The sequence below is a fragment of the Propioniciclava soli genome (assembly GCF_014858005.1).
GTDB classification, from domain to species: domain Bacteria; phylum Actinomycetota; class Actinomycetes; order Propionibacteriales; family Propionibacteriaceae; genus Propioniciclava; species Propioniciclava soli.
Genome location: NZ_JACYOT010000015.1, coordinates 57,459 through 140,765, shown reverse-complemented (window position 1 = coordinate 140,765; position 83,307 = coordinate 57,459). Strand labels below are relative to the sequence as shown.

Here is an 83,307-nt window from a genome sequence, read left to right as displayed (position 1 = left end):
CTTGGGGTACAGGTCGGGGCGGATGACGTGGCGGACCCTGCGCAGGCGGCTCACGCCGAGGACGTTCTCGACTTGGGTGGGGGTGGCCATGCCGAGGATGCGGCCCGGCCCCCACCGCGCCCACCCCCACACGGTGAGGATGGTGATCCCGGCCAGCAGGACGAGTTCGGCGACGATGATGCACACCAACACCGGGGCGGTCGCCCCGGCAGGCAGGGCGCCGTCGGCCAGCCCGGCGTGCGGGTCACCGGCCACCACGCCGGGGATGCTGGAAACCAGGGCGGTCGGGGTCGGCCAGTGCCAGCCGTACCCGGCCAGCCAGGTCGCGAGCCCGCGACCGGCGTGCAGGCCGTAGAACAGCACCAGGACGGCGCCGAGGAGGACGCCGAGGGGGATCTCCCAGGTGAGCGGGTAGGGGTTGTGGCGGCGTTGCTGCTGCATGAACGGACTCCCTATCTAGGGCTGGACGGGGTGGGGTTACTCGAGGACGCTGATGTGGACGTGGTCGAAGTGGTTGTCGGTGTCCGAGCCGCGGTCGGCCATGGGCCGCCAGTAGGGCCGCTGCGGGCTCCAGGACTGTTGGCGCCAGATGAGGTACTTGATCTTGAGGACTTCGTGGTTGGCGATGAGCCAGTCGCAGATCGCATCACCCAGGGCGATCTGGGCGGGGTCGCGGTAGTTGGAGATCATCACGTCCAGGCCTTTGCCGTGGGGGTGGTCGCTGACCGAGATCTTCGAGCTGGACCGCCACCCGCCGATCGTGGTGATGGTCGGGAACATGGCGGCGACCGCGCGCTTGACGATGATGGTGGCCACCGTGAGCCGGTATTCCGAACCGACGTCGCGGTCGGACTGGGGGATCTCGCCGTCGATGATGCCGACGTTCGGCACACACCCTCGGCCGGGTGTCCCGGGGACCGCTCCCCCGCCGTAGGCGTGGGCGTAGAACAGGACGTCGTTGACGTACCAGTGCGCCCGGTTGTAGGCGAACAGGGCGCCGCGGACGCCGTCGGGCCCGTTGTGGACGCCGCTGGCCCTCAGGTAGTTCGCCGCGGAGAAGATGCTGTCGGCGTCGTTGAGGATGTGGGCGTCCCCGTCGCCGTCGCCGTCGCCGTCGACGCCGTAGGCGGCGAAGGTGGCGGGCATGAACTGCATCAGCCCCTTCGCGCCGGCGTAGCTGGTCGCCTTCAGCCGTCCGTGGTTGGTCTCGGCCATCCCGATCCCCGCCAAGAGTGTCCAGGGCAGGTTGTAGGCGGCCGCGGCGGCTTGGTAGAGGGCGAGGATGTCGGCGGGGATCTCGGTGGGCGGGTTGCGCAGGCTCGCCCGGCGCAGGCTGTCATCGGCCGGCGGCAACGCGAACCCGTCGGTCGCCCCGCTGGTGCGGGCACTCAGCCCACTCACCGACGGAACCTCCGTCCCCTCCACCGCCGGCGTCTGGTCGTCACTGGGGGTGGTGTCTTCGGGGGTGGTGATGACGGGGGTGGCGAGGCAGTAGTCGTGGCTGGCCTTGTCGGCGGTGGGCACGAGCAGGACCACGCTGAGCACCGCGACCGCGAACGGCCCTGCGGTGGCCAGCAGGCCCAGGGTGAGGATGCCGACGATGAAGGTCTTCATGACAGGCCGCCTCGTGCCCACTCAGGCTCGCGTGCGAGACCGTCAGGAATCGGGCCGTGCTCTGGACCTTTCCCGGCGAGGGCTTCGTTGGTGTCGAACAGGGCGCGTTCGGCGGGGTGGAGGACGGTCTGGACGCGGAACTGGCGATCGCCGACCTTCCACAGGGCGCGGCCCTTGTTCTGGCAGGCCCACTCGGTGATGGCGTGGTGGGCGACCGGCCCCAGGCTGGTGGGGACGGCGTCGGGGTCGTCGATGCCGTGGTAGATCGTCGTGGAGGCCAGCTTGGCCAGGTCGCGGGCGATCATCGAGGACTGTGAGCCGGCATCGGCGATGGCCTCGAAGTTGGCCGGGTGGTGCATGTTGCACCACTGCACCGACCCCTCCGATCGGGACAGGCGCAGGTCGGCGTCGAAACTCTTCACGGCGTCCGGGCCGAGGCGGAGTTGGAGCCACACCTCGTCGCGGATGGTGATGTTGAGCTGGTTCGGGTCGGACACTTCCCGGACGCCGCGGCCCCACGAGCTGGTGCACGCCAGCGCGATCGCGACCGCTTCATCGCCCAGCGGCTTGAGCCGCGACAGGGACAGGGACTGGATGGGGGCGGTCCAGTCGACGTCGATGGTGGTGCGGGCGTCGAAGATGCCCGCCAGGACGCCACGGACGAGCCGGTTGAGGGCATCGCGCAGCAGGCGGGTGTCGTCCAGGAACTGGCGCCGGTTGGCGTAGCGGCACTCGTTGACGAGCTCGTCGCTGGGGTCCTCGATCAACTTGCTCAACTCGGGCAGGGTCGTCTCGGTCAGGCGGGTTTGCCCGTCGGCGTAGCCGGTGAGGGTGCGCAAGGCTTGGTCGACCACGCGCGCCTCGGTCGGCCCGTAGGGCACGTGGACGTCGCCGACCTTCTGCGACCCGACCAGACCGCGCACCAGCGTGCCCCAGCGGCCGAACACGACGGTCGCCCGCGTTCGTGCTTCGGCTGGGGTGAGGTTCTCCCACCCGTGGATGAGTGGCCCGAAGTCCAAGGGGTTGATACGCGCGCGCAGGCCCTGGCCGACGGCGATCGGTTCGACACCAAACCAGTGGCACAGGCTCTCGTACTCGTCCTTGATGTCGCCCAGGATGAGGGTCTTGTAGCCGAAGTCGGACATGCGCAGCACGAACGCCTTGGTGGTGCCGGACTTGCCGCGGCCGGGGTCACCAAAGCAGAACACGTTGGTGTTGGTGACCGGAATCGAGTCATCGAGGGTCCAGCCGACCGGGTCGGCGTAGAACGCTCCCCCGGAGAAGTCGTCCACACCGATCTGCGCGCCGGTCGGGGGCAAGCCGGGGCCGGCCACGAACGGCCACAACGCGGGCGCCTGGTCTGAGGTCATCCGCCAACCGGCCACCGGCGGCAGGGACGGCGCCCACCCTTGGTTGCGGCGCAGGGGGCCGCGCCGGTTCGCCGGGCGGAACAGCGGCGTCGGGTCGTGCGCGGGCGCAGCCGCCTCAGGTTGGCGGGGCAGCTGGTGGCCGAAGTCCGACAACAGGGCATCGACCGACCGGCCGGAATGGCCACTATTCCGCGGAATAGTCCGGCTGTGGGTGGTGGGCTTGCTCATGTGGTGCTCCTGCTCAGGCTGATGCCCAACGGCAGCGAGGAGGCTGCGAAGGCGACGTCGTGGGCCAGGTCGAGGACCTGGGGGGCGAAACCGGCCCGGCGGACTGAGGCCTCGAGCTGGAGCTGGTCTGCGGCAGACTCCAGCGTGCTGGCGGTTCGGCCCGCGAGCACCACGCGGTGGCCTCGCATGCGGTGGGCGGTGGCCAGGCCGATGCCGCTGCCCCCGCCCGTGACGACGCACACGGGCGAGACGGACGGCTTGTGCGAGGGCACGTGAGGGAGGGGGTTCATGATGAAGTTCCTTTCGGGCTGTCGTTGACCCCACGAGCTTCCCGCGCACCGAGGCGTCCGCCATCGGCCCAGCGCAGCGATCAGGACTACTGCGCTCGTCGTAGAGGGCGCAGCCGGAATGATCAGTCTCCGGGCCGGAAACCCGCCCGGAACGCCAGGCTCACGAGTTGAGCGCGATCACGAGCCCCCACCTTGGTCATCGCCCGGTTGGCGTGGGTCTTCACCGTGAGGGGCGATAGGTAGAAGTCCCGGGCGATCTGCGCGTTGTCGAGCCCGTTCACCGCAGCCTGCACCACTTCGCGCTCGCGTGTGGTGAGCTCGTCGAACAGGCGGACGAGCGCGGGGTCAGCCACCACGTCGCGGGACTCCCCCACGTGGCCAATGAGCACGTGGGCTGCCGCCGCCGACAGCGCCCCTCCGCCCGCGGCGACCTCGCGAATGCTGTCAGCCAGTTCGTCCGGCCCGACGCCCTTCCCGAGAAATCCGTTGGCGCCCGCCTTCAGTCCGTTGAGGACGTTCTCATCATGGCCGTAGGTGGTCAAGATGATGATGCGCAGCGCGGATCCCGGGAGATCGCAGCGGATCCGGCGGATCGCCTCGACCCCGTCGATGCCGGGCATCCTGATGTCCATCAGCAGCACGTCGAGCCCACCCTGGGCGGCCAAGCGTGCGGCGGACAGTCCGTCCGCCGCCTCCGCCGCGACCTCCATGTCCGGCTGCGCCGACAGGATCGCGCGGAGCCCCAGCCGGATCATCTCCTGATCGTCGGCGATTCCGACCCTGATCATCGCGACCTCCCCGCGTCGATGGGCACGTGTGCCTCGAGCCGGAACTGTCCGTCCTCGACTCCTGTCCTGAGCCAGCCTCCCACGGACGCCAATCGTTCCCGCATGCCGGTCAGGCCGAAGCCGGCCCGGTCTCCGGCCAGGCGACCCGCGCGGGCCGGACCGTCCCGGAGCCCATTCTGCACCGACACGACCACCTCGTCCCCGATGGTCGCGACATCGAGCGTCACTTCTCCCGCGCCGTGCTTCTGCGCGTTGGTGAGCGCCTCCTGGACCACCCGGTACACCGCGGTCGCGGCGTCCACGGCCTGGCCGGCGGGGGCGTCCGCCACCGATGCCCGGAGCGGCAGACCCGCTGCGGTGAACGATGCCACCAGGTCAGCCACGTGGCCGTGGGCGGGGAGGGGACCCAGTGAGTCCTCGGGCGCGACGCGCAGGATTTCAAGAATCCGCTGCATCTCGAGCAGCACGCTCTGGACGCCGGCGCGCGCCTGACGCAGGTCGGCCGTCACCTCGGCGGCGGGTGCTCCGGCGGCCGCGTGGACCTCGGCGGCGCCGAGGTGCATGCTGACCACCGCCGCCTGGTGACCGACGGAATCGTGCAGGTCGCGCGCGATGCGCAGTCGCTCCGTTGCGACGCGCTGATCGAGTTCGGACGCCCGCGCCCGCGCCTCCTGCTGAGCGCGCAGCTCCGCCTCACGCACAAAGTCAGCGCGCGCACGCAAGAGACCGCCCACGGCTGACGCGGCGACGCACACCGAGAAGGCCAGGAGCAGCAGATTCCCGACCCACACCCCCTCCGCGAGGGCGAACGCCAGGTAGCTGGCCGAACCGGTCGCCAAGCCGAGCAGCAGCGCCGACAACCCACGCCGCGACCACCACAGGGCAGCGAAGACCACCACCGTCCAGGTCAGAATCGGGGTCCACCCCCCCGACGCGGCCAGAATCGGGGACGCCATCACCAGGAGCAGGCCCGGCCAGGGCCAACGCCGGGCCACCAGCCAGCCAGCGGCCGCAACGAGCAGCGCCAGCTGGGCGCTCATGGGTGCCTGCTGGATCGCCTGGACCGGGAGCCCGACGGCCAGCGCGGCCCCCGCAATCAAGGTCACCACCAGCTCGAACCGAGCAGAAGGAGTGGTGTTCACCCGCCCATCCTCCCAGCACGACACCGCAGGAAGTACTGCGATCGCAGTAGCCGATCTGACCGCGTTCCGACGACGCCGCATCGCTCGCGGCGACCCACCATGGAGTCATTCCCCCGGAATCACCGGGCTCGCAATCCAAGGAGCAACCATGACCACCACGACTTCGCCACGCACTCTCCCCGCGGATGCCCCCCGCGTCATCTCCACCGCTGGGGCTGATCCGATCGCCGGCCGTTTTGCCGGGCGCAGCATTCTCGTCACGGGTGCCGCATCCGGTATCGGGTTGGCGACAACGCAACGCCTCCTCGCCGAGGGCGCCCGCGTCATCGCGGCCGACCGGACGGCCGATGCCCTGGCGGAGCTCGCCGCCGCGTCCGATCCCGAATGCCTCGTCACCGTCACCTGCGACGTCACCAGCGAGGACGACGTCCAGGCCGCCGTGCGCGCATGCGAGGGCCGCCTTGACGGTCTGGTCAACAACGCCGGCATCATGGACGGCTTCGAGCCGATCGCCGAGGTCACCGATGCCGCCTTCGCGCGCGTCATGGACATCAACGTGGGCGGAACCGTGCGGATGACCCGCGCGGCGATGCCCCTGCTGCTCGACGGCGGCGGCTCCATCGTGAACCTCGGTTCCATGGCCGCTTTGGGTGGGGCGGCCGGCGGCGCCGCATACACGGCGTCCAAGCACGCCGTCATCGGCCTCACTCGGAGCACCGCGGTCATGTACGCCGCGGACGACGTGCGTTGCAACGCCATTGCGCCCGGCGCCGTCATCACCGCCATCGAGAAGAACGTGGCCTCGGCCCGGGGTGCGCAGGTGATCGGCCCGCTCATGGGCGCCAGGATGCCGTCCCTCGCCTCCGCAGAGGCCCTGGCCGCGTGCATCTGCTTCCTGCTCAGCGATGACGCGGCCTTCGTCACCGGCGCGACGCTCGCGGCTGACGGGAGCTGGTCGGCACAGTGACCGGCTCGTCGCAGCGCAGGAGCCCAGGACGCCGCAACGCCCTGGGCCCTGCTCGTGGCACACCATGTGCGCCCCGCTGTGCGATGTGCTTGCCAGTTCTAGCCGCGGTTGACACCCAAGACGCCGATTGCACGTTCGCGCACCCCGGCGGGGGGGTGCGACAACCTGCGGGACCTCAGGCCCGCCCCCCTGTGCCGCTCCTGGCCGAAAATCGGCTCGATCCCCTCCTCGTCGGACCGGGTTGCTCTCGGAGGGTGCTTTCGCCGCCTCCACCGCACTGTTCTCCACGTCGGCATGCTCATCAACGGTCGCCGCACCGGCCCCTGATGTCCTGGTCGGCGCGGTCAGCACGCCCGCCGCGGCCCTAGACGCGTCGCGTGCACGACCGTCGGATCGCGCTGACGGTTCAAACGGCCGGGGCTGAATCGCTCCGGTCGCGATCAACGCGCTTGCGAAGGAAAGCCGCACGCAGGGCGTCGTGATCGGCCCCGTTCTCCTCACCATCTCGGTCTCGGCGTCGCCCAAGGGTGCCGAGACTCGCGAGCTCCGGGTGGTCGAGGACGGTGGGGTCATGCCCGCGACTTGCCTGAAGGTAGTTTCTCGGCGAGTTGACCACCCGTTCCAGGCTGCCGAGGACGACTACCTGGTCGCCCCGGTGACCGCTCCACCCGCGCCGTGCTCGACACCCCTGAAGCGCGGGCCGCAGAAGTCGAGGCCTTCCTCCCCGTCGAGCGCGCCTTGTTGACTTCCTCGCTGCCGCGGCGCGTGGCTGAAGCCAGCGGCGTCCAGACCCCCGCATCTTGCGTCGTACCTGGCGCGAGGCGCTCCGGCGCGGGCCTAGCCGATCGCAGTCCGCATCTCGTTGACGAAGGACTCCCCCGCGGCCTGCGGCGTCGCGCGCCCGAACAGGACGTCTTGGCCGTGGCGGATGAGGACGTCCTCGAAGGAGGACGCACCCTGCGGCGTCAGGGGCGGGGTGGGCGCCAGGTGGGGCTCCAGCGAGTCGAGGTAGGCGATCGCCTTCTTGTCGGACGCCGACAGGTCGTTCTGGATGGCAGCCAACACCTGGGTGTTGGCCGGGACGCCGCGCTCGGTGAGCAGAATCCTGCCAGCGGCCTCGTCGTTGACGAGGTAGGAGGCCAGCTGGACCGCCCGTTCGGGGTTCTTCGCCTGGCTCATGACGCACCAGTACATGGACGCCTGGTAGGCGAGCCGCGCCCCAGCCGGGGTCCCATCGCGGCTCGGAAGCCGCAGCAGCCTCAAATCCTTGCCGGTGGCGGCGTCGAAGGCCGTGATCTGGTTGGAGGAGTAGATCGCCATGGCGGTCAGGCCCGTGGAGAACAGCCGCTGGGCCACGGGCGCGGACACGTCCTCCGTGGATTGGCTGGCGGGCGGGGTGGCCCCCGAGTCCATCAGATCCTTCGCCATGGCGAAGAAGGAGGCGGCCACCTCGGGCCCGAACCCCAGCTGGCCATCGGTGAACGTCTCGACGCCGTTCTGGCGCACCCACACCCGGAAGGCGGCGTCACGGCCGCTGAAGTCGGTGAGGCCATAACTCCCTGCGGGCAGGTTGGTGGTGAGGGTGATGGCAAGTCGCTTGAGGTCATCCCACGTCCACGTGGCGTCGTCGGGGAGGGGCACGCCGGCCTGGTCGAACAGCTCCGGGTTCGCCATCAGCACCGGGGCGATGGTGCCGGCGTTGATGGCATACAGGGTTCCGTCGGCCTCTCCCAACTCGACGGTGCCGGGTGCGAACGCTGTGGTGTCGACGGCCGCCAAGTCGGCGAGTGCCCCCCGGCGCGCGTACTCCAGCAGGTACTTCTCGTCCATCTGGATGAGGTCGGGGGCGTCCTGCGCTGCGACTTGGGTGGCCAGTCTGTCCCAGTAGCCACCCCACTCGGTCGGCTCGGGCGCGATCGCCGCACCCGGGTGGGATGCCGAGAACGAGTCGAGAGCCTCTTGTGTCAGCTCCGTCCGCTTGTCGTTCCCCCACCAAACGACGCGCACCGACGAACCGTCTCCGGCCGCGGGGGTACGGGTGGCGCCCGGTGCGCAACCGGCAGTCGCGAGTGATGCCAGCCCCGTTCCGGACAGCGCCATGAAGGTTCGACGTGAGAAGGGTGAGGGGGACATGCGCATCCTTCCGGTCGGCGGTGAACCACCGAGTGGCGTGTCCAAACTTGCCCACCCTAGGCGAGGAGGACAAAGGCTCACGGACCTGCTCGCCGTTGCGTTGCAGGTCGTCTACGACGTCGTCGACCAGCTGACGCAGTAGGTGTAGTGCGAGATCTCCTGGATCATGGTTCTCATGTGAAGACCTCCTGCGTGTCGATGGCTGCCGGGATCTGACGGGTTCGAGCCGGTGATCGGAGGAATCGTCAAGACCTGTGGATGGGCGTGTCAGGCGGCTTGCTCGTCGGTTGCTGATTCGGCGGGTCGTTCGACGAGTTTGCCCTTCTTGAAGCGGGCGCCGGCGCGGACGAGGGCGACCAGATGGGGAGCGTTCACCGCTCGCCAGCGGGCCTGGGCCGACTCGAGCAGCTTGAACGCCATCGCGATCCCCGCCGCCCGGGACCCGGGTCCCTTGGTGACCCGCTGTCGGAGCCGAAGGGTCGCGAACGTCGACTCGATCGGATTGGTCGTCCGCAGGTGGACCCAGTGCTCGGCGGGGAACTCGAAGAACGCGAGCAGCACGTCGAGGTCGTCGGTGATCTTCGCGGCGGCTTTGGGCCACTTGACGCCGTACTCGGCGGCGAACGCCTTGGCGGCGGCCCGGGCATGGTCGACATCCTCGGCGGCGTAGATCTCGGCGAGCGCCTTCTTCGCGGCGGGGTGGGCCGACTTCGGCAGGGCGGCCAGCACGTTGCCGAGCTTGTGGAACCAACACCGCTGCTCCCGTGTCTGGGGGAACACGTCATGGAGCGCCTTCCAGAAGCCCAGCGCGCCGTCCCCGACCGCCAGGACCGGGGCCTGCATGCCGCGGCGCTTGCAGTCCCGCAGCAGGTCGGCCCACGACTCAGCCGACTCGCGGTACCCGTCGGCGAGCGCGACGAGTTCCTTGCTGCCATCGGCACGGACCCCGATCATCACCAGCAGGCACACCTTGTCGGCTTCCAGCCGCACCTTCAGGTGGATGCCGTCCACCCACAGGTACACATAATCGACCCCCGCCAGCGACCGGTCGTGGAACGCTCGGGCCTCGTCTTGCCACTGCCGGGTGAGCCGGGTGATCGTCGCCGCCGACAACCCCGCCGCCGACCCGCAGAACTGCTCCAGGGCGGCCACGAAGTCCCCGCTGGACAACCCGTGCAGGTACAACAAGGGCAGCACGTCGGCCACCTGCGGCGACTTCCGCGCCCACGCCGGCAGGATCGCCGACGAGAACCGCCGCCGCTCACCCGTGGCCTCATCGACGCGCTTGTCGTTGACCCGCGGCGCCCGGACCGGTACCGCACCCGCGGCGGTGGCCACCTCCCGCGGCTGGTGGTAGCCGTTGCGGACCACCAGCCGCCGGCCGTCGGCGTCGAGCTCGTCGGCGCACTGCTCGATGTAGGCGGCGACCTCAGCCTGCAACGCCGCAGCCAGCATCCGCCGGGCACCCTCCCGGGCCAACTCGTCCAGCATCGATCCACCCACCGCGGCCGGGGCGTGCTCGTTGGACTCGTTCTCGTCGTGGACTACCGTAAGCATGGGCGTACCTTCCCGAACCAGCGCGTCAACGCCGGTCCTGATCAGAGCTACTCGGACTTCAGATCATCCTCGGGGAGGTGCGCTCCTTCACGTCACCCCGCCGAAGACCATCCACAGGTTCTGATCATTGCTCCGGTGATCGTGGCCGAGCGACAATGCCGATGACCGGACACACGGCTGATCTTGCCATCCGCCCACTGGGCACCTATTGTGTACACATAGATACACGGAGGTGGTGGCGGTGACACAGGTTGTTGGAGTGCGGGAGTTTCGAGCCGGTCTGGCTGACTTCATTGCGTCGGCCGAGCCCGTTGCGGTGACGCGTCATGGCGTAACAGTGGGTTGGTTCATCCCGACGCCAACGGATCGGGAAGCCGAGATCGCCTCGCTGAGGTCTGCTGCGCAGGCGTTGGATGAGCTGTTGACTAAGCACGGAGTCCAGCCCGATGAGGTGGTGGCGGAGTTCAAGGCGGCTCGTGCGGGGCAAGCGTGAGTGCTGCCCGAGCGATCGTTGTTGACGCCAACATCTTGATTCGGCTCGTCTTGGGCTCTGCGGTGCGTGAGCTCGTACTGGCCCATGTCGATGCGGTGGAGTTCTTCTCGCCTGCGGAGTGCTTCGAGGATGCGCGTCGCTACCTTCCCGATCTGCTTCAGCAGCGCGGCATCGATCCTGCGGTTCCGCTGGCGGTGCTGGACCAGTTCGAGGCGATCATTCACCCACTCGAAGAATCTGTGTACGTGGCGGTTCGCGAGGAGGCCCTCGCGCGTATCGAGACAAGGGACGCCGGGGATTGGCCGATCTTGGCGGCGGCGATGGTGTTGAACTGTCCCATCTGGACAGAGGATCAAGACTTCTTCGGTACGGGCGTCGCGACCTGGACAACCGACCGGGTTCGCCTCTACCTCACGGGCTCCGAAACGCCCTGAGATGCCGCGGGCGTGACTGTTCCCCGGTCGCCCCGCGAAACGCCCGCCGAAATCGGCGATCACGGCGCGCAGATCCTCGCGGGTGAATCGGTCCATGGCTTCGTCGGTCATAGTTGCGGGTCCATGTGCGCAGTCCACACGTCTCGCGCCTGTTGCTGACGATTTGGGAGCAGCAGCTCTGGGCCTCCACCTGGGTTCCCGTCGAGTCGCAGCGAACGTCCGATCACGCGGTCGGCGTTACAGGCCTCAGCCCGGGTTGCGTACTCACCGGGGTTTCCCTTGGGAAGACCTAACCCCGACCTCCGATGCCCATCCGCAGCGGGGTCTCAGTGGGCCCGATACTCTTCCTCGTCCTCTCGGTCACGCCCCAAGACAGTTCCAGGTCAGACGCCACGTTCACGTGGGTGCCGGCACCTCACGGCACTGCGCAACCAAAGCGCACCGAGCCACAAGGCCGACATTACCCAAGCTCCCGTTCCTCCAAAAGCGATCCAAAAGGCATATGTGGAGGGCGTTCCCAGCCGCTGGTTCGCCAACCACCACGCGATGGCCAAACCCACGGGTGAGATCACCCAGAACGGCCACCGCAACAGGACACGGCCCAAACCCTCGACGCGGTCACACACGGCGACCCCCGCCAAGCACACCGCCCACACGAGGAAACCCGCAAACCCGCCGCAGATAACGACGAACAAATTACCCAGGGAAGCCAAGTTGGGCTCGTTCGGTCCGCCGTGCTCTTCGCTAGGGTAGGCGACCTCAACTATCAGCGATGCCAGCAGCCACGTCAGCGGCGGACTCCACAAAAGCAGGAGGTGGAGGCCCCTGCGCAGCCTGCCCGACGTCGTCATTACCATGCTGGCCAACAGGAACGTCACCCACGCCGGCGTTGCGAGGGCAACGAACTCCAGCCCCTCGGACCAACTATCCAACCCCGGCACTATCCACCCCACTCTGCAGTGCGAGGTCCGGGCCGAGGTAGCTGGCGTGGTAGCGACCTGGCGGCAGCCCACGGATGTAACACCACGCTGTACTTCCTCGGTGCTGCCATGACTCCCATCATCCCTTCCCAGGATTGAGAGCCTCCATCAGACCCGGGATGCTTCTATGTCGTGTCAAGCCGCTAGGGCGATCCCCTCGGGCGTGGGGTGGGCGGCGGTGAGGGTTCGGAAGATCTGTCGTCCGACGTAGCGTTTGAGACAGCGCCGGATCTCCTTGGCGGTCTTGCCTTCGGCCAGCCGCCGCTCGAGGTGGGCGCGGGTGTCGGGATCGGTCCGCATGCGGGTGAGCACGACGGTGTTCAGCGCGCGGTTGAGCTGCCGATCACCACCGCGGTTGAGGCGGTGCCTGACCGTGTTGCTCGAGGACGCCGGGATGGGCGCGGTGCCGGCGATCTGGGCGAAGGCGGCTTCGCTGCGGATCCGGTCGGGGTGGGATCACACGGTGAGCACGACGGCTGCGGTGATCGCGCCGACGCCGCGCGACGCGAGCAGTTCGGGTGCCTCGGAGGTGACCAGCGCGGTGATCGTGGCGCGGTTCTCGGCCAGCTCGTCGTCACTTGCCTGAACTCGCTTGGCCAGTCGGATCGCCTCGGCTCGGGCGGTCGCGGTCCCGAACGGCTCTTCGCGTCGTCGCCAGCTCGCGATGGTGGAGATCTGCTGCGGCGTAAGCGACTTGCGGGCATCGACGCCGAGGTCGTGGCTGCGCACCAGCGCGGTCAGGGCGTTGATGCACCGTGTCCGCTCGACGTTGAGGTGGTCCCGGGCCACGGTTAGCACGCGCAGAGCGGTGTGCGCCTCGCCTGCGCGGCGGTCGCGAAGCATCGTCAACGGCACCACCAGGATGGATCGAGCGGCGAGCAGTGCGTCGAGTGCGTCGGTCTTGCCGCGTCCGCGTTCGCGCTGCGGGGTAGGTGCCTCGACCACTCGGTAGCCGGCCTCCTCGAGGACGTCGCCAAGAGTGGCGCCATAGCAACCGGTTCCCTCCGCGGCGATCAGAACCGAGTCGAGGTCGCCTTGAGTGCGTCGCCCGATCCAGTCCCGGGCCCGGCGAACCCCGGCGGGCGTGGTCGGGAAGGCGGCTTGGTCGAGCAGAGCGCCGCTGGCGGCGATGATGGCGTAGCTGTGCGTCGCGGCGTGGGTGTCGACCCCTACGACGTAGCGGTAGAGGTCGGCCACGGTGGCAGGCAGACTGGACATGCGATGTTCTCCTCACTGATCGGGTTGGACGTCGTTGCCGGCGTCAGCCCGGGTGAGAAGTCACGACGAGGCAGGCCTGTAATGAGCCACACCAACGGGGACGGCAATCCCGGTGGTGGGCATGCTTCTGATCAAGCCATCGTTGTGAGCCAAGGTCGGCGCCGGCACCCGCTGGACAGTTCCCGGGCATGACACCCCCGAGGGGTCAGGCGATTGAGGAGTCACAACGAGCACCGGATGACCGGCCCTAACCCTGCCAGCCAGCCCCAGGCCAGCCGCGACGAAGACTTACAGGCGATTCAACATATCCGACGTTCTCCACCACCAACCCGGCGGGTCGACGGCCTGACGGCTGCGACGGGCGCTGGCGGGCAGCAGGAGCGCAGATGAAGCATCACCAGCCGATCCGGGCAGCCATCGTCGACGACGGGGATAGGGCCGCAACGTGGGTCGACGAGCACGAGGTCGACGTCAGCCTCATGGACATTCGCGTGCCGCGCCTTGACGGAGTCGAGGCGACACGTCGCATCGTCGGGCGCGGTGAGCCACCCCGCGTGCTCGTCGTGACGACGTTCAACGTCGACAAGATCGTGCTCGGTGTCCTCGGCGCGGGCGCCCGAGGATTCTTACTCAAGGACGCCAACTCCTACAGAGTTTCTCCGTCACCTTCGAGGTGACGGACCCGGCATCCTCTCATTCCGCACAGGCAGGGTGTTCTGGGCGTCTGGTTCGTGTTGGCGGGTGGGGCTCAGGCGACCTTCGCGCTGTAGCGCTGACGGGCGGCCTCGCCGCTGGTGCCGACGAAGGACCCGATGGCGGACCATGGCATGCCGGCCTCACGGGCGGCCCGCACTGCATCAACCAAGTGGCGCTCAGCTTCGGAACGCTCCGTGACCGCGGCACGCAGCAATGCGACAGCGCCGGCATCCAGCTCGTCGGTCGGGTCGGGTTCGTAGGCCTCGAACCGGGCAGCCAGTTCGTCGGCGTGCGCCAGGATCTCCTCAACCGTGCGGGGCATGTTCATCACCTCAAGAACTTCACTCGGGCCACCATGGCGTGGACGATAACGTAGGTCTGCTCGCCATCGACGTAGCCGACCTCCAGGAAGAGCGCCGCCCGGTTCGGGCCGACGATCATGGTGAACCCGTCCCCCAGATCCCAGATCCGGAGGGGATTCCAATAGGCGTGCAAGATGTCGTCCTCTTCCACGCCGTGCTTGAGCGCAGACGGCGCGATGACCGACTCACCCATCACCATTCCAAGGTAACTTGCGACCAAGGGCGGGTCAAGGCCATGTCCCACGTCCACGCGGAGCTGGGCTTCGTCCTCGGTGAGGGCCACGCTCCCCCTTGAACGCCTTCCAGCAGCCACCACCTCGTCGCGACCACGGCAAGGTCGGGCGTCTCGCGGGCTCCTGTCCCCCAGTTTCATTTGAAGACATGACCCTCCGTGTCTTGAACCTGCGCCGCTCGGCACGCGGGTTCCGCAACCTCACCCACCACATCGCGCGCAGCCTGCTCTAGACCGGCGGATGGAGACCCCGACTCCACCGTGAAGTGTGGAGAGCGAGTAGAGGCTATTAATCACTTGCGGGCTCCGCGACCGCGGTCCCCGCGTTGTGAGCAACAAGAGTGTCAGAGTCCGCCCGATTCGACACACCCAACTGATGGTACTGGCGTTTCGTTTGGCAGGATGGGGTCAACCTTTACCAGGAGGAACCGTGACAGCTCATGCAGGCAACGACGCCGAGAAGCATCGGATCTATGCGCTCGCGTCGCAATGGTTCTTGGAGACGCTTCCCGAGGGTGGGTCAATCATCACCCCGGGCAAGCGTCTCTGGACCCTCGAGAACCTTGAGGAACTGGACGAGAAGTTCGTCCAACGCCCCGATCTGAGGTCGGGTCTCACCTTCCTGCAGAAGCTGCAGGAGCAGCTCAGCGACGCGTCTCCCAACGCCGTCCAACTCATGGCGGAGCTTCACGTGGTGTTCTTCTGGTGGATCTGGGAGGGGGCCATCTCCGGGAAGAAGAAGAACTCCGACATCAACGCCATCCTCTCCTGGCACCCCGACCGGCCTACTCTGCCTACCGACGTCGCGGCGTCCATGAGCCCCGGCTTTGCGCACCCCGGTCAGTGGGCCAACACCCGCCGCGACGTACAGCTCACAGCTTTGATCAAGCTCATCTCGGCCCTGCTCCGGGAACCGCCCGAGAAGATCGCCGAGCTGCAGAAGGACCCGCTTGCACTGAGGGACTTCTGGGCCGCAACACCGACACCGTCGGGGGATGCCGCCCGGTGGGGTCTTCTGCACGAGCTCTACCCAGACGTGTTCGAGTCCACAGTCTCCCCAACGCACAAGCAGCTGATCATCGAACGCTTCTCCCAGGAGGGCGACGACACCGCGGACGCGGACCGCGCCCTCATGGACATCCGGCGCCGGCTCTCGGGAACCTGGGGGGCGGGCTACAGCTACTACGACGCCAGCAGCGACCCTCTGCACTGGCTGTGGGCCGCGCCTCCCAAGCAGTGGAACGCGTTCCTCTCATGGGCGCGTCGACTGTGGGCCACCACCGAGTTGGACTTCGACCTGCATGAGCGAAGCTACAAACTCAAGGTCGCCGAGAAGCTGAGCGAAGCCCGCAGGGCAGCCTCCAACAGTCCGGACTTGCCTGATCTGGTCAAGGCCGGGCTCAACCACAAGAGCAACAACCTCACCAGCACCTTCAACCGCCTACCCCTCACCGACTGGGTCCGTGAGAACCCCACCGAGGGTGCACGCGCGCTGCATGCACTCTGGGACGATGCGCGTCCCGAGAACGTCGCACCCGCTGTCGATACCTTCGGGCACTTGATCGCACCGTCGGGACGAACGACGCCCGGGGCGGTCCTGAGCCTCGCATCGACGCTCCTGCTTGCCAAGGATGAGAAGCAGTTCCCACCGGTCACCATCGAGACTGCACGGGCCATGTGGCGCTTGGCCGGGTGGGGAGAGGCGCCGCCGGACGCGACTCCGGGCCACCTGCTTCACCGCGCGTATTTGCTGTTCGACGAGGTCCTGCGCGACGCTCCAACGTGGGACAATCCCCCCCGGGACCGGCTCGACGTCCAGGGGCTCCTGTGGACCCTCGTCCGCCTCGGAAAGAAGCCGGACACGTGGTCGGACGCCGAGTGGGACGACCTCCTCGCTTTCCGGGGAGCGGTGCCGTTCGAACATGACGAAGAACCACCCGAAGCCGAGCAGATTCCTACAACGGAGGTGGACTACCTCGGCGACGCTGCTACGAAGCTGAGCCTCGATCGGTCGTTCCTCGAGGAAATCGCGGCCCTCCTGGACGACAAGGGGCAGGTTGTCTTCTACGGCCCGCCCGGAACAGGCAAGACCTTTGTCGCTCAGCGCTTGGCCAAGGCACTGGCCGAAGGCGAAGCCGAGCGAACCACCATCGTCCAGTTCCACCCAGCCAGCACCTACGAAGACTTCTTCGAAGGGCTCCGACCCACTCTCGCCGGGGGACATGTGCACTACGAGCTTCGCCCGGGACCCTTGGCCAAGATCGCGAAGGCAGCCAGCGCCGATCCGGGTCACACCTACGTCCTGGTGATCGACGAGCTCAATCGGGCGAACGTGCCCAAGGTGATGGGTGAACTGCTGTTCCTGTTGGAGTACCGGGACGAGACGGTCGCAACTCTGTACCGTCCTGAGGGATTCCGGCTGCCACGAAACCTGCTTTTCATCGCGACCATGAACACGGCCGACAGATCAGTGGCCTTGGTGGATGCTGCCCTGCGTCGACGTTTCCACTTCATCCCCTTCTTCCCACACCTCGGCGCGATGCAGGGACTTCTGCGCCGGTGGCTCCACCGCTACGGTCGCGCCGCAGCCGTCGCCGACCTGCTGGACGCCGTGAACGCGGAGTTGCGAAGCGAGGTCGGCGACCACTTGGTGATCGGACCCAGCCACTTCATGAAGGAGGACCTGTCCGAAGAGGCGTTGGAACGCATCTGGACCTACAACATCTTCCCGACGCTGGAGGAGCTGTTGTGGGGCCGCACCGAAGAACTCGCACGGTGGAGCTGGCCTGCAGTACGCGCCCGCTACAGATCCCAGCTGAACCTGGGCCCCGTGCCTCAGGACGGGGAACCGGCAGGTGAGTCACCTCGCGCCAACACGGACAGCGGCGTGACGGCACCTGACGGGGAACTGCCCTGAACAGGCCGGCATGACCGTCGAACCCGTCACCATCCACGTTCCCGAATATCAGTCGGTGGACGTGTCGATGACGGACGCCCAAGCCCGCCAGCTTCAGCTGGCGAGCGGACCTCGCCTGACCGTCCGTCCCGCGCGCTCAGGCTTCCGACTCACAGCGTCCTCCCACGTGGGGGCGATCAGCATCCCCGGATTAGTCGTACACGTCACGCCCAAGGTGCCAGTTGAGAACGTTCTGCGCCTCATGACGTGGAGCACCCGGCGTCTGTCCTTCCTCGACCCGTCACTGGGTCATGCCTCGGCAGCCCTCACCCCAGCGGTGGCCGCTTGGTACGCGCGAATGCTGGAGCGGACGCTGGTGCTCGGACCCGATCGCGCTTATCCGGAGCATGCAGGGCGACTGGACACCCTCCGTGGACGCGTCGACCTCCCCGCCCTCGCTCACTCAGGTGGATTGCCCACACCCCTTCCCTGCCGCTTCGACGAATGGACCGTCGACACTCGCCTCAATCGGCTCGTCACCTCGGCCGCCCAAGCACTAGCCCACCAACCAGGGGTGCCCGCCCAAACTGCGATGGATCTGCGGCGCCTCATCCGCATGATCCCGGGAGTCGGGGCGCTCCGGCCGGATGACCTAACAGCCACCGCACCGCTCACCAACCGCCTCAACGACCACTACGCAGACACCGCCCATCTGGCCATCCTCATCCTGAGGTTGTCGGGCTTCGGGCACGGAACCGGCTCGACAGTGACGTCGTCCTTCATGGTCGACATGAACAAAGTGTTCGAAGACTTCGTCTCGGCGCGGGTCGCCGCCCTGTTGACCGACGGGCGCCGCCTCACATGTCAGCAACCCGTGCCCCTGGACGAAGAACGCTTCGTCGTCACAGCGCCGGACTTGATCGTCACAGACCATCGGGGCCGCACGGAGCTGGTCGCCGATGTGAAGTACAAGCTGACCACCGATGGCACGGGACGCAGCTCGGACTACTACCAACTCCTCGCCTACTGCACATCACTCGCTCTCCCCAGAGGCGTCCTGATTTACGCCGACGCAGGAGAACTTCCTGCGCCGCCGCGGCGGTTACGCGTGAGGAACGGGGGAACCATCCTGGACACAGTCCGGCTGTCGTTGCACGGCTCGCCCGAAGAGCTCGACTCCAGCATGCGTGTCATGGTCACAGAGCTGCTGTCTGGTGGAGGCTCGGAGTAGTTGACCGAAGACAAGGGCTCCTCACGGTGCCATTCCAGGCGTCAGCACAGGATGAGGCCCGTTGAGGCACGGACAGCCGGGATCGCCCTGCGTCTTCCATTGCGCGCGTCCGCCACCAGGCCCGGATCCTCCACCGACGCTCGACCAGTCGATGGCCTCGGAGGCCTGCACGCCCCCGGCCACACGATCGCCCGGCCCCAGCACGTCCAAAGCCGGTTCCTCGACGGGCGCCGACGGCGGCCAAACCGCCGACAGCACCCCCGCGATGCTCATGGCCGACCAGACCGCGTCCGCGCCGGCGTCCATCCGGGCCACCTGGCCCATCTGTCCACAAGCGTCCACGACCACCTCCGGCGTTACCCCTCGTGGCTACGCTAAAAACCGTGGTGGGCCCACTGGGGATCGAACCCAGAACCCGCGGATTAAAAGTCCGCTGCTCTGCCAGTTGAGCTATAGGCCCTCGCCGGTGAGTCTATCCAGCCGCGCCGGAGCCTCGTGACGGCCGGCGCCGGCCCCGACCACCTCGGGTGGCCCGTGGGAAGCAGCCACCGCCACGTGACCGGACGGCGCCCCGCAGGCGACACCTAGGCTTGGCCGGGTGATTCCTCCCTGGTGGGGCATACCGGTGATCCTTGTCGTCGGGATCGCCGTGGTCTGGTTCGGCTGGTGGCACGACCGCCGGCGGGCCCGCCACGCGGCGACGGCGCTGCGCGAACCGCCCCCACGCCCGACCCCCGGGTTGGACGACTCCCCCCAGCCCACCTACACCACCGAGGACGACCTCCGCGCCGGAGCCGTCCACCCCGAGGCCGACCCCGCTCTGATCGCGCGTCGGCCCGGCTCCCCCACGCTGCCGGCCGGCACCCACGGCGCGTTCCTGGACGCCTCGGGTCTCGCGACGCTGCGCGACCCGCTCGTCCTCGTCACCGACGCCCCCATCACCGAGGACCACCAGCTGCTCAGCCTGCTCCAGTGCGCCCGCCGGGGCGCCCGCCCGCTCGTGATCGTCGCCCCCGCCTTCTCCCCCGACGCCCTCGGCACCCTGCTCGCCAACGCCCTCTCCGGGCGCATCGCGTCGCTACCCGTGACCCTCACCGACGCCGACCAACGCCTCCGGGCCGCGACCCTCACGGGCGGACACGTCGTGGACGCCGACGACCTCGCGTCCGGCTTCCTGCCGCCCCACGTCTGGGGCACATGCCACGGCTGGGTAAGCGACGCGACCACGTCCTGGGTCGTCCGCGCCGCCTGAGAATCGACCCAGAAACTCTCACCCGCTCCTCCAGACTGGGCTCCCGCAAGCGCTCACTGCTGCGTCCAGGCCTTGAAAATCTCAGGAAAGCATCGTCTACTACTGGTGGCACCCGTTCGACACGGGCGGACTTCCCCGGTGCCTCCCCCGCCAGCGACGACGAAAGTTCCCCCCGTGACCAACGCCCTTCGCCTCCTCAACCGCACCGCCTGCGGCGCCGCCACCCTCGCGCTCTTCAGCGTCGGCGGCCTCGTGCTCGCCAACCCCGCGGCCGGTTCGTCACCCATGACGGCCACCACCGCGGTCAATCTTCGCTCCGGCCCCGGCACCGCCAATCCCGTCCGGTCAGTCTTGGCCGCCAACGAGGCGGTCACCGCCACCGGCGCCACCTCCGGCGGCTGGTACGAGGTGACCACCAAGGCAGGCGTCACCGGCTGGGTGTCCCAGAACTTCCTGCGCGCCGCGTCCGCCTCCCCCGAGACGAGCAGCGCCGTCACCCTGGCCGCCACGTCGGCGTCCGCCACCGGTGAGGCCACCACGACGGCCGCGGTCAACGTCCGCAGCGGCCCAGGCACCGGCCACGGCGTCATCGGCGTGGCCCCCCGGGGCACCACGCTCGGCACCACCGGCACGACCAGCGGCGGCTGGACGCAGGTCGTCTGGCAGGGGTCGGCCGCGTGGATCTCCACGAACTACCTCAGCGCCTCCCCCGTCACCTCCACGCCGGCGGCCGGCCAGGTGCGGACGACCGCCAACCTCTACCTGCGCAGCGCCGGCAACGCCTCGGCGTCGTGGGACACGGTGCTCCCCAAGGGCTCGGTGGTCGACACCACCGGGGCCACCACCGCCACCTACACCGAGGTGATCGTCGGCGGCCAGAACCGCTGGATCGCCACCCGCTACACCGTGGCCGTCACCGCCGCCGCGCCGGTCGCCCCCGCCCCGCCGGCCGCCACCGGCACGGTCTATGTCACGGTCAACTCCCTCAACGTTCGCGCCACCTCGGCCGCGGACGGCGCCGTGGTCGGGACGGTGACGCGCGGCACCGCGCTGCCCACCACCGGGAACACCGACAACAACCGCACCGAGATCATCCACCAAGGCGTCGCCCGCTGGGTCTACAGCCCGTACGTGTCCGCGACGGCACCGAACGCCTCCGGCGGTGGGGGCGGGGCGTCCGGCGTGGCCATCACCGGCTACGACAAGCTGACGCCGAGCGCCAAGCGGATCGTCGACCACGTCGTCGCGAACCACCCGCAGATCCGCTCGATCGGGGGCTGGCGCGCCTCGTCCAGCTACTCCGGCGACCACCCCAACGGCCGCGCGGTCGATCTCATGATCCCCAACTGGCAGTCGTCGGCCAACGCGGAGATGGGTTGGGAGCTGGCCCGCTTCTTCGCCGACAACGCCGCGACGTTCAACGTCAGCTACATCATCTACCGCCAGCAGAGCTGGAACGCGTCCTACCCCGCCCGCGGCTGGCGCGGCATGGAGGACCGCGGTTCGGCCACGGCCAACCACTTCGACCACGTGCACATCTCGGTGCGGTCCTGACCCGGCTTCCGGGCCGAACCCTCGGCGCCGGTCAGCCCACCGGGGCCAGGGTGCCCGCGAACGCCTCGAGCGCCTCGTAGGGCAGGTCGGCGCTGACGACGACCACGGAGTCGTCGGCGCGGACCAGCGACCGCGTCCGCCCGTCGTCCGACAGGTACCGTGTCCACGCCCGCCCGCTCACGACGGACTCCCCGTCGGGCGCGCCCTCGCGGGTGCGCTCCTCGACGAAGAGTTCCGGGGCGGCGGCGCGCTGGTCGAGCCCGATGTAGCGGTCGTCCGGGGTCAGGAACGCCAGCGACCACGTGTCCCCCACCACCGCCTCGGCCCGCCCGGCCGTCCCCGCCGGCAGCCAGGACGCCTGCGTGCAGCGCCAGCCTTCCGGCAAGTTCGTCGGCGCCCAGATCGTGAAGGCGGACGCCTCCGCCGCCCGCTCGGCGACGGGCTCGTAGGCCACCACCGGGATCGGCGGCTCCGGGTTGCGCGTGAACACCAGCGAGATGAGCACCACCGGCACGAGCAGCACCAGCAGCGCCACCACCATGCTCATACCGGTGGCGTTGGCGCGGGCGTTGCCGGCCGCGCGGGCGCGGGGGTTGGAAGCCATGGGGTGCATCCTGCCACGCCCACCCCAGACGCCCCTCGCACGGTCGGCGGGCCGAACCGAACAACCCGCCCGACAGCCGCCGGGGCGTGACCTCAGAAGGCGATGTCCTCCAGCAGGTCGGTCACCAGCGCGGCGATCGGCGACCGCTCCGAACGGGTGAGCGTCACGTGGCCGAACAGCGGGTTGCCCTTGAGCTTCTCGACCACGGCCGCGATGCCGTCGTGGCGTCCGACCCGCAGGTTGTCGCGCTGGGCGACGTCGTGGGTGAGCACGACGCGGCTGTTCTGCCCGATGCGCGACAGCACGGTGAGCAGAACGTTGCGCTCCAGCGACTGCGCCTCGTCGACGATCACGAACGCGTTGTGCAGCGACCGGCCCCGGATGTGGGTGAGCGGCAGCACCTCCAGCATCTCCCGGGAGACGATCTCGTCCACCACGTTGCGGTGCACCACCGAACCCAGGGTGTCGAAGACCGCCTGGCCCCAGGGTGACATCTTCTCCCCCTCCGAGCCGGGCAGGAAGCCGAGCTCCTGGCCGCCGACGGCGTACAGCGGGCGGAACACGATGACCTTCTCGTGCTGCCCCCGCTCCATCACGGCCTCCAGCCCGGCCGCCAGCGCCAGCGCCGACTTGCCGGTGCCGGCGCGTCCGCCGAGCGACACGATGCCCACGGCGTCGTCGGAGAGCAGGTCCAACGCCACCCGCTGCTCGGCGGAACGGCCGTGCAGCCCGAAGACGTCGCGGTCGGCCTTGATCAGGCGCAGGACGCGGTCGGCGCCGACGCGTCCAAGCGCGGTCGACCCACCCCCGCGCGCGACGACGCCGGTGTGGCAGGGCAGGGAGGCGAGCGCCGGCGTCCGCACCGAGCCGTGGTCGTACAGCTCGTCCATCTCGGCGGCGGCCAGCTCCAGCTCGGTCATGCCCGTCCAGCCCACCTCGGTCGGCAGCTCGTGGCGGTACTCCTCGGCGGCCAGCCCGACGGCCGCGGCCTTGACGCGCAGCGGGAGGTCCTTGGTGACGAGCACCACGTCGCGGCCCTCGCGGGCGAAGTTGGCGGCCACGGCGAGGATGCGGCTGTCGTTGTCGCCCAGCCGGAACCCGGGCGGCAGCACTTCCGGATCGGTGTGGTTCAACTCCACGTGCAGGACGCCCCCGGCGTCGTTGACCGGCACCGGCGCGTCGAGGCGTCCGTAGGTGATGCGCAGGTCGTCGAGGAAGCGCAGGGCCTTGCGGGCGAACCAGCCGAGCTCGGGGTGGTGGCGCTTGCCTTCCAACTCGGTGATGACGACGAGCGGAACGACGACGGCGTGTTCGGCGAAGTACATCAGCGCGTTGGGGTCCGACAGCAACACCGAGGTGTCGATGACGTGGGTCCTCACCCGGGTGGCGGTGGCGCTGCTGGTTGTGGGCTGCGTGGCGATGTCGGTCACGTGCGTCCTTCTGCTCAGGGCCGCGACGGACCACCCGCCCGGCCACACCAGATCGGTCAGCCGAGAGCGCCCCGCGGGGGAAGCACAGTCATGGGTCCCCTCTCGTCGGATCCCCCGGTGTTCGGGAGGTCCTGCCCCGACAGTAGGCGTCGCCCCGGCGCGGCGGACGCCGACACGCGCGGGTTCGATCGGAGTTCACGTGCGCGTCACCCGCACCGTGCCGGGCGATGCGGCAGTGCCGGGCGAGCGCAGCGCCTCAGCGACCGTAGCGCCGCTCGCGGCTGGCATAGCTGCGCAGCGCGCGCAGGAAGTCAACGCGGCGGAAGTCGGGCCACAGGGCCTCGCAGAAGTAGAACTCGCTGTGCGCGGACTGCCACATCAGGAAGCCCGAGAGCCGCTGCTCCCCCGACGTGCGGATGATGAGATCCGGGTCCGGCTGGCCGGCGGTGTAGAGGTGCTCGGCGATGTCGTCGATCTCCAGGGACCCGGCGATCTCCCCCAGCGCGGTGCCCTTCTCCATCTCGGACGCCAGCAGCTTGCGCACGGCGTCGCGGAGCTCGTGGCGTCCGCCGTAGGCGACGGCCACGTTGACGGTGAGCCCGTCCGAACCTGCCGTTTCCGCCTCGCACGCCCGCAGCGACGCCTGCATGGGCTCGGGCAGCAGGCTCGCGTCCCCCACCAGTCGCACGCGCCAGCGGCCCGTCGCACCCAGGTCGGTGAACAGGTCCTCGATCACGCCCAGCAGCGGGCCCACCGCAGCACCGTCGCGCAGGAGGTTCTCGGTGGACAGCACCCACAGCGTCACCACGCGGATGCCCACCTCGTCGCACCATCCGACGAAATCCATCAGCTTGCGCGCCCCGGCGCGGTAGCCGACCTCGAGCGGACGCCCCGGCGCATTCAGCCGCGCCCACCGTCGGTTGCCGTCCGCCAGCACGGCCACGTGCTGGGGCAGCCGCTCCCGGTCGAGCTCGGCGAGCAGGCGCTGCTCGTAGGTGGAGTACAGCAACCCCGCGGGGTGCAGGCGGTCGACCCAGTCCCGGGCCCGCTGCGTCCACGCCATGGCGATCAGCGTACCGCCCGGCCCCGTGAACCGGGCGGCACCCCCGCACCGGGGGCGTCCGCGCGGCATTTTCAAGCCCGTGTGACGTTGTAACACAACTGACGCAGTTCGGAATCATCGCTGCAATGGGAGTCCGTTGTGCTTGTTTCGACGCGACGCCTCGCCGCGACGCACAGACAAGAAAGGTTCTGCAACGAGCATGGACACGCAAGCTATCTGGGAGGCCGCCTCCCCGATCTGGGTCATGGTATCCGCCGGCCTGGTGCTCTTCATGACGCCCGGCCTCGCCTTCTTCTACGGCGGACTGTCCCGGGCCCGCTCCGCCATCAACATGATGATGATGAGCTTCGCGGCCATGGGCCTCGTCGCTCTCGTCTGGCTGCTCTGGGGGTACTCGATGAGCGGCGGGGGCACCAGCATCGCCGGCATCTTTGCCGACCCGATCTCGCACTTCGGCCTCACCCAGATCGGTGGGGAGGACCTGGTGGGCGTCGGCTTCGGCGCGACCTTCGCGATCATCACCGTGGCCCTGATCTCGGGCGCGGTGGCCGACCGGGCCCGCTTCAAGGCGTGGATGGTATTCGTCCCCGTCTGGGTCACGCTCGTCTACTGCCCGCTCGCCTTCATGGTGTGGGGCGGCGGCCTGCTGAGCGCCGACGGCGCCATCGGCTCCGTCGTCGGCGAGGCACTCGACTTCGCCGGTGGCCTCGTCGTCCACATGGCCGCGGGCCTCGCCGCCCTCGTGCTGGCCCTGATGATCGGCAAGCGCACCGGATTCTCGGCCGGCATCCACCGCCCCCACAGCATCCCGTTCGTGATGCTGGGCGCGGCGATCCTGTGGTTCGGCTGGTTTGGGTTCAACGGCGGCGCCGCGGGCACCATCGCCGAGGCGGGGCTGATCTGGGTCAACACCCTCATCGCGCCCGGCATCGGCATGGTGGCCTGGCTGCTCACCGAACAGCTGCGTGACGGCCGCATGACCTCCGTCGGCGCCGCCTCCGGCATCGTCGCGGGCCTCGTCGCCATCACCCCCGCCTGCGCGTTCGTGACGCCGCTCGGCGCCGCCGCCATCGGCGCGGTGGCCGGCATCATCTGCTGCTTCGCGGTCAACCTCAAGTTCCGCGTCGGCATCGACGACTCGCTCGACGTCGTCGGCCTCCACTTCGTCGCCGGCCTCTGGGGCACCCTGTCCATCGGCCTGCTCGCCGTGCCGCTCGAGGACGGCCGCGCCGGGCTCTTCTACGGCGGTGGCCTCGCGATCATGACGGCCCAGGTGGTCGCCGTGCTGGTCACCACCGTCTTCACGGTGTCGCTCACGGCGCTGATCGCCTGGGCGATCCACAAGACGATCGGCTTCCGCATCACCGCGGAGGACGAGGAGGGTGGCATCGACCTGTCGGAGCACCGCGAGTCCGCCTACGACCTCGAGACCGCCCTCGCCTACACCGGGGAGGGCCGCGAGCAGGAGTGAACCCGTCCTGCCCTGCATCTACGGCGCCCCGAACCCACCGGTTCGGGGCGCCGTCCGCGTCGGCAGGGGCTCGCGAGCCCGAACAACCTCGACCCTCGGCGGCAACCCGCGCGGACGCTCTTGCGCCCGCGAATCGGGCGGCCTACCCTTACCTACGTGACCGTAAGTTACGCCAAGTCAAGTAAGGGCGATCCGATGGACATCCCCGCTCCCATCAAGCCGAAGCTGCGCGGCTGGCTGCATCTCGGCATGGCCCCGCTGATCCAGCTCGCCGGTCTGGTGCTCCTCGTCGTGACCCCGTCCCTCATCGGGCGAATCGGTCTGGCGATCTACCTCGTGGGGGCCACCTTGCTGTTCGCGACGTCGGCGCTCTACCACCGCGGCACGTGGACGGCCCGGGTCGGCGGTTTCCTGCGCCGCATGGACCACGCGAACATCTTCGTGTTCATCGCCGGCACCTACACCCCGCTGGCCCTGATGCTGCTCACCGGCTGGAGCCGCACCGCGCTGCTGGTGCTGATCTGGGGCATCGCGGCCGCCGGCATCGCGTTCAAGCTGGGCTGGATGCACGCCCCCCGCTGGCTCTACACCGGCCTCTACCTGCTCATGGGCTGGGTCGCCGTCGGCTGGCTCGTGCCGTTCTGGACGGCCGGTGGCCCGCTCATCGTCTCCCTCATCCTGTTGGGTGGCCTGATCTACAGCGCCGGTGCCGTCGTCTACGCCCGCAAGCTGCCGGACCCCTCCCCCACCTGGTTCGGCTATCACGAGATCTTCCACGCCTGCACGATCGTCGCGGCCCTGTGCCACTTCGCCGCGATCTCGCTCGTCATCCTGCGCTGAGCCCGCGCGTCGCCGGCGCTCAGTCCGGACGGATCCAGGTGCGCCGCGCCACCCCGGGCATCGCGAACGCCTCCGGGTCCCCCGCCACCCGCCGGTGGACGCGGGCCAGGAAGAGGCCGAGCAGCCAGGGGTTGGCCACGGTGGCCATCGGCAGACGCAGCTCCGGCACGGGGCCGTGATCGCCGCGCAGCGCCCCGACCCGTCCGAGGGCAGGCGCGACGCGGCGGTGGGCGTCCGGCGTGACCGTCAGCACCACCTGCGAGAACGGCTGGCCCGCCTGGACGCCCACGGCGCCCACCTCCGGCCACGTGAGGAGTTCACCCAGGAGGGCGATGCCGTCCCGGCTGACGCGGACCGGGGTCGCCGCCTGCGCGGTCATCCGTCGGCTCATCGCGAACACCAAGGCGAGCACCCCTGCCAGCACGAGCAGGGCGACCCCCGCCCCGGTCTGGTCCGTCCCGAAGAGCGCGCCGAACCCGGCGGCGGCGAAGGCGGCGACGACAACGGCGAGCAGCAGGGTGCCTCGCCGGTGGACGCGCTGGTCGAAGCCAAACTCGATCCACCCGGTGCGTCGGAGCTCGGCCTCCCAACCGGACACCTCCTCCGACCGGTGGCCGGTGGGGGGCAGGCGCTGCCCCGAGCCGTCCCGGTCCAGCCCGCGGCCCCAGAGAGCCGGGGGCAGGTCGGGGATGCGCACCAGGTCCCCGGCAGCGCGGCGGGCGGCGATCCACCGCGGCAGCGCGACGCGCGGCGCGCCCACGAGGAGCGTGACGATGCCCGCGACGACGGCCGCGGGAACGAGCACCAGCAGGGCCGTGATGATCGGGCGGGGGGCGTCCGCCTCGATCAGGATCAGCCCGAGCCCGAGCGCGGCGAGGGCGCCGTTGCCGAGCAGCAGGGCCAGGGGGAGCCAGCCGCGCAGCACGTAGCGGGTGGCGACCCAGCCGCGCTGGCGTCCGAGCCACAGCGGAAGGGTGACGGCAGCCAGGGCTACGGCCATCAGGATCAGGACGAGACCGGCCACCGGTTCACCTCGCGTGGGCGTCGCCGCCAGCTTGCTCGGGACGCCCCGCCGCGCGCCGGGCGGCCCGCATCACCGGGCTGTCGACCGCCAGGGTGATCATCGCGGGGGTGGCGGTCAGGGTGAGACGCGCCCCGCTGTCGAGATCCCAGGACGACTCGGCGTGCTGGCGGGGGAAGGGCGCAGGGGTGGCGGGGCCGAACTCCTCGCTCAGCGCGAGGACGTAGCCGCCGCTAGTGTCCTGGATGAAGCGCTCCCGTTCGGCGGACGCGTCGTCGGCCCGGTCGACGAGGTTCAGGCTCACCGTCGCGAGCTCTCCGCGCGCCTTGGACGCCGACGCCACGTCCGGTGTGACGCCGAGCCCCGTGACGTAGGTGAACATGCCCGGACGCACCGGCCGCCAGCCGAGGGCGGCGAGCTGCGGCGTGATCGCGTCGACCGGCACCGGCCAGGGCAGCTCCGCGAGGGCGCGCGCGATGCGCACCACGTCCGCGACGGGGACGCGGGTGGGTGACGCAGCCATGGGGGATTCCTCCGGGGGGTCCGAGGGGGGCGATGGCAGCAGGTCCGGGGTCATGGGCGTCCCGGTAGTCCGGCGAAGGGGACGGTCAGCGCGGCCACCCCGGCGGCGGCCGCGGCGTACATGAGGGGCAGGTATGCCGGCCACGGCGGCAGGGCGTCCAGTGCCGTGGCGAACTCGGGTTTGCGGCTGACGAACACGTAGTTGCTGCCCACGGCCCGGTTGATGCGGTGGGCGACGACCCCCTGGAGGGCCAGCAGCGCCATCGTGCGGCCCGCCCCGCGCCACGTGGGCCGGTACCCCTCGGCGACACAGAGGTACACGGGCACCGCCACCAACAGGCCGTGCGAGGCGAAGAACTGCGCGAACCGGACGCTGCGGGGGCCGTACCGGTCCAGGTCAGGGGTGAGCACCGCCATGGACGCGCCCATCACACCGATGTAGTAGGCGTAGTCGCGCAGCGCGCGGTTCCCGGTGAGGGCGCCGACTCCCCCGCCCCACACCGCGACGGAGCAGACGTGCACGGGCAGCATCTCCGGCGGCGTCCAGCGCCCGGTCGCGGCCCGCCAGCCGTGGTAGAACACCTCCTGCCCCCACAGCGCGGCCACCAGGCCGGTGCGGACGCGCCGCCGGCCCCGCGGTGACAGCCGCCTCGTGCCGCGCAGCGCCACGAGGCCCGCCGCGACGGTCCCGATCGCGGTCAGGTGGGCGGGGCCGAACAGCCGGAACGGTTGCTCCGGTGGCTCGGCCGCGAAGTAGCCCATGTCAGGCGCGGCTCCACAGGGCGGCGCGCAGGTCCTGCACCGTCGTCGCCGGCGCGAAGCACACCTCCCCGCGGCACACGTACGTGGTCTGACCCAACGCGACGATCTCGTGCTCGCCATACTCGTCGCGGTCGGCTTCGTCGCGGCCAGCCCCAGCAAGGCCGGCCTCGGTGACGACCAGTCCACCCGCCCGCACCGTGGCGTGGGTCAGCGTGCCGGGCCCCGCGTCCGCCGCGACCTCCGCTGCCGGGCGCACAACCCGCCCGTCGAAGTGATGCGCGAAACCCGTTGTGCCCGGACGCCCCACCAGCAGCACCGTGCCGGCCGGTGCCATGCGCGCGACGGCGCGCGCGGCGTCGCTGAGCGGATCGCCGTCGGCGTCCACCACCACCGCCACGGCCGGGCGCAACCCCTGGCGCGCCTCGTCGGCGATCAGCAGGTCGGTGAGCGCGGCCGGGGCGAACCGGGGCGCCGCGGCCACCGTGCCCCACGTGGTCGCGACGGCGGCGTCCGCGCGGGCCAGCAGGTCCGGCCGGGCAGCCAGCTCCCCCAGGAGCCGCAGCGCAGCGACCAGCGCCATGGTGCCCGACGGCGTCGGGTTGTCCGTGACGTCCCGGGGCCGGGAGAAGAGCTCCCCGGCGGCGGCGTCGTGGAACCCGCCGTCGTCGGCACCGAAGAGTTCCAGGGCCTCCTCGAGCACCGTGACGGCCCGGTCAAGCCACACCGACTCACCCAGCACCCCCGCGAGGCGGCCGAAGGCGAGCGCGACCGCGCCGTGGTCCTCCGCCACCCCCACCGTGGGGGACGGCTCGCCGGCCAGCGACGTCCGCACCAACCCGGCGTCGGTGTGGTGCACGCTCCAGAGGTACTCCGCGGCACCACGGGCGAGCTCCAACCAACGCCGCTCGCCGAACACGAGCGCACCGGTGACGAGGGAGTCCACCAACCACCCGTTCCAGGCGGCCACGACCTTGTCGTCGCGCGGCGGGGCGAACCGGGAGCGACGCACCTCCGCCAGGCGTTCAGCGACCGTGGCGAGGCGGTCGGCGTCCGGCGCACCACGCAACTGCAGCGTCGACAGACCGTGCTCGAAGGTTCCTCCCGCCGTCACGTGGAACACCTCCGCCGCCCACGCGGCGTCCTCCTCGCCGAGCGCATCGGCGAGGAGTTCGGGGTTCCACGCGTAGTAGATACCCTCGTGGGCCATGCCGCGGATGTCCGCGGAGTCGGCGTCCAGGCTGGCCGCGAAGGCACCACCCTCGAGCAGCATCTCGCGCTCCAGCCAGCCGACGATGCCGCGGACCACCCGCTCGAACAGCCCCCGCAGCGGAGCCTCGTGCTGCGGCGTCCGACGCCAACCGCGCGCGTAGGTGCCGAGCAGCAGTGCGTTGTCGTACAGCATCTTCTCGAAGTGCGGCACCACCCAGGCGGCGTCGACGGCGTAGCGGTGGAACCCACCCCCCACCTGGTCGTGGATGCCGCCCCGGGCCATGGCCTCCAGGCTGCGCTGCGCGAGGTCCAACAGCCCGGGCTCCCCCTTCACGAGCAGCGCGTCCACCAGCAGCGGCATCGGGAACTTCGGCGCCCCCCCGAAGCCGCCGTGCATGACGTCGAAGTCGGCGCCCACGGCGTCCAGGAGATCCCACACCGGGGGCGGGGTGTCGGCGGGCGGCAGCGCGTTGATCTGTTCGAGTTGCGCCACGATGGCGGACGCGGACGCGGTCACCTCGTCGCGGCGGTCGCGCCACGCCTCGCCGAGCGCGGTGACGAGCTGACGGAACGACGGCAGGCCGTGCGCGGGCTCGGGCGGGTAGTAGGTGCCGGCGAAGAACGGCTCCCCCTCGGGGGTGACGAACACCGTCATGGGCCAGCCGCCGTGCCCGGTGAGCGCCTGGGTGGCACGCATGTGGACGGCGTCAACGTCGGGCCGCTCCTCACGGTCGACCTTGATCGGCACGAAGAACGCGTTGACGAGGGCCGCGACGTCGGCGTCCTCGAACGACTCGTGCGCCATGACGTGACACCAGTGGCACGCCGAATAGCCGACCGACACGAGCACGGGCACGTCGCGGCGCCGTGCCTCCGCGAACGCCTCCTCACCCCAGGGCCACCAGTCGACGGGGTTGTTCGCGTGTTGCAGCAGGTAGGGGGACGTGGCCGTCGACAGCCGATTCGTCATCGTTGCCCTCTCACTCGTGGGTCACGCCGGGAGGGCTCCCGACGGGTGCGGGGTGGGGTTTCGGGCTCAGGCCCGCGGGTCGCGCTCGTCGGGCAGGGACGCCCCCGGCGCCGCCGGACCCGAGGGGTCCTCGGCCTGCTCGCGGTGCGCGATGACCGTGCCGGCATCCACGCTGTCATCGGGAGCGTCGCTGCGCGCGATGCGGATGTGGCGTCGCATCGAGAGCCACAGGAGCACCAACGCGACCATCATGAGGCCCGCCAGGGCCAGCGGCGTCCACGACGGCAGGGCCCCCACGAGCGGGGCGAGCGACGGCCAGGTCACAGGCAGCGGCGTCAGCGGGAGCGGGGTCAGATGGAGTAGAACCACGTGTCCACCCTATCCGCCTCGTGGGTGTCGATCCCGGCGAACAGGTCGTCCTCCGGCAGGCTCGTCGCGACCCGGGACTTCGCCAGCTGGTAGTCCTCGGTCGGCCAGACCTTCTGCTGGGTGGCCAGGGGCACGGCGAACCAGAAGCCGTCGGGGTCGATCTGGGTAGCGTGGGCGCGCAGGGCGTCGTCGCGCACCGAGAAGTAGTCGGAGCACGGGACGAAGGTGGTGAGCCGCGCGGCCTGGGCCGGGTCGTCCGGCCAGTCCTTGAGGCGCTCCGCGTAGGGCGAGACGAGTCCGTCGTCGTGCATCGCCGCGTCCAGCGCCGCGGCCCGGCTGCGGTGGAACGTCATGTGGTAGTACACCTTGGCCACCGGCCAGGGCTCACCCAACTCCTGGGGTGCCTCGGAATCGGCCGCGAGGTCCACCGCGGCCATCGTGACCTCGTGGGTGCGGATGTGGTCAGGGTGGGGGTACCCGCCGTTCTCGTCGTAGGTCGTCACCACGTGCGGCCGGAAGGTGCGGATGACCCGCGCCAGCGCCGCGGCCGACTCCTCGAGCGGCACGAGCGCGAAGCAGCCGTCGGGCAGCGGCGGCAGCGGGTCGCCCTCGGGGAGGCCGGAGTCGACGAACCCGAGCCACGTCTGCTCGACGCCCAGGATCTCGCGGGCGCGCGCCATCTCGGCGCTGCGCAGCGTCGCGATGTTCTCCCAGTTCTCCGGGGTGTCCATCTTCGGGTTGAGGATGTCGCCGCGCTCGCCCCCGGTGCAGGTGACGACGAGCACCTCGACGCCCTCGTCCACGTACTTGGCGACGGTGGCGGCCCCCTTGCTCGACTCGTCGTCGGGGTGGGCGTGCACGGCCATCAGGCGCAACGGTTGCCCGTCGGCGTCCACACGGCGGGAGGCAGAAGACATGTCAGTCATTGTGGCGCCCGCCACTCCCGGGGCCCAAACCACCCCCGCGCGGAACCCACTCCCATCCCGTGGCACGATGGCACCGTGACCAGCCCCACCGAGACCGATGCCGAGCGGATTGCCCGGCGCTACCCTCCCGCTGCGCTGCCCCGGTGGACGTGGATCGTCGTGGCCGCACTCTTCGTCGCGATCGGGACGCCGTGGCTGCTGTGGGCGGCGATCCACGGTGCCAACCCCGCGATCGACGCGAAACTCGTCGCCTACGACGTCCGCTCCGACACGGAGGTGGACGTGCAGATCACCGTCGAACGCCCGGACCCGGCCGTGACCGGGGTGTGTTCGGTGCGGGCGCAGGCGATCGGCACCGAGACCGTGGGGGAGATCGACATCGTGATGGAGCCCGGCAGCGAACGGCTCGTGACGGTGCACGAGACGATCCGCACGTTCCGCCGGGCCACCTCGGCCTCCGTGGTGGCCTGCAGGGTCACGCCCTGACCCCTCCCCCCTGCCGTGTAGGCTGGTCAGATGCCCGAAGAACAGAATTCGACCGTGTGGCTCACCCAGGAGGCCTACGACAAGCTCGTCGCCGAACTCGACCACCTGAAGGCCGAGGGGCGCGAAGATGTCTCCCGCAAGATCGCGCAGGCGCGCGAGGAGGGTGACCTCTCCGAGAACGGCGGCTACCACGCCGCGCGCGAGGAGCAGGGCCAGATGGAGGCCCGCATCCGCCAGCTCGAGGCGATGCTGCGCGACGCGAAGGTGGGCGAGCCGTCCGAGAAGGCCAAGAAGGTTGCCCCGGGCATGACCGTCACCATCTACTACGACGGCGACGAGGAGGACACCGACACCTTCCTGCTGGGCTCGCGGGAGCTCATGGGCGTCACCGAGACCGAGCACGAGGTGTTCAGCCCGCAGTCCCCCCTCGGCGCGGCCGTGGCGGGAGCGAAGAAGGGCGAGACCGTCTCCTACACCGCACCCACCGGCGCCACCATCTCGGTCACGATCGTCGACTTCGAGCCCTACACGGGCTGAGCCTCGTCACCCCGGCGGCTCCCTCAGCCGAGGCGGCGGAGGAGGTCGGCCGCCACGTCGGGCGCCAGCGTCCCCGCCGCCACCTGCGCCAACACCTGGTCACGCGCCGATCCGGTGGCAGCGGACGCCGCCGCCGGGGTCTCACGGGAGTCCGCCGGGCCGGCGCCCGGCTCTGAGGCCTCGTCTGCCTCCCCGGCCACCGCGTCCTCCGGCCCGTCGTCGGGCCCGTCGTCGGGCGCGTCCTCGGCCAGGCCGAGCGCCGCGAGCAGGTCGGCGAAGCGCGCCCGCGCGGTGGGGTAGCTGACCCCGAGGTGCTTCTCCAGCTCCTTGAGATTGCCGCGGGAGACGAGAAAGACCCGCAGCAGGTCGAGCTGGGAATCATCGAGCGCGCAGAACGAGCAGGACCCGAACTCCCCGACGAGTTCCGTGCCGCATGAGCCGCACCCCAAGCGGGTCGTGACGAGATCTCCGGAACAGACCGGGCAGGTGGTGAGCGGCCGGTGAGGCGTCCTCATCGGTCCTCCTCCCCCGTGGTGACGGTCGCGCTCGCCATGACCACCTCGAGGTCCAACCGCGCCGAGCCGTTCCCCACCACGAGCTCGTTGAGCGACCCCGACTCCCCGGGCCACTGGATCCGGCCCACCTGCGCCTCCCCGCGCACCGTGACGTTCGCGCCGTGTGTCAGCGCCAGCTGCAGCGAGCCCGACTCCACCTTCACCCGCGACCGGCCGGCGCTGAGCGGCCCGCTGACGTGCGCGGACCCGGCTTGCACGAGCGCGTCCGCGATGCGCCGCGCTCCGGTGAGCCGCGCGCCGCCGGCGGTGACCCGGACCCGGCCGAGGAAAGGAATCCCCTCGGTGGCGAGGCTGCCGGCCGTGACCTCGACGTCGACCTCGATGGCCGGGTTGACGCGCACCGTCAGCCCCTTCGCCAGGCTGATGGCCCGCAGGTCGTCGAAGCTGCGCGGCGGTCGCAGCATGCTCAGCCCCTCCAGCTTCGGGCCGAGGTCTCCGTCGGAGGTGACCTCCAGCACATCGCCGGAGCGGCGCAGCACGTGCTCGCCGTCGACGGACGCGGTGGCCACGCCGGCGTCCGCGATGACGCGCACCTTGCGGCCGACCGCCCGGACGCTGACCCGCTGGGTGCCCTTCACCCCGGTCGGCCCGGCGGGTTCGGGCTCCGGCTCGGGTCCGACGGCGCCCTCGGCCCCCCGCCGGGCGGCGTCGATGCGCCGCGACGCCTCCTCGGCGTCGATGCGGCCGGCGGCCAGCTCGGAGAGGATGTCGGACAGATCAGGCTCGCTCATATTAGAATGATAAGAGCGACCTCCCACTGTGGAAACCCCTGTGGCCGGGTTCGCCCCCGTCCGCGGGACCGCGCGGCGGCCTGCCGCTCAGGGCCGGGTGGCGACGGGCCCGGGTTGGGGTCGGTCCCGCTCCTCGGGGTTGCGCAGGGCGCGGACGAACGCGACCGTGAAGGCCAGGACAGGAATGGCGAGCAGCGCACCCAGGATTCCGGTGACCACCCCGCCGGCGATGATGCCGAGCAGGACACCCAGCGGGTGGATGTTCACCGCGGAGCCCATGACCAGCGGCTGGAGGAACGTGCTCTCCAACTGCATGACCACGATGACGCCGCCCAGCATGATGACGGCGCTGACCCAGCCGTGCGTCACCAGTGCCAGCGCGACCGCGAACGCGCCGGCGGTCACCGCGCCGACGATGGGAATGAACGACAGGAAGAACGTCAACGCGAACAGGGCGGCCACCAGGGGGACGTCGAGCAGGAACGCCACCAGGGCCACACCCGCGGCGTCCACCGCCGCCACGATCACGGCCGAGCGCATGTACGCCACCAGGGACGTCCACCCGCGCAGCGCCGCCCGGTCGGCGGGGCCCCGGTAGACGCGGGGAACGAGCAGGCCGATGATCGCCTCGAAGATTCGCCGCCCCTGGTAGGAGAAGAAGAACATCACGACGAGCGCGGTGGCGAGGCCGGCGACGAAGCTGCCGAACTGCCCACCCACCTGCACCGCGGTGGACGCCACCGTCGAGGCCTGCGTCTGCAGCCAGGCAACCCCCTGGTTGAACCACTCCAGGAGTTGCGCCTCGTTGATCCCGAACGGCAGCGACCCGACCCAGGTCAGGAACGTCTGGAAGCCGGCGGTCGCCTGCGTGACGAGGGTCGGCCACTCACTGATGACCTGCTGGCCGACGAAGACGAACAGGCCCACCACAATCACCAGCATCGCGAGCAGCGACGTGATGGACGCCAGCGCGGGGGGCCACCCCGCACGCTTGAGGAGTGCGGTGAGCGGGTGGAACATGGCCGTCAGCAGGATCGCGATGGCCACCGGCACCGTGATGGCCGAGAAGTAACCCAGCACGAGGTAGGCGGCGACGACCCCGACGCCGAGCACCAGCAACCGCACGACGTAGCCGGTGGCGATCGTGAGGCCGGCGGGGACGTGGGGTTCGAGCGGGACCGGGGTGGGGGTCGGCTCGGCGGGGGCCTCGACCACGACGGGTTGCGGAGCGACCGCGGGTGGAGCGGGTGGGGTGGCGGGCGTCGCGAGGAGACGACCCAGGGTGGCGAGCAGCGACAAGGCAGTGGTCCTTTCCAACGCAGGTCAGCGTAACCGCTCCGACCGACACATTCCGTCAGGCGGACGCCGCCCCGGCCGCTACCGTGGGCGTCGTGACTCCGCGCCCGCTCGCCGACCTCGTGGCCCCCGACTGGGCTGACGCCCTCGCACCGGTCGCCGACACCGTCGCGGCGATGGGCGACTTCCTGCGCACCGAGGTGACCGAGGGGCGCGGCTACCTGCCCGCCGGGGAGCACGTGCTGCGCGCCTTCACCCGCCCGCTCGCCGACGTGCGCGTCCTCATCGTCGGTCAGGATCCGTATTCGACCCCGGGGCATCCCGTGGGCCTGTCGTTCTCGGTGGCGCCGGACGTCCGGCCGATCCCCCGCTCGCTGCAGAACATCTACCGCGAGCTGCACGCCGACCTGGGCATCACACCGGCACCCCACGGCGACCTCACCGCCTGGTTCGGCCAGGGCGTCCTGCTGCTGAACCGGGTGCTCACCGTGCGGCCGGGGGCGTCCGCGTCCCACCGCGGTCGGGGCTGGGAGGAGGTCACCGACTGCGCCATCGACGCCCTGGCCGGCCGCGGTGGCCCGCTGGTGGCGATCCTGTGGGGCCGCGACGCCCAGAGCCTGGCGCCCCGGCTCGGCGACACCCCGTGCCTCCGATCGGCCCACCCCTCCCCCATGTCGGCGGACCGGGGGTTCTTCGGTTCGCGGCCGTTCAGCCGCGCCAACGAGGCGCTGGTGGCCCAGGGTGCCGATCCGATCGACTGGGCGCTGCCCGGCTGAGGCGTCCGGGCACCACGCGGGACGCTCCACCGCGCCCCGCCATCCGGCCTTGTTGCAGCCGGTTTCCTCTGCTCGGGGGCCACTGAATCGTTGCCGACGAAAACGCAGTGCAACCCCCGTGCGGGGCGGCCGAACGCTGTGTTACCCATGATCCATCACCGACGATGAACCCACCGGAGGAACAGCCATGACGCAGCACCCGGACGCCGCCCAGCCGCTCGTGGACTTCGCGCCCACGAAGGACCACTTCATCGGGATCGACTCCGACGGGTGCGCGATGGACGCGATGGACATCAAGCACACCGAGTGCTTCACCCCCTGTTACATCAAGCACTGGGATCTGCAGCCCGTGTCGACCCTCGCCCGCCAGACCGCCCTGTTCGTCAACCTCGGCTCGGTCACCCGCGGGCTGAACCGCTGGGTGGCCCTCAAGCAGGTGCTCGACCTGCTGCGGGACCGTACGGAGGTCGCCGAGCGCGGCATCACCATCCCGCCCTACCCCGAGCTGGACGCCTTCCTGGCCGCCCCCGGTTACCCCCTCTCGGACGTCGGCATCGCCGCCTACGCCGCCGACCACCCGTCGCCGACCATCGACCGGGCGATCCGCTGGGGCAACGCCGTGAACGTGGCGATCGCCGACATGGTGCACGGCTGCGGTCCGTTCCCCGGCGTCCGCGAGGCCTTCGAGGCGATGCAACCCCACGTGGACGCCATGACCGTCTCGGCCACCCCCCTCCACGCGCTCACCTACGAGTGGAACGCCCATGACCTGGCCAAGTACATGAAGGTCATCGCCGGCCAGGAGATGGGCAGCAAGGCCGAGCACGTGCAGTACGCCGCCACCGGCAAGTACGACGCGGACAAGATCCTCCTCATCGGCGACGCCCCGGGTGATCGGGACGCCGCCGCGAAGGCCCGCTGCCTCTACTACCCGATCCTGCCCGGCAACGAGACCTTCGCCTGGCGGCGGTTCACCGCCGAGGCCCTGCCGCGGTTCCTGGCCGGCACCTTCGCCGGCGACTACCAGACCATGCTCATCGAGGAATTCAACAGCTACCTGCCCAGCGAGGTGCCGTGGGAAACGATCTCCGGCGAGCGCCGCGTGCCCGTCCCCACCGTCAAGTGACCGTCCCCACCCTGAAGTGAGAAGAGGAACCCACCATGCCCGAACGCGTTGACCTCACCGCCAGCCCCTACCACCTCGACGAGTCCCAGATCGCCTGGGTCGAGGACACCCTCGCCGCCATGACGCTCGACGAGCAGGTCGGGCAGCTCTTCACCAACCTGTTCTTCTTCGGCACCGACAGCTTCTCGGGCAACGACTACACCGCCGAGGAGATCATCGAGAAGTTCCACATCGGCATCGCCCGCTACCACGGTGGCTCCTCCGACAAGGTGCAGGACCTCCTCAACCGGCTCCAGAGCGCCTCGAAGATCCCCCTGCTCATCGCGGCCAACTGCGACTCCGGCGGCAATGGCGCGATGAGCGATGGCACCTACATCGCGTCTGGTGCGCAGACGGAGGCGTCCGGCTCGGTGGAGGTGGCCCGCAACGCGGGGTACGTCTCCGGGCGCGAGATGAACGCCATCGGTGCGAACCTCAACTTCGACCCGTGCGTCGACATCCTGGTCAACTGGCGCAACACCATCGTGAACACCCGCGCCTACGGCACGACGGCGCAGGATGTCATCAAGTACACGATTCCGTTCGTGGAGGGGCAGCGAGAGTCCGGCGTCCTGACCTGTGTGAAGCACTGGCCGGGTGACGGCACCGAGGAGCGCGACCAGCACCTGGTGCTCGGCGTCAACGAGCTCTCCCCCGCCGACTGGGATGCCTCCTTCGGCGAGGTCTACCGCGCCCACATCGCCAACGGCGTCGAGATGGTCATGGCCGGCCACATCGCGCTGCCGTACTACTCCCAGAAACTCAACCCCGAGTTGGCGGACGCCGACATCCTGCCCGCCACCCTCGCCCCCGAGCTCCTCAACGGCCTGCTCAAGACCGAGCTCGGCTTCAACGGCGCCGTCATCACCGACGCCTCCCACATGCTCGGCATGACCTCGGCCATGCGGCGGGAGGACTACGTGCCCGCCGCCATCGCCGCCGGTTGCGACGCCTTCTTGTTCTTCAACAACCTCGAGGAGGACTTCGGGTTCATGAAGGCAGGCGTCGAGAACGGCGTCATCACCCGCGAGCGCCTCGACGACGCCAACCGTCGCGTGCTGGGCCTCAAGGCCAAGCTCCGCCTCCACGAGAAGCAGGCCGACGGCACCCTGCTGCGGACGCCGGCCGACCTCGAGGTCGTCGGCTGCGAGGAGCACCTCCGCATGCGCGACGAGGCGGCCGACCTCGGCGTCACGCTGGTCAAGAACACCCTCGACCAGCTGCCGCTCAACCCCACCGACCACCGGCGCATCCGCCTGTACCACCTGACCGGCGAGGTTGGGGGCATCACCGGCGGTGGCGAGCCCGAGATGTTGAACTTCTACATCGCCGAGCTGACGCGGCGCGGCTATGAGGTGACCGTCAACGACGGCGCCACCCGCGTCAAGGGGGCCACCCTCGCCTACCGCGACCAGACGGACGCCGCCCTGGTGCTCGCCGAGGTCATCGGCTACGGCGCGCAGAACAACTACCGCATCCAGTGGAAGACCGCGATGAGCAACGAGGTGCCGTGGTACGTCTGGGAGGTGCCGACGTTCATGGTGAGCCACAACTTCACCACCCACCTCCATGACGCGACGATGGTCAAGTGCTACGTGAACGCCTACCACCCCAACGAGGCCAACGTGCTCGCCACGCTCGACAAGCTGGAGGGCAAGAGCGCGTTCCGGGGGACGCCGAACGAGCTGGTCTGGGCGGAGAAGTGGCAGGCGCGCCTCTGACCGCGTCCCGCTGACGCCCCCCGCGACCGCCTGCCCACGCCCCCGTTCGCCCTCGGGACGGCCCGCCGACCAGCGGTCCGGCCCGAGGGCTACACTCCCTGCAGCGGACAGACGCCGTGACCGCTCGACGTGGGTCGCGGTACGGGCGTCGTCCGCACCGGCACCGGAAAGGTCACGCCCATGCCCGTCGTTTCCCCGCTCGTCTGGGGCGGCACGATCGTCCTCATCGCGGCGTTGCTCGCCTACGACTTCGTCTTCCACGTCCGCAAGGCGCACGTCCCGACGATCAAGGAGGCCGCGCGCTGGACGGCGCTGTACGTGATGATCGCGCTGACGTTCGGCCTGTGGATCTGGTTCCACCTCGGGGGGACCTACGCCGTCCAGTACTACGCGGGGTACATCACCGAGCTGAGCCTGTCGGTGGACAACCTGTTCGTGTTCCTCATCATCATGAGCTCGTTCAAGGTGCCCCGCGCCTACCAGCAGAAGGTGCTGATGTTCGGCATCGTGGTGGCCCTGGTGTTCCGGACGGCGTTCATCCTGCTGGGTGCGGTGGCCATCAACAGCTTCGCGTGGGTGTTCTACCTGTTCGGTCTCGTGCTGCTCGTCACCGCCGGCAACCTGCTCAAGCCGGAGGGCGACGAGGACGACGAGGAGTCCGGCGAGGCCAACAACATCGTGATCCGCCTCGCGAGGCGGTTCATGCACACGTCGGACCACTACGACCAGGACAAGGTCTTCACCGTCCAGAACGGCCGCAAGGTCTTGACCCCGATGGCCCTCGTCATGGTCGCCATCGGCGGCACCGACATCATGTTCGCCCTGGACTCGATCCCCGCCATCTTCGGCCTCACCCAGGTGACCTACCTCGTGTTCACCGCGGTGGCGTTCTCGCTGTTGGGTCTGCGACAGCTCTACTTCCTCATCGACGGCCTGCTCGACCGCCTGATCTACCTCAAGTACGGCCTCGCCGCGATCCTGGCCTTCATCGGCGTGAAGCTCATCCTCCATGCCCTGCACGAGAACAACGTTCCGTTCATCAACGGCGGTGAGCCCGTCCACGTCGTCGAGGTCACCACCGAGCTGTCGCTGCTGGTGATCGTCGGCGCCCTGGTCGTCGTCATCATCGCGTCGTTGTTCTCCCCGAAGGGCAAGGCGCTCACCACGATCAAGAACACCCGCCGCCACGCCAAGCAGTACCTCGACACGTCCTTCGAGGCGGACGCGGGGGTGCGTGAGCAGAACTACCTCCGCCTGCTCGAGGAGGAGGACGCCCTGCTGGCGCTGCCGCCCAAGGGCCGGCGGCTCATCCACGACGAGCAGGAGTTGCTCACGCTCCTGGACGACGCCCACGCCACGCACGACCGCTACATCGCCGCGAACCCCACGCGCTTCCCCACCGGTGACCCCACGGCCGGACGCCAGCGCCTCGACACCGAGGCGTACCGCACCGCCCTGGAGAATCCGGACGCCCTCGAGGGTGCCAACCCCGAGGACTGACACCACACCCACGATCGCGGGAGGGGAACCGATGAACCGTCTGCTGAACGCCTTGGCAAAGAACGAACGCGTGAAGGAGTTCGCGCTGGGGTTCCCCCCGGCGCGGGCGGTCGTGGACCGCTTCGTCCCCGGGGAGAACACCGACGACGCCGTCGCGACCGTGGCCCGGCTGCGGGATGCCGGGCTGTACGCCACGGTCGACCACCTTGGTGAGTACGCCGACGACCCGGACGCGGTCGAGGCCCAGGTGGCGGAGTACCTGACGTTGCTCGAGCGGCTCGGGGCGGCGTCCCTGACGAGCCACGCCGAGGTGTCGGTCAAGGCCAGCGCGCTGGGGCTGGGCCTGCCCGACGGCGAGCGCGTCGCCCTGGAGAACGCGCGGCGCATCTGCACGGCCGCGGAGGCGGTGGGCACCACGGTCACGATCGACATGGAGGACCACCGCGACACCGACGCGACCCTGCGGCTGTTGACGGCCTGCCGGGAGGACTTCCCCGCCACCGGCGGCGTCCTGCAGGCGATGTTGCACCGCACGCCGGAGGACTGCCGCCGGCTGTCGGGCCCCGGATCCCGCATTCGCCTGTGCAAGGGCGCCTACGACGAGCCGGCATCAGTGGCGCACACCACGACGCCGGCGATCCGGCAGGCGTACCTGAGGTGCCTGCGCATCCTGCTGCGTGGGGAGGGCCACTCGATGATCGCGACGCACGACCCCGTGCTCATTGAGGCGGCGCTGGGGTACCTGGAGCTGCTCGACCGCCCCGCGGACGCCCACGAGTTCCAGATGCTGTACGGCGTCCGGCCTGCCGAGGAGCGGCGCCTGGCCGCCGCCGGCCACCGCGTCCGGGTGTACGTGCCCTACGGCACCGACTGGTACGGGTACTTCATGAGGCGCCTCGCGGAGAAGCCCGCGAACCTCGCGCTGCTGGGACGGGCCCTGGTCGCGCGGCGCTGAGACCCCGGTTCCACCCCGGTCCCCCCTTGCCAGAGGTTGAATCCGGCCCGGTGATGCGACAGGCTGTGCCCGCACGCGCGGCGCCTGACCGCGCGCGAGCAAGAGAGGGGACGGCCATGGGCCTGTTCGACCTGTTTCGCCGCGAGAACGTGGCGGTCACCCGTTCGGCGCTCGACGAGGCCAACGATCCCGACGGCACCAGCGACTCGATCTCGCAGCTGATCCAGCAGCTCACCGGCGTGGGCATCGACGGCGTCGGCCCGTTCGACTCCGCGACCAAGGTGGCCCGCGACGCGCTGGCCCGCGAGAACGGCGACGTGGAGAAGGCCATCCGCCGCGTCCGCGGCCAGCACCAGCGCCTTGCCGGCGCCGGCGGTTTCATCACCAACCTCGGGGGCTTCGCGACCATGCTCGTCGCCGTGCCCGCCAACGTGTTCCAGTTCTACGTGCTGGCCACCCGCATGACGGCCGCCACCGCGCACCTGCGCGGCTACGACCTCTCCGACGACCGCATCCGGACGGCCGTCCTGCTGACCCTCGTGGGGTCGAACAGCACCGACATCCTGTCCCGGGCGGGGCTGCCGGTGACCGGCGGCGCCGCCGTCGCGTTCGCCAGCAGCTCGCTGCCGCGCGCCGCGCTCATGGTGGTGCAGAAGGCCGTCGGCTTCCGCATCCTGCGCACCGCCGGCACGCGGATCTTCTCCCGCGCCGGGCGGCTCGTGCCGGTGCTCGGCGGCGCCATCGGCGCCGGCGTCGACCTCGCGATGATGACGTCCATCGCCGACCAGGCCCACCAGGAGTTCCCGCCCCGCTGAGCCCTGCCCCCGGGGGTGCTGGCCCCGTGGAGACGCATTTGGACCCGAGGAAATGGCGCCATGGCGCCATTTCCTCGGGTCCAAATGCGATTCCCGGAAGCGTCTCAGAGGGACGCGGCGCGGTCCAACCCAGCGAGGACGTCGGCGACCAGGTCGTCGGCGTCCTCGATGCCGATGCTGAAGCGCACCAGGCCCGGGCGCAGCCCGGCGGCGGCCTGCACGTCCAGCGGCATGGCGGCGTGTGTCATCGACGACGGGTGGCACACCAGCGACTCCACGCCCCCCAGCGATTCGGCCAGGCTGAAGCAGGTCAGCCCGTCGACCAGCGCGGCGACCCCCGGCTCTCCCCCGGTGACCTCGAGCGACACGATGGCGCCGAAGCCGTCCATCTGCCGTGCCGCCAGCGCGTGGCCGGGGTGATCGGGCAACCCCGGGTAGTAGAGGCGGTCGACGGCCGGGTGCCCCGAGACGGCGGCCACGAAGGCCGCGGCGTTCTCCAGGTGCTGGCGCATCCGCACATGGAGTGTCCGCAGCCCCCGCAGGGTGAGGTAGGAGTCGAAACCCCCACCGGTGACGCCGAGGCAGTTCGCCCACCAGCGCAGCTGCTCGGCCAGCGTGGCGTCCGCGGCCACGGCGACGCCGCCGATGACGTCGGAGTGCCCGTTGAGGTACTTCGTCGAGGACTGCACGGCCACATCGGCGCCCCAGGCGAGCGGCTGCTGCACCGCGGGGGAGCAGAAGGTGTTGTCGACGGCGACGAGCGCGTCCACCGCGTGGGCGGCGGTGACGAGCGCACCGAGGTCGGAGATGCCGAGCAGCGGGTTCGAGGGCGTCTCGATCCACAGCAGGTCGGGCGCGACCTCGCGGACGCGAGCGGCGGCGTCCGGCGCCGTCAGGTCGGTGAGCTCCAGCGTGAACTGACCGCGGGAGGCGAGGGCGTCCAGCAGCCGCCACGTGCCGCCGTAGGCGTCGTGGGGGGCCACCACCGTGCCGCCGGTGGGCACGCAGGCGAACAGGGCGGTGGTGATCGCCCCCATGCCCGACCCGGTGACCACCGCGCCCGCCCCGCCGTCGAGCTCGGTGAGCGCGTCGGCCAGCAGGGAGCGTGTCGGGTTGGCCGAGCGGCTGTAGTCGAACGGGCCCGGCTGGCGCAGCCCGGCGAAGCGGTAGTTGGTCGACAGGTAGATCGGCGGCACGACCGACCGCTGGCCGGTGTCGCTGTCGATGCCGGAGCGCACCCCAGCGGTCGCGCGTGAGCGTGGCACGCTGCCTCCTCGAGCCGTTTCGCGTGGGGTCCCATCCTCCCCGACGGGCGGCGGGGCGCCAAACTTCGTCCACGCACCGCCCGTGGTGCTGGCGCGTCGCGCCGGGGCGGGGGTACCGTCCCGGCATGAAGCTCTCCGACGTGATCAAGAGCAAGGGCAACGCCGTCGTCACCCTTTCCCCCGACGCGAGCGTCGCCGACCTGGTGGCCCTCATGGCCGAGCACAACATCGGCGCGGTCGTGGTCTCGGCCGACGGCCACCACATCGACGGGATCGTCAGCGAGCGCGACGTCGTCCGCGGGCTCGCCGCCTCGGGCCACGGCATCGTGGACGCCACCGTGCGCGAGCTGATGACCGGCGAGGTCGTCACCGGTACGCCGGAGGACCCGATCGAGGAGACCGCCCACGTCATGACCGACAAGCGCGTCCGCCACATCCCGATCGTCGTCAACGGCGAGCTGGCCGCCCTGGTGTCCATCGGCGACGTCGTCAAGTACCGCATCGACCAGCTGACCGACGAGCGCAATCACCTCCTCGGCTACCTGCACACCTGACGTGGGGGTCGTCCGCACGGTCGTCTGGGTCGATGGCCTCGTCCAGGGTGTCGGTTTCCGCTGGTGGGTGGCCGGCGAGGCGGCGCGGCTCGGGGTCGTCGGCTCGGCCGAGAACCTCGCCGACGGCCGGGTGAGGGTGGACGCCCAGGGCCCGTCCGAGGCCGTGGACGCCCTCGTCGATGCGCTGATCGCGCCGGGGGGTGCGCGTGGGGGCGGACGCCGGCGTCCGGGCCACGTGAGCGGGCACCTGGTGGAGTCGCGGCGTCCCGATGATCGGCTGACCGACTTCACCACCGGCTGACCCGAGCCCACCCGAGCAGGCGCCGACCCATCCACAGCAAACACACAGCGGGTGCCCAGCCGCCACCCACAGGAAACGGACAGGATGGAGCCATGAGCAGCACTGAGCGCGAGCAGTTGACCCGTCCCGACGGTACCCCCATCCGCGTCCTGACCGTGGACGACGAACCCAGCCTCACCGAGCTGCTGAGCATGGCGATGCGCTACGAGGGGTGGGACGTGACGACCGCCGCGTCGGGCACGGGCGCCGTGCAGGCCGCGCGCGACGCGCGACCCGACGCCATCGTGCTCGACATGATGTTGCCGGACTTCGACGGCCTGGAGGTGATGCGACGCATCCGCACCGAGCAGCCCGACGTGCCCGTGATCTTCCTGACGGCCAAGGACGCGGTGGACGACCGCGTGCAGGGCCTCACCGCGGGTGGCGACGACTACGTGACCAAACCATTCAGCCTCGAGGAGCTGATCGCACGACTCCGCGGGCTGCTGCGTCGCTCGGGCGCGACGACGGCGCGTCCGGGGCCGGAACTGGTCGTGGGCGACTTGGTGCTCGACGAGGACTCCCACGAGGTGACCCGGGCCGGCGAACAGATCCAGCTCACCGCCACCGAGTTCGAGCTGTTGCGCTACCTGATGCGCAACCCGCGCCGGGTGCTCTCGAAGGCGCAGATCCTCGACCGCGTCTGGAACTATGACTTCGGCGGCCAGGCCAACGTGGTGGAGCTCTACATCAGCTACCTGCGCAAGAAGGTCGACGCCGGCCGGGACCCCATGATCCACACGCTGCGGGGCGCCGGCTACGTGCTGAAGCCGGCCGGGGCATGAGCCGCGCGGCCCGCGTCACACCGTTGGGGCGCGGCACGCTGGCCCGGCAACTGGTGCTGCGCACCACCGCGCTGGTGGCCGTGATCGCCGTCTTCCTCTCCGCGCTGACGGCGCTGGCCATGCACCAGATCCTGGAGAACCAGCTCGACCAACGGCTGGCCTCCTACGCGACGCGCGACTTCGGTGACGCCGACAACGACGGCCGCATCCGGCCCGGCCCGGGTGGCCCCGGCCAGACCGAGGGCCTGCTGGTGTTCGCCGTCCACGGCAGCCAGGTCGTGGGGTACGTGCAGGAGGACCAGAGCCGCGCCGCGCTGCCCGACGCCGCGCTGACGCAACTCACCGCGCTCGAGACCGGCCGCACGCCCCGCTCCGTGACGGTCGACGGCGTCGGTGGCTACCGGATCGTCGTGCTGGCCTCCGGCGACTCGCGGGTGGCCATCGGCTTGCCCACCGCTGAGCTGACCGCCTCCATGGTCTCCATCGTGGCCGCCGCGGCGCTGCTCACCGCCCTGGCCATCCTCATCGCCTTTCTCGCCGCCCGCCAGGTCGTGGAGCGCAGCCTCGTGCCGCTGGCGCGGCTCGCCGGCACCGCCCACCAGGTGTCGTCCATGCCGCTCGACTCCGGCGACGTGGCGCTCGGCGTCCGGGTGGCGGCGGCGGACACCGACGCGCGCAGCGAGGTGGGCCAGGTCGGCCTCGCGTTCAACCACATGCTCGACAACGTCGAAGGGGCGCTCGCGGCACGCCAGCGCAGCGAGACGAAGGTGCGCCAATTCGTGGCCGACGCCAGCCACGAACTGCGCAACCCGCTGGCCGCGATCCGGGGTTACGCCGAGCTGACCCGCCGCCACCGCGACGAGCTGCCCCCCGACACCGCACACGCCCTGACCCGCATCGACTCCGAGTCGGCGCGCATGTCGACGCTCGTGGAGGACCTCCTGCTGCTGGCCCGGCTCGATTCCGGGCCGAACGTCCAGCGCACCACGGTCGACCTCACCGAGTTGGTCGTCAACGCCGTGTCGGACGCCCAGGCGGCCGGCCCCGACCACGACTGGGCCGTCAGCGTGCCCGACGAGCCCGTCACCGCCGTGGCCGACCCCCACCGCCTGCACCAGGTGCTCGTCAACCTCTTCGCCAACGCCCGCACCCACACGCCGCCCGGCACGTCGGTGCACACCAGCCTCACGGTCGAGGGCGACGACGTGGTGATCCGCGTGGCCGACGACGGCCCCGGCATCCCGGACGCCGTCCGCGCCACCTTGTTCGAGCGGTTCACCCGCGCCGACACCGCCCGGGTGCGTGCCAGCGGCACCTCCAGCACCGGGCTCGGCCTGGCCATCGTCGCTGCGGTCGTCTCCGCGCACGGGGGCACCGTGGCCGTCGAGTCCGGTCACGTCCGCGGCGCCACGTTCACCGTCCGCCTGCCCCGCGGGGCGTGAGGCCAGGGACGTGTCCGAGGGGCGACACGCCGTGTCCGTGCACCGGCCGCGTCCGGCCGACGCGCGGCTGCCCCACTAGCGTGTCCGATGTGATCGTGACGTTCACCGCGAACCCGAGCCTGGACCGGACGGCGCTGCTGGCCGGCCCGTTGGAGACCAGCGTGGTCAACCACGTGGTCTCCAGCTCGGCGCACCCGGGGGGCCGCGGCGTGCAGCTCTCCGGCACGGTGCACCGGGCCGGACGCCCCACGCTCGCCATCTTTCCCGCCGCCAGCAACGACCCGCTGGTCGCCGCCGTGCGCGCCACCGGCATCCCGTTCCGCACCATCCCCATCGGTCACCTGGCCCGCACGAACTTCACGATGGTGACCAGCGGGCTGTCCACGCTGATCCGCGAGCCGGGTCACCCACTGGCGCCCGAATCGGTGACCGCCATGGTGAGCACGATCATGGCGTCCAGCCCGGGTGCCGACTGGCTGGCGCTGTGCGGGTCGCTGCCCCCCGGGTCGCCCGCCGACCTCTACGTGCGGATGGGGCGCGCCGCCCACGGCGTCGGCGTCAAGGTCGCCGTGCAGACTTCCGGCGGCAGCCTCGACTCGGTGGTGTCCCACGCCGATACGGACGCCCCCGACCTGCTCACCATGAACATGCGCCAGTTCGCCGAGGTGACCGGCATCGACCTCACCGGCCTCGATGGCGACGATCGGGTGACCACGGCCGCCCGGCACATCCACGCCCTCACCGACGCGGGGCTGCCCCGCGTGCTGGTCACCCTGGCCGCCGACGGCGCGCTGCTCGCCACGCCCCACGGCCGGTGGTACGCGCGTTCGGAGGTCACCGCGACCGTCACGGCCATCGGACGCGGCGCCGCCGCGATGGGTGGTTACCTCATGGCCGAGATCGATGGGGCCGCCGAGCCCGAACGACTCCGCCAGGCCTTGGCCTACGCCACCGCGCGCAGCGGCAAGACCGGCTCGGAGGCCCCGAGCCCCGCCGACGCCGCCGCCATCGACGTCCTGGTGAGCGAGCTTCCCTCGTGAGCGGAGCTGCTGGGCTCCTGTGGTGAGCGGGTCACGACGCCCCACGGACCCCGGCTGACACTGACGCTCGTCACCTGCGCAGCGCGCGCAGGAGCCGCAGGCCCTTCGTCATCGTGGCCGCGAACTGCTCCTTGGTCTGCCCGGCGGGCGTGCCGAGGCCCAGGCCGCGCTGCGTGCCGACCGCCTGGGTCTCGGTGAACCGGAGCAGCCCCTCGGGCCCCTGCCGCCGGCCCAGACCCGAATCCCGCATGCCGCCCATCGGCGCGGCCATGGACGCGAACGTGGCCCCGATCGCCTCGTTGACGTTGACGGTGCCGGTGCGGATCCGGCTCGCCAGGGCGCGGCCGCGACGCTGGTCGGCGGTCCACACCGAGGCGTTGAGCCCGTGGACGGAGTCGTTGGCCAGGTCGACCGCCTCGTCTTCGCCGTCGAACGGGTACAGGGCCACCACGGGCCCGAACGTCTCCTCGCGCCAGCACGCCATGCCGGGGCGGACGCCCTCCAGGACGGTCGGCTCGTAGGACCAGGGCGCCAGATCGGGGCGCGCCCGGCCGCCCGTGAGCACCGTGGCGCCCTTGACCCGCGCATCCTCCACCGCGTCGGACACCTTGGCGAGCTGCGCCTCGCTCGTGAGGGTGCCCACATCGGGCTCCCAGGCCAGACCGACGCGCAGGTCGAGCGCGCGGACGGCCGCGACGAACCGGTCGCGGAAGTCGGCGTAGACCTCGCGCGCCACGTAGATCCGCTCGAAGCTGACGCACAGCTGCCCGGCGTTGGCGAAGCAGCCCCGCAGGGCACCGTCGACGGCGGCGTCCAGGTCGGCGTCCGCGCAGACGATCATGGGGTTCTTGCCGCCCAGCTCCAGCGATGCGCCGATGAGCCGCTGCCCCGCGCGGGCGGCCACGAGCCGGCCCGTGGGGGTGGAGCCGGTGAAACACACGTGGTCGGTGTGGTCGATGATCGCACCACCGATCACGTCACCGGGGCCGGCGACGATCTGCCAGGCGCCCTCGGGCACGCCGGCCTCGCGCAGCAACTCCAGACCGGCCAGGGCGCTGAGCATCGTCTGGGCGTCGGGCTTGGCGACCACGGTGTTGCCGGCCGCGAGGGCGGGCAGGCCGTCGCTGAAGCCCATGGTCAGGGGATAGTTCCACGGCGAGATGACCCCGACCACGCCCTTGGGGTGGTGGTGGACGTCGATGCGCGTGAGCACGGGGAACAGGCCCGGCCGGCGCTCCGAACGCAGGATGCGGGCCGCGTGCTGGCCGTAGTAGCGGGCCGTCATGGCGACGTGGAAGATCTCCTCGATCGCATCCCGGCGCGCCTTTCCGGTCTCGGCGACGATGAGGTCGGCCAGCGGCGCCTGATGGGCCAGCAGCAGGTCGTGGAACTCCACCAGCCGCCTCCCCCGCGCCGCCGGGCCGAGCCCGGCCCACTCGGGCTGAGCTGCTTGTGCGACCGCGCAGGCCTGGGCGACGTCCGCCGGCGTCGACTGCGGGATCTCGGCGAGCGCGCTGGCGTCCAGCGGGGAGAAGGTGGCCCGGGTGGTGGCCCCCTCGGCGTGGACCAGCTGTGTGAGCCGGGCCACGGTCGCGGCGGGCAGGAGTCGGGTGGCAGAAACATGGGTCACGCCCCCACCCTAGGCGCGCCCTCCCGCGGGCCTTGGATCCGGCTCAGCCCGGATCGCCACGGACACACGATTCCAGCGCAGGATCTTCCACACGATCCCAGCACACGATGCGTGCGAAGGCCCTTGGGGGGCCTGTTCGACGCATCGTGTGCTGGAATCGTGTGGAATGGGGGTGCACACGCCGACCCTGGAGGACCCATGACCACCCGCGCCGAACTCGCCCGCCTCGTCGACCACACGCTGCTCGCTCCCACGGCGACCCCCGCCGATGTCGCGGCCCTGGCTGCCGAGGCGGCCGACCTGGGCACCTACTCCATCTGCGTGTCCCCCTCGATGTTGCCGGTGGACGCCGACCTGGCCGAGGTGAAGCTCGCCACCGTGTGCGGCTTCCCGTCCGGCAAGCACACCGCCGCCACCAAGGCGGCCGAAGCGGCCGAGGCCGTGGCCCACGGAGCCGACGAGGTGGACATGGTGATCGACATCGGCCGCCTCCAGGCCGGCGACGCCGACCACACCGAGGCCGAGATCCGGGCGGTCCGCCAAGCCGCCCCCGCCCCGACGGTGCTCAAGGTCATCATCGAGTCGGCGGCGCTCAGCGACGAGGAGATCGTCGCGGCCTGCCGGGCCGCAAAGGCCGCCGGCGCCGACTTCGTCAAGACCTCCACCGGCTTCCACCCCACCGGCGGCGCCTCGGTGCACGCCGTCGAGCTGATGGCCGCCACGGTGGGCGGGCGGCTCGGGGTGAAGGCCTCCGGCGGCATCCGCGACTGGGAGACCGCCACGGCGATGGTGGCCGCCGGCGCCACCCGGCTCGGCCTCTCCGGCACCCGGGCGGTGCTCGACGGGGGCACTGCCGACGGCTACTGAGCCGTGCGCGACGAGGGGCCCGGACGCCGCGCGTCCGGGCCCCTCGGTTCGCTGAGCTCAGCTCACCGCTTCGCGCGCAGCGCCGCCTGGGCCGCCGCGAGGCGCGCGATCGGCACCCGGAAGGGCGAGCACGACACGTAGTCGAGCCCCACCGCGTCGAAGAACTCGATCGACGCCGGGTCACCCCCGTGCTCGCCACACACGCCCGTCTTGAGCTTCGCCTTGGTCTGGCGGCCCTTCTCGACCCCGATCTCCACCAACTGGCCCACGCCGGAGGTGTCGAGCGAGGCGAACGGGTTGGCCGCGATGACCTCGCCGTCCACGTAGGCCCCGAGGAAGCCGGCCTCCGCGTCGTCCCGGCTGATGCCGATGCCGGTCTGGGTGAGGTCGTTGGTGCCGAAGCTGAAGAAGTCGGCCTCGTTCGCGATCTCGTCGGCCACCAGGGCGGCGCGCGGGATCTCGATCATCGTGCCCACCGTGTAGTCCAGCGTCGCCCCGGCGCTCGCGAGCTCGTCCTCCACCGCCGCGACCACGATCTGGCGCTGGGTGCGCAGCTCGGACTCGAACGCGACCAGCGGAATCATGATCTCGACGCCGACGGTCTCGCCCTCGCGCTCCTGCACGGCGAGCGCCGCCCGGATGATCGCGCGCGTCTGCATGTCGGGGATCGACGGGTACAGCATCGCCAGCCGGCAGCCGCGGGTGCCGAGCATCGGGTTCTGCTCGTGCAACTTCTTGACCTGGGCGAGCGTGACGCGCTCGGCCTCCAGCTCGGACGCGTCGCCACCCGTGAGCTCCAGCTTCTGCACGAGCAGGCTCTGCTCGACGAGGTTGGGCAGGAACTCGTGCAGCGGCGGGTCGAGCAACCGGACGGTGACCGGCAGCCCCTTCATGGCCGTGAAGATGGCCTCGAAGTCCTTCTGCTGCATCGGGAGGATCTCGGCCAGCGCGGCGGCCCGCTGGTCCTCGTTGTCGGCGAGGATCATCTTGCGCACCGCGGGCAGCCGGTCGGCCGCCATGAACATGTGCTCGGTGCGAGCCAGGCCGATGCCCTCGGCGCCGAGCTCGCGGGCCTTCGAGGCGTCCTCGAAGTTCTCCGCGTTGGCGCGGACGCCGAGGCGCCGGGCCTCGTCGGCCCACGCACCCACCTTCTGGAAGTCCTCGTTGATGTCCGGCGGCACCAGCTCCAGCGCGCCGGCGAACACCTCGCCCGTCGATCCGTTCAGGGTGAGCACGTCGTCGCGGCCGTAGGTGGTGCCGTTGATCGACACCTTCTCCCCGACGGGGTCGATCTTGATGCCGGGCGCACCGGCGACGCAGGTGATGCCCATGCCGCGCGCCACCACCGCCGCGTGCGAGGTCATGCCGCCGTGCGCGGTGAGGACGCCCTGGGCGACCATGACGCCGTGGATGTCGTCGGGCGTCGTCTCGTACCGGACGAGGATGATCTTCTCGCCCTTGCCGCCCCGCTCGGCGGCGTCGTCGGCGTTGAACGAGAGCGCCCCCACCGCCGCGCCGGGTGACGCGGGCAGGCCCTTCACGATCGCGGTCTGCCCGTGCTCGGGGTCGATGCCCGGGTGGAGGAGGGCGTCCAACTGCGCCGGCTCGACGCGCAGCAAGGCCTCCTCGGTGGTGATCAGCCCCTCCTCGACCATGTCGACGGCCGTCTTGACGGCGGCGGCGGCCGTCCGCTTGCCGTTGCGGGTCTGCAGCATGTAGAGCTTGCGATCCTCGATCGTGAACTCCATGTCCTGCATGTCCTTGTTGTGCTGCTCGAGCTTCGTCATCGTCGCGAGCAGCTCGGCGAACGCCTCCGGCAGCACCTCCTCCATCTCCGCGAGGTTGCGCGGCGTGCGGATGCCCGCCACCACGTCTTCGCCCTGGGCGTTGGTGAGGAACTCGCCGTAGAGCTCCTTGCCGCCGGTGGAGGGGTTGCGGCTGAAGCAGACGCCGGTCGCGGACGTCTCACCGCGGTTGCCGAACACCATCTGCTGCACGTTCACGGCGGTGCCGAGGTTGCGGCTGATGCCCTGGCTCTTGCGGTACACCTCGGCGCGCGGGTTGAGCCAGCTCTTGAAGACTGCGTTCACCGCACGCAGGAGCTGCTCGCGCGGGTCGGTCGTCCAGTGGCCGCCCAGAGCCTCGTTGGCGAGATCCTTGAACTCGGCCGTGAGCTCGCGCAGGTCGTCGGCGGAGAGATCGGTGTCGAGCTCCGCCCCCTTGCGCTCCTTCATCTCGGTCAGCGCGTCCTCGAAGACGTGCGGGGCGATGCCCTCGACGACCTCGCCGTACATCTGGATGAAGCGGCGGTAGCAGTCCCACGCGAAGCGCTCGTTGTCGGCGAGCCCGGCGACGGCGTCCACCGTCTCGTCGGAGATGCCCAGGTTGAGGATCGTGTCCATCATGCCGGGCATGGAGAACACGGCGCCGGACCGGACGGACACGAGCAGCGGGTTCTCGGCCGAGCCGAGCTTCTTGCCGGTGCGCTCCTCCAGACGCGCGAGGCCGTCGGCGACCTGCTGGTCGAGCCCCTCGGGCCAGTCCCCGCCGTTGTTCATGGCGGCCACGCACGCCTGCGTGGTCACGGTGAACGCGTCCGGAACGGGCACCCCGATCTTCGCCATCTCGGCGAGATTGGCACCCTTGCCACCGAGCAGGGGCTTCAGCGAGATGTCTCCCTCGCTGAGGTCGTAGACGTACTTCGTCTCGGTCATCTGAACAGGTCACTCCTTCGTGCTCCGCCACGCCTCTGTGCGCGGGTCCCGTCGGCCGCCGGTGGGAGCAACCCGGCGGGCGTGTGACCCGGGGCCCACGGTAGTCGGTTCGCCCCGGCCGCCGCGAAACCCGCGTGACCTTCCATCAGGTGGACAGGCCCGGGCACGGAGCCACGGCCAAACGAAGGCAACCGCAACCGTCTTTTTCGTCACCTCTACTACACTCGGTCGTATGAGCGTGGACCCGGTTGCTTCACTGATCCTTGATGAGGCCGGGCCGCTCAGCGGGCGCGTGTTCGTGCTCGACGACGTGGACGGCGCCCTGACGCGCGAGGCCGTCCGCCAGGGCGCCGACGTCCGCGCCTGGTGCGACGACGTCCGCGACCAGGCCCAGCTCCCCCGCGCCCATGTCTTCGACGGGCTCGGCTCGGAGGACTGGGTGCCCGACACCGTGTTGTGGCGGCTCCCCAGGGCCGTGTCCGCGGTGGAGGACACCGCCGAGACCCTCGCCTGCTGGCTCCGACCCGCGGGCCGGGTCGTCGCCGGCGGACGCACCAAGCACATGACCCCCGCCCAGAACGACGCCCTCGGCCGCGCATTCCACGACGTGCGGGCCAGCCTCGGACGCCAGAAGTCCCGCGTGATCCACGCCACCGGCGCCCACCCCGTCCACCCACGCTGGCCGATGCGCCGTCACCTCCCCGAGGTCGACCTCACCGTCGTCGCGCGCGGCAACGTCTTCCACACCAACCGGCTGGACGACGGCACCCACCTGCTGCTGCGCACCCTCGGCCGCATCCTCCCCCCACCCACCGGGCCGACCCCGCCCCCCACGCGCGGCATCGCGATCGACTTCGGCTGCGGCTCGGGCATCATCGCCGCCTGGCTGGCCGTCCGTGGCTTCGCCGTCTCCGGCATCGACGTCTCCCAGCAGGCCCTGCAATCCACGCGGATGACCGCCGCCGTCAACCACGTCAGCGTCGGCACCCGCCGTTCGGACGGCTTCGGGCGGACGCCGGCTGGCGGCGCCGACCTCATCGTGAGCAACCCGCCGTTTCACCGCGGCGCCGCCAAGGACTCCACCCCGTCGCTGGAGATGATCGAACGCGCCGGTGACGTGCTGCGCCCCGGTGGTGAGCTGTGGCTGGTGTTCAACAGCCACCTGCCCTACCTGCCCGCCCTGCGGCGCCACGTCGGCGTCACCACCATCGAGGCCCGGGATCGCACCTACCTCGTGACCCGCTCCCTCAAACAGCCCGAATCCCCCGAGGACTGAGCACCCCGCCCACCCGAGGATGGTGACACCGTGATGCAGCGCCGCTCCGGAACCACCGCCGCCCCGCCCGGGCGGCGCCGTCGCCCCGCCCCCCGCTGGGTGCCGAAGCAGCACGGGGCGTGGGCGATGCTGGTGGTGCCGTGGTTGCTCGGCGCGATCCTGCGGCTCCGGGCCGGGGAGACCGCGAGCCACCTGCTGCCCCTGCTCGGCTGCTGGCTCGCCGGTTACGTCGCCTTCCACGCCGCGTCCGGCTGGCTCAAGGCCCCGCCCGGACGCCGGCCCGCGTGGGTGCGTCCCCTGGTGGTCTCGGCCGCCGTCGCGGCGGCGTTCGGGCTGCTGACGCTCGCGCTCACCGGGGCGTCGCTGGCGTGGTGGGTCGTCGCCTTCGTGCCGTTGCTGGCCCCCGCCCTCGTCCTGGCGGCGCGGCGGCGGGAGCGATCGGTGACCGGGGGCGCGCTGACCGTCGCGGCGGCGTCCGCCATGGCCGCCGTCGCCGCCCATCCCGACCCGTTCGCCTGGCCGAGCGCCCCCGACGCGGGCGCGACGCTGGTCGCGGTGCTGGGGTCGTTCGCCTACTTCTTCGGCACCGTCTGGTACGTGAAGACGACCATCCGCGAGCGCGGCTCGCGCGCGTACCTGGCGGCGTCCCTGGCCTGGCACGGGGCTGCCACGCTGCTCGCCGCGGGGTTGGCGTCCGCCGGCGTCCTGCCCGTCTGGTGGGCGGTGTTCTTCGCCGCCGCCACCGCCCGCGCCGCGGTGGTGCCGCACCGCGTCCCGGCGTTGACGCCCCCACAGATCGGCCTGATCGAGATCGGGTTCTGTGCCGTGTTGGTGGCCTGTTTCGCCTGGTGGTGAGCCGCGAGGCGCTACCTTGCTCGCATGACCTCGGCGCGGCGGACCACGTGGGCCTTCGCCGTGGGCACGCTCGGGCGCGACTTCGTCTACACGATGGTCACGATGTTCCTGATCGTGTTCCTCACCGAGGTGCTCGACCTGGACGATGTGACGATGTGGGCCGTCAACGGCATCCTGCTGGCGGCGCGCCTGTTCGACGCGTTCACCGACATCATCATGGGCGGCATCGTCGACAACACGCGAACGCGCTGGGGGCCCTACAAGCCGTGGATCGCCGCCGGCATCGTGGCGTCGTCGGTGTTCGCGGTGCTGTTGTTCACCGATCTCGGGCTGCGGGGGCCGGCGTTCGTCGCGTTCTTCGCGGTGGTCTACCTGGGGTGGGGGCTGGCGTGGACGACCAACGACATCCCCTACTGGTCGTTGCTGCCGGCGCTGACCCTGGATCCCGGCGAGCGGGAGCGCATCGGTTCGCTCACGAAGGTCTTCGCCACGATCGGGTTGTTCGCCGCCGTCACCTCGGTGATCCCGGCGACGGCGGCGCTGGGCGGTGGCCCCGGGGCGTGGACGACCTTCATGGTGGTGGCCGTGCTCGCCACCATCGCGTTCCAGGCGGTCACGCTGGTCGGGGTGAGGCAGCCCGCCCACGTCCTGCCGCAGCAGCGCACGACGCTGCGCGAGCTGGCGTCCATCGTGCTGGGCAACGACCAGCTGGTGGTGACGTCGGTCACGATGATCCTGTTCACGACGGGGTACGTGACCACCACGACCTTCGGGGTCTACTTCTTCACCTACGCCTACCGCGACCCGGGCATGTACACCCCGTTCGCGGCGGTGCTGGGGGTGGCGCAGTTGCTGGGGTTCGCGCTGTTCCCGCTGCTGCGCCGGCGCCTGACCCGCCGCCAGCTGTTCACGACCGCCATGGCGATGTGCGTGGCCGGCTACGTGCTGTTCTTCTTCGCGCCGATGAACATCGTGCCCATCGGCATCGCCGGGCTGCTGCTGTTCGTCGCCAACGCGTTCATCGTGCTGCTCGTCATGATGGCGCTGACCGACTGCATCGAGTACGGCCAGTGGCGCACCGGACGCCGCAACACCGCGGTCACCTTCGCGCTGCAGCCGTTCATCAACAAGGTGGCCGGCGCGCGCGCGACAGCCGTGGTGGGCGCCACCGTGATCCTGACCGGCATCAACGCGGCGGCGACGCCGGACGACGTGTCGGCCGGGGGCCTGCTCGGCATGCGGATCATGATGATGGTCATCCCCATGCTGCTCGTCGTGGCCGCGTACCTCGTGCAGCGGCGCTGGTTCCGCATCGACGAGGCGTTCCACGCCCGCATCGTCGCCGACCTCGCCGAGCGCGGGGAGCTCGACCCCGCCTGAGTGGCATTGGGATCCCGCCCGCATGGGATGGGGATGCCGCCCGCATGGCGTTTGGACCCGAGGAAATGGCGCCATGGCGCCATTTCCTCGGGTCCAAATCCCAGGTGCGGCGGGTGCCCGTAGGCTTCCGGGCATGCGTCCTGACCAGCTCGAGTTGCTCCTGACCCCCCGTGCCCCCGCCGTCCACCCCGACGGCACGTGGGCCGTCGTCGCCGCCACCCGGCCCAGCTTCGCCGCCGACGCCTACGTCGGCCAGCTGTGGCGGGTCGACCTCAGCGGCACCGACGCGCCCCGCCGCCTCACCCGCGGCGTCAACGACGCCACCCCCCGGTTCAGCCCGGACGGCCGGCTCCTCGGCTTCCTGCGCGGCGACGCCGACGGCCGCCCGCAGGTGTTCGTCGTCCGCACCGACGGCGGCGAGGCCGCCCAGGTCACCACCGCCCCGATGGGCGTGGGCGCCTTCTGCTGGTCGCCGGACGCCGGCCGCATCGCGTTCGTCGCCCGCGTCGCCGAGGAGGGCCGCTACGGCACCGTCGACGGCGTCTCCCCCGCCCAGGAGGATCCGCGCCACCTCGTCGGCAACCAGATCCAGGCCAACGGGTTGGGCTGGTCCACCGACCGGCGCCGCCGGTTGTTCGTCGTCGACGTGCCCGACCCGGACGCCGAGCCGCCCATCACACCCGTCGGACGCGCCGCCGCGGCCGCCGATCCCGACTCACCGTTCTCGCCCGTCCCCACGGCGACCGAGCTGACCACGGGCGCCTTCGACGCCACCGATCCGGTCTTCAGCCCGGACGGGGCGTCGATCCTCTTCACCTCCGCCCGGGAGGCCGACCGGGACGAGACGCTGCGCACGGGAATCCACCGCGTCCGGCTCGCCGATGCCGCCCCGAACCCCGACGAGGCGAGCGCCCCGGCCCCCGTCGAGCCCGTGGCCGTGGACGCGCGGCTCACGTTCGACCACGCCACCCCTTCCCGCGACGGCGCCACCCTGTTCTGCCTGGGCAGCGACCTCGGCGAGTCCGGGCTCGACTTCGTCGCCACCAACCAGGCGCTGTACGCCACCCCCGTCGACGGCGGCGAGCCGCGCCGCCTCACCGACCCGGCCACCCTCGAGTTGGCCAGCGCCCCGGTGCCGGTCGGTGACGACGCGGTGCTCGTGATCGCCGCGCAGCGCGGCACGTCCACGCTGCTCCGCGTGAGCGCCGACGGCACCGTCACCACCCTGCACGAGGGCCACCCGACCGTGCTGTGGGCCGAGCCGGTACCGGGGTCGGACGCCGTCGTCGCGACGGTCACCGACGTCGACACCCCCGGGGAGGTGGCACGCATCGACGGTGGCGGCGTCCGCCGGCTCACCGACTTCGCCGCCGGCCTGCGCGAGGCGACCACGATCGTCGCGCCGCGGGAGCTGGTGAGCACCTCACCGGACGGCCACCCCGTGCACGGCTGGACGCTCGTGCCCGAGGGCGAGGGACCGCACCCGGTGCTGCTCACCATCCACGGCGGGCCCTACGCCAGCTACCCCAGCACCTTCTTCGACGAGTGGCAGGTGTTCGTGGCGGCCGGGTACGCGGTGGTCGCCTGCAATCCGCGCGGCGCGGCCGGTTACGGCGAGGAGCACGGCGCCGCGATCCGGTACGCCTTCGGTGACCTGGACATGACCGACGTCCTCGGCTTCCTCGACCACGCGACCGCGACCGTCCCGGGCCTGGACGCCGACCGCGTCGGCATCATGGGCGGCAGCTACGGCGGCTACCTGACGGCCTGGATCATCGCTCACGACCACCGGTTCGCCGGGGCGATCGTGGAGCGCGGGTTCCTCGACCCGGCGTCGTTCCTGGGGGCGTCCGACATCGGCTGGTTCTTCATGCCGCAGTACAACGGTGCCGACCTCGAGCAGCAGAACCGGCAGTCGCCGACGTTGCTGACCCACCAGGTGCAAACGCCGACGTTCGTCGTGCACTCCGAGCTCGACCTGCGTTGCCCCCTCGCGCAGGGGCTGCGCTACTACGCGTCGCTGAAGAGCCACGGGGTCGAGGCCGAGCTGCTCGTCTTCCCCGGCGAGAACCACGAGCTGTCGCGCTCGGGCACGCCGTGGCACCGGCGGCAGCGGTTCGAGAAGATCCTCGACTGGTGGGACAGGCACCTGCCCGTGTCGGCTGCTCGGGGGCGCGAGTAGGCTCCCAGGGGTGAGGAGTCCGGGCCGCACTCGGGCCACGGCGGTGGCCGTCCCGCTGTCCGTCGCCGTGGCGACGGTGGTGGGCGTCGCCGCCTGCGCTCCCCTGGCCTCCCCGGCGCCGAGCCCCAGCACCCCACCGCCGCCCGCGACCGCGTCGCCGACACCGTCCGCGTCCCCCTCGCCGGCGGAGGCCACGGTCGATCTCACCGAGCCCGGCGTCGCTCGCGCGGTGGTGGACGAGCTGCTGGCCGCGTCCGGCGCGCGCCGCGCGATCATGGTGTCGGTGTCGCGCACCGAGGCGTCCGTCGCCGTCGTGGAGGACGGCGTGGCCCAGACGTGGGCCTACCGCGACGGCACGATCGCGCCGGTGCAGTCCGACATCCACAACGTCGACCAGGCGACGTTCGTGCCGGACGACTACGCCCTGGACGACGTGGGCGCCCTGTTCCGCGCGGGCGTCGCGGTGTCGGGGTCCGACGCGGGGCAAGAGCTCCAGATCGTGGAGTACTCCGGCGGCCAGGTCTCCATGACCGTGACGACCAACCCGGAGTCACGCACCGTGTTCTTCCACCCCGACGGCACGCTGGTGCCGACGCTCGACTTCACCTCGGGCGACGGCGTCCGCACCGCCTACGAGGCCGCGGTGGGCCGGCGGGGCAGCGTGCTGCAGCTCGGCTTCGGCTCCGACCTCGGGGTGTACGCCGATGTCGTCGGCGACGAGCCGGGCACGATCACCCGGCACCAGCGCCCGGCCCGCACGCCGGTCATCGTGACCCAGCGCACCGAGGCGACCACGCTGCGGCCCTTCGACCCCGCGCTGGTCGACCCCGACGTGGTGTGGCAGGTGGTGGACGCCCGCCGCGACGCCGGGGCCTACACCTACGACCAGCCGTGGAGCTGCCTCGTCGACCGCCGCGAGGGCACCACCGCGCCGCGGTTGCACTGCACGATCGGCAGCGACACCGTGACCACGGATCTCACGGGCAGGCCCCTCCCCGGCTGACTGGCTCCCCGGCTGACCGGCCGGGCGCGGCGTCCGGCGGCGGACCGTCAGCCCATCGCCCCCGCGGAGAACGTGTTGCAGCGGTTCGGGTCGCCGGTCTCGTACCCCGTCCACAGCCACTGCTTGCGCTGTTCGGAGCTGCCGTGCGTCCAGTTCTCGGGCGTGACCGTGCCCTGCATGGTTTCCTGGATGTGGTCGTCGCCGACCGTCTCGGCCGCGTCGATGGCCCGGTTGAGGTCGTCCTGGGTGATCTGCGCGATGGGCCCGTCGGGGTCGTTGTCGGCGAACCGGAACCACACGCCGGCGTAGCAGTCGGCCTGCAGCTCGAGCCGCACGGCCGGGGAATCCGGGCCGGTCGTCTGCCCCTGGCGCTGCACCTGCTCCATCGTCCCGGTCAGGTTCTGGATGTGGTGGCCATACTCGTGGGCGATCACGTAGGCCTCGGCGGCGTAGCCACCCTCGGCCCCGAGCTGCGCCAACAATCCCTCGAAGAACGACGTGTCGAGATACACGTACTGGTCGGCCGGGCAGTAGAACGGGCCGACATCGGAGGTGGCCTGGCCGCAGGCCGTCTGGACGCCCTGGCTGAAGGTGCGCGTCTCGGTGACCTGGTAGCCCGGCAGCGCCTGCGTCCAGTAGGCCTGGATGGAGTTCGTGTAGGCCACCCACCGGCACTCCGGGTTGGCCTCGATGTCGGCCCCCGTCTCACAGTCGGCGTAGGCGTCGGTCGTGCCTGCCCCCGAGCCGGTGCCGGTGGAGCCGCTCGTGCCGGTCGTCGTGCCCGTGCCCCCGCCCAGCAGGTCGCCCGGGTTGAAGCCGAACAACAGGGCGAGGATCACGATGATGATGCTCGCGCCGCCGCCCACGGCGATGCCGCCGCCGCGCCCGCTGCGGCCGCCGCCCCCGGAGGAGCGCACCTGCGACGAATCCAGGCGGGCATTGCGATTGAACTGCACCGTTGTCCTCCTCGGTCGGGCTCAGTGCTCGGAGCATAGCTGCTCGCCGCGGCACGACACCATGCCCCGCGCGGGTGGCACCACGCCGCCCGGAGGTGTTTGGTTCAGCCGCACGGGCGCGCCAAGATGGGACGGGTGCAGATCGTGGGTGTGGAGGTTCCGGGTGGAAACCCCGCCCTCAGCACCTTGCTCGGCCACGGGCAGGACCCCTACCAGCTGGCCTGGGAGGAGGGTTACCGCGTCCTGCGCCCGCTGAGCGCCACCGGCATGGTGGACGACCTGACCGTCACCCTCCTGGTGATGCCGCACCGACGCCCCATCACCCCCCGCGGCCCGCAACGCACCCGGACGACCCTCCGCAAGGACGAGCCGGTCGTGGACCCCGTCGTCCGCCAACGGCTGGCCGCCTACGCGATCGTGGTGTCCGACCGCGGGGTGCTCGCCACCGAGTTCTCCGACCGGACCGCCGTCCCCGGCATGTGGGGCCTGCCCGGCGGCGGCATCGATCCCGGCGAGAACCCGGCGGCCACCGTGCAGCGAGAGGTGTTCGAGGAGACGGGCCAGGACATCGAGGTGGTCCGCTTCCTCGATCTCCAGTCCGACCACTGGATCGGTCACTCCCCCACCGGCGTCGTCGAGGACTTCCACGCCGTCCGCCTCATCTATGCCGCCCACTGCCACCACCCCGCCGATCCGGTCGTCCACGACGTCGGCGGGACGACGTCCGGCTCCCGCTGGGTACCGGTGGACGCCCTGCGCGACGTCGACTGGATCAACGGCTCCCGCGCCCTGCTCGGCAAGCACGCCAAGGCCGTCCTGCACGGGTGGCGCACGCGCTGAGGCGCGAACGCCGACGGCCCCCGCACCACGAGGGTGCGGGGGCCGTCTGCGTACCGGGAACGCTCAGCTCAGTTGCTGCGGAAGTAGCTGAGCACGCGCAGGATCTCGGTGTACAGCCAGACCATCGTGACGGTCAGGCCGAACGCCGCGCGCCACGACTCCGACGCCGGCAGGCGGTTGCGGACGCCCTGCTCGATGTAGTCGAAGTCCATGATGAGGTTGGCCACCGCGAGGAACAGGGCGACGATCGAGATGATCCAGGCCAGCGGGCCGGCCGCCGCACCGATGCCGCGCAGGCCGGTGTCGACACCGAACAGCGCGAGGCCGAGGTTCACCAGCACGAGGCCGGCGAACGCGAAGGTGCCGATCGTGATGATTTTGCGGAACTGGCTCGTCACCTTGATGCGCAGGAACTTGTAGGCGGCCAGGGTGGCGGCAGCCGCCACGAACGTGGCGAGCACGGCCTGGACGACTATGCCGTCGTAGAGGTAGTTGAACATGGCGCTGAACGCGCCGACGAAGACGCCCTCGACGATCGAGAACAGCCCCACGAATGCCGGGCTGATCTGGCGGCGGAACGACACGAACAGCACGACGACGAACGTCATGAGGCCCGACGCCAGGGCGACCGGAGTGACCAGGCTGATGGGCAGGAACAGGAAGGTCAGCGCCGCGACGAGGAACACCGAGCCCATCATGATGGCGGACTTGGTGATGACGTCGTCGATGGTCATGACGCCGGCCGGCGGCGGGGTCTGCGGCGCGCCGTACGGCTGGCCGTAACCCTGCGGCTGGGCGTCGTAGGTGGGCTGGCCGTAGCCCTGCTGCCCATAGGTCTGCTGCTGCGTGGCGAACTGCTCGCTGCGTGCGAACACGGGGTTGGAACTGCGCATGTCTGGCCTTTCATCGGTCAGGATCGTGAACTCATTGTAGACAACGCTACCCAGACCCCCGGCATTCCACTCCGGGACCCAACCCCGTCGTCCCCGGCTTCCCCTCGACCTGGGGCAGCAGTCCACCGCACCGCTCGTCACGCGCACGATCTGCTCTCCACGCTCCGGGGCATCCCCCCGGGGGTCCCCATGCACCGTCGCCACTCCCACCACCGCCCTGCGGCGGGCCCCTATCCTTGCCCCAGCGGTGTTCCGCACCCCGCCGAAAGGTCCAGCCACCATGCCTCGTCCGCGCCCGTTCGCCCAGGTCGACGTGTTCTCCGCCCAGCCGTATCGCGGCAATCCGGTCGCGGTCGTTCTCGACGCCGAGGGCCTGTCCGAGGACGCGCTGCAGGCGGTCGCCCGGTGGACGAACCTCTCCGAGACCACGTTCGTGCTCCCCGCCACCACGGACGCCGCCGACTACCGGCTGCGCATCTTCACCCCCGGCGGGGAGCTGCCCTTCGCCGGGCACCCCACCCTCGGCTCGGCGCACGCCTGGCTGGAGCACGGGGGCACCCCCCGCGACGCCCACACGATCGTGCAGGAGGTGCCGGCCGGTTTGGTGCGGATTCGACGCGAGGGGGGCATCGTGTCCTTCGCCGCGCCGCCCACCCTGCGCAGCGGCGAGCTGGACGCCGCCGACCTGGCACGGATCGTCGCTGCGCTCGGCGTCCGCGCCGACCAGGTGCTCGCCCACCAGTGGGTGGACAACGGCCCGGCTGGGCGGTCGTGCGGCTGGCAACCGCGCAGGAGGTGCTCGACCTCGACCCCGATCTGTCGCTCATCCCGGATGCGATGGTCGGCGCGATCGGCGCCCACCCGGAGGGCTCCGCGCACGCCTTCGAGATGCGCACCTTCGCCCCGGGCGTCGGGGTGGCCGAGGATCCGGTGTGCGGGTCGATGAACGCCTCGGTGGGCCAGTGGCTCGTCGGCACCGGCGAGGTCCGCGGCCCCTACCGCGTCACCCAGGGCGCCCGGCTCGGCCGGGCCGGGGACATCACGATCACCCCGGACGCCGACGGTGACGTCTGGGTCGGCGGCGCGACCACGACGCTGTTCCGCGGGACCGCCCTCCTCTGACGACGGCGACCCCACGCCCGCGACCACCCATCCGCCACCGACCCGGAAGAGAAGGACCCCATGACCCCGCCGCTCCTGGACTCACGGCTGCCGATCGTCGCCGCGCCGATGGCCGGCGGCCCCTCCACCGTCGCGCTCGCCCACGCCGTCGCCTCCGCCGGGGCCTTCGGGTTTCTCGCGGGAGGATACAAGTCGCCCGAGGCCCTGGCTGCGGAGATCGACCAGCTCCGCCCGCTGGGCGCCGGGTTCGGCGTCAACCTGTTCGTCCCCGCCGACGATCCGGTGGACGAGGCCGCCTTCGCCACCTACGCCGACGAGCTGGGGGCCGAGGCGGAGGCGTACGGCCTGGAGCTCGACCCGACGCCGTTCGCCGATGACGACCGGTGGGGCGAGAAGCTTGCGCTGCTGCTCGCCGAGCCGGTCCCGGTCGTGTCGCTGACGTTCGGCCTCCCCGATCCGGCCGACATCGCGGCGCTGCAGCGGGTGGGGACCCGGGTGCTGGCGAGTGTCACCACCCCGGGGGAGGCGCGGCTGGCCCGGGACGCCGGCGTGGACGGCCTCGTGGTGCAGGGGCCGGCCGCGGGTGGGCACTGCGCCACCTTCGACCCCACCCGCGTCCCCCCGCCGCAGCCCACCGCGGCCCTCGTCACTCAGGTGCTCGCCCACGGGGATCTTCCGGTGGTCGCCGCCGGCGGCGTCGACGGGCCGGACGCCGTCCGCGCGTTGCTGGACGCCGGCGCGGAGGCCGTCGCCGTCGGAACCCTGCTGCTGCGCACCGACGAGGCGGGGACCTCGGCGACGCACAAGCGGGCACTGGGCGATCCTGCCTTCACCGAGACGGTGCTCACCCGGGCGTTCACGGGTCGGCCGGCCCGGGCGCTGCGCAACGGGTTCACCGACCGGCACCCCGAGGGGCCGGGTGGCTACCCGGCCGTCCACCACCTCACCCGGGCACTGCGCCGGGCCGCGGCCGACGCCGGCGACGCCGACCGGCTGCACCTGTGGGCAGGGACGGGGTGGCGCAACGCCCCCACCGGCCCGGCCGCCGACGTCATTCGCCATCTCAGCGGCGGGGTCTGACCCTGTCACCCCGCACCCGGGCCTGAGCCTGGGCCTGGGCCTGGGCCTGGGGTGCCCCCGGCGGGATTCGAACCCGCACTCGGGCGGGTTTAAGCCGCCTGCCTCTGCCCTTGGGCTACGGGGGCCTGCGCGCCCAGTCTGTCACTGACGCACCGCGACTGCGGGCGCCCTCAGCCGCGCAGGAGGCCCAGGACGAGGCCGTCGAGGATGTCGGCCTCGCTCACGGTGAGGTGGACGCCGACGCGCTGCCCGACGCGCGAGCAGATCAACGCCCCGGCACAGATCACGTCGGCGCGGCCGGGCTGCATCGTCGGGAGCCCGAGCACGTCGGCGACCGGGGTGGTGAGCAGACGTCCGGCCAGCCCGTCGAGGTCGGCACGCGACACGACCGAGCCGTGGACGCGCGCGCGGTCGTAGGCGGGCAGCTCCTGGGCCAGGGCGGACAACGACGTGGCCGTGCCACCGACCCCGAACCAGGTGCGCGCTGCCGCGAAGTCGATGCCGCTGGCGTCCAGCAGGTCGTCGCAGTAGTCGATGGCCTCGGTGATCTCGTCACCGCTCGGCGGGTCACCGGGCAGGAAGCGCTCCCGGAGGCGCACCGACCCCATGTCCAGCGACGTGGCGGCGGCGATGCCCTCGGCGCCGCCCAGGACGAGTTCGGTGGAACCGCCGCCGATGTCCATGACGAGGGCGGGCGCGTCGGCGTCCGGCAGGGCCGTCAACGCGCCGGTGAACGACAACGACGCCTCCTCCTCACCCGAGATGACCTCCGGCGTCACGCCGAGGCGCTCGGCCACCCCGTCGAAGAAGGCGTCGCGGTTGCCGGCGTCCCGCGCGGCGGAGGTGGCCACGAACCGGAGCCGCTCGACGCCCAGTCCGCGCAGCTGGGCCGCGTAGTCGTCACAGGCGGCGAAGGTGCGGGCGAGGGCGTCCGGGTGGAACTCCCCGGTGGCGTCCACGCCCTGGCCCAGACGGGTCAGCCGCAGGTCGCGGGCGAGCTCGGTGAACCCGCCGTCGGACGCCTGCGCCGCGAGCAGCCGGACGGAGTTCGTGCCGCAGTCGATGGCTGCGACACGGTCGGGGGTGGTCATGCAGGATCCTCCAAACAGGGGTTGGTCCAGAACGCGCCGAGGGCGTCCAGCGCCTCGTCGCCGAGCGGATTCACGCCGCGGCCGGCGGCCAGCGCATGGCCCACCAACACGTGCAGGCACTTCACCCGCGTCGGCATGCCGCCGGCGCTGGTGCCGGCGATCTCCGGCACGTCACCGAGCGCGGCCCGATCGGCCAGGTAGGCCTCGTGGGCGCGGGCGTGGCCCTCCGCCAGGGAGGCGTCCTCGGCGAGCCGGGCCGTCATCTGTGCCATCACCCCTTGTGCCTCCAGGGTGGAGCAGCCGGCGACCGCGCGCGGGCAGGTGAGGTAGTACGTGGTGGGGAACGGCGTGCCGTCGCTCAGCCGGGGCTCCGTGGCCACCACGCCGGGCTTGCCGCAGGGGCAGCGCCACGCGATGCCGGCGATGCCGCGCGGGGCGCGTCCGAGCTGGGCCGCCAGGACGGCGACATCGTCGGCGGAGGCAGGCTCGTAGGGTGGCACCGCATCAGCGTAGCCGCTGGCCGCCCAGCCCGGCCTCGGGGGACGGCCCGCGCAGCCCGGTCAGCGCGACGGCTCGGCCGCGGGGGCCTCGACGAGCGTGGGCTCGGCAGCGTCGGCCGCGGCGATGGAGCCGGCCAGATGGTCCCACCACCGCGCCTCCAGCCCGTGCGACGTGCCACCTTCCACGCCCTGGATCTCGACGCCGCCGGTCAGCACCTCCCCGTCGGTGTCGATCACGCGGTAGCCCACCTCGCCGGGCATGACCCACCCGAGCCGCTCGCGGGCCTGGGCGACGACGTGGGCCGGATCCTCCCAGCGCCCCAACCGCGCGGTCAGGTCGTCGACGGCAGCCTCGCGCTGAACGATCTGCTCCCGGGCGATCGCCAGCTGGCTCGACTGGACGAGGTAGACGCGCAGCGAGCCGGCGAACGACAGGCCCAGCACGACGAGGACGGCGAACAGCACCAGCGCGCGCCGCGTCACGTGCCATTGCCCCTTCGGACGCACCGCGCGGCCGAACCGCCGGGTGGCGGCCAGCGCGGTGGCGGCCCGGCCTGCGCGGGGCGTCCCGGTGGTGGCGGGCGGCGTCGGGGAACTGGCCTGCGGCGCGGCGGTGGCGCCGAACAGGCGGCGTCCGGGGGCACCGGGTCGCTTCGATCCGCGGCCGGGGCCCGCCGGCCGACGGGCCGGTCGTGCGTCGCGCGCCATGGATCCCCCCTCTCACCGGTTGCGTCCTCCAGCGTAGGCGGACGCCGGCGTCCGACGCGGGCGCGACACTCGCCCCGGCCCCGGACGCGCCCAGAGGACGAGACGGCCGGCCCCCCGCGGGGGACCGGCCGTCTCGGTGGTGGAACTGTCGGATCAGCCCTTGAAACGCGGGAAGGCCGACGTGCCGGCGTACACCGCCGCATCCTCGAGGGTCTCCTCGATGCGGATGAGCTGGTTGTACTTCGCGACGCGCTCGGAGCGGGCCGGGGCGCCGGTCTTGATCTGGCCACAGTTGGTGGCGACGGCCAGGTCGGCGATCGTGACGTCCTCGGTCTCACCGGAGCGGTGCGACATCATGCAGCGGTAGCCGTTGCGGTGGGCAAGCTCGACGGCGTCCAGCGTCTCGGTGAGCGAGCCGATCTGGTTGACCTTGACGAGCAGCGCGTTGGCGGTGGCGGTGTCGATGCCGCGCTGCAGGCGCTCGGGGTTGGTGACGAACAGGTCGTCGCCCACGATCTGGATCTTCTCGCCCAGCTCCTGGGTGAACTTCTTCCAGCCGTCCCAGTCCTCCTCGTCCAGCGGATCCTCGATGGAGACCAGCGGGTACTTGGCGATCCATTCCGCGTAGATGGCGATCATCTCGTCGGAGCTCTTCTTGGCGCCCTCGAAGTTGTACGAGCCGTTGTCGTGGAACTCCGACGCGGCGACGTCGAGCGCCAGCGCGATGTCGGTGCCCGGCTTGAGGCCGGCCGCCTTGATCGCCTCGACGATCAGGTCGAGGGCCTCGGCGTTGCTGTCGAGGTTCGGCGCGAAGCCACCCTCGTCGCCCAGGCCGGTGGCCAGGCCGCGGTCGTGCAGCACCTTCTTGAGCGCGTGGTACACCGAGGCGCCCATCTGGACGGCCTCGACGAAGCTCGGCGCGCCGATGGGGGCGATCATGAACTCCTGCACGTCGACGTTGGAGTCGGCGTGGGAGCCACCGTTGAGGATGTTCATCATCGGGACGGGCAGCACGTGCGCGTTCGGGCCACCGAGGTAGCGGAACAGCGGCAGGTTGGCCGACTCGGCCGCGGCGTGCGCCACGGCGAGCGACACGCCGAGGATGGCGTTGGCGCCCAGCTTGGCCTTGTTCGGGGTGCCGTCCAGCTCCAGCATGGCGGCGTCGATCTCGCGCTGGTCGGTGGCGTCGAAGCCGATGACCTCTTCGGCGATGGATTCGTTGACGTTCTCGACGGCCTTCAGGACGCCCTTGCCGCCGTAGCGCGACTTGTCACCGTCGCGCAGCTCGACGGCCTCGAAGGCGCCGGTGGAGGCGCCGGACGGAACGGCCGCACGACCCTGGGAGTCGTCGTCGAGGAGAACCTCCACCTCGACGGTGGGGTTGCCGCGGGAGTCCAGGATCTCGCGGGCGTTGACGATCTCGATGCTTGCCACAGTTTCTCACTTTCAACGTGTGCAGGACGCGTCCAGCCTACCGGTGATTGCGGCGTCCGGTTGGCCGAATCAGGCGGACGCCTCAGCTGCCCGGATGCTCTGCTCGAGCTCCCGGACGGCCGCCCGCACCGCCTGGTCGGCGTCCACCCCGGACGCCTGGGCGCGGGCCACCAGCGTCAGCACGGCCTGGCCGACCTCGTCGGCATCCACGGGCTCGGCGGGCAACTCGACCTCGACGCGGTGGTGGCGGGCCCTGGCCACGACCTTGCCCGCCCGGGCCAGGGTGTCCAGGGGCCCCGGGATGCCGTCCAGGGCCGAGGTCCGGCCCTTCTCGGCGCGCTTGCGCTCCTCCCAGGAGCCCATCAGATCCTCCGGCGCGGCCGCATCGGCGAACACGTAGGGGTGGCGCCGCACCAGCTTGTCGGCGATGCCGTCGGCCACGTCGTCGATGGCGAACCGGCCCTCCTCGGCCGCGATCTCCGCGTGGAACACCACCTGGAGCAGCAGGTCACCCAACTCCTCACGCAACAGCGCGTCGTCGCCCGCCTCGACGGCCTCCACGACCTCGGCGGTTTCCTCCACCAGGTGCGTCACCAGCGAACGGTGCGTCTGTTCGGCGTCCCACCCGCACCGCTCCCGCAGCGTGTGCATCACCGCCACGAGGCGGGCGAAGGCGTCCGACACGGCCGAACCGGTCAGCCCGGAACCTGCGCCGAGGGTGCCACCCGCGCCAGGCTGGCGTCGGCGAGGGTGAAACGCGTGCCGTCCCAGGTGCCGTAGCGGGGGTTGATCTCGATGTCCATGTCGCCCAGTTCGGCGAGGAACTCCTCCCGCCCCACCTTGTCCATCACCACGAAGGCGCGGGCGACGCTGTGCACCCAGTCCCGCCCCTCCTCGGTCTGCGCGGCGGCGGCGTAGCGCGGGCTCTGGCTCAGCACGGCGCTGAGCTCGGCGTCCGTGACGTCCACCTCGTTGCGATCAGCGATGATCGCGGACGCCTCGCCGACCGTCAGGTCGAACACGGCCTGCCGGGAGGCCACCGCCGCGTCCCGTTGCAGGATCGCCGCCACCACCGGGGTCGCCTCGCGCACCGCCACATCGGGGATGCGCACCCCCTCGACGACGGCGGCATTGGCCGCGGACGGGGCGCAGCCGGTCAGCGTGAGCGCGGCGAACGCGCCGGCGGCGACGAGGCCGTGCGTGAGGCGGGTGGAGCCGCGGCGGGCGCGGGCGAGGGGCGACATGGCGATCCTCCTGGGTTGGTTGTCGCTGGCGATCCTACCGGGCGGCCCACACCAACGCGGCCAGCACCCCGAGGGCGAGCAGCGCCGTTCCCCCACCCACCGCGAGCACCGAGGTCGGCGCCGTCGGCATGCCCGCGTGCACCAGCCCGCGCACGGCCTTGGCATGGCGCAGCGACTGGTCCCGCAGCACGATCACGATGGTGACCACCACGCCCACCACCGCCGGCGCCACCGGCACGTGCGCGAGCGCGAGCAGCCGCACCATCAACACCCCCACCACCAGCAACGACAGCGTGGTCCGCGTCCACGCCAGCGTCGTGCGTTCGGGCTGGAGCCCCGGGTCGTCGTGCCGCGGCGCGGCGGTGGCGCGGCCCGTCACGTCAGGCCCCGGCGCCCAGCACGAGGCCGAGCAGCACGAAGGACGTCAGCGTCAACCCCACGGCCAGCAACAGCGCCAAGGACGGGGCCGGCAGCGGACGCCCCCGCCGCATCGCCGTCTCGACGCGGTGCCAGCGGTACGTGGCGGACAGCGACGCGACCAGCGCCGTGCCCACGAGCACCAGCGCGGCGAGGTGCCGGATGAGGTGCGGGAACACGTCCGCGGCGAACGCCTCCAACGCCACCCCCGCGCCCAGCAGGGCCAGCGACGTCCGCATCCAGGCGAGGAACGTGCGCTCGTTCGCCAGGGTGAAGCGGGGGTCGGGCTCCGCGCCGTCGGGGAACAGCCGGCGCGTGAGCCAGCCGCGTCCGGTGGTCTCGGGCGATGGCTCCGAAGCCGGCTGGGGCGCGTCCTCGTCGCTGTGCGTGGAGTCGGTCACACCCGCGACCCTAGCGCTGCCTACGCGCGGCTGGCCGCGACCTCGGGGGCGAGCAGCGCCGTGACGGCCTCGGTGGCCCAGGCGATCAGGTCGGCATCGACCAGCGGCTGACCGGCCACGGGCGCCGTCCGCGGACGCGGCAGGAACAGCTGCTCGGTCTGCCGGTTGACGCGCGAGCCCGGGTAGAGCCGCTGCCGACGCATGTCCCGGCTCTCCGGCAGCGTGACCGGGGAGAACCGCACCATCGTGCCGGCGCTCAGCACCTCGCTCAGCCCCGCCGCCCGGCACAGCAGCCGGAACCGCGCGACGGCCAGCAGGTTCTCGACGGGTTTGGGGAGGGGGCCGTACCGGTCGAGCAGTTCCTCACGGACGGCGTCCAGCTCGGCCTCCGAGCGCACCGCGGCGAGGCGCTTGTACATCTCGAGGCGCAACCGCTCCGACTCGACGTACTCACCCGGCAGGTGGGCCTCGACGGGCAGCTCGATCTTCATCTCGGGCTCGGGTTCGACGTCCTCGCCGCGGTACTCGGCGACCGCCTCCCCCACCAGGCGCAGGTACAGGTCGAAGCCGACGTCGGCGATGTGGCCCGACTGCTCCTCCCCCAGCAGGTTGCCGGCACCGCGGATCTCGAGGTCACGCATGGCGATCGCCATGCCCGCCCCCAGGTCGGTGTGGGCGGCCATCGTGGCCAGCCGGTCGTGGGCCGTCTCGGTGAGCGGCTTCTCCGGCGGGTAGAGGAAGTAGGCGTACCCCCGCTCCCGGCCGCGGCCGACGCGTCCGCGCAGCTGGTGCAACTGCGAGAGGCCGAGCAGGTCGGCGCGCTCGATGAGCAGGGTGTTGGCCGTCGAGATGTCCAGGCCTGCCTCCACGATCGTGGTGCAGACCAGGACGTCGGCCTCGCGCTCCCAGAAGTTGACCATCACCTGCTCGAGGGCGTTCTCGTTCATCTGGCCGTGGGCCACCGCCACGCGCGCCTCGGGCACCAGCTCGCGGATGCGGGCGGCCGTCTTCTCGATGGTCTGCACGCGGTTGTGGATGTAGAACACCTGCCCCTCGCGGGCCAGCTCGCGCCGGATCGCCGCGCGCACCTGCCCCTCCTCCCACGGGCCGGCGAAGGTCAGCACCGGGTGACGCTCCTCCGGCGGCGTGGCGATGACGCTCATCTCCCGGATGCCCGTGACCGCCATCTCCAGGGTGCGGGGAATGGGGGTGGCCGACATCGACAGCACGTCGACGTTGAGGCGCATCTTCTTCAGCGCCTCCTTGTGGTCGACGCCGAAGCGCTGCTCCTCGTCGACGATCACCAGGCCGAGATCCTTGAACACGACCTGGTCGGACAGCAGCCGGTGCGTGCCCACGACGACGTCGACCGAGCCGTCGGCCAGGCCGTCCACCACCTTCTTGAACTCCGCGGCGGTCTGGAACCGGCTCAGGGCGCCGAGGGTGACGGGGAAGCCGGCGTACCGGTCGGCGAAGGTGGCGTGGTGCTGCTGCACCAGCAGGGTCGTGGGCACGAGGATCGCGACCTGCTTGCCGTCCATCACGGCCTTGAACGCGGCGCGGACGGCGATCTCGGTCTTGCCGTAGCCGACGTCGCCGCACACCAGGCGGTCCATGGGCACGACGCGCTCCATGTCGCCCTTCACCTCGGTGATGGCCGCCATCTGGTCGGGCGTCTCGACGTAGGAGAACGTGTCCTCCAGCTCGCGCTGCCACGGGCTGTCGGGGCCGAACGCGTAGCCCTCGGACGCCTGCCGCGCGGCGTACAGCTTGATGAGTTCCGCAGCGATCTGCCGGACGGCCTTGCGGGCGCGGCTCTTGCGCTTGTTCCAGTCCGCCCCGCCCATGCGGTCGAGCGTCGGGGCCTCGCCACCGACGTAGCGGGTGATCTGGTCGAGGGCGTCCATGGGCACGAACAGCCGGTCGGCCGGCTGGCCCCGCTTGCTGGCGGCGTACTCGATGACCAGGTACTCCCGCGTGGCCCCGCCGATCGTGCGCTGCACCATCTCGACGTAGCGCCCCACCCCGTGGGCGTCGTGGACGACGTGGTCGCCCGCCGTGAGCTCGAGCGGGTCGATCGTGTTCTTGCGCCGCGCCGGCATCTGCCGGGCGGCCTTCTCCACGCCCTTCTGCCCCGACAGGTCGGCGCTCGTCACCACCCACAGGTTCAGCGCCTCGAGGGTGAAGCCGCGGCCGAGTTCGGCCTCGATCACCTCCACCTTCCCCGCGAGGTCGTGCTCAGCGAGGATGTCGTTCATCCGGGACGCGCGCCCCGGGGTGTCCGCCACCAGCACCACCCGCTGCCCGGACGCCGCCGCCGCGGCGATGGCGTCCACCGCCGCCTCCACGTCACCGCGGAACGGCTCGTTGACCGTGCCGGGGACGCGGCTGCTGTCCGGGTCGTCGGCGAACGCCGACAGGGTCCACCAGCCCAGGCCGCCAGCCAGGGCGTCCGACCGGACGTCGCCGAGCTGTCGGTAGGCCGAGGCCCCGAGGTCGATGGGCGCCTTGCCGCCGGCCGCGGCCGCCGACCAGCTCGCCGCGAGGAATTCCTGCGACGTCTCGTGCAGTTCTGCCGCGCGGGTGCGCACCTTCTCGGGGTCGCTGACCAGCACGAGGGTGGCGGGGTCGACCACATCGACGAGCAGCTCCATGCGGTCGACGAGCGCGGGGGCCAGTGCCTCCATGCCGTCGACGGCGTGCCCCTCGCTGATGCGCTCGAACAGCTCGCGCAACTGCTGCGGAATGGCGAGGTTGGCGGCATGCTCGCCCGCGCGGGCGCGGACGGCGTCGTCCAGCAGCAGCTCGCGGCACGGCGAGGCGACGACCTCGCGGCGCTGCTCGTCGTCACTGCGCTGGTCGGCCACGGCGAACGGGTGGATCTCCTCGACGGTGTCGCCGAAGAAGTCGACCCGCAGCGGGTGCTCCTCGGTGGGGGGAAACACGTCGACGATGCCGCCACGCACGGCGAACTCGCCCCGGCGTTCGACGAGGTCGACGCGCACATAGGCGGCGTCCACGAGGGCCTGCGCGACGGCGTCCACGTCGTGGTCCTCACCCACGGCCAGGCGAACCGGACGCAGTTTGCCCAGCCCCGCGACCTGGGGCTGCAGCACCGCCCGGACGGGCGCGACGGTCACGCGCGGCGGCGGCAGCTCCGACGTGCCAGCGAACCGGCGCAGGACGGCCAGGCGCCGGCCCACGGTGTCGGAGCGCGGCGAGAGGCGCTCGTGGGGCAGCGTCTCCCAGGCGGGGAAGTAGGCGACGTCGTCTGGCCCGAGCAACGAACGGAGCGCATCCGTGGCCGCCTCAGCCTCGCGGTACGTCGACGTGACCACCAGCAGCGGACGCCGCGCGTCCCGCGCCAACGCCGCCGCCACCAGGGGGCGCACCGGTTCCGGACACGTCACGTCGCCCGTCGGCTCGGCCCCCGCGCGCGCGACGTCCACCAGGTCAGCCAGGGTGGGTTCGGACGCGACGAGCTCGATCAGCTCGGAAAGATCCACCGCAACAGTGTAGGGCGCGGCAGGTGAGCGCTGGGGTGGGGCGGGGTTCGGCCCGGCTCAAGCCCTCCCTTGCATCGCGCTCTGACTGAGTCGACCGTGGTCGTCGCGCACCCAAGCGATGCCGTGCGCGTCGGTGAAGCTGAGTCGGACGACCCGCCACGTCTTGTGTTTCGTCACAGGCCGGATGGAACCGTCCACATCGGCAGCGGCCTGGGGGAATGTCCAATGAAAGCTCGCCTCCTCAAGCGCTACGTAGTGTCCCGGTGGAAGGACGAAGAGGGTGAGGGGAAACTGCTGGCCGCCCCCTGGGCCACAGGAAATCACCTCAACGTCGTACACCGGGGAATCCGACGCATTGCTCACGAGCAACCCGTCGCGACGGTTTGCCTCCGTGTTCGTCACGACGCACCACGCGTTGACGCCGCTTGCCTGTTCCCGCTCGGCGCGCAGCGCCATGGCAGAGTCTCGGTCGCTTTCAATGCGATAGAGACGCCCCGCCGTGCGTCCCGCCACCGTTGCAGCCACAAGCGCGAGGATCGCAGTGATCGCGGTGATCCAGTCGGTGACAGAAGGCATCGATTGCTCCTCATGCGTGGGGGGTGAGGTCAGCGTAACTGCAGCTCTACGGATGGGGCACCTGTTCCTCCAGGTCTGGCCGGCTCTCGGAGTGCAGCACCACCGGCGGGCATCGTCCAAGGCTTGGTTTTTTCGATCAGGTGTTCTATACTTGCCCCATGCAGGCCTCCCTGGCGGCGTCAGCGCCCGTGGTCCACCTGCCCGAACCTGAGTGGTGGGGCATGGTGGATGCGGCGGCGCCCGCGGTCCTGGAGTCGGACTGGTTCGGGGCCGTCGCCGATCTCTTCGCGCGCTCCGACCAGGAGGCGCTGGCAACCACGGACCATCAACAGCAGGGCCGCGCCACAGACCTGGCGGGGGCAGCCGAGCCGGAGCCCTGGTCGCTGCCCGACGATGTCCTGATGGCCGAGCTGTCCGCGGTCGGCGCCGCCGCGTCGGCGCTGCGCGGCCGGTGGCTGGGGTTGGTCGCCGAGGCGGAGCGGCGCCAGCTCACCCTTCGTACCCACAGCGTGCCCACGGCGTCCTGGCTCGCCGCGGGAACGACGCACTCAGCGCGGCAGGCCCGCGCGGACGTCCGCCTGGCCGGCCTGCTGGAGGGCCACGCACCTGTCGGAGACGCCCTGCGCGCGGGGCGCATCTCCACGGAGCAGGCCGCCGCCATCGCCACCGGCCTGGAGCACCTGCCTGACCGGCTCGATCAAAGCCAGGTGGAGGCCGTCGCCGAGCACCTGGTGCAGTTGGCGGATGAATTCAACCCGCCCGCGTTGCGCAGGCTGGTCCACCACGCCGTGGCGGTCGTGGCACCCGAGGTCGTGGCGGAGCACGATCGCGCCAGTCTCGAGCGGGCAGAACGATCCCAGCACAGGAACCGTCATGTGGGGTGGAAGACCGACCCCGAGGACGGGGGGCTCCGCTTCTGGGGCAAGCTCGACGCGGTCAACGGCGAGCTGTTCAAGCAGCATCTCGCGGCGCTGGCCAGCGGGCAGCGCTGCGCGGACGCCGCCATGGGTGTCGAGACCACCCCCGGCCAAGCGCTGGCCGACAGCCTCATGCTCTGCTTGACCCATCACGCCGGTTGCGCCGGCGGCCCCGTGAAGGGTGGGGACCACACGCGCGTGGTGGTCACCCTCGACCACGACGCCCTGCGCGCTGCCCTCGGGGCTGCGTCCCTGGTGGAATCGGACGAGCTGGTCACAGCGGCGCAGGTGCGTCACCTCGCCTGCAGTGCCGGTCTCCTCCCGCTGGTGCTGGATGGGGAGTCGCTCCCGCTGGACCTGGGGCGTTCCCAGCGGCTGTTCACGCCGGCGCAGCGGGTGGTGTTGGCCGTGCGGGACCGGGGTTGTTCGTTCCCGGGGTGCGACCGGCCGCCCTCGGACTGTGAGGCACACCACGGCCGCGATCCCTGGTGGCGATCCGGCAGAACCGATGTGGCCGACGGCGTCCTGGTGTGCCCGCACCACCACCACTTGGTGGAGCCCAACCCCAACCTCCCCGACGAGCGCAACTGGCTCATCGACTTCGACGGGCGCGGTCACCCCGTGTTCCACAGCCCGGTTCGTTCAAACGGCAAGCGCGTCGTGCAGCAGCACCATCGGTACCGGACCTGAGACGTCTCGGTCATGGCCATCGAACAGAGCGACAGCTGCCGGGTCAGTGATGCCCCTCAGCGCTGCCGTCGACCGGCCCCGCGGGCCGGTTCAGGAGTTGAAGCGATTCTGCGCGTCGGCGAGCCCGGAGAGCATCAGGGTCTCCACGGCGTCCGCGACGCGGGACGTCTCGACCTCATAGTCCTCGCGGAGCGAGGTGGGGATCGGCGCGAGCACGTAGGCCGCGGGGTCCTGACGACCGGGGGGCCGTCCGATGCCGTAGCGGACGCGCGGGTAGTCACCGGTGCCGAGGTGGGCGCGGAGCGACTTCAGTCCGTTGTGCCCGTTGTCCCCGCCACCGGACTTCAGGCGGAGCTGCCCGAAGTCGAGGTCGAGCTCGTCATGGACGGCGATGACATGATCCGGAGCAATCTTGAAGAACGCGCAAACCTTCGCCACGGCGATCCCGGAGTCATTCATGAAGGTGCGCGGCTTGAGCAGCACGACCCGCTGGGCGTCCGCGCCGACACCCCCCAGCCCGGAGGCGGCGAGGCGTGTCTCGGCCACCTCCCCGCGCATGCCGCGCGGGGAGGTGAAGGACGAGCGCGCCCGCGCGGCCAGCTCGTCGACCACCATGAAGCCGACGTTGTGCCGCGTGAACGCGTAGGTCGGGCCCGGGTTCCCGAGCCCGACCACGAGCCAGGAGGACAATGCTTACTCCGCGTCGCCCTCGGCGGCCTCGGCGTCGGCCTCGTTCTGCTCGGCCTCTTCCTCGGTGGACGCCGTGGCGGCGGCCTCCTCCTGCGCGGCGACCTTCTCCTCGTCGGTGGCGTCCGCCACGGCGGCGTCCAGCTCGGCGGCGACCTCGTCCGCGGTGGGCGCCGCTGCGATCGAGAGGATGAGGTCGTCGGCCTCGCCGTGGAACACGGCGCCCTGCGGCAGCTCGAGCTGACCCGCGGAGAGGCTGTCGCCGATCTCAAATGCGGAGACGTCGATCGCGATCTCGGACGGGATGTTCGTGGCCTCGACCTCGAGCGAAATGCTCTGCTGGTCGAGCACGAGGATGCGGTCCTCCTTGTCAGCACCGGTGACGACGATCGGGATGTCGACGGTCACCTTCTCACCGCGGCGCACGACGACGAGGTCGACGTGCTCGATGAAGCCGCGAATCGGGTCGCGCTGCACCTGCTTGGGCAGGGCCAGCTGGTCCGCGGCGCCGTCGATGCTGATGGACAGCAGCGCGTTGGCGGTGCGCAGAGCGAGCAGGGTCTCGTGACCCGGCAGCGTGATGTGGACCGGATCGGTGCCGTGCCCGTAGATGACGGCAGGCACCTTGGCGGCGCGGCGAATGCGGCGCGCGGCACCCTTGCCGAACTCGTTGCGCGCCTCGGCGGCGAGCTTGATCTCGTTGTTGGCCATGGTTTCTCCTCAACCTTGCGTGGAACGACGAGCCCGGCAAGGGAGGGCGGGCCATCGGGCCCACGCCTTGTCGATCACGGGACCGCGTCCCCTCGCCAAGCAACCCGAGCATCCTACCCCGTGCGGCGCCGACACTCACACCTTGGGCGTCAAACTCCGGTTTCGGAGGTGGAGTTTGAGCCCCCAACCGGAGTTCGACCGCCAGCGTCTGTTTGCACAGCGAGCCGTTCTCCGCCCTGGCTGAGCCCTGCCAGATTGAGCCCGGCCCAGTTCCCGTCCAGCCCCATTCCCAGTTCCGAACTCAGCTCAGTGGAACGACCCGTCGAACAGGCTGGCCACGGAGCCGTCCTCGAAGATCTGCTTGATCGCCTCGGCGATGAGCGGAGCGACGGACAACACAGTGAGCTTGGGGATGTTGAGTTCCTCCGAGATCGGCAGCGTGTTCGTCACGATGATCTCCTCGAACGCCGACTCGTTGAGCCGCTGGGCGGCCGGGCCGGAGAGGATGGGGTGCGTGGCGGCGGCGATCACGGTCTTGGCGCCGTGGTCGATCAGCGTCTGGGCGGCGGCACAGATGGTGCCGGCGGTGTCGATCATGTCGTCCACCAGCAGGCAGACGCGGCCCTCCACGTCGCCGACGACCTCGCCCACGGCCACCTCGTTGGCCTTGTTCGGGTCGCGGCGCTTGTGGATGATCGCCAGGGGCGCGCCGAGGTGGTCGGTGAACTGGTCGGCCAGGCGGACGCGGCCGGCGTCCGGACTCACGACGGTGAGGTCCTCGAGCGAGTAGTGCTCGGTGATGTAGTTGACGAGCACGGGGAGCCCGACCAAATGGTCCACGGGTCCGTCGAAGAAGCCCTGGATCTGCGAGGCGTGCAGGTCGATCGACATGAGACGGTCGGCGCCGGCGGTCTTGAACAGGTCGGCGATCAGGCGGGCCGAGATGGGTTCGCGTCCGGCGTGCTTCTTGTCCTGCCGCCCGTAGGGGTAGAAGGGCGCGACCACCGTGATGCGCTTCGCGGAGGCGCGCTTGAGGGCGTCCACCATGATGAGTTGCTCCATGAGCCACTCGTTGACGGGCGCGCAGTGGCTCTGGATGACGAAGGCGTCGGCGCCGCGAACCGACTCCTCGAAGCGCACGTAGATCTCGGAGTTGGCGTAGGTGAGGGAGCGCGTGGGAACGAGCTCGACCCCGACCAGGGACGCCACCTCCTCGGCCAGTTCCGGGTAGGCCCGCCCCGAGGCGAGGATGAGGTGCTTCTCGGACTGTCGCTTGATGCCCGTCACTCGTCAGGCCCCTTCGTTGTTGATCGCCTCGCGCGCAGCCTGCCACGTCCGGGTGTCGCCGCGCCGGGTTTCCACCCAGCCCGGAATATTACGCTGCCGGGCCCGGGCGATGGCCAACTGTCCGGGATCGACGTCGTCGGTGAGCGCCGAACCCGCGGCGACGTAACTGCCGTCCGCCACGGTGACGGGTGCGACGAGCACGCTGTTGCTGCCGACGAAGCTGTGCCGCCCGATCACCGTGGTCGACTTCGAGACCCCGTCGTAGTTCGCGAAGATGGTGCCGGCGCCGATGTTGGCGCCCTCCCCCACCTCCGCGTCGCCGCAGTAGGTGAGGTGCGGCACCTTCGCGCCGTCGCCGATCACGGCGTTCTTCGTCTCGACGAAGGCTCCGATCTTGCCGCGGACGCCGAGCTGCGTCCCCGGCCGCAGGAAGGAATAGGGGCCGACCGTCGCGCCATCGCCGATGACGGCGAGCGAGCCGTGGGTCCGGATCACCGTGGCCCCCTCCCCCACCTCGACGTCGGTGAGCGTGGTGTCGGGCCCGATCGTCGCGCCCGCGGCGATGGTCGTGGCCCCCTCGAGGCTCGTGCCGGGCAGCAGCGTCACGTCGGTGCCGAGGTCGACGCTCGCGTGGATCCACGTCGTGGCCGGGTCCACCACCGTCACGCCCGCCCGCTGCCACTTCTCCACGATGCGGCGGTTGTACTCGCGGTTGAGCGCGGCCAACTGGACGCGATCGTTCACGCCCTCGGTCTGCCAGCGGTCCTCCAACACGTGGCTGTGGACGCCCCGCCCCGCGGACCGGGCGAAGCGCACCACATCGGTGAGGTACAGCTCACCCTGATCGTTGTCGGCCGTCAGGGAGGCCAGCCCGTCGCGCAGCACGGGCCCGTCGAACACGTAGATGCCGGCGTTGATCTCGCGGATCGTCGCCTGCTCGGGGGTGCAGTCGCGCTGCTCGACGATGGCGGCCACCTGATCACCGTCGTCGTCCCGCACGATGCGTCCGTAACCCGTGGGGTCGTCCAGCTCGGAGGACAGGATCGTGACGGCGTCACCCGTGGCGCGGTGCTGGGAGACCAGTTCGGCCAAGGTTTCACCGGTGAGCAGCGGAACGTCACCCATGGTCACGACCACCTCACCTTCGGACGCCTCGAGTGCGGCCAGACCGCACCGCACGGCGTCACCCGTGCCCCGCTGTTGCTCCTGCACCGCGGTCAGCGCATGGGGGGCGATCTCGGCGAGGTGGGCGGCGACCTGTTCGCGCTCATGGCCGACCACCACCACGAGCCGCTGGGGCGCGAGGGCGTCCGCGGCGTCCACGGCGTGGCTGAGCAGCGACTGACCCGCGACGGCGTGGAGCAGCTTTGACCTCGTGGACCTCATGCGCGTCCCAGCTCCCGCCGCCAGGATGACGACCGCCGCCACCTGCCCACTCACCTGCTCGGTCATGACACTCCTCGTGCGTTGCGGTGCGCCGGTCGACGCCGGCGGGTCTCGCCGAAGCCTACCGAAGGGGACACCGACGGGGGGCCTCTCCTCGGCGGTCGGCATCACCCACCTCTGGTAACGATGCGGGCCGCGACGCCCGGGCGACCGACGACAGGGGGTGCCAGGGCTTGTGGGGTGCAAATGCCAGCGTTCACGTTTTCGCCACCAGCCTGTCACCCTTGATGTGCGCAACCTTGCGTCCACCTAGTAGGGTCGATTGCACAAGGTTGCCTTACCTTCGTAAGAACCTTGGTTCCGATACCGAAAGGACATCATGAACGACGCAACGCTCGCCCGCCTCTCCGAGGCGACCGCCTTCGATCCCTCGGGTGACAAGATCGGCTCCGTCGGCCAGGTCTACCTCGACGACGCGACCGGTGAGCCCACGTGGGTCACCCTCAACACCGGTTTCTTCGGCACCTCGCAGAGCTTCGCTCCGCTTGAGGGACACCGCTGGGACGGCGATGACCTCGTGCTGGCTCACTCCAAGGACATCATCAAGGACGCCCCGCGCGTTGACGCCGATGGCCACATCTCCGAGTCGGAGGAGGCGGAGCTCTACCGCTACTACGAGGGCGTCCGCGGCGACCGCACCACGGCCCCCGTGGCTGGCACCGTGAACGACCGTGACGTCGTCGCCGACCGTGACGTCGTCGCCGATCGTGACGTCCGCGACCGCGACGTCGACACCCAGTCGATGACCGCGTCCGAGGAGCGCCTCAACGTGGGCACCGAGACCACCGAGGCCGGCCGCGCCCGTCTGCGCAAGTACACGACCACCGAGGAGCAGACCATCACCGTCCCGGTGACCAAGGAGCGCCTGGTCGTGGAGCGCAACGCCGTCGACGGGACCGCCAGCGCGGGCACCATCGACCCGAACGCCACCGAGGTCGTCGAGGAGGTGACCTTGCGCGAGGAGCGCCCGGTCGTCTCCAAGGAGACCGTGGCGGTTGAGGAAGTCAGCATCGGCAAGGAGACGGTCACCGAGAACCAGACCGTCACCGACACCGTCGCCAAGGAGCACATCGAAGTTGACGGCGCCGAGGGCACCGTGCGCGACGACCGTCGCTGAACGACCCGCTCGCACCGGCAACGGCCGGCGTCCCTGGTGGACGCCGGCCGTTGCCGTTCCCCGCTTCCCGGCGCCCAGCCGCTACGCTGCCCGCACCCGTTCAAGGAGCAACCGCCCATGACACGCCTGTCCCGTGCCAATCTCCCGCAGGCCCACCTCATCGGTGCGAGCGCCCCGCAGCAAACAGGCATCGTCCACTTCGGCCTCGGCAACTTCCACCGCGCCCACGCCGCCGTGAACACGGCGCTGGCGCTGGCGGCCGAGCCCGGTGAGTGGGGCATCCTGGGCATCGCGAACCGCTCACGCAGGGTCACCACCGCGCTGCAGGAGCAGGACTTCCTCTACAGCGTCGTCACCCTCGACCCCGCTGCTGAAGAGGTGGGCGTGGTGGACGTCCACCGCCGCCTGCTCGTGGCGGCCGAGGACGGGCCCGACATTCTCGCCGCCGCGGCCGACCCGGCCCACAAGATCATCACGCTGACCATATCGGAGACGGGCTACCACCTCGATCCGCGCACCGGGCTGCTCGACCTGGCCGCGGCCGACGTCGCGAGCGACCTCGCCTCCCGCGCGCCGGCGTCGCCGTTGGGGCAACTGGCGTTCGGCCTCATGCGCCGCCACGCCGAGAACGGCGCGCCCATCAGCGTCCTCTCCTGCGACAACCTCCTCGCGGCCGGCCACACCACCCGGGCGGCCGTGACGCAATTCGCACAGGAGGCGGAGGCGTCGGAGGACTTCCTGGGCTGGCTGGGTGATTCGGTGTCGTTCCCCAACGCGATGGTGGACCGCATCGTGCCCGCCCCGACCGACGAGACGAGTGCGACTGCGGCTCGGGTGCTGGGGGTCGAGGACGCCAGCCCCGTTCCGGCCGAGAAGTTCTCCCAGTGGGTCATCGAGGACGACTTCCGGGCAGGACGCCCCCGCTGGGAGGCCGCCGGCGTCATCTTCACCGACGAGGTCGAGAAGTACGAGCAGGTCAAGCTGCGCCTGCTCAACGGCGGACATTCCCTCATCGCCTATCTCGGCGGGCTGTACCGGCGCGACACCATCCCGGCATCGCGTCAGCAGCCGTTCATCGAAGACTGCGTCCGCGCCTGTCTGATGCAGGAATACCTGCCGTCGATCGACCAGCCGACCGGCTTCGACGCGGACGCCTACGTGCAGCAACTC

General features: G+C 70.9%; 75 protein-coding genes, 2 tRNA genes and 3 pseudogenes (1 of these 80 cut by a window edge). 36 read left to right on the top strand and 44 right to left on the bottom strand.

Annotation, left to right across the window (positions count from 1 at the left end; translation table 11 throughout):
• The 6 genes from IFY26_RS14200 to IFY26_RS14175 form a co-directional block, all read right to left on the bottom strand.
• On the bottom strand, nucleotides 1-441 hold a 441-nt coding region (locus IFY26_RS14200), incomplete at its 3' end, for a hypothetical protein (RefSeq protein WP_232549654.1).
• A 36-nt stretch (nucleotides 442-477) separates the two neighbouring features.
• Nucleotides 478-1,614 carry a lytic transglycosylase domain-containing protein gene (locus tag IFY26_RS14195; protein ID WP_232549653.1) on the bottom strand — a complete coding sequence of 379 codons (1,137 nt, stop codon included), beginning with the start codon at nucleotides 1,612-1,614 and terminating at the stop codon, nucleotides 478-480.
• A complete protein-coding gene (locus tag IFY26_RS14190; RefSeq protein WP_232549652.1) occupies nucleotides 1,611-3,212 on the bottom strand; it encodes an ATP-binding protein in 1,602 nt (533 codons plus the stop codon). Before IFY26_RS14190 ends, IFY26_RS14195 begins: the two co-directional genes overlap by 4 nt.
• Nucleotides 3,209-3,502, bottom strand: coding sequence for an SDR family NAD(P)-dependent oxidoreductase (locus tag IFY26_RS14185; RefSeq protein WP_232549651.1), 294 nt, complete (start codon nucleotides 3,500-3,502; stop codon nucleotides 3,209-3,211). The genes IFY26_RS14190 and IFY26_RS14185 overlap by 4 nt, the downstream gene beginning before the upstream one ends.
• A gap of 122 nt (nucleotides 3,503-3,624) precedes the next feature.
• A complete protein-coding gene (locus tag IFY26_RS14180) occupies nucleotides 3,625-4,290 on the bottom strand; it encodes a response regulator transcription factor (RefSeq protein WP_232549650.1) in 666 nt (221 codons plus the stop codon).
• Nucleotides 4,287-5,432, bottom strand: coding sequence for a sensor histidine kinase (locus IFY26_RS14175; RefSeq protein WP_232549649.1), 1,146 nt, complete (start codon nucleotides 5,430-5,432; stop codon nucleotides 4,287-4,289). Before IFY26_RS14175 ends, IFY26_RS14180 begins: the two co-directional genes overlap by 4 nt.
• Nucleotides 5,433-5,580: 148 nt before the next feature.
• Between IFY26_RS14175 and IFY26_RS14170 the strand changes: the two genes are divergently transcribed.
• Nucleotides 5,581-6,399 (top strand): SDR family NAD(P)-dependent oxidoreductase, encoded by an 819-nt coding sequence (locus IFY26_RS14170; RefSeq protein WP_232549648.1) that lies wholly within the window; start codon nucleotides 5,581-5,583, stop codon nucleotides 6,397-6,399.
• An 837-nt stretch (nucleotides 6,400-7,236) separates the two neighbouring features.
• On the opposite strand, the gene IFY26_RS14165 is transcribed toward IFY26_RS14170, so the two are convergent.
• Both IFY26_RS14165 and IFY26_RS14160 read right to left on the bottom strand, forming a co-directional pair.
• A complete protein-coding gene (locus IFY26_RS14165; protein WP_232549647.1) occupies nucleotides 7,237-8,406 on the bottom strand; it encodes an ABC transporter substrate-binding protein in 1,170 nt (389 codons plus the stop codon).
• Between the two features lie 393 nt (nucleotides 8,407-8,799).
• Nucleotides 8,800-10,089, bottom strand: coding sequence for an IS256 family transposase (locus IFY26_RS14160; RefSeq protein WP_232549646.1), 1,290 nt, complete (start codon nucleotides 10,087-10,089; stop codon nucleotides 8,800-8,802).
• A 241-nt stretch (nucleotides 10,090-10,330) separates the two neighbouring features.
• On the opposite strand from IFY26_RS14160, the gene IFY26_RS14155 reads away from it, so the two are divergent.
• Both IFY26_RS14155 and IFY26_RS14150 read left to right on the top strand, forming a co-directional pair.
• The gene (locus IFY26_RS14155) at nucleotides 10,331-10,582 is read left to right on the top strand and encodes a hypothetical protein (RefSeq protein ID WP_232549645.1); all 252 of its coding nucleotides are present in this window, start codon (nucleotides 10,331-10,333) and stop codon (nucleotides 10,580-10,582) included.
• Complete coding sequence (locus IFY26_RS14150; protein ID WP_232549644.1) at nucleotides 10,579-11,016, top strand: PIN domain-containing protein; 438 nt, start codon at nucleotides 10,579-10,581, stop codon at nucleotides 11,014-11,016. The genes IFY26_RS14155 and IFY26_RS14150 overlap by 4 nt, the downstream gene beginning before the upstream one ends.
• A gap of 1,115 nt (nucleotides 11,017-12,131) precedes the next feature.
• Here the strand turns inward: IFY26_RS14150 and IFY26_RS14145 are convergent.
• Nucleotides 12,132-13,214 (bottom strand): annotated as a pseudogene (locus IFY26_RS14145) (IS110 family RNA-guided transposase).
• A 386-nt stretch (nucleotides 13,215-13,600) separates the two neighbouring features.
• Between IFY26_RS14145 and IFY26_RS14140 the strand changes: the two are divergent.
• The gene (locus IFY26_RS14140; RefSeq protein WP_232549643.1) at nucleotides 13,601-13,891 is read left to right on the top strand and encodes a response regulator; all 291 of its coding nucleotides are present in this window, start codon (nucleotides 13,601-13,603) and stop codon (nucleotides 13,889-13,891) included.
• 71 nt (nucleotides 13,892-13,962) lie between these two features.
• Here the strand turns inward: IFY26_RS14140 and IFY26_RS14135 are convergent, their stop codons facing one another.
• Together IFY26_RS14135 and IFY26_RS14130 are read right to left on the bottom strand one after the other, a co-directional pair.
• Nucleotides 13,963-14,241, bottom strand: coding sequence for a hypothetical protein (locus tag IFY26_RS14135; protein WP_463366324.1), 279 nt, complete (start codon nucleotides 14,239-14,241; stop codon nucleotides 13,963-13,965).
• A complete protein-coding gene (locus IFY26_RS14130) occupies nucleotides 14,238-14,555 on the bottom strand; it encodes a hypothetical protein (RefSeq protein ID WP_232549642.1) in 318 nt (105 codons plus the stop codon). The genes IFY26_RS14135 and IFY26_RS14130 overlap by 4 nt, the downstream gene beginning before the upstream one ends.
• Before the next feature lie 379 nt (nucleotides 14,556-14,934).
• Between IFY26_RS14130 and IFY26_RS18270 the strand changes: the two genes are divergently transcribed.
• Both IFY26_RS18270 and IFY26_RS14120 read left to right on the top strand, forming a co-directional pair.
• A complete protein-coding gene (locus IFY26_RS18270; protein ID WP_232549641.1) occupies nucleotides 14,935-17,421 on the top strand; it encodes an McrB family protein in 2,487 nt (828 codons plus the stop codon).
• A gap of 10 nt (nucleotides 17,422-17,431) precedes the next feature.
• Nucleotides 17,432-18,631: an McrC family protein gene (locus IFY26_RS14120; RefSeq protein ID WP_232549640.1), complete on the top strand. Its 1,200-nt coding sequence runs from the start codon at nucleotides 17,432-17,434 to the stop codon at nucleotides 18,629-18,631.
• Nucleotides 18,632-19,015: 384 nt separating this feature from the next.
• Here the strand turns inward: IFY26_RS14120 and IFY26_RS14115 are convergent.
• Nucleotides 19,016-19,091 (bottom strand) — tRNA-Lys (locus tag IFY26_RS14115).
• A gap of 138 nt (nucleotides 19,092-19,229) precedes the next feature.
• Here IFY26_RS14115 and IFY26_RS14110 point away from each other — a divergent pair.
• Together IFY26_RS14110 and IFY26_RS14105 are read left to right on the top strand one after the other, a co-directional pair.
• Nucleotides 19,230-19,883 carry a hypothetical protein gene (locus IFY26_RS14110; RefSeq protein WP_232549639.1) on the top strand — a complete coding sequence of 218 codons (654 nt, stop codon included), beginning with the start codon at nucleotides 19,230-19,232 and terminating at the stop codon, nucleotides 19,881-19,883.
• 174 nt (nucleotides 19,884-20,057) lie between these two features.
• A complete protein-coding gene (locus IFY26_RS14105; protein ID WP_232549638.1) occupies nucleotides 20,058-21,437 on the top strand; it encodes an SH3 domain-containing protein in 1,380 nt (459 codons plus the stop codon).
• A 31-nt stretch (nucleotides 21,438-21,468) separates the two neighbouring features.
• Here IFY26_RS14105 and IFY26_RS14100 read toward each other — a convergent pair whose 3' ends face one another.
• The 3 genes from IFY26_RS14100 to IFY26_RS14090 form a co-directional block, all read right to left on the bottom strand.
• The gene (locus IFY26_RS14100; protein WP_232549637.1) at nucleotides 21,469-22,041 is read right to left on the bottom strand and encodes a DUF4245 domain-containing protein; all 573 of its coding nucleotides are present in this window, start codon (nucleotides 22,039-22,041) and stop codon (nucleotides 21,469-21,471) included.
• A gap of 92 nt (nucleotides 22,042-22,133) precedes the next feature.
• Nucleotides 22,134-23,471, bottom strand: a complete 1,338-nt coding sequence (locus IFY26_RS14095; RefSeq protein WP_232549636.1) for a PhoH family protein — start codon at nucleotides 23,469-23,471, stop codon at nucleotides 22,134-22,136.
• Between the two features lie 256 nt (nucleotides 23,472-23,727).
• The gene (locus tag IFY26_RS14090) at nucleotides 23,728-24,534 is read right to left on the bottom strand and encodes an isoprenyl transferase (RefSeq protein WP_232549635.1); all 807 of its coding nucleotides are present in this window, start codon (nucleotides 24,532-24,534) and stop codon (nucleotides 23,728-23,730) included.
• Between the two features lie 199 nt (nucleotides 24,535-24,733).
• Between IFY26_RS14090 and IFY26_RS14085 the strand changes: the two genes are divergently transcribed.
• Together IFY26_RS14085 and trhA are read left to right on the top strand one after the other, a co-directional pair.
• On the top strand, nucleotides 24,734-26,005 hold the full coding sequence (locus IFY26_RS14085; protein ID WP_232549634.1) for an ammonium transporter: 1,272 nt from the start codon (nucleotides 24,734-24,736) through the stop codon (nucleotides 26,003-26,005).
• Nucleotides 26,006-26,161: 156 nt separating this feature from the next.
• On the top strand, nucleotides 26,162-26,845 hold the full coding sequence (gene trhA / locus IFY26_RS14080) for a PAQR family membrane homeostasis protein TrhA (RefSeq protein ID WP_232549633.1): 684 nt from the start codon (nucleotides 26,162-26,164) through the stop codon (nucleotides 26,843-26,845).
• A gap of 19 nt (nucleotides 26,846-26,864) precedes the next feature.
• Here the strand turns inward: trhA and IFY26_RS14075 are convergent, their stop codons facing one another.
• The 6 genes from IFY26_RS14075 to mca form a co-directional block, all read right to left on the bottom strand.
• The gene (locus tag IFY26_RS14075; protein WP_232549632.1) at nucleotides 26,865-27,869 is read right to left on the bottom strand and encodes a hypothetical protein; all 1,005 of its coding nucleotides are present in this window, start codon (nucleotides 27,867-27,869) and stop codon (nucleotides 26,865-26,867) included.
• A 4-nt stretch (nucleotides 27,870-27,873) separates the two neighbouring features.
• Nucleotides 27,874-28,389: a DUF6301 family protein gene (locus IFY26_RS14070; RefSeq protein WP_232549631.1), complete on the bottom strand. Its 516-nt coding sequence runs from the start codon at nucleotides 28,387-28,389 to the stop codon at nucleotides 27,874-27,876.
• 50 nt (nucleotides 28,390-28,439) lie between these two features.
• The gene (locus IFY26_RS14065; RefSeq protein WP_232549630.1) at nucleotides 28,440-29,150 is read right to left on the bottom strand and encodes a YwaF family protein; all 711 of its coding nucleotides are present in this window, start codon (nucleotides 29,148-29,150) and stop codon (nucleotides 28,440-28,442) included.
• A 1-nt stretch (nucleotide 29,151) separates the two neighbouring features.
• Nucleotides 29,152-31,329: a thioredoxin domain-containing protein gene (locus IFY26_RS14060; RefSeq protein ID WP_232549629.1), complete on the bottom strand. Its 2,178-nt coding sequence runs from the start codon at nucleotides 31,327-31,329 to the stop codon at nucleotides 29,152-29,154.
• Nucleotides 31,330-31,395: 66 nt separating this feature from the next.
• On the bottom strand, nucleotides 31,396-31,698 hold the full coding sequence (locus IFY26_RS14055; protein WP_232549628.1) for a hypothetical protein: 303 nt from the start codon (nucleotides 31,696-31,698) through the stop codon (nucleotides 31,396-31,398).
• Complete coding sequence (gene mca / locus IFY26_RS14050; protein WP_232549627.1) at nucleotides 31,680-32,615, bottom strand: mycothiol conjugate amidase Mca; 936 nt, start codon at nucleotides 32,613-32,615, stop codon at nucleotides 31,680-31,682. The genes IFY26_RS14055 and mca overlap by 19 nt, the downstream gene beginning before the upstream one ends.
• Nucleotides 32,616-32,699: 84 nt before the next feature.
• Here mca and IFY26_RS14045 point away from each other — a divergent pair, with 84 nt between their 5' ends.
• Together IFY26_RS14045 and greA are read left to right on the top strand one after the other, a co-directional pair.
• Entirely contained in the window at nucleotides 32,700-33,110 is a 411-nt protein-coding gene (locus IFY26_RS14045) for a DUF4307 domain-containing protein (protein ID WP_232549626.1), read from the top strand.
• A gap of 30 nt (nucleotides 33,111-33,140) precedes the next feature.
• Nucleotides 33,141-33,647, top strand: coding sequence for a transcription elongation factor GreA (gene greA / locus IFY26_RS14040; RefSeq protein ID WP_232549625.1), 507 nt, complete (start codon nucleotides 33,141-33,143; stop codon nucleotides 33,645-33,647).
• A gap of 23 nt (nucleotides 33,648-33,670) precedes the next feature.
• Here greA and IFY26_RS14035 read toward each other — a convergent pair whose 3' ends face one another.
• From IFY26_RS14035 to IFY26_RS14025, 3 genes are all read right to left on the bottom strand, one after another.
• Nucleotides 33,671-34,162, bottom strand: coding sequence for a DUF2089 domain-containing protein (locus IFY26_RS14035; RefSeq protein WP_232549624.1), 492 nt, complete (start codon nucleotides 34,160-34,162; stop codon nucleotides 33,671-33,673).
• Complete coding sequence (locus IFY26_RS14030; RefSeq protein WP_232549623.1) at nucleotides 34,159-34,953, bottom strand: hypothetical protein; 795 nt, start codon at nucleotides 34,951-34,953, stop codon at nucleotides 34,159-34,161. The genes IFY26_RS14035 and IFY26_RS14030 overlap by 4 nt, the downstream gene beginning before the upstream one ends.
• Before the next feature lie 87 nt (nucleotides 34,954-35,040).
• Entirely contained in the window at nucleotides 35,041-36,252 is a 1,212-nt protein-coding gene (locus tag IFY26_RS14025) for an AI-2E family transporter (protein WP_232549622.1), read from the bottom strand.
• A 92-nt stretch (nucleotides 36,253-36,344) separates the two neighbouring features.
• Here IFY26_RS14025 and IFY26_RS14020 point away from each other — a divergent pair, with 92 nt between their 5' ends.
• The 6 genes from IFY26_RS14020 (at nucleotide 36,345) to IFY26_RS13995 (ending at nucleotide 43,181) form a co-directional block, all read left to right on the top strand.
• Complete coding sequence (locus IFY26_RS14020) at nucleotides 36,345-37,025, top strand: uracil-DNA glycosylase (RefSeq protein ID WP_232549621.1); 681 nt, start codon at nucleotides 36,345-36,347, stop codon at nucleotides 37,023-37,025.
• Between the two features lie 187 nt (nucleotides 37,026-37,212).
• The gene (locus IFY26_RS14015) at nucleotides 37,213-38,151 is read left to right on the top strand and encodes an HAD family hydrolase (protein WP_232549620.1); all 939 of its coding nucleotides are present in this window, start codon (nucleotides 37,213-37,215) and stop codon (nucleotides 38,149-38,151) included.
• A gap of 35 nt (nucleotides 38,152-38,186) precedes the next feature.
• Nucleotides 38,187-39,911: a glycoside hydrolase family 3 protein gene (locus IFY26_RS14010; RefSeq protein WP_232549619.1), complete on the top strand. Its 1,725-nt coding sequence runs from the start codon at nucleotides 38,187-38,189 to the stop codon at nucleotides 39,909-39,911.
• 180 nt (nucleotides 39,912-40,091) lie between these two features.
• Complete coding sequence (locus IFY26_RS14005) at nucleotides 40,092-41,411, top strand: TerC family protein (RefSeq protein WP_232549618.1); 1,320 nt, start codon at nucleotides 40,092-40,094, stop codon at nucleotides 41,409-41,411.
• A gap of 31 nt (nucleotides 41,412-41,442) precedes the next feature.
• On the top strand, nucleotides 41,443-42,366 hold the full coding sequence (locus tag IFY26_RS14000; protein ID WP_232549617.1) for a proline dehydrogenase family protein: 924 nt from the start codon (nucleotides 41,443-41,445) through the stop codon (nucleotides 42,364-42,366).
• Nucleotides 42,367-42,482: 116 nt separating this feature from the next.
• Nucleotides 42,483-43,181 (top strand): EcsC family protein, encoded by a 699-nt coding sequence (locus IFY26_RS13995; protein WP_232549616.1) that lies wholly within the window; start codon nucleotides 42,483-42,485, stop codon nucleotides 43,179-43,181.
• 104 nt (nucleotides 43,182-43,285) lie between these two features.
• Here the strand turns inward: IFY26_RS13995 and IFY26_RS13990 are convergent, their stop codons facing one another.
• Nucleotides 43,286-44,446, bottom strand: coding sequence for a trans-sulfuration enzyme family protein (locus IFY26_RS13990; protein WP_232549615.1), 1,161 nt, complete (start codon nucleotides 44,444-44,446; stop codon nucleotides 43,286-43,288).
• A gap of 125 nt (nucleotides 44,447-44,571) precedes the next feature.
• Between IFY26_RS13990 and IFY26_RS13985 the strand changes: the two genes are divergently transcribed.
• The 5 genes from IFY26_RS13985 to IFY26_RS13965 all read left to right on the top strand — a co-directional run bounded on the left by IFY26_RS13985 (nucleotide 44,572) and on the right by IFY26_RS13965 (nucleotide 48,607).
• Nucleotides 44,572-45,000, top strand: coding sequence for a CBS domain-containing protein (locus IFY26_RS13985; protein ID WP_232549614.1), 429 nt, complete (start codon nucleotides 44,572-44,574; stop codon nucleotides 44,998-45,000).
• Between the two features lies 1 nt (nucleotide 45,001).
• The gene (locus tag IFY26_RS13980; RefSeq protein WP_232549613.1) at nucleotides 45,002-45,301 is read left to right on the top strand and encodes an acylphosphatase; all 300 of its coding nucleotides are present in this window, start codon (nucleotides 45,002-45,004) and stop codon (nucleotides 45,299-45,301) included.
• Between the two features lie 92 nt (nucleotides 45,302-45,393).
• Nucleotides 45,394-46,125: a response regulator transcription factor gene (locus IFY26_RS13975; protein ID WP_232549612.1), complete on the top strand. Its 732-nt coding sequence runs from the start codon at nucleotides 45,394-45,396 to the stop codon at nucleotides 46,123-46,125.
• A complete protein-coding gene (locus IFY26_RS13970; protein ID WP_232549611.1) occupies nucleotides 46,122-47,567 on the top strand; it encodes a sensor histidine kinase in 1,446 nt (481 codons plus the stop codon). The genes IFY26_RS13975 and IFY26_RS13970 overlap by 4 nt, the downstream gene beginning before the upstream one ends.
• 80 nt (nucleotides 47,568-47,647) lie before the next feature.
• Nucleotides 47,648-48,607, top strand: coding sequence for a 1-phosphofructokinase family hexose kinase (locus IFY26_RS13965; protein ID WP_232549610.1), 960 nt, complete (start codon nucleotides 47,648-47,650; stop codon nucleotides 48,605-48,607).
• A gap of 70 nt (nucleotides 48,608-48,677) precedes the next feature.
• Here IFY26_RS13965 and IFY26_RS13960 read toward each other — a convergent pair whose 3' ends face one another.
• The gene (locus tag IFY26_RS13960; RefSeq protein ID WP_232549609.1) at nucleotides 48,678-50,237 is read right to left on the bottom strand and encodes a succinic semialdehyde dehydrogenase; all 1,560 of its coding nucleotides are present in this window, start codon (nucleotides 50,235-50,237) and stop codon (nucleotides 48,678-48,680) included.
• Between the two features lie 198 nt (nucleotides 50,238-50,435).
• Between IFY26_RS13960 and deoC the strand changes: the two genes are divergently transcribed.
• Nucleotides 50,436-51,104, top strand: coding sequence for a deoxyribose-phosphate aldolase (gene deoC, locus IFY26_RS13955; protein WP_232549608.1), 669 nt, complete (start codon nucleotides 50,436-50,438; stop codon nucleotides 51,102-51,104).
• Between the two features lie 62 nt (nucleotides 51,105-51,166).
• Here the strand turns inward: deoC and ppdK are convergent, their stop codons facing one another.
• Nucleotides 51,167-53,818 (bottom strand): pyruvate, phosphate dikinase, encoded by a 2,652-nt coding sequence (gene ppdK, locus IFY26_RS13950; protein ID WP_232549607.1) that lies wholly within the window; start codon nucleotides 53,816-53,818, stop codon nucleotides 51,167-51,169.
• A 232-nt stretch (nucleotides 53,819-54,050) separates the two neighbouring features.
• Between ppdK and IFY26_RS13945 the strand changes: the two genes are divergently transcribed.
• From IFY26_RS13945 to IFY26_RS13925, 5 genes are all read left to right on the top strand, one after another.
• Nucleotides 54,051-55,094, top strand: coding sequence for a class I SAM-dependent methyltransferase (locus tag IFY26_RS13945; protein ID WP_232549606.1), 1,044 nt, complete (start codon nucleotides 54,051-54,053; stop codon nucleotides 55,092-55,094).
• A 33-nt stretch (nucleotides 55,095-55,127) separates the two neighbouring features.
• Nucleotides 55,128-55,949 (top strand): YwiC-like family protein, encoded by an 822-nt coding sequence (locus tag IFY26_RS13940; protein ID WP_232549661.1) that lies wholly within the window; start codon nucleotides 55,128-55,130, stop codon nucleotides 55,947-55,949.
• A gap of 24 nt (nucleotides 55,950-55,973) precedes the next feature.
• Nucleotides 55,974-57,329 carry a glycoside-pentoside-hexuronide (GPH):cation symporter gene (locus IFY26_RS13935; protein WP_232549605.1) on the top strand — a complete coding sequence of 452 codons (1,356 nt, stop codon included), beginning with the start codon at nucleotides 55,974-55,976 and terminating at the stop codon, nucleotides 57,327-57,329.
• A gap of 133 nt (nucleotides 57,330-57,462) precedes the next feature.
• The gene (locus IFY26_RS13930) at nucleotides 57,463-59,511 is read left to right on the top strand and encodes a S9 family peptidase (protein ID WP_232549604.1); all 2,049 of its coding nucleotides are present in this window, start codon (nucleotides 57,463-57,465) and stop codon (nucleotides 59,509-59,511) included.
• A gap of 10 nt (nucleotides 59,512-59,521) precedes the next feature.
• Nucleotides 59,522-60,514, top strand: coding sequence for a hypothetical protein (locus IFY26_RS13925; protein WP_232549603.1), 993 nt, complete (start codon nucleotides 59,522-59,524; stop codon nucleotides 60,512-60,514).
• Between the two features lie 47 nt (nucleotides 60,515-60,561).
• Here IFY26_RS13925 and ypfJ read toward each other — a convergent pair whose 3' ends face one another.
• Complete coding sequence (gene ypfJ / locus IFY26_RS13920; RefSeq protein ID WP_232549602.1) at nucleotides 60,562-61,470, bottom strand: KPN_02809 family neutral zinc metallopeptidase; 909 nt, start codon at nucleotides 61,468-61,470, stop codon at nucleotides 60,562-60,564.
• A 135-nt stretch (nucleotides 61,471-61,605) separates the two neighbouring features.
• Here ypfJ and IFY26_RS18265 point away from each other — a divergent pair, with 135 nt between their 5' ends.
• Entirely contained in the window at nucleotides 61,606-62,310 is a 705-nt protein-coding gene (locus IFY26_RS18265) for an NUDIX hydrolase (RefSeq protein ID WP_332836197.1), read from the top strand.
• An 86-nt stretch (nucleotides 62,311-62,396) separates the two neighbouring features.
• Here the strand turns inward: IFY26_RS18265 and IFY26_RS13910 are convergent.
• Nucleotides 62,397-63,203 (bottom strand): annotated as a pseudogene (locus IFY26_RS13910) (Bax inhibitor-1/YccA family protein); the annotation flags it as partial.
• A 280-nt stretch (nucleotides 63,204-63,483) separates the two neighbouring features.
• On the opposite strand from IFY26_RS13910, the pseudogene IFY26_RS17975 reads away from it, so the two are divergent.
• From IFY26_RS17975 to IFY26_RS13900, 3 genes and pseudogenes are all read left to right on the top strand, one after another.
• Nucleotides 63,484-63,900 (top strand): annotated as a pseudogene (locus IFY26_RS17975) (PhzF family phenazine biosynthesis protein); the annotation flags it as partial.
• 44 nt (nucleotides 63,901-63,944) lie between these two features.
• On the top strand, nucleotides 63,945-64,325 hold the full coding sequence (locus tag IFY26_RS17970; RefSeq protein WP_332836196.1) for a PhzF family phenazine biosynthesis protein: 381 nt from the start codon (nucleotides 63,945-63,947) through the stop codon (nucleotides 64,323-64,325).
• Between the two features lie 60 nt (nucleotides 64,326-64,385).
• Nucleotides 64,386-65,405 carry an NAD(P)H-dependent flavin oxidoreductase gene (locus tag IFY26_RS13900; protein WP_232549600.1) on the top strand — a complete coding sequence of 340 codons (1,020 nt, stop codon included), beginning with the start codon at nucleotides 64,386-64,388 and terminating at the stop codon, nucleotides 65,403-65,405.
• A 52-nt stretch (nucleotides 65,406-65,457) separates the two neighbouring features.
• On the opposite strand, the gene IFY26_RS13895 is transcribed toward IFY26_RS13900, so the two are convergent.
• From IFY26_RS13895 to IFY26_RS13845, 11 genes are all read right to left on the bottom strand, one after another.
• Nucleotides 65,458-65,530: transfer RNA gene (locus tag IFY26_RS13895), tRNA-Leu, on the bottom strand.
• A gap of 45 nt (nucleotides 65,531-65,575) precedes the next feature.
• Complete coding sequence (locus IFY26_RS13890) at nucleotides 65,576-66,496, bottom strand: Ppx/GppA phosphatase family protein (RefSeq protein ID WP_232549599.1); 921 nt, start codon at nucleotides 66,494-66,496, stop codon at nucleotides 65,576-65,578.
• A complete protein-coding gene (locus IFY26_RS13885) occupies nucleotides 66,493-66,996 on the bottom strand; it encodes a DUF501 domain-containing protein (protein WP_232549598.1) in 504 nt (167 codons plus the stop codon). Before IFY26_RS13885 ends, IFY26_RS13890 begins: the two co-directional genes overlap by 4 nt.
• A gap of 60 nt (nucleotides 66,997-67,056) precedes the next feature.
• On the bottom strand, nucleotides 67,057-67,704 hold the full coding sequence (locus tag IFY26_RS13880; protein WP_232549597.1) for an FtsB family cell division protein: 648 nt from the start codon (nucleotides 67,702-67,704) through the stop codon (nucleotides 67,057-67,059).
• Between the two features lie 153 nt (nucleotides 67,705-67,857).
• Nucleotides 67,858-69,138 carry a phosphopyruvate hydratase gene (eno, locus tag IFY26_RS13875; RefSeq protein WP_232549596.1) on the bottom strand — a complete coding sequence of 427 codons (1,281 nt, stop codon included), beginning with the start codon at nucleotides 69,136-69,138 and terminating at the stop codon, nucleotides 67,858-67,860.
• 69 nt (nucleotides 69,139-69,207) lie between these two features.
• Entirely contained in the window at nucleotides 69,208-69,789 is a 582-nt protein-coding gene (locus tag IFY26_RS13870; protein ID WP_232549660.1) for a nucleoside triphosphate pyrophosphohydrolase, read from the bottom strand.
• A 44-nt stretch (nucleotides 69,790-69,833) separates the two neighbouring features.
• A complete protein-coding gene (locus IFY26_RS13865; protein ID WP_232549595.1) occupies nucleotides 69,834-70,382 on the bottom strand; it encodes a hypothetical protein in 549 nt (182 codons plus the stop codon).
• A gap of 34 nt (nucleotides 70,383-70,416) precedes the next feature.
• Complete coding sequence (locus IFY26_RS13860) at nucleotides 70,417-70,761, bottom strand: DUF202 domain-containing protein (RefSeq protein WP_232549594.1); 345 nt, start codon at nucleotides 70,759-70,761, stop codon at nucleotides 70,417-70,419.
• A 1-nt stretch (nucleotide 70,762) separates the two neighbouring features.
• On the bottom strand, nucleotides 70,763-71,200 hold the full coding sequence (locus IFY26_RS13855) for a YidH family protein (protein WP_232549593.1): 438 nt from the start codon (nucleotides 71,198-71,200) through the stop codon (nucleotides 70,763-70,765).
• Between the two features lie 20 nt (nucleotides 71,201-71,220).
• Nucleotides 71,221-74,706 (bottom strand): transcription-repair coupling factor, encoded by a 3,486-nt coding sequence (mfd, locus tag IFY26_RS13850; protein ID WP_232549592.1) that lies wholly within the window; start codon nucleotides 74,704-74,706, stop codon nucleotides 71,221-71,223.
• A 57-nt stretch (nucleotides 74,707-74,763) separates the two neighbouring features.
• On the bottom strand, nucleotides 74,764-75,282 hold the full coding sequence (locus IFY26_RS13845) for an SPRY domain-containing protein (RefSeq protein ID WP_232549591.1): 519 nt from the start codon (nucleotides 75,280-75,282) through the stop codon (nucleotides 74,764-74,766).
• 158 nt (nucleotides 75,283-75,440) lie between these two features.
• On the opposite strand from IFY26_RS13845, the gene IFY26_RS13840 reads away from it, so the two are divergent.
• Complete coding sequence (locus IFY26_RS13840; RefSeq protein WP_232549590.1) at nucleotides 75,441-76,889, top strand: HNH endonuclease signature motif containing protein; 1,449 nt, start codon at nucleotides 75,441-75,443, stop codon at nucleotides 76,887-76,889.
• Between the two features lie 90 nt (nucleotides 76,890-76,979).
• Here the strand turns inward: IFY26_RS13840 and pth are convergent, their stop codons facing one another.
• The 4 genes from pth to glmU all read right to left on the bottom strand — a co-directional run bounded on the left by pth (nucleotide 76,980) and on the right by glmU (nucleotide 81,026).
• Nucleotides 76,980-77,579, bottom strand: coding sequence for an aminoacyl-tRNA hydrolase (gene pth, locus IFY26_RS13835; protein WP_232549589.1), 600 nt, complete (start codon nucleotides 77,577-77,579; stop codon nucleotides 76,980-76,982).
• A gap of 3 nt (nucleotides 77,580-77,582) precedes the next feature.
• Entirely contained in the window at nucleotides 77,583-78,287 is a 705-nt protein-coding gene (locus IFY26_RS13830; RefSeq protein ID WP_232549588.1) for a 50S ribosomal protein L25/general stress protein Ctc, read from the bottom strand.
• 306 nt (nucleotides 78,288-78,593) lie between these two features.
• Nucleotides 78,594-79,574: a ribose-phosphate diphosphokinase gene (locus IFY26_RS13825; protein WP_332836195.1), complete on the bottom strand. Its 981-nt coding sequence runs from the start codon at nucleotides 79,572-79,574 to the stop codon at nucleotides 78,594-78,596.
• 3 nt (nucleotides 79,575-79,577) lie between these two features.
• Nucleotides 79,578-81,026, bottom strand: a complete 1,449-nt coding sequence (gene glmU, locus IFY26_RS13820) for a bifunctional UDP-N-acetylglucosamine diphosphorylase/glucosamine-1-phosphate N-acetyltransferase GlmU (protein ID WP_232549587.1) — start codon at nucleotides 81,024-81,026, stop codon at nucleotides 79,578-79,580.
• Between the two features lie 313 nt (nucleotides 81,027-81,339).
• On the opposite strand from glmU, the gene IFY26_RS13815 reads away from it, so the two are divergent.
• Nucleotides 81,340-82,137: a YsnF/AvaK domain-containing protein gene (locus IFY26_RS13815; RefSeq protein ID WP_232549586.1), complete on the top strand. Its 798-nt coding sequence runs from the start codon at nucleotides 81,340-81,342 to the stop codon at nucleotides 82,135-82,137.
• Nucleotides 82,138-82,254: 117 nt separating this feature from the next.
• Nucleotides 82,255-83,307 carry the 5' portion of a mannitol dehydrogenase family protein gene (locus IFY26_RS13810; protein WP_232549585.1) on the top strand. Its footprint extends 420 nt past the window's final position, so only the first 1,053 of its 1,473 coding nucleotides appear in the window; the start codon lies at nucleotides 82,255-82,257; its stop codon lies off the right edge, out of view.

Coding starts and splice junctions, on each gene's coding strand:
- IFY26_RS14195 (WP_232549653.1), bottom strand. CDS start 1,614: ATGAAGACCTTCATCGTCGGCATCCTCACCCTGGGCCTGCTGGCCACC.
- IFY26_RS14190 (WP_232549652.1), bottom strand. CDS start 3,212: ATGAGCAAGCCCACCACCCACAGCCGGACTATTCCGCGGAATAGTGGC.
- IFY26_RS14185 (WP_232549651.1), bottom strand. CDS start 3,502: ATGAACCCCCTCCCTCACGTGCCCTCGCACAAGCCGTCCGTCTCGCCC.
- IFY26_RS14180 (WP_232549650.1), bottom strand. CDS start 4,290: ATGATCAGGGTCGGAATCGCCGACGATCAGGAGATGATCCGGCTGGGG.
- IFY26_RS14170 (WP_232549648.1), top strand. CDS start 5,581: ATGACCACCACGACTTCGCCACGCACTCTCCCCGCGGATGCCCCCCGC.
- IFY26_RS14160 (WP_232549646.1), bottom strand. CDS start 10,089: ATGCTTACGGTAGTCCACGACGAGAACGAGTCCAACGAGCACGCCCCG.
- IFY26_RS14140 (WP_232549643.1), top strand. CDS start 13,601: ATGAAGCATCACCAGCCGATCCGGGCAGCCATCGTCGACGACGGGGAT.
- IFY26_RS14120 (WP_232549640.1), top strand. CDS start 17,432: ATGACCGTCGAACCCGTCACCATCCACGTTCCCGAATATCAGTCGGTG.
- IFY26_RS14100 (WP_232549637.1), bottom strand. CDS start 22,041: ATGGCTTCCAACCCCCGCGCCCGCGCGGCCGGCAACGCCCGCGCCAAC.
- IFY26_RS14090 (WP_232549635.1), bottom strand. CDS start 24,534: ATGGCGTGGACGCAGCGGGCCCGGGACTGGGTCGACCGCCTGCACCCC.
- IFY26_RS14085 (WP_232549634.1), top strand. CDS start 24,734: ATGGACACGCAAGCTATCTGGGAGGCCGCCTCCCCGATCTGGGTCATG.
- IFY26_RS14070 (WP_232549631.1), bottom strand. CDS start 28,389: ATGGCTGCGTCACCCACCCGCGTCCCCGTCGCGGACGTGGTGCGCATC.
- IFY26_RS14065 (WP_232549630.1), bottom strand. CDS start 29,150: ATGGGCTACTTCGCGGCCGAGCCACCGGAGCAACCGTTCCGGCTGTTC.
- IFY26_RS14060 (WP_232549629.1), bottom strand. CDS start 31,329: ATGACGAATCGGCTGTCGACGGCCACGTCCCCCTACCTGCTGCAACAC.
- mca (WP_232549627.1), bottom strand. CDS start 32,615: ATGTCTTCTGCCTCCCGCCGTGTGGACGCCGACGGGCAACCGTTGCGC.
- greA (WP_232549625.1), top strand. CDS start 33,141: ATGCCCGAAGAACAGAATTCGACCGTGTGGCTCACCCAGGAGGCCTAC.
- IFY26_RS14035 (WP_232549624.1), bottom strand. CDS start 34,162: ATGAGGACGCCTCACCGGCCGCTCACCACCTGCCCGGTCTGTTCCGGA.
- IFY26_RS14030 (WP_232549623.1), bottom strand. CDS start 34,953: ATGAGCGAGCCTGATCTGTCCGACATCCTCTCCGAGCTGGCCGCCGGC.
- IFY26_RS14015 (WP_232549620.1), top strand. CDS start 37,213: ATGACGCAGCACCCGGACGCCGCCCAGCCGCTCGTGGACTTCGCGCCC.
- IFY26_RS14010 (WP_232549619.1), top strand. CDS start 38,187: ATGCCCGAACGCGTTGACCTCACCGCCAGCCCCTACCACCTCGACGAG.
- IFY26_RS14005 (WP_232549618.1), top strand. CDS start 40,092: ATGCCCGTCGTTTCCCCGCTCGTCTGGGGCGGCACGATCGTCCTCATC.
- IFY26_RS14000 (WP_232549617.1), top strand. CDS start 41,443: ATGAACCGTCTGCTGAACGCCTTGGCAAAGAACGAACGCGTGAAGGAG.
- IFY26_RS13995 (WP_232549616.1), top strand. CDS start 42,483: ATGGGCCTGTTCGACCTGTTTCGCCGCGAGAACGTGGCGGTCACCCGT.
- IFY26_RS13985 (WP_232549614.1), top strand. CDS start 44,572: ATGAAGCTCTCCGACGTGATCAAGAGCAAGGGCAACGCCGTCGTCACC.
- IFY26_RS13975 (WP_232549612.1), top strand. CDS start 45,394: ATGAGCAGCACTGAGCGCGAGCAGTTGACCCGTCCCGACGGTACCCCC.
- IFY26_RS13970 (WP_232549611.1), top strand. CDS start 46,122: ATGAGCCGCGCGGCCCGCGTCACACCGTTGGGGCGCGGCACGCTGGCC.
- deoC (WP_232549608.1), top strand. CDS start 50,436: ATGACCACCCGCGCCGAACTCGCCCGCCTCGTCGACCACACGCTGCTC.
- ppdK (WP_232549607.1), bottom strand. CDS start 53,818: ATGACCGAGACGAAGTACGTCTACGACCTCAGCGAGGGAGACATCTCG.
- IFY26_RS13945 (WP_232549606.1), top strand. CDS start 54,051: ATGAGCGTGGACCCGGTTGCTTCACTGATCCTTGATGAGGCCGGGCCG.
- IFY26_RS13940 (WP_232549661.1), top strand. CDS start 55,128: ATGCAGCGCCGCTCCGGAACCACCGCCGCCCCGCCCGGGCGGCGCCGT.
- IFY26_RS13935 (WP_232549605.1), top strand. CDS start 55,974: ATGACCTCGGCGCGGCGGACCACGTGGGCCTTCGCCGTGGGCACGCTC.
- IFY26_RS13930 (WP_232549604.1), top strand. CDS start 57,463: ATGCGTCCTGACCAGCTCGAGTTGCTCCTGACCCCCCGTGCCCCCGCC.
- IFY26_RS13900 (WP_232549600.1), top strand. CDS start 64,386: ATGACCCCGCCGCTCCTGGACTCACGGCTGCCGATCGTCGCCGCGCCG.
- IFY26_RS13890 (WP_232549599.1), bottom strand. CDS start 66,496: ATGACCACCCCCGACCGTGTCGCAGCCATCGACTGCGGCACGAACTCC.
- IFY26_RS13880 (WP_232549597.1), bottom strand. CDS start 67,704: ATGGCGCGCGACGCACGACCGGCCCGTCGGCCGGCGGGCCCCGGCCGC.
- IFY26_RS13870 (WP_232549660.1), bottom strand. CDS start 69,789: ATGCACACGCTGCGGGAGCGGTGCGGGTGGGACGCCGAACAGACGCAC.
- IFY26_RS13865 (WP_232549595.1), bottom strand. CDS start 70,382: ATGTCGCCCCTCGCCCGCGCCCGCCGCGGCTCCACCCGCCTCACGCAC.
- IFY26_RS13845 (WP_232549591.1), bottom strand. CDS start 75,282: ATGCCTTCTGTCACCGACTGGATCACCGCGATCACTGCGATCCTCGCG.
- IFY26_RS13840 (WP_232549590.1), top strand. CDS start 75,441: ATGCAGGCCTCCCTGGCGGCGTCAGCGCCCGTGGTCCACCTGCCCGAA.
- IFY26_RS13830 (WP_232549588.1), bottom strand. CDS start 78,287: ATGGCCAACAACGAGATCAAGCTCGCCGCCGAGGCGCGCAACGAGTTC.
- glmU (WP_232549587.1), bottom strand. CDS start 81,026: ATGACCGAGCAGGTGAGTGGGCAGGTGGCGGCGGTCGTCATCCTGGCG.
- IFY26_RS13815 (WP_232549586.1), top strand. CDS start 81,340: ATGAACGACGCAACGCTCGCCCGCCTCTCCGAGGCGACCGCCTTCGAT.